The sequence below is a fragment of the Luteibacter sp. RCC_6_2 genome (assembly GCF_041360655.1).
Classification (GTDB): Bacteria; Pseudomonadota; Gammaproteobacteria; order Xanthomonadales; family Rhodanobacteraceae; genus Luteibacter.
The window spans coordinates 171,430-284,639 of record NZ_JBFUPQ010000006.1 but is presented as its reverse complement, the minus strand read 5'-3'; the positions used below and the strand labels follow the sequence as shown (position 1 = coordinate 284,639).

At 64.3% G+C, this 113,210-nt stretch carries 108 protein-coding genes and 4 tRNA genes (2 of these 112 only partly in view); 56 read left to right on the top strand and 56 right to left on the bottom strand.

Features of this window, described 5'->3' with window-relative positions; all coding sequences use genetic code 11:
- Positions 1–599 carry the beginning of a DNA mismatch repair protein MutS gene (gene mutS / locus AB6730_RS09000; protein WP_371023302.1) on the bottom strand. The gene continues 1,987 nt to the left of window position 1, outside the view, so only the first 599 of its 2,586 coding nucleotides appear in the window; the start codon lies at positions 597–599; the stop codon falls past the left edge of the window.
- Between the two features lie 191 nt (positions 600–790).
- Between mutS and AB6730_RS08995 the strand changes: the two genes are divergently transcribed.
- Together AB6730_RS08995 and AB6730_RS08990 are read left to right on the top strand one after the other, a co-directional pair.
- Positions 791–1,630 (top strand): lysozyme inhibitor LprI family protein, encoded by an 840-nt coding sequence (locus AB6730_RS08995; protein ID WP_371023301.1) that lies wholly within the window; start codon positions 791–793, stop codon positions 1,628–1,630.
- A 24-nt stretch (positions 1,631–1,654) separates the two neighbouring features.
- Complete coding sequence (locus tag AB6730_RS08990) at positions 1,655–3,469, top strand: XVIPCD domain-containing protein (RefSeq protein ID WP_371023300.1); 1,815 nt, start codon at positions 1,655–1,657, stop codon at positions 3,467–3,469.
- A gap of 43 nt (positions 3,470–3,512) precedes the next feature.
- On the opposite strand, the gene AB6730_RS08985 is transcribed toward AB6730_RS08990, so the two are convergent.
- The 21 genes from AB6730_RS08985 to AB6730_RS08885 form a co-directional block, all read right to left on the bottom strand.
- Positions 3,513–5,060, bottom strand: coding sequence for a peptidoglycan-binding protein (locus AB6730_RS08985; RefSeq protein WP_371023299.1), 1,548 nt, complete (start codon positions 5,058–5,060; stop codon positions 3,513–3,515).
- A gap of 42 nt (positions 5,061–5,102) precedes the next feature.
- Positions 5,103–5,645: a hypothetical protein gene (locus AB6730_RS08980; RefSeq protein WP_371023298.1), complete on the bottom strand. Its 543-nt coding sequence runs from the start codon at positions 5,643–5,645 to the stop codon at positions 5,103–5,105.
- Between the two features lie 53 nt (positions 5,646–5,698).
- Positions 5,699–7,381, bottom strand: a complete 1,683-nt coding sequence (locus AB6730_RS08975) for a type IV secretory system conjugative DNA transfer family protein (protein ID WP_371023297.1) — start codon at positions 7,379–7,381, stop codon at positions 5,699–5,701.
- 515 nt (positions 7,382–7,896) lie between these two features.
- Positions 7,897–9,354: an XVIPCD domain-containing protein gene (locus AB6730_RS08970; RefSeq protein WP_371023296.1), complete on the bottom strand. Its 1,458-nt coding sequence runs from the start codon at positions 9,352–9,354 to the stop codon at positions 7,897–7,899.
- On the bottom strand, positions 9,351–9,956 hold the full coding sequence (locus AB6730_RS08965; RefSeq protein ID WP_371023295.1) for a hypothetical protein: 606 nt from the start codon (positions 9,954–9,956) through the stop codon (positions 9,351–9,353). The genes AB6730_RS08970 and AB6730_RS08965 overlap by 4 nt, the downstream gene beginning before the upstream one ends.
- Positions 9,953–11,035, bottom strand: coding sequence for an XVIPCD domain-containing protein (locus AB6730_RS08960; RefSeq protein WP_371023294.1), 1,083 nt, complete (start codon positions 11,033–11,035; stop codon positions 9,953–9,955). Before AB6730_RS08960 ends, AB6730_RS08965 begins: the two co-directional genes overlap by 4 nt.
- Positions 11,036–11,069: 34 nt before the next feature.
- Entirely contained in the window at positions 11,070–11,558 is a 489-nt protein-coding gene (locus tag AB6730_RS08955; RefSeq protein ID WP_371023293.1) for a hypothetical protein, read from the bottom strand.
- A 14-nt stretch (positions 11,559–11,572) separates the two neighbouring features.
- Positions 11,573–12,865 (bottom strand): XVIPCD domain-containing protein, encoded by a 1,293-nt coding sequence (locus AB6730_RS08950; protein WP_371023292.1) that lies wholly within the window; start codon positions 12,863–12,865, stop codon positions 11,573–11,575.
- Positions 12,866–12,946: 81 nt separating this feature from the next.
- Positions 12,947–13,732 (bottom strand): hypothetical protein, encoded by a 786-nt coding sequence (locus tag AB6730_RS08945; protein WP_371023291.1) that lies wholly within the window; start codon positions 13,730–13,732, stop codon positions 12,947–12,949.
- A complete protein-coding gene (locus AB6730_RS08940) occupies positions 13,713–14,213 on the bottom strand; it encodes a DUF4189 domain-containing protein (RefSeq protein WP_371023290.1) in 501 nt (166 codons plus the stop codon). The genes AB6730_RS08945 and AB6730_RS08940 overlap by 20 nt, the downstream gene beginning before the upstream one ends.
- The gene (locus AB6730_RS08935) at positions 14,210–15,364 is read right to left on the bottom strand and encodes a type IV secretion system protein (RefSeq protein ID WP_371023289.1); all 1,155 of its coding nucleotides are present in this window, start codon (positions 15,362–15,364) and stop codon (positions 14,210–14,212) included. Before AB6730_RS08935 ends, AB6730_RS08940 begins: the two co-directional genes overlap by 4 nt.
- Before the next feature lie 66 nt (positions 15,365–15,430).
- Positions 15,431–16,264 carry a hypothetical protein gene (locus AB6730_RS08930; RefSeq protein ID WP_371023288.1) on the bottom strand — a complete coding sequence of 278 codons (834 nt, stop codon included), beginning with the start codon at positions 16,262–16,264 and terminating at the stop codon, positions 15,431–15,433.
- Between the two features lie 32 nt (positions 16,265–16,296).
- A complete protein-coding gene (locus AB6730_RS08925) occupies positions 16,297–18,765 on the bottom strand; it encodes a VirB4 family type IV secretion/conjugal transfer ATPase (protein ID WP_371023287.1) in 2,469 nt (822 codons plus the stop codon).
- Between the two features lie 61 nt (positions 18,766–18,826).
- Positions 18,827–19,135: a type IV secretion system protein VirB3 gene (locus AB6730_RS08920; protein WP_371023286.1), complete on the bottom strand. Its 309-nt coding sequence runs from the start codon at positions 19,133–19,135 to the stop codon at positions 18,827–18,829.
- Complete coding sequence (locus tag AB6730_RS08915; protein ID WP_371023285.1) at positions 19,128–19,550, bottom strand: TrbC/VirB2 family protein; 423 nt, start codon at positions 19,548–19,550, stop codon at positions 19,128–19,130. Before AB6730_RS08915 ends, AB6730_RS08920 begins: the two co-directional genes overlap by 8 nt.
- A gap of 132 nt (positions 19,551–19,682) precedes the next feature.
- Complete coding sequence (locus AB6730_RS08910; protein ID WP_371023284.1) at positions 19,683–20,702, bottom strand: transglycosylase SLT domain-containing protein; 1,020 nt, start codon at positions 20,700–20,702, stop codon at positions 19,683–19,685.
- Between the two features lie 52 nt (positions 20,703–20,754).
- The gene (virB11, locus tag AB6730_RS08905; protein WP_371023283.1) at positions 20,755–21,798 is read right to left on the bottom strand and encodes a P-type DNA transfer ATPase VirB11; all 1,044 of its coding nucleotides are present in this window, start codon (positions 21,796–21,798) and stop codon (positions 20,755–20,757) included.
- Positions 21,799–21,805: 7 nt separating this feature from the next.
- Entirely contained in the window at positions 21,806–23,011 is a 1,206-nt protein-coding gene (locus AB6730_RS08900) for a TrbI/VirB10 family protein (RefSeq protein WP_371023282.1), read from the bottom strand.
- Between the two features lie 47 nt (positions 23,012–23,058).
- Positions 23,059–23,871: a TrbG/VirB9 family P-type conjugative transfer protein gene (locus tag AB6730_RS08895; protein ID WP_371023281.1), complete on the bottom strand. Its 813-nt coding sequence runs from the start codon at positions 23,869–23,871 to the stop codon at positions 23,059–23,061.
- Complete coding sequence (locus tag AB6730_RS08890; RefSeq protein ID WP_371023280.1) at positions 23,871–24,899, bottom strand: virB8 family protein; 1,029 nt, start codon at positions 24,897–24,899, stop codon at positions 23,871–23,873. The genes AB6730_RS08895 and AB6730_RS08890 overlap by 1 nt, the downstream gene beginning before the upstream one ends.
- A 29-nt stretch (positions 24,900–24,928) precedes the next feature.
- On the bottom strand, positions 24,929–25,414 hold the full coding sequence (locus AB6730_RS08885) for a hypothetical protein (protein WP_371023279.1): 486 nt from the start codon (positions 25,412–25,414) through the stop codon (positions 24,929–24,931).
- Positions 25,415–26,511: 1,097 nt separating this feature from the next.
- Between AB6730_RS08885 and AB6730_RS08880 the strand changes: the two genes are divergently transcribed.
- The 6 genes from AB6730_RS08880 (at position 26,512) to AB6730_RS08855 (ending at position 32,025) form a co-directional block, all read left to right on the top strand.
- Positions 26,512–27,021, top strand: coding sequence for a CinA family protein (locus AB6730_RS08880; RefSeq protein WP_371023278.1), 510 nt, complete (start codon positions 26,512–26,514; stop codon positions 27,019–27,021).
- Between the two features lie 98 nt (positions 27,022–27,119).
- Positions 27,120–28,160 carry a recombinase RecA gene (recA, locus tag AB6730_RS08875; RefSeq protein ID WP_371023277.1) on the top strand — a complete coding sequence of 347 codons (1,041 nt, stop codon included), beginning with the start codon at positions 27,120–27,122 and terminating at the stop codon, positions 28,158–28,160.
- Positions 28,147–28,653, top strand: a complete 507-nt coding sequence (locus tag AB6730_RS08870) for a regulatory protein RecX (RefSeq protein ID WP_371023276.1) — start codon at positions 28,147–28,149, stop codon at positions 28,651–28,653. The genes recA and AB6730_RS08870 overlap by 14 nt, the downstream gene beginning before the upstream one ends.
- 71 nt (positions 28,654–28,724) lie before the next feature.
- Positions 28,725–31,358, top strand: a complete 2,634-nt coding sequence (alaS, locus tag AB6730_RS08865) for an alanine--tRNA ligase (RefSeq protein WP_371023275.1) — start codon at positions 28,725–28,727, stop codon at positions 31,356–31,358.
- A gap of 305 nt (positions 31,359–31,663) precedes the next feature.
- Positions 31,664–31,861, top strand: a complete 198-nt coding sequence (gene csrA / locus AB6730_RS08860) for a carbon storage regulator CsrA (protein WP_072323041.1) — start codon at positions 31,664–31,666, stop codon at positions 31,859–31,861.
- Between the two features lie 71 nt (positions 31,862–31,932).
- A tRNA-Ser gene (locus AB6730_RS08855) sits at positions 31,933–32,025 on the top strand.
- Positions 32,026–32,354: 329 nt separating this feature from the next.
- Here the strand turns inward: AB6730_RS08855 and AB6730_RS08850 are convergent.
- Positions 32,355–32,431, bottom strand: a tRNA-Pro gene (locus AB6730_RS08850).
- 154 nt (positions 32,432–32,585) lie between these two features.
- Here AB6730_RS08850 and hisS point away from each other — a divergent pair.
- Positions 32,586–33,971 carry a histidine--tRNA ligase gene (gene hisS / locus AB6730_RS08845; protein ID WP_371023274.1) on the top strand — a complete coding sequence of 462 codons (1,386 nt, stop codon included), beginning with the start codon at positions 32,586–32,588 and terminating at the stop codon, positions 33,969–33,971.
- A gap of 35 nt (positions 33,972–34,006) precedes the next feature.
- Complete coding sequence (gene hutH / locus AB6730_RS08840) at positions 34,007–35,902, top strand: histidine ammonia-lyase (protein ID WP_371023273.1); 1,896 nt, start codon at positions 34,007–34,009, stop codon at positions 35,900–35,902.
- A 3-nt stretch (positions 35,903–35,905) separates the two neighbouring features.
- On the opposite strand, the gene AB6730_RS08835 is transcribed toward hutH, so the two are convergent.
- Entirely contained in the window at positions 35,906–36,601 is a 696-nt protein-coding gene (locus AB6730_RS08835) for a response regulator (RefSeq protein WP_371023272.1), read from the bottom strand.
- 146 nt (positions 36,602–36,747) lie between these two features.
- Here AB6730_RS08835 and AB6730_RS08830 point away from each other — a divergent pair, with 146 nt between their 5' ends.
- The 9 genes from AB6730_RS08830 to hisIE are packed head-to-tail and all read left to right on the top strand — an operon-like array spanning position 36,748 to position 44,086.
- On the top strand, positions 36,748–37,065 hold the full coding sequence (locus tag AB6730_RS08830) for a YerC/YecD family TrpR-related protein (protein WP_306850450.1): 318 nt from the start codon (positions 36,748–36,750) through the stop codon (positions 37,063–37,065).
- Positions 37,062–37,955, top strand: coding sequence for an ATP phosphoribosyltransferase (hisG, locus tag AB6730_RS08825; protein ID WP_371023271.1), 894 nt, complete (start codon positions 37,062–37,064; stop codon positions 37,953–37,955). The genes AB6730_RS08830 and hisG overlap by 4 nt, the downstream gene beginning before the upstream one ends.
- The gene (gene hisD, locus AB6730_RS08820) at positions 37,952–39,259 is read left to right on the top strand and encodes a histidinol dehydrogenase (RefSeq protein ID WP_371023270.1); all 1,308 of its coding nucleotides are present in this window, start codon (positions 37,952–37,954) and stop codon (positions 39,257–39,259) included. The genes hisG and hisD overlap by 4 nt, the downstream gene beginning before the upstream one ends.
- Positions 39,256–40,320, top strand: coding sequence for a histidinol-phosphate transaminase (gene hisC, locus AB6730_RS08815; RefSeq protein ID WP_371023269.1), 1,065 nt, complete (start codon positions 39,256–39,258; stop codon positions 40,318–40,320). The genes hisD and hisC (AB6730_RS08815) overlap by 4 nt, the downstream gene beginning before the upstream one ends.
- On the top strand, positions 40,317–41,381 hold the full coding sequence (gene hisB, locus AB6730_RS08810) for a bifunctional histidinol-phosphatase/imidazoleglycerol-phosphate dehydratase HisB (protein ID WP_371023268.1): 1,065 nt from the start codon (positions 40,317–40,319) through the stop codon (positions 41,379–41,381). Before hisC (AB6730_RS08815) ends, hisB begins: the two co-directional genes overlap by 4 nt.
- Complete coding sequence (gene hisH, locus AB6730_RS08805; RefSeq protein ID WP_371023267.1) at positions 41,381–41,971, top strand: imidazole glycerol phosphate synthase subunit HisH; 591 nt, start codon at positions 41,381–41,383, stop codon at positions 41,969–41,971. Before hisB ends, hisH begins: the two co-directional genes overlap by 1 nt.
- Positions 41,968–42,720 carry a 1-(5-phosphoribosyl)-5-[(5-phosphoribosylamino)methylideneamino]imidazole-4-carboxamide isomerase gene (gene hisA, locus AB6730_RS08800; RefSeq protein ID WP_371023266.1) on the top strand — a complete coding sequence of 251 codons (753 nt, stop codon included), beginning with the start codon at positions 41,968–41,970 and terminating at the stop codon, positions 42,718–42,720. The genes hisH and hisA overlap by 4 nt, the downstream gene beginning before the upstream one ends.
- Positions 42,714–43,484 carry an imidazole glycerol phosphate synthase subunit HisF gene (gene hisF, locus AB6730_RS08795; RefSeq protein ID WP_371023265.1) on the top strand — a complete coding sequence of 257 codons (771 nt, stop codon included), beginning with the start codon at positions 42,714–42,716 and terminating at the stop codon, positions 43,482–43,484. Before hisA ends, hisF begins: the two co-directional genes overlap by 7 nt.
- Positions 43,481–44,086 carry a bifunctional phosphoribosyl-AMP cyclohydrolase/phosphoribosyl-ATP diphosphatase HisIE gene (gene hisIE / locus AB6730_RS08790; protein ID WP_371023264.1) on the top strand — a complete coding sequence of 202 codons (606 nt, stop codon included), beginning with the start codon at positions 43,481–43,483 and terminating at the stop codon, positions 44,084–44,086. Before hisF ends, hisIE begins: the two co-directional genes overlap by 4 nt.
- Positions 44,087–44,211: 125 nt before the next feature.
- On the opposite strand, the gene AB6730_RS08785 is transcribed toward hisIE, so the two are convergent.
- From AB6730_RS08785 to AB6730_RS08775, 3 genes are all read right to left on the bottom strand, one after another.
- On the bottom strand, positions 44,212–45,753 hold the full coding sequence (locus tag AB6730_RS08785; RefSeq protein ID WP_371023263.1) for a pseudouridine synthase: 1,542 nt from the start codon (positions 45,751–45,753) through the stop codon (positions 44,212–44,214).
- On the bottom strand, positions 45,750–46,526 hold the full coding sequence (scpB, locus tag AB6730_RS08780; RefSeq protein ID WP_371023262.1) for an SMC-Scp complex subunit ScpB: 777 nt from the start codon (positions 46,524–46,526) through the stop codon (positions 45,750–45,752). Before scpB ends, AB6730_RS08785 begins: the two co-directional genes overlap by 4 nt.
- A 100-nt stretch (positions 46,527–46,626) precedes the next feature.
- Positions 46,627–47,433 carry a ScpA family protein gene (locus AB6730_RS08775; protein ID WP_306850689.1) on the bottom strand — a complete coding sequence of 269 codons (807 nt, stop codon included), beginning with the start codon at positions 47,431–47,433 and terminating at the stop codon, positions 46,627–46,629.
- A 395-nt stretch (positions 47,434–47,828) separates the two neighbouring features.
- Between AB6730_RS08775 and dinB the strand changes: the two genes are divergently transcribed.
- Both dinB and AB6730_RS08765 read left to right on the top strand, forming a co-directional pair.
- Positions 47,829–49,016, top strand: coding sequence for a DNA polymerase IV (gene dinB / locus AB6730_RS08770; RefSeq protein ID WP_371023261.1), 1,188 nt, complete (start codon positions 47,829–47,831; stop codon positions 49,014–49,016).
- A gap of 134 nt (positions 49,017–49,150) precedes the next feature.
- Complete coding sequence (locus AB6730_RS08765) at positions 49,151–49,507, top strand: PilZ domain-containing protein (RefSeq protein WP_371023319.1); 357 nt, start codon at positions 49,151–49,153, stop codon at positions 49,505–49,507.
- A gap of 155 nt (positions 49,508–49,662) precedes the next feature.
- On the opposite strand, the gene AB6730_RS08760 is transcribed toward AB6730_RS08765, so the two are convergent.
- Positions 49,663–51,360: an AMP-binding protein gene (locus AB6730_RS08760; RefSeq protein WP_371023260.1), complete on the bottom strand. Its 1,698-nt coding sequence runs from the start codon at positions 51,358–51,360 to the stop codon at positions 49,663–49,665.
- 59 nt (positions 51,361–51,419) lie between these two features.
- Between AB6730_RS08760 and AB6730_RS08755 the strand changes: the two genes are divergently transcribed.
- Positions 51,420–51,917: a hypothetical protein gene (locus AB6730_RS08755; protein ID WP_371023259.1), complete on the top strand. Its 498-nt coding sequence runs from the start codon at positions 51,420–51,422 to the stop codon at positions 51,915–51,917.
- A gap of 111 nt (positions 51,918–52,028) precedes the next feature.
- Here AB6730_RS08755 and acnA read toward each other — a convergent pair whose 3' ends face one another.
- Positions 52,029–54,773 (bottom strand): aconitate hydratase AcnA, encoded by a 2,745-nt coding sequence (acnA, locus tag AB6730_RS08750; protein ID WP_371023258.1) that lies wholly within the window; start codon positions 54,771–54,773, stop codon positions 52,029–52,031.
- 227 nt (positions 54,774–55,000) lie between these two features.
- On the opposite strand from acnA, the gene AB6730_RS08745 reads away from it, so the two are divergent.
- Positions 55,001–55,930 (top strand): LysR family transcriptional regulator, encoded by a 930-nt coding sequence (locus tag AB6730_RS08745; RefSeq protein ID WP_371023318.1) that lies wholly within the window; start codon positions 55,001–55,003, stop codon positions 55,928–55,930.
- 58 nt (positions 55,931–55,988) lie between these two features.
- Here the strand turns inward: AB6730_RS08745 and hflD are convergent, their stop codons facing one another.
- The 3 genes from hflD to AB6730_RS08730 are packed head-to-tail and all read right to left on the bottom strand — an operon-like array spanning position 55,989 to position 58,268.
- The gene (hflD, locus tag AB6730_RS08740) at positions 55,989–56,615 is read right to left on the bottom strand and encodes a high frequency lysogenization protein HflD (protein WP_371023257.1); all 627 of its coding nucleotides are present in this window, start codon (positions 56,613–56,615) and stop codon (positions 55,989–55,991) included.
- 37 nt (positions 56,616–56,652) lie between these two features.
- Positions 56,653–57,747 carry a tRNA 2-thiouridine(34) synthase MnmA gene (gene mnmA / locus AB6730_RS08735; protein ID WP_371023256.1) on the bottom strand — a complete coding sequence of 365 codons (1,095 nt, stop codon included), beginning with the start codon at positions 57,745–57,747 and terminating at the stop codon, positions 56,653–56,655.
- A complete protein-coding gene (locus AB6730_RS08730) occupies positions 57,744–58,268 on the bottom strand; it encodes an NUDIX hydrolase (protein ID WP_371023255.1) in 525 nt (174 codons plus the stop codon). Before AB6730_RS08730 ends, mnmA begins: the two co-directional genes overlap by 4 nt.
- An 87-nt stretch (positions 58,269–58,355) precedes the next feature.
- Here AB6730_RS08730 and clpS point away from each other — a divergent pair, with 87 nt between their 5' ends.
- Both clpS and clpA read left to right on the top strand, forming a co-directional pair.
- Positions 58,356–58,688, top strand: a complete 333-nt coding sequence (gene clpS / locus AB6730_RS08725) for an ATP-dependent Clp protease adapter ClpS (RefSeq protein ID WP_306850467.1) — start codon at positions 58,356–58,358, stop codon at positions 58,686–58,688.
- Positions 58,689–58,767: 79 nt separating this feature from the next.
- The gene (clpA, locus tag AB6730_RS08720; protein ID WP_371023254.1) at positions 58,768–61,035 is read left to right on the top strand and encodes an ATP-dependent Clp protease ATP-binding subunit ClpA; all 2,268 of its coding nucleotides are present in this window, start codon (positions 58,768–58,770) and stop codon (positions 61,033–61,035) included.
- A gap of 193 nt (positions 61,036–61,228) precedes the next feature.
- On the opposite strand, the gene infA is transcribed toward clpA, so the two are convergent.
- Positions 61,229–61,447 carry a translation initiation factor IF-1 gene (gene infA / locus AB6730_RS08715; RefSeq protein WP_019466733.1) on the bottom strand — a complete coding sequence of 73 codons (219 nt, stop codon included), beginning with the start codon at positions 61,445–61,447 and terminating at the stop codon, positions 61,229–61,231.
- Between the two features lie 102 nt (positions 61,448–61,549).
- On the bottom strand, positions 61,550–61,825 hold the full coding sequence (locus AB6730_RS08710) for a polyhydroxyalkanoic acid system family protein (RefSeq protein ID WP_371023253.1): 276 nt from the start codon (positions 61,823–61,825) through the stop codon (positions 61,550–61,552).
- 127 nt (positions 61,826–61,952) lie between these two features.
- On the opposite strand from AB6730_RS08710, the gene AB6730_RS08705 reads away from it, so the two are divergent.
- The 10 genes from AB6730_RS08705 (at position 61,953) to AB6730_RS08660 (ending at position 71,282) form a co-directional block, all read left to right on the top strand.
- Positions 61,953–62,720: an FHA domain-containing protein gene (locus AB6730_RS08705; RefSeq protein ID WP_371023252.1), complete on the top strand. Its 768-nt coding sequence runs from the start codon at positions 61,953–61,955 to the stop codon at positions 62,718–62,720.
- Between the two features lie 50 nt (positions 62,721–62,770).
- Positions 62,771–63,856: a 3-phosphoserine/phosphohydroxythreonine transaminase gene (serC, locus tag AB6730_RS08700; protein ID WP_371023251.1), complete on the top strand. Its 1,086-nt coding sequence runs from the start codon at positions 62,771–62,773 to the stop codon at positions 63,854–63,856.
- Between the two features lie 79 nt (positions 63,857–63,935).
- Entirely contained in the window at positions 63,936–65,045 is a 1,110-nt protein-coding gene (gene pheA / locus AB6730_RS08695; protein ID WP_306850472.1) for a prephenate dehydratase, read from the top strand.
- Positions 65,042–66,154: a histidinol-phosphate transaminase gene (gene hisC, locus AB6730_RS08690; RefSeq protein ID WP_371023250.1), complete on the top strand. Its 1,113-nt coding sequence runs from the start codon at positions 65,042–65,044 to the stop codon at positions 66,152–66,154. Before pheA ends, hisC (AB6730_RS08690) begins: the two co-directional genes overlap by 4 nt.
- Entirely contained in the window at positions 66,151–67,458 is a 1,308-nt protein-coding gene (gene aroA / locus AB6730_RS08685; protein ID WP_371023249.1) for a 3-phosphoshikimate 1-carboxyvinyltransferase, read from the top strand. Before hisC (AB6730_RS08690) ends, aroA begins: the two co-directional genes overlap by 4 nt.
- A gap of 59 nt (positions 67,459–67,517) precedes the next feature.
- A complete protein-coding gene (gene kdsB / locus AB6730_RS08680) occupies positions 67,518–68,309 on the top strand; it encodes a 3-deoxy-manno-octulosonate cytidylyltransferase (protein ID WP_371023248.1) in 792 nt (263 codons plus the stop codon).
- A 212-nt stretch (positions 68,310–68,521) separates the two neighbouring features.
- A complete protein-coding gene (gene uvrC / locus AB6730_RS08675; protein WP_371023247.1) occupies positions 68,522–70,345 on the top strand; it encodes an excinuclease ABC subunit UvrC in 1,824 nt (607 codons plus the stop codon).
- 48 nt (positions 70,346–70,393) lie between these two features.
- A complete protein-coding gene (pgsA, locus tag AB6730_RS08670; RefSeq protein ID WP_371023246.1) occupies positions 70,394–71,014 on the top strand; it encodes a CDP-diacylglycerol--glycerol-3-phosphate 3-phosphatidyltransferase in 621 nt (206 codons plus the stop codon).
- A gap of 38 nt (positions 71,015–71,052) precedes the next feature.
- Positions 71,053–71,128 (top strand) — tRNA-Gly (locus AB6730_RS08665).
- A gap of 80 nt (positions 71,129–71,208) precedes the next feature.
- A tRNA-Cys gene (locus AB6730_RS08660) sits at positions 71,209–71,282 on the top strand.
- 588 nt (positions 71,283–71,870) lie between these two features.
- Here AB6730_RS08660 and AB6730_RS08655 read toward each other — a convergent pair.
- The 4 genes from AB6730_RS08655 to AB6730_RS08640 all read right to left on the bottom strand — a co-directional run bounded on the left by AB6730_RS08655 (position 71,871) and on the right by AB6730_RS08640 (position 75,028).
- The gene (locus tag AB6730_RS08655; protein WP_371023245.1) at positions 71,871–72,284 is read right to left on the bottom strand and encodes a hypothetical protein; all 414 of its coding nucleotides are present in this window, start codon (positions 72,282–72,284) and stop codon (positions 71,871–71,873) included.
- 584 nt (positions 72,285–72,868) lie between these two features.
- On the bottom strand, positions 72,869–73,900 hold the full coding sequence (locus AB6730_RS08650) for a hypothetical protein (RefSeq protein ID WP_371023244.1): 1,032 nt from the start codon (positions 73,898–73,900) through the stop codon (positions 72,869–72,871).
- A gap of 32 nt (positions 73,901–73,932) precedes the next feature.
- On the bottom strand, positions 73,933–74,268 hold the full coding sequence (locus AB6730_RS08645) for a hypothetical protein (RefSeq protein ID WP_371023243.1): 336 nt from the start codon (positions 74,266–74,268) through the stop codon (positions 73,933–73,935).
- Positions 74,269–74,665: 397 nt separating this feature from the next.
- Positions 74,666–75,028 carry a hypothetical protein gene (locus AB6730_RS08640; protein ID WP_371023242.1) on the bottom strand — a complete coding sequence of 121 codons (363 nt, stop codon included), beginning with the start codon at positions 75,026–75,028 and terminating at the stop codon, positions 74,666–74,668.
- Positions 75,029–75,202: 174 nt separating this feature from the next.
- Here AB6730_RS08640 and AB6730_RS08635 point away from each other — a divergent pair, with 174 nt between their 5' ends.
- Positions 75,203–75,856: an outer membrane beta-barrel protein gene (locus AB6730_RS08635; RefSeq protein ID WP_371023241.1), complete on the top strand. Its 654-nt coding sequence runs from the start codon at positions 75,203–75,205 to the stop codon at positions 75,854–75,856.
- A gap of 90 nt (positions 75,857–75,946) precedes the next feature.
- Here AB6730_RS08635 and AB6730_RS08630 read toward each other — a convergent pair whose 3' ends face one another.
- Together AB6730_RS08630 and AB6730_RS08625 are read right to left on the bottom strand one after the other, a co-directional pair.
- Positions 75,947–76,450: a hypothetical protein gene (locus AB6730_RS08630; protein WP_371023240.1), complete on the bottom strand. Its 504-nt coding sequence runs from the start codon at positions 76,448–76,450 to the stop codon at positions 75,947–75,949.
- A gap of 10 nt (positions 76,451–76,460) precedes the next feature.
- Complete coding sequence (locus AB6730_RS08625) at positions 76,461–76,796, bottom strand: hypothetical protein (RefSeq protein ID WP_371023239.1); 336 nt, start codon at positions 76,794–76,796, stop codon at positions 76,461–76,463.
- Between the two features lie 352 nt (positions 76,797–77,148).
- On the opposite strand from AB6730_RS08625, the gene AB6730_RS08620 reads away from it, so the two are divergent.
- The 7 genes from AB6730_RS08620 to AB6730_RS08590 all read left to right on the top strand — a co-directional run bounded on the left by AB6730_RS08620 (position 77,149) and on the right by AB6730_RS08590 (position 87,472).
- Entirely contained in the window at positions 77,149–77,604 is a 456-nt protein-coding gene (locus tag AB6730_RS08620) for a hypothetical protein (protein WP_371023238.1), read from the top strand.
- 279 nt (positions 77,605–77,883) lie between these two features.
- Entirely contained in the window at positions 77,884–78,084 is a 201-nt protein-coding gene (locus AB6730_RS08615) for a hypothetical protein (RefSeq protein ID WP_371023237.1), read from the top strand.
- A 136-nt stretch (positions 78,085–78,220) separates the two neighbouring features.
- Positions 78,221–78,931 carry a FadR/GntR family transcriptional regulator gene (locus AB6730_RS08610; protein ID WP_371023236.1) on the top strand — a complete coding sequence of 237 codons (711 nt, stop codon included), beginning with the start codon at positions 78,221–78,223 and terminating at the stop codon, positions 78,929–78,931.
- 358 nt (positions 78,932–79,289) lie between these two features.
- Positions 79,290–82,112 (top strand): TonB-dependent receptor, encoded by a 2,823-nt coding sequence (locus tag AB6730_RS08605; protein WP_371023235.1) that lies wholly within the window; start codon positions 79,290–79,292, stop codon positions 82,110–82,112.
- Positions 82,099–83,034 carry an aldose 1-epimerase gene (locus AB6730_RS08600; protein WP_371023234.1) on the top strand — a complete coding sequence of 312 codons (936 nt, stop codon included), beginning with the start codon at positions 82,099–82,101 and terminating at the stop codon, positions 83,032–83,034. The genes AB6730_RS08605 and AB6730_RS08600 overlap by 14 nt, the downstream gene beginning before the upstream one ends.
- A complete protein-coding gene (locus AB6730_RS08595) occupies positions 83,031–85,301 on the top strand; it encodes an alpha-galactosidase (RefSeq protein ID WP_371023233.1) in 2,271 nt (756 codons plus the stop codon). Before AB6730_RS08600 ends, AB6730_RS08595 begins: the two co-directional genes overlap by 4 nt.
- Positions 85,298–87,472, top strand: a complete 2,175-nt coding sequence (locus tag AB6730_RS08590; RefSeq protein ID WP_371023232.1) for a CBM35 domain-containing protein — start codon at positions 85,298–85,300, stop codon at positions 87,470–87,472. Before AB6730_RS08595 ends, AB6730_RS08590 begins: the two co-directional genes overlap by 4 nt.
- Here AB6730_RS08590 and AB6730_RS08585 read toward each other — a convergent pair.
- On the bottom strand, positions 87,456–87,893 hold the full coding sequence (locus tag AB6730_RS08585; RefSeq protein WP_371023231.1) for a hypothetical protein: 438 nt from the start codon (positions 87,891–87,893) through the stop codon (positions 87,456–87,458). The two genes, AB6730_RS08590 and AB6730_RS08585, sit on opposite strands and share 17 nt — an antisense overlap.
- 17 nt (positions 87,894–87,910) lie before the next feature.
- Positions 87,911–88,069: a hypothetical protein gene (locus AB6730_RS08580; RefSeq protein ID WP_371023230.1), complete on the bottom strand. Its 159-nt coding sequence runs from the start codon at positions 88,067–88,069 to the stop codon at positions 87,911–87,913.
- A gap of 164 nt (positions 88,070–88,233) precedes the next feature.
- On the opposite strand from AB6730_RS08580, the gene AB6730_RS08575 reads away from it, so the two are divergent.
- Together AB6730_RS08575 and AB6730_RS08570 are read left to right on the top strand one after the other, a co-directional pair.
- Complete coding sequence (locus tag AB6730_RS08575) at positions 88,234–88,416, top strand: DUF3606 domain-containing protein (protein WP_371023229.1); 183 nt, start codon at positions 88,234–88,236, stop codon at positions 88,414–88,416.
- Between the two features lie 20 nt (positions 88,417–88,436).
- Positions 88,437–88,640, top strand: a complete 204-nt coding sequence (locus AB6730_RS08570) for a hypothetical protein (protein ID WP_371023228.1) — start codon at positions 88,437–88,439, stop codon at positions 88,638–88,640.
- 18 nt (positions 88,641–88,658) lie between these two features.
- Here AB6730_RS08570 and AB6730_RS08565 read toward each other — a convergent pair whose 3' ends face one another.
- Positions 88,659–88,877: a hypothetical protein gene (locus AB6730_RS08565; RefSeq protein WP_371023227.1), complete on the bottom strand. Its 219-nt coding sequence runs from the start codon at positions 88,875–88,877 to the stop codon at positions 88,659–88,661.
- Positions 88,878–89,023: 146 nt separating this feature from the next.
- Between AB6730_RS08565 and AB6730_RS08560 the strand changes: the two genes are divergently transcribed.
- Positions 89,024–89,230 carry a hypothetical protein gene (locus tag AB6730_RS08560; RefSeq protein WP_371023226.1) on the top strand — a complete coding sequence of 69 codons (207 nt, stop codon included), beginning with the start codon at positions 89,024–89,026 and terminating at the stop codon, positions 89,228–89,230.
- 270 nt (positions 89,231–89,500) lie between these two features.
- On the opposite strand, the gene AB6730_RS08555 is transcribed toward AB6730_RS08560, so the two are convergent.
- Positions 89,501–89,752 (bottom strand): hypothetical protein, encoded by a 252-nt coding sequence (locus AB6730_RS08555; protein WP_371023225.1) that lies wholly within the window; start codon positions 89,750–89,752, stop codon positions 89,501–89,503.
- Between the two features lie 336 nt (positions 89,753–90,088).
- Between AB6730_RS08555 and AB6730_RS08550 the strand changes: the two genes are divergently transcribed.
- Entirely contained in the window at positions 90,089–90,742 is a 654-nt protein-coding gene (locus AB6730_RS08550) for a response regulator (RefSeq protein WP_306850494.1), read from the top strand.
- 75 nt (positions 90,743–90,817) lie between these two features.
- On the opposite strand, the gene AB6730_RS08545 is transcribed toward AB6730_RS08550, so the two are convergent.
- On the bottom strand, positions 90,818–94,105 hold the full coding sequence (locus tag AB6730_RS08545) for an Rne/Rng family ribonuclease (protein WP_371023224.1): 3,288 nt from the start codon (positions 94,103–94,105) through the stop codon (positions 90,818–90,820).
- Positions 94,106–94,455: 350 nt separating this feature from the next.
- Here AB6730_RS08545 and AB6730_RS08540 point away from each other — a divergent pair, with 350 nt between their 5' ends.
- Positions 94,456–95,403 (top strand): RluA family pseudouridine synthase, encoded by a 948-nt coding sequence (locus AB6730_RS08540; protein WP_371023223.1) that lies wholly within the window; start codon positions 94,456–94,458, stop codon positions 95,401–95,403.
- Between the two features lie 177 nt (positions 95,404–95,580).
- Here AB6730_RS08540 and AB6730_RS08535 read toward each other — a convergent pair whose 3' ends face one another.
- Both AB6730_RS08535 and AB6730_RS08530 read right to left on the bottom strand, forming a co-directional pair.
- Positions 95,581–97,107, bottom strand: a complete 1,527-nt coding sequence (locus AB6730_RS08535) for a type II CAAX prenyl endopeptidase Rce1 family protein (protein ID WP_371023222.1) — start codon at positions 97,105–97,107, stop codon at positions 95,581–95,583.
- A 1-nt stretch (position 97,108) separates the two neighbouring features.
- The gene (locus tag AB6730_RS08530; RefSeq protein WP_371023221.1) at positions 97,109–97,450 is read right to left on the bottom strand and encodes a 4a-hydroxytetrahydrobiopterin dehydratase; all 342 of its coding nucleotides are present in this window, start codon (positions 97,448–97,450) and stop codon (positions 97,109–97,111) included.
- Between the two features lie 116 nt (positions 97,451–97,566).
- Here AB6730_RS08530 and AB6730_RS08525 point away from each other — a divergent pair, with 116 nt between their 5' ends.
- Positions 97,567–98,160, top strand: a complete 594-nt coding sequence (locus tag AB6730_RS08525; RefSeq protein ID WP_371023220.1) for an NfuA family Fe-S biogenesis protein — start codon at positions 97,567–97,569, stop codon at positions 98,158–98,160.
- 13 nt (positions 98,161–98,173) lie between these two features.
- Here AB6730_RS08525 and AB6730_RS08520 read toward each other — a convergent pair whose 3' ends face one another.
- From AB6730_RS08520 to AB6730_RS08495, 6 genes are all read right to left on the bottom strand, one after another.
- Positions 98,174–98,524: a cytochrome c gene (locus AB6730_RS08520; protein ID WP_371023219.1), complete on the bottom strand. Its 351-nt coding sequence runs from the start codon at positions 98,522–98,524 to the stop codon at positions 98,174–98,176.
- A 17-nt stretch (positions 98,525–98,541) separates the two neighbouring features.
- Positions 98,542–98,862: a cytochrome c gene (locus AB6730_RS08515; protein ID WP_306850501.1), complete on the bottom strand. Its 321-nt coding sequence runs from the start codon at positions 98,860–98,862 to the stop codon at positions 98,542–98,544.
- A 98-nt stretch (positions 98,863–98,960) separates the two neighbouring features.
- Positions 98,961–100,196: a TraB/GumN family protein gene (locus tag AB6730_RS08510; RefSeq protein WP_371023218.1), complete on the bottom strand. Its 1,236-nt coding sequence runs from the start codon at positions 100,194–100,196 to the stop codon at positions 98,961–98,963.
- Positions 100,197–100,221: 25 nt separating this feature from the next.
- The gene (locus tag AB6730_RS08505; RefSeq protein WP_371023217.1) at positions 100,222–101,112 is read right to left on the bottom strand and encodes a carbon-nitrogen hydrolase; all 891 of its coding nucleotides are present in this window, start codon (positions 101,110–101,112) and stop codon (positions 100,222–100,224) included.
- 45 nt (positions 101,113–101,157) lie between these two features.
- The gene (locus AB6730_RS08500; protein WP_371023216.1) at positions 101,158–102,195 is read right to left on the bottom strand and encodes an agmatine/peptidylarginine deiminase; all 1,038 of its coding nucleotides are present in this window, start codon (positions 102,193–102,195) and stop codon (positions 101,158–101,160) included.
- Positions 102,196–102,402: 207 nt separating this feature from the next.
- Positions 102,403–102,744 (bottom strand): hypothetical protein, encoded by a 342-nt coding sequence (locus tag AB6730_RS08495; protein WP_371023215.1) that lies wholly within the window; start codon positions 102,742–102,744, stop codon positions 102,403–102,405.
- A gap of 176 nt (positions 102,745–102,920) precedes the next feature.
- Here AB6730_RS08495 and AB6730_RS08490 point away from each other — a divergent pair, with 176 nt between their 5' ends.
- From AB6730_RS08490 to AB6730_RS08465, 6 genes are all read left to right on the top strand, one after another.
- Positions 102,921–104,810 (top strand): ATP-binding cassette domain-containing protein, encoded by a 1,890-nt coding sequence (locus AB6730_RS08490; protein WP_371023317.1) that lies wholly within the window; start codon positions 102,921–102,923, stop codon positions 104,808–104,810.
- 2 nt (positions 104,811–104,812) lie between these two features.
- Positions 104,813–105,814, top strand: a complete 1,002-nt coding sequence (locus tag AB6730_RS08485) for a phosphoglycerate mutase (protein ID WP_371023214.1) — start codon at positions 104,813–104,815, stop codon at positions 105,812–105,814.
- Complete coding sequence (gene recJ, locus AB6730_RS08480; protein WP_371023213.1) at positions 105,811–107,523, top strand: single-stranded-DNA-specific exonuclease RecJ; 1,713 nt, start codon at positions 105,811–105,813, stop codon at positions 107,521–107,523. Before AB6730_RS08485 ends, recJ begins: the two co-directional genes overlap by 4 nt.
- Positions 107,523–108,497, top strand: a complete 975-nt coding sequence (locus AB6730_RS08475; protein WP_371023212.1) for a multidrug resistance efflux transporter family protein — start codon at positions 107,523–107,525, stop codon at positions 108,495–108,497. Before recJ ends, AB6730_RS08475 begins: the two co-directional genes overlap by 1 nt.
- Positions 108,498–108,551: 54 nt before the next feature.
- Positions 108,552–109,007, top strand: coding sequence for a hypothetical protein (locus AB6730_RS08470; RefSeq protein ID WP_371023211.1), 456 nt, complete (start codon positions 108,552–108,554; stop codon positions 109,005–109,007).
- 222 nt (positions 109,008–109,229) lie between these two features.
- Positions 109,230–110,489 carry an MFS transporter gene (locus AB6730_RS08465; protein WP_371023210.1) on the top strand — a complete coding sequence of 420 codons (1,260 nt, stop codon included), beginning with the start codon at positions 109,230–109,232 and terminating at the stop codon, positions 110,487–110,489.
- Here AB6730_RS08465 and AB6730_RS08460 read toward each other — a convergent pair.
- The 3 genes from AB6730_RS08460 to AB6730_RS08450 are packed head-to-tail and all read right to left on the bottom strand — an operon-like array spanning position 110,464 to position 112,827.
- Entirely contained in the window at positions 110,464–111,354 is an 891-nt protein-coding gene (locus AB6730_RS08460; protein ID WP_371023209.1) for a LysR family transcriptional regulator, read from the bottom strand. The genes AB6730_RS08465 and AB6730_RS08460 overlap by 26 nt on opposite strands.
- Before the next feature lie 4 nt (positions 111,355–111,358).
- Complete coding sequence (locus tag AB6730_RS08455; RefSeq protein WP_306850512.1) at positions 111,359–112,225, bottom strand: acyl-CoA thioesterase II; 867 nt, start codon at positions 112,223–112,225, stop codon at positions 111,359–111,361.
- Positions 112,226–112,272: 47 nt separating this feature from the next.
- Complete coding sequence (locus tag AB6730_RS08450; RefSeq protein WP_371023208.1) at positions 112,273–112,827, bottom strand: N-acetylmuramoyl-L-alanine amidase; 555 nt, start codon at positions 112,825–112,827, stop codon at positions 112,273–112,275.
- 45 nt (positions 112,828–112,872) lie between these two features.
- Between AB6730_RS08450 and AB6730_RS08445 the strand changes: the two genes are divergently transcribed.
- Positions 112,873–113,210, top strand: the 5' portion of a protein-coding gene (locus tag AB6730_RS08445) for an alpha/beta hydrolase (protein ID WP_371023207.1). The gene runs 181 nt beyond the window's last position; only the first 338 of its 519 coding nucleotides appear in the window; its start codon is at positions 112,873–112,875; its stop codon lies off the right edge, out of view.

Below are 113,210 nucleotides of genomic sequence, written 5' to 3'. Positions count from 1 at the left end.
CGCAGGCCCGGCAGGGAAGACACGAGCTTCGGCCAGGCCACGTCCTCGCCGACCAGCGTTTCGGCCGGCTGCAAACGGGCCAGCTCGGCGGCGAGCCCCTCGGCCGACGACACTTCGGTGAGCAGGAAGCGGCCGGTGGAGAGATCCACCCAGGCCAGGCCGTAGCCCTTCGGGCCGGCGGCGATGGAAAGCAGCAGGTTGTCGCGGCGTTCTTCCATCAGCGCCGCATCGGTCACGGTGCCGGGAGTCACGATACGCACGACTTCGCGCTTGACCGGCCCCTTGGACGTAGCGGGATCGCCGATCTGCTCGCACAGCGCCACCGACTCGCCCAGCCTCACCAGCCGCGCCAGGTAATTTTCCACCGCGTGGTAGGGCACGCCCGCCATGGGAATCGGGGCGCCGGCCGACTGGCCGCGTTGGGTGAGGGTGATGTCGAGCAACCGCGCCGCCTTGCGCGCATCGTCGTAGAACAGCTCGTAGAAGTCGCCCATCCGGAAGAACAAGAGGATGTCCGGATGCTCGGCCTTCGCCGCGAGGTACTGGCGCATGAAGGGCGTATGCCCGGCGGCCGCCGAGATGTCTTCTGCTAAAGCCATGATTTTCCGAGGTCGATCGATAGAGGCGGGCCGGTGCCGGCACGCTGGCCGTACATGATAAGCGACGTCGGGCGGGCTTGCCGGGGGCAGACGCCGCGCCGGGTGGAAGGCTGACGCACGCACGGTTTCCTGTGGCGGCCGCTGGTATCCTCTGAAGCGGGGAACCAGGACCATACGCCAAAGGAGTCTCGATGTTCGGCACGCAGACGGAAACGACGCGGCGACGCCGCCTTGCCCAGATCGGGGCGCCGGCCTTGATTTTCCTGCTCGCTGGCCAAGCGGCCTTCGCGAGCCCTCGCATGCCATCGGGTGACGACGCTCAGGCGCGGATGAGCCCGTCCTATGGCGCCTGCGTCGATGCGGCCAAGGGCGGCGACCGAGGGTCATGCGTCGCCAGGGAGTATGACCACCAGGACGCCCGCCTCAATGCCGCTTACCGAAAACTCTCGGCGTCGCTCGACGAGGCGAAGCGGACGACACTACGGAATGAAGAACGCCAATGGCTGGCCGACCGCGACAAGGCGTGCGGCAAAGGTAATGGCAAGGACGTGGTGAAGAACGAATGTACCCTCGGCCGAACGGCAGACAGGGCCGCCGAACTGGAGCAACGCATAGGTCTTGCTCCTGCCTCGGCGGAGGTCGTGAAGGGCGATTGGGGGTATCGCAGCGATTGCGGTTCCGGGCATTACGTGCAGTTCTCCGCCAAACCAGCGGGTGCCGCTGTCGAGGGGACGTGGTCCGACGGTACACGAGCCGGGGGCGAGTCGGGCTCGTTCAAGGGCGAACTGCGCGAGGGCAAGCTTTTCGTTCGCTTCTGCAGCGACGAAGAGACCAGGGGCGGTTTCCCGCTGTGCCCGGCCTACGGCACCGGTGACGACGCGTATTTCGTGCCCGTGGGCAAGGATCTCGCCTGGTACCGGACCTGGGGCCCGCCCGCCGACGGCAAGTTCGATAAATACGTGGAATTGCATCGCGCGGCCAACGGCGAAAAGGTGCCGCTGGATACCCGTTGTCCGACCGGTTCGAACTGACGACGTTCCTGAAGGAGATAGAGCATGCCTGGATTGACTGACAACGAAGCCCGCGCGCTGGCTTACTTCGCGATTGGCGTGACGTCGGAAGGCTCCGATGTGGCATATCGCCTGAGCCTCGCCGGAAATACGGGAAGGGATGCACAAGGGAATCCCATCCTGATTCCCGTGGGGAACAGCGGTTACTCGATCGGTACCTTGCAGACCGACCTGGGACAGCACCCCGAGGTGGCGACGCAACTGACGGACGCGTTTCAGGCGTGGGCACGGACCCAGCATCCGGATTGGGAACTATCGGCGGCCCAGCGCAACCAGACCGCGGCGGACCTGGGACGTACGGGACATCAGATCGAAGCTCAGCATGGCCGGCCACTCGACGCGACGGTCAAGTCGCACCTGGACACCTTCATGGCGAGCGATGCGGGCATTTCGTTTGTCCATGCGCGGGATACGGCGCAGGTGGACCGGTTGATGACGAACGCCGTCGCACCCCTGCAAGGTACCTCGCTTTACCAGAACGCCTCGGAGCAGGACCAGGCCAGGCTCATCGGCATTACCGCGAAGCTCTATAACCAGAGCGAAACCTACGGAAACCGCCTCCTGCAACAGATCGAAAGCGGCCAGCACCACAGCGTGGCCGAGGTGAGCGCCTCGCTGAATCGCTATGCGGACTATGTCACCGACGGGCGGGACCATGCGCTGCAAGGAACGGCGCTGTTCAACGACCTGCGTGCGACGCCCGCCAATCACCCCATGCGTCCCGCGTGGGACAACGTACTCGCCAATCCCACGGTCAATCCGACGCAGCTCGGTAACGATCCGACACACCCGAACCTCCCCCACGAATACGCGGTCATCAAGGATGCCTTCGTCGACCCCGCACACAGCCGCCCGATGATCCAGGCTCTTGGCCAGAACGGCTCGTATGCCCAGACAGCGAGGGACCGCGGCTTCTATGCGGAAGGTCGCGACATGCTGATGTGGGACCGGAAGGGGAATGGCCATGCACTGGTCGACGGCCAATGGAGCAGTGTCGACAGCCGGGATATCCACACGGTGAGGAATGCCGACCATACCCTCGACGTGAACGTCCGACGCAACGGTACCGACGAGCGCTTGCTGCACGTGACCCATCCGGGCCAGGGGCGCGGCCAGCCTTCCCATGCCGGCGCGGCGCATCCGGGCAATGCAAGCGGCGATCATGTCCAACACGCTGGCTCGTTGCGCGAGCATGACCACAGTCCGGAAGTGAGGGCGCTGCAAGCCCAGTTGGCCCAGCTCGGTTACAAAGGTGCCGACGGCAGGCCAATCACGCCCGATGGCGACTTCGGTGGCAACACCAAGGTCGCCCTGCAATCCTTCCAACGCGACCATCACCTCACTGATGATGGCGTTGCGGGAACGAAGACGTTCGACGCGTTGAGGCAGGCCACGCAGCCGGCGCCCTCGCCGGTCTCCCTTGCCGATGCGTCACATCCGGGCCATGCCATGTTCCAGCAGGCGACGGCGGGGGTGCATGCGCTGGATGCGAAGCAGGGACGTACGCCCGATCAGCTCAGCGCCAACCTGGCCGGCTCGTTGGTCGCTTCGGCTCAGGCGCAGGGAATGACCCGCATCGACCATGTCGCATTGAGCGACGATGCCAAGCGTGCCTATGCCGTGCAGGGTGACTTGAATTCGCCGTTCAAGCAGGTTGCCGAGGTCGACGTAAGCCAGGCGGTAGGGAAGAGCGTGGCGCAAAGCAGTACGGAGTGGCAGCAAAACGCCGCGCAAGCCCCCCAGCAGGCGACGCCACAGCAAGCACAGCCCCAACCGGAACAGCCGGGCATGCATCGCTGATGGGATGTGAGAAGCCGCCCCTTGCGGGGCGGCTTCTTCGCTTTTACGCGCGCAATGGACCTTGTTGCTGGCTTTGCACCTGCGCTTCGGAGTGCTGTTGAGCCTGGGCCTGCGTTTGAGCCTGTGCCTGACCCTGGCTCTGCGGCATGGCTTCTGCGCTGCTCTGCGCCAGTGGCGTCCGCGTGGCCTGGAGCACGTCGACTTCGGCGACCTGCTTGAACGGCGACTTCGAATCGCCCTGCATGGCGTAGGCCCTGCTGGCATCGTCGCTGAGCGCCACGTGGTCGATCCGTTGCATGCCGTTCGTTACGGCAGCCGCCGTGAGTGAGCCGGCAATCATGCTCGTATGCGGTCCCGAGGGCCGCCCATGCTGCGCATCGAGACGCTGGACGCCATCGAGCGCCTGACGGTAGATGTCGTTGGATGGGTGGCTGGCGTCATCGAGCGAAGGCGCTCCGGCGTGTTGGCGATTGGCATCGAGCGCGCGCAAGGTCTTCGGCCCCGCGATGCCGTCGGCTTCCAGGCCATGAGCGCGCTGGAAAGCCTGCACGGCCTCCTTGGTCTTCGGCCCGAAGTCCGCGTCGGCGGCAGGCGACCGACCGTTGGACGCGACATAGCCCTGATCGCGCAGCTGGCGCTGTAGCGCTTCGACCGCCGGGCCGGTGGCTCCCTCGCGTAACGACACACCTTCCTGCGTGGCATGCCGAGCGGTCGTGCCGGTGTCAGGTGTGGCCGCCGGGGTATTTTGCCGCTGCGGTGTCTGCTCCAGTGCTTTCAACGTCGCCGGGCCGACCACGCCATCCGGCTTCAAGTGGTGCTCCGTCTGGAAGCGCTCGATCGCGAGGCGCGTCTCCTTGCCGGGATGTCCGTCCACCTTCAGTGGCTGACCCGCCGAGTCGGTGTAGCCGTGGGCGTTGAGCAGCGTCTGTACGTGCTCCGCCTTCTCCTTGCTCATGCCGTGCGATGCCTTCGCCGCGGGCATCGCTTCGGGGCCACCCGGCTTGTAGCCCTTCTCGATGGCGTCCTGCCATGCCCCGGCCGCGTTCCTGCGCTCACCGAGACCATTGTGGCCCCCGTTGATGTCCTTGCATGCGGCGTCCACGTCGGTCTGGTGACCGTTGGCCTGCACGCGATCCTTCCAATACTGGATGGCGATCTTCGCGGCCACCTCCTTGTCTTCCGCAAGCTCGGGATGCTTGACGAGATCGAGCCCCAGTTCCTTGCCCATCTTTTCATAGCCGGCGCGGCCGGTGAGTTGGACATAGCCGCGGCCATGGAAGGTCCAGCCGTCCCCGGGCTCGGTATTGCCGAGGTTCTTCTTGCCCCAGGCGCCGCCGTAGATTTCGTTGGCGATGGCCTCGGGACCGCCTGCGGCGATCTTGTTCGCCTCGGCGAGCGTATTCATCCCGTTGCGGCCGGGGAACACCTCGAGGAGACGGCTACCGGAATAACCGAGCCCTTCGGTCATGCGGGAATACCCACCCGACTCGACCTGCATCTGGCCCATGAAATTGCTCAGTTCCTTGGGGTCTGTAATACCCGCCTTCATGGCGGCGTCCATCAGATAGTCGGCGTTTTCTTTCGCGGACATGGTGTAACTCCTGGCTAATGAAAGGAAGGATTCGAGACGCGGTCAGCGCGTGGGAATCCCGTTTTTCTCGATCGCGGGGTCGCTCTTCCATTTGAGCGTCGCGTCGATGAGTGCGTCTTCATCCGTGTCGATTACCTTGCCGGCCTGGCAGGTACTTTGCTTCACCGGCTTGGCCTGGCCGTCCTTCAAGACCACCAGCCCGCCGTCCTGCAGGTTATTGGAGCCCGACACGGAATAGACGACGTACTTGAAACCGGCGTTCGTGAAGGCATAGGCGTAGCCCCCGGTATTGCCGGCGAATGTAAGATGCGTGCGCGTGAACTCACCCTCGCTGCCCATGGCGGGGTAGGTCATTTCCGGTTTCGCCGAGTCGCGGCCATAAGCGTAGTAGAAGCGTCCATCGCCGTGAGCCACGTCACCCGCGGCGCACATGGAGACGGTCTTGGTGCTGCCCGCGAGGGGGCAGGAAAACACGACCTGATCGGACTTGCCGCACATATTGGCGGGTGCGGTAGCTGCCAAGGTGGTTGCCGGAAGGGCGGCGGTTGCAGCGATCACTAATAGTGCTTTTGCGGCAGGTTTCATGAGACGACTCTGTTCAGTGGAAGGAAAACAGCAGGTGCGTGAATGCGGCCTTGTCAGATGGAGAGCGGTTCGATCTTCGCCTTTTCCATCAATCGTGACGTGAAGTATTTGTCCTGGTAGTAGCGGATCTTTTCGCACATCACCGGGTGAGGAATGCCCTCGTAGAGGAATACTTCCTTCTCGGTGCCCATGGCTTTCAATTCCTGCGGAAGCATGAGCGCGCGTTTCTCTTCGGAATGGCTCTTGGAGACGTCGCCCTTCTTGCTTTTGGTGATGTTCTCGCGGCGCACGGTCGTATAGCCGAGCATGTCGGAGTAGTCGTTGGCATCCTGCTGTTCGCGCGGGGCATAGACGATCTGCAACGCGTGGTTGGTGATGACGGTGCGCGAGACATCCTTGCCGTAGGTGGCGTCGAGCTGGGCCATGCTCTGGATGATGGGCAGGAGGCGGATGTTGTAGCCGGCCATGTACGACACCGCCGAAGCGATGATCTCCACCCTGCCGATCGAGGTGAACTCGTCCATGAGCAACAGGCATTGGTGCTTCAGCGTGGGATCGTTCTGCGGCAACACCTTGGTGTTGAGGTTGATCAACTGGCTGAAAAAAAGGTTCACGATCAGCTTGCTCTCGGCCAGCTTGTTCGGCTGGATACCGATGTAGATCGTCATCTTCTTTTTGCGCACATCGGTGAGCAGGAAATCGTCCTCACTGGTGGCCGCGTCCAGCACGGGGTTGATCCACGCGTTCAAGGGTTCCTTGAAGGTGCCGAGAATGGACGCGAAGGTTTCGTTGGCCTGCGAAAGCAGGTTGGCGAAGGCCGATTGGGCGTTGGCGCTGAGGAAGGGTTCTTTCGAGAGTCGCGTATACAGCTCGCGCAGGTCGGTGCCGTCGCCCGATGACAGGCGATAGATCATTCCCAGGGTGGGCTTGCTGCGCACGATCGCCGGTCGGCCCTTCTTCTCGTCGTCTTCCCACTTCTCGCAGAGGTACAGCGAAAAGGCCATGAAGGCGTTGCGCGCCTGGCTCACCCAGAACTTCTGGTCGTCGGACACGTCGGGATAGAGCATCGAGGCGATGCTCATGAGATCCGACACGCGGAACGCGGGGTCCTTGGAGACGTAGCTCAGCGGATTCCAACGGTGCGTGCGACGGTCCTCGGCGAACGGGTTGAACAGATAGATTTCCTGCCCTTGTGACTTGCGCCAGCCACTGGTCAAGTCGAAGTTCTCCTGCTTGATGTCCAGCACCACCACCGATTCCTGGTAGTCGAGCAGGTTTGGGATCACCACGCCGACGCCCTTGCCCGAACGGGTGGGCGCGGCGAGGATCACGAACTGCTGGCCGGGAAGACGGACCAGGTCGCCCTTGAACTTGCCCACGAGGATGCCGTTCGGGGCGGGCGAGAGCATGTTTTGTTTGCGCAGGTCGGAGGCGGTGGCGAAGCGGGCGTCGCCGTGCATGGCCTGCTTTTTTGGCTTGAACAATGGAAACAAAGAACCAACCCAGAGCAGTATCGGTGGCAAGAATCCTATCCAGCCCGCGGATTTAATCTTCCACGTGTAGGGCTGGAATTCAGGAAGGTTCAATGCTCGGAAATACTCGAAATACGTGTTCCATGCTAATGGCACGGAATGCATGCCGAGAAAGCGCAGGCAAAGATAGCTCGCGACAAAATTACCGATGACAAGGGCAACTACCAAGGTGATTGCCGAAAAATAGATCCTGGCCCTGCTCATCTAATCGTTTCCATTATTCGAAGTTCCATACCGGCGTTATCCGCGTGTTTCACATTGGAAGTTCAATGCGGGCTCGGCGTGTCCTCAGCACGAGCTCCTGCCTTCGTGTCCCACTCGCCATTGCTTCGTGGCGCTCCACAAACGGCGAGGTAGTCATCCAGCCCTTCTCGCTCGTCCTGCGTCCATGCTCTACCTGTCTCGGTATTTGGTTCGTCACAAAGCCAGGTATACGTCCAAATTCCGAAGCCATAAGGTGGTACGGGTATCCAGCAGGGATCCGGCCTCTTCATACCCTGCGTACAGAATACAAATGGGTCGTTGTCGCGCTGAGATAAGTGCTTATACACGGCGGTCTGTGCCGTTGCTGCACACGCAAAGGTCATTGCGAAAACTGAAATCCAACGCTTCATGTTGATTCCTCTGTTCCTTTGGATCGAACAATCGAGGCGCAGGCCCGGAACGGGCGAACTGGGGCTCGTGATTCTGTGTGCCATTTCGTCTTTATCCGAAGCGACCTATATGGACGGGTGGACTTGAGTCTTTGCCTGCTGTTCCTGAGACATTGGCAGAGTGGCGGCACGTACCTGCTGATCCGACGCTTGTTGCCATTGCTGAGTGCTCTGCTCGACGGAAGTACCCACGGCGCGTTGCGTGTCCACCTCAGCTACTTGCTTGAAAGGTGAATTGGCTTCCCCTTGCACCGCATAGGTCCGGCTGGCGTCAGCACTCAGGGTGACGTGATCGATACGCTGCATGCCTCCTTGTTGGGCTGCCGCGGTCAGCGACGCGGCGAGTCGGTTGCTTTGTTCGTCGGGTTGACGTTGAAGCTGGCTGTCGAGCCGCTGGACACCATCACGAGCCTGTTGGAACAAGCCGTGGCCCGGGTGCTCGGGCTGGTCGAGGCGCTGTGGCGCCGGTTTTTCGTCGTTGAACCATGAGCCGGGATGGGTGAGGGTATTCCAGGCACTGGAGGCGCCTTCGCTGATCGCGTGGCCTGCCGCGTGGAGGTCCTTCGACACTTCGTCGCGTACCCGGCCCGCCGCTTCCACCACTTCGTGCGCTGCATGACTCACGGCATGACCGGCCGCGGTCAAGCCTTCGTCGATTTTATCGTGCAAGTAGTCGACGCCTTCACCAATAGCCTTGGGTATCTCCCACGAGGCCGACAGCCCCTTGCGGATATCCATGACATCGTTGCGATAACGATCGACCATGCCTTCGTGGGCTCGATACCGGCCTTGGCTTTCGGCATCGATGATCGAATGTCCCAGCAGCTTGCTTTCCGGCACGAAATTGTCGATCGCGTGCGCACTGAAGTCGGTGGCCTTGATCGGATTGCGTGGCGAGAGAATGCCACTGTCGTCGCGGTAGCCCGCGTTCGACAAGGTGTCGATATCCTTCTGCGCCGCGTAGATCCGGACTTCGCCGAAGTGTTCGCTGGCTGCACTTACCAGGTCACCAGCCCGCACGTGGTCGATAACCTGGTTTCCACCCGCGGGAACGCCTTGCAGCAGTCCGGCGGCTCCGTAGGCGTTGAACGTCTCGCCTTTCAAGCCATAGCGCGACGCCGCGATCTCGGCGAGCGTGCCGCCGAGGGAATGTCCCGTCACCGAGATATCGGGCGGAGCGTTTCCCTGATCGACGGCGTCTTGCTTCGTTTCCGCGATGACTCGTTCGGTGAAAGCCATGGCGTCGTGCGTCTGGAGGTTTACTCCAGTCAGCACCATGCCCGCGTCCACCCCGCCATCATGAACGGGCTCGCGATCGAATTCGGTGCCGCGAAACGCGATGACGACCTGGCTAGGCTTGACGTCTTCGCGTATGTACGCCTGGGCCTGGAATCCCGTCGCCGGGTTGTTCTCTACCGCAGCGACACGATAGGTGATGCCGTCCAGGATGACCTTCTGGTTGACGGGCGTGTCGTGATAGACGTCCTGCGAAAGCAGGGCATAGTCGGTCGACCGCGGGTTCACTGGAGCTTCTCCACGGCCTTCAAGGTGATGGAGAAGATCGCGCCCGCATCATTGAAGTCCGACTTGCTTGGGGAACCTATGTCGATACGCGAACGCGATGCCCTTTCATAGGAACGCTCCGAGAAATACCGGACCACGCTTTTCTGGCCAAGGATGTCATCGTGATAAATCGCCGGACTGAAGTTTACCTCGCCATGGTGGAAGTCGGCGGAGGCGCCGACGACCGACCAGTGGCAGACTCCGAGGCCAAAGTAGTCTTCGTCCTGGATCTGGTCGACATAGATCACGGCCTTGAACGTATTTTCGCCGTCCCGCTCGAAGACGACCGGAAGCCGCTTCTGAGGCTCCACGGTGGCGCCCGTGACAGGAGTCAACGGAACGCAGGCACCGTTGAACACCTTGTAATCCACCGACCCATCGATTCGCTCGAAGGCCCCAGGAGCACCGGTAACCGTGGCCGTGATCTCGTAACGCATGCGAGGGTTCGGATTGAGCTTGATGTCAGGCTGTTTCATGGAGGCACCGTAGGCATAAGGAATGAGGGACAGAAGGGCAAGGACAATCCCACCGCGTAGCGGTTGACGCATCGTCGTCATGCTCATGGCCCCGGCATCGGTTGCGCATGCTGTTGTTGCGCCTGTTGTTGAGCAGGGGCTTGTTGGGCCACGTGCTGCAAGGCCTGGCTGCTTTGCTCGATCGAGGTATTCATGGCCCGCTGCGTTTCCACTTCAGCGACCTGTTTGAACGGTGAACCGGGTTCGCCCTGCATGGCGTACGCCCGGCTGGCATCGGTGTTGAGGGTGACGTGGTCGATGCGTTGCAGTCCTTCCTGACGTGCCGCGACCGTGAGCGATGCCGCGAGGCGATCGCTGCGCTCGTCCGGCACGCGTTCATGTTGCGCATCCAGCCGATGAACGCCTTCCCGTGCCTGTCGGTAGATCTCATGATCCGGATGGGATGGCGTGTCGAGCCGCGGTGCCCCGTGAGCCTGCTGGTGCTGTAGTGCTTCCGCGGTGCGCGGACCGACCACACCGTCGGGCTTCAGTCCGTGGGCACGCTGGAAATTCTCGACGGCTTCCTTCGTATGCTCACCGAAATGACTGTCCGTGGACAGACGATGTCCCCGGGCGTCGCGGATGCCGAGGGCGTTCAGGCGTTCCTGCAACGCGTGGACGTCAGGCCCCCTGGTGCCCTCGCGCATAACCGCATGGCTACCGTCGTGGGAGTGGCCGGCGGGCGCGGTCTGGATGCCGGTCGGCTGGACCTGCCGGTCACGCCAGAACGTTTCCGGATTGACGGGGTGGCCTTGCGCGTCTTTCATTTGGTAATGGACGTGCTGCGCATATTGACCTGCGCCGTCTGGGCCGCGGCCGCCCATGCGTCCGATTTCGTCGCCCACCTGGATGTGCTGCCCGACTTTCACGGATTGGGACTGGGTATGCAGAAGCTCGTGGCTGTTGCCTTCGGCATCGCGGATCTTGATCGTGCCGTACTGTCCACCGACGAAGGTGACCTCACCGGCGATCGGCGAATGAATGGAGGGGTGGGTCAGGTTGATGCCCGACTGTCCGCCTTCGTAGTTGAAGTCCGATCCACCGTGGGGTCCCTTGGCGCGGTGTTCGCCATAGTGCCCGGTGATGTGCGCCGCACGATTGCCCTGTTGCGGCAGGATGACATTCATGACGTCCTGGTATGGCATGGGTCTCTCCTTCGGTTCAGAGCGAATCGTCTTTCACACGGTAAAGGTGCCAGCAGCCGTCCTTCCGGAAGAAGAACGACATCTGGTAGTCGGTGTCCGGCTTGGCCAGCTTGATCGTGACTTCCGTCGGGCTGGTTGCGGTCCGCGTGGCGGTGAGGCTGTTCTTGGCCTGGTCCGCCTGGCTAGGCATCACGGGGAACGTGACATTGGCCTTGGCGAGCATCTTCGACACCGGCTTCGGTTCGGGATCGGCGTTGGGGTCGACCGAATCGCTTTGCAGTGGGTCGGTTACATAGGCCTTCTGCAGGGACACGTCGTTCTGGAAGAGAGGCAGGAAGGCATCGAAGTCGTCCGCCGGGCAGCGGGACGCCTGTGCGCCCGCTGTGGACGCGGCGGCGGGCGCTTGTGACGGGGTTGGTGCCTTGTCACACGCAACCAACAGGAGTGCGAAGGCCAGGGAAGGAAGGAGAAGCGTGCGCATCGCGGGTCGTTTCAAGGCGGTCATGTCGCTCTCCCTTGTTACATGCCAGGACTGGGCTGTGGGGGTTGTGTCTGCGGACCCGATGGCCTTTGAGTATGGTCATTCGCAGTATCGGCGGGCGAGGGTTTAGCCAAGGCCTCGGCACTCTGGGCGATGGGCGTGTTGACCGCTTGTGCCGTTGGAACGTCGGCGATACGTTTATGCGGAGAACCGGTGTCACCGGCCACTGCGTAGGCGCGGCTCGCATCGTCGCTCAACACGACATGGTCGATCGACCTCAACCCTTCCTGTTTCGCTGCGACCGTCAAAGCGGCGGCAAGGTTGTCGCTCTGTTGATCTGGTGTGCGTTGATGCTGTGCATCCAGACGATGGACGGCTGCACGGGCTTGTTCGTACAGCGCATAATCGGGATGAGCCGGATTGTCCAGCCGCACGGCGGGCATGGGCTGTCGGGCCGTATCCACAAGCTTCTGTTGCTCTATGGTGGCCAGCGTTTTTGGCCCAGCCACCCCGTCCGCCGCCAAATGATGATCTCGCTGGAATGCTTCAAGGGCTGAGCGTGTTCCCTGGCCAAAGTGTCCGTCCGCCTGCAACGGCTGATGATGGGCGTCGGTGTAGCCGAGGCGAGCGAGGCTCGTTTGAAGCATACGCACGTCTTCGCCGTGCATGCCTTCCTTCATTTCCCGGTGCCCCGGATCGGCAGGCCTGGCGGCGGAGGACGGGTAACCGACGGCACCGTCGCTGAGACGTTGCATAACTTCGGGTGTTAGACGTCGCTGCCAGTCCTCAAAGCGAGCTTCGCGGTCTTCCAGGCCATTGTATTTGCCATTGACCGCCAGGGTCGCCGCGCGCACGTTTTCACGAGCGGCCTCCGGCACGCGGTTCTCCCAGTACCAGACAGCGATGCGTGACGCGTTTTGCGGTTCGGCCGCGAGTTCGGGATGACCGACGAGGTCGAGATCGAGTGCTTCGCCTGCGGCGCGATAATTATCCTTGCCCGTGAGCTGGATGTAGCCCCGGCCGTGGTAACGCCAGCCATCTCCCGGTTGGTCATTGCCGTTGCGCCCACCGTACATGAGTTCGGCCAAGCGCTCCGGGTGGCCCTGTAGGGCCTGGACGCGGGCAGACTCGAGCGCATCAGGCCCTTCACGCCACGCCGATTGCACCGGGATCTGCGAGATGTTCCGGGTATAGCGGAAGCTCTCTTCCAGGCGGTTGAGGCCATTCGATTCATGGGTAACCTGAGCCATTAAGTTGGCCAGTTCCCTCGGGGAGGTGATGCCGGCCGCCGTCGCGTCCGCCAGCATTTGCGTTTCACGGTCAATCGCCATGTGTAACTCCTGTTTGACTTACGCTCGGCATGCCTCCTGCGTGCCTTATATAACCCGCCGATCCAGGCGGAGTTGCCGCAATTAAGGCAGAGTGACCTCTGGCAGTTTGGAGGGATCGAAATCCTTGAACGACACGACACCCAGCTCTTTTGTCGTCAGGTCGACGTGCTTCTGCTTGCCGGTATCGGCGTCGGATACGGAACGGACCACCTTGGTGACGAACCAGTCCTTCTTATCCGCGGCATAGGTGAAGGTGTACTCGTCCGACCAGCGTTCACGGCTGCCGCCGCCATTGGCGATCGTGAACTGGCCACGGGAAATACGTGCATAGCCGTAGGGATCGCCCGCCGTACCCCCGCAGGTCCCACAAGGCACGACCGTGGCATTTGATGCCGCTTTCTGCAGGTGGCCGGAAGTGTCGCGTGTGAGCAACACGACGTCACGTTGGGAACCTTCGCCTAGCTTCTCACTGCCGGTGGGTATGGGCTCAAGTACCAACAGTGCGCCGGGTCGACCATTCCCGGTCAAGTCTCCTGTCTTTGAATCGAGGATCCTGGTGCCAGCGGTGGCAAACGATTTGAGGTCGTCCATCTGGCTTCCTTTGTCTTGCGCCGCGGCGGCCGGGGCAGGGTGGGGCTTGGCGTAGGGGTTGGGAGTTTGAGCAGCAGCTATCGTGGAAAAGCCGAAAGCAGCCAGATAGACGAGGTTGAAGGTCGTGCGATTGATCATAGCAATGCCAATTCTTCCCGCTAGATGTCGATGAATTTTTTCTAAAAGCTTTGCTTTCGTGACCTGCGAAAAGTTGCCCAGTGCACTCATAGCAAGAAGCTCCAGTGAGGACTTCACTTCATTGAATGCGTTTCGCATTGCTACATCTGGCATAAATGACACGACACGAATCCCGACCTCCACAATCCGACAATGCAGCGCTTTCCGCCGTGTTCGTAGTCGGCGCACTGACTGCGAATATGACACCGCCATTAAAATTCTGGGTCGCTGCAACGCATTGGTTGTGATAGGAAATCAGAAGTTTGCATTGAATCCCTCCATTCTCTGAACAGCGGTCCATGGCTTCTGATTCGGCTTTGGTTCTGCTTGATGAACTTGAGACGGTGCCTGCTCTTCCGGAGCTCGCATCTACGGCAATGGCTCCCCACTGATCGGCCCAGATGGCAGTCGGTGGGAGGTGGATAGAGGCAGCGTTGTCCTGGTAGTACGGCGAATTCGGTTGATTCGGCGGAATACAGCCTGGGTTACCCGCTGAAGGGATTCCTGGTGCACATTGCGAAATTGCTGCTGACGAATGAATGATCACTGCAACAACGAACACTCGGTCAAATATCTTCATGTCGAATCCTTAGAAGAAAAGTCCTTTGACTTCGTAGTATCGGTGCCCATTGCATAGCCACTTCCAAGACCCAGGTTACTTATTGGCGGAGTGCCAGAAGGTTGGCTGCTTCCTCTCGCCATATTTTGATCCACGGGAGCATGAGCCGGCATAGGCCGTCCCTGTGCCAAGGCCTGCTGAGCTCGCCCGTAACCTCCCGCGCCGATCGTGCCGAATGACGAGTAAGAGGCGAACTGGCCGAGTGTGCCTTGGAAGAAGGCCGCTGCCATCGGCGGGGCCATGACGATCAAGGTCGACAGAAGTAAACCCAGGCCGCCCTGCTGGAGCGCCATGCTACTGATGCCGTCGGTGTCGCTCGAACTGGTCATGCCCACGAAGTAGCGCGCCACGAATGCAACGGTGATCGCCTTCATCATCTTCATGGCAATGCTCACCATGACGCTCAGAACCGCCAGGGAAAAGACGGTACCGATACCGTATAGAAGCCATTTGCTGAACAGTTGCTTTGTCTGGTCAAAGAGCAGGCACATGATGAAGAGGGGGCCGAACCCCACGAAGAGCGCAATGGCGATCTTGTTCAACAAGAGCATTGCGCCTGCGATGACGCTGGGGCCGGCGATACCGACGCCGGTAAACCAGCGATCGCGGTCCTTCGCATCCTGAGTTGCCTGGTTACCTCCGGTGTCGAGACTGTCGATCACAGCCATCGCACCCTCCATCTGGGCCAAGTTGGAGTCGATCATCTCGAATGGGCTGTCTGCCTCGTCGGTCACGTAACTGGTGATGGCGCTCGCCATGCCGTCGGTTAGCGTCCAGTAAGTAGCAGATGAGCCCATGGCTGCCGTGGTGGCTATGAAGACGATGAGCGTCGCCTTCAGTGAGTCTCCCACGAGCGCCATCATCGGTTGCCGCGACTGCCCGGTTACGATTCGGTAGCCCTGGAACATGATCCAGGCGGTGAGAATGACGACACCGGCAAAACCAATGACCGCAGCAGAGTTCGATAGCAGCTTCCATTGCATGATATCGATCTCTTCACGAAGGAAGTTATTGATCGACTTGAAGAAGACGAAATTGGTAATCGCACTGCCCGGGTCGCCTGCGAAGGCGAGAACGGACTTGCCGATTGAGTGGGACATCAGGTCGACCATGACGCTAGATTCCTGCGGAAGTAGGGTGTGACGCGGTCAAATAACTCTGCTGCTGGATAAGCAAGCTCACCACCATGAATCGGAGCGTCCGATCGTGAGCCGTTGCATGCCATCCGGCTTAGGGGTCTGACTCTCATTCAGCGCCGCCTGGAGAACCACGCCCGTGGTCAATGACTTGATGATATTTCCAACATCGACTGTCCCCACAATGGGCAAATCGATGCCACCTGCCTTGCCCGTGGGCGCGCCAGACTGGGCGGACTCGGCCTTCTGTGCCTGCACGGCGCGCAGGTAGCGAAGATTCGCCTCGTAAGCGTAGTTAACGGCGTCCATTTGCTGGCGATCGAGCGCGATGAGGTTGTAAAGCGCTGTCAGTTTGTTGGTGTTGTCTTCCAACTTGCCGTATTCCGTGGACTTGAGACCTTTCCGCTCGTCGAGCAATTGGCGCAGCGTCGTGTCCCGGGTATTCGAGGTTTCGTACACGGTAAGCATGTACTTGTACTGAGCGTTTTCGATCGCCACGATTTTCTTGCAAGTTTCTTGCTGCTCGGGCGCCACGTTATCGCAGTGCTTGCCATCATCAAGCGTCGCGGCAGTATCGTTCGCCTTCGGCAAGGCTTCGCTGGGATCGCCCATCCGGTCCCCAGGCTTCTTGCTGTCGTAAGCGTTAAGATCGAGCCGCGTATTGAGGCTGTCCAGCTGTCCGTTCGTCGTCTTGCCGCCGACCTTTGAACCGATGGAGTTCTTGAGATCGGTTAGCTTCTGGTTCGCGTCGGTATCAACAACTTTCCATTGGGCATGTGCTGCGGGAACGATCAGGCACGATCCCAGCATCAGAGCACCAATGGCTCCGAGGGGTCGTGCAAACCGATTTTTAGAAGATGCTGTATCGATAGCCATGGTGTCGTTCTCCATCCTGTATGGCCAAGGGGTCAGAGCGCCGCCGAGCGAGGCGTTCGCGTGGTTCGGGACGGGGATGTCGGGCGCTTTCCGCTGCCCTTGCGGTTTTCGTAGAAGGTCTCAAGCCACTGATCGGGTCGTAGGTCATCTGGATGGACGCCTTCGGACTCCGCACGCGCCTGAAGCACTTCGTGCATGATTTCAATATTGTCGGTAGAGGCGGAAATCACAGCCAGGACGTCATCCATGCCCCGCAGGTTGAGTTGGCATACGGCCGACGCATGTCCTTGCTTCACCAGGAAGCAGCGCGACCGCTCATCGAGACTTACGACCACTTGATATTCGGCGTCGGTCAGCTTAAGTCCGCCGACATAATCCTCGCGACTGGCATTCGGGTTAGGCAAGAGGATCATGGTTGCCGTTTGTTCGATCAGCGCCGACGCGATGTCGCTTGCCAGAGCGTCTTCCGGGCTCTGGGTCGCGAAGATACCCATACCGTTCTGCTTACGGATGGTCTTTTGCTTGTTCTTGGCGAACTCCTTCAAACCGCCCTTTCCATCGAGGATCTTCCAAAACTCGTCCATGACGTAGATCAGTCGTCTGCCGTCGATAAGATCTTCCAGGCGGTGCAGGAGGTAGTTGATGACCGGAACACGTACTTCAGGATTATCGATGATGTCGGTGTAGTCGAACCCGATGATGTTGGCTTTGGTCAAGTCAACGGTATCGCGCGGATTATCGAAGACCCAACCTAGCGAATTACCCGCCGTCCATTTCCTCATCCGGATAAAGAGCCCATCGTCGCCGAGGTTCGGAAGGCTCTTCTGAAAGTTCGTCATGTTGCGTAGATGCATCGGGGTGTCAAGCATGTTCTCGACCGCGCGGAAGATGTCTTCTTCTTCGCGCGAGCTGTAAACGCTCTTTCCGGCCAGGACCTTGATGAGGTCTCCGAGGAACTGGACATTCTCTTCACTGCGCTCGCAATGGAAGGGATTGAATCCGGTCGGCTTGCCGTTCTCCAGCGCCAGGTAGTTGCCACCGCATGCGCGCACGAAAATTTCAGCGCCGCGGTCCTTGTCGAAGAAGAAGATTGTCGGCGATGGCTCGAGCTTCTGTACCTGGCTTAGCAAGAAATTGATGAGGGCGGTCTTGCCAGTACCCGACTTGCCGATGACCATCGTGTTCGCGATCGCCTTTTCACCAAGGGAGTTTTCGGCTGGATGGGTGGCGTGGAAATTGAAGTAGTACGGCTGCCCGTTGGTCGTTTGTAACGTTGTGACGCAGTCGCCCCAAGGATTGTTCTCCTTCTTTCCCGTAGCGAAGTTGTGCAATGGCGAAAGACCGAGGAAATTCAGCGAGCTCACGTTGGCGAGGCGCGTGCGATACCTCCAGTTGCCCGGAAACTGCGCATAGAACGCAGCCGTGACGGCGAGGTCCTCCTTCACGGAGACGAACCCCGCATTCGAAAGTTCGGCACGGGTCATTGCGATCTGCTGTGCAAGGGCATCCTGGCTCGGTGCGTAGATCGTGATCGAGAAGTGATATTCGCCGAGCACGAAGTTGCCCGATGCCAACTGATCCATCGCGTGGTCCATCTCGATGATCTGGCTCACTGCCTTGTCACCCGACGAGACCATCATGCCCTTGGTGCGTTCCAGGGCTTTCAGAGCGTCCTGTCGTCCCATCGGACTGAACGAGTGGGTGATGACGTATTCGAAGTCGAGATACTTGAGGCCATTCAGAATGCCGGGATACGTGCCATCCACGTACTCCTTGATGTTGAGTATGGCCCCGAAGTGGTTGACGCCGTTTGGCGTCGTGAGCACGAAGTCACCGGTTTTAGCTGAGAAGCGCTGCCTGCTGACCGGGAGATAGTCGTAGATCGGGGCAGTGAGCGCCGGCACCGGTTCATCAATGCGATTGAGGATGTAGCCATAGAGCTCGAGAATTTCGGAAAACACGACGCCGTTCGAAGCTTCGTACAATCCGAGGCGATACGGAGCGTAGTCCTTTAGCACCGCTTCGACGTTGCCAGCCAACTCCAGAATCGTCGCAATCGCCTGGTTTTGCTCTGACTCGAGCCTGCCGACGTCGGACGACTTCTCGGCGAACCGTTTACCAGAAACAACGGGCCGGTAGAGCATCGTGAGGTAAAGCTCGTTTTGCATGAGCTTTTGCGTCGACAGGGCGTCGAAATATGCGTCCGACAACGACTGATTGAAGGCCTGGCCGAATTTTGCGGTATCGCGGATGCGACGCCTGCGTCGGATATCGTGAACCCAGAAAGCGACGTTCACGAAGTCTGGAGCGCGTAGAGTCTGCAACATCCGGTTGAATGTGTTGTGTCGATGCTCGAGCTCCCATTCCTCGCGTCCGACGAAAGGAAGCCCGCCAAGTCGCCATACCAGCAGGAAGTCTCCCCCGGTCGTTTTCACGACTGTTGGTGAGACGTGGGTGGAAAATGGAATGTGACTGGCAATGGGCGCGTCGGGTGTGAACATGGTTTCGATACCGTGAAAGCTTTAAAGGCCCTGGCACCGCGTGCCAGGGCGTCTGACTTGCCTAACGCTTGTCTTTTTTCGGGTCGCGGTAGTTGTTCGGGGTGAATACCCACATGCCGTCGTTCTCCTGCACGTTCCTGATCTTCGTCTTGAACTGCAAACGCAGCCCGAGCAAGCGAAAGATCAGTTCGTCGCGCCGTGCCATCTGACGCATCACGAAGATCACGCAGGGAATGAGAAGGAGGAACCAGAAGTTGAAGTACATCGCCAACAACAGGCCCGATCCAGCCCCGACAAAGAAAGGGACATACGGCACGCCCATAAACATGGGCGGGCGCGTGGACCCCCTGAATAGCGGATTCTTATGCATGGAAATGCAGAAGATGCATCGCTGTATTGATGGCCTCCATCATGAAGCCTGTCGGACCGCACTGGCCAGTGGAAGTCTTATCGTCGCCAGAAACGACCATCCTTGCGATCTGTGCAGCTGCACCGATGAGAACGCCGCCGAGGAGGGGCGGGGTGACATCGGAAATGCGCTTATGAGCGAATGCGATCTGGTAGCCGGAAAAAATCACGGCCACCGTCACGACGACGATAGAAGCCGCGTTGAGAATGGTGTTGATGCCGCCGAAGAATCCACAGACCTTCGTTTGCGTTTCGCCGACCTGGGCCAGGGCCAAGTCCGGTACAAAGGCAAGGGTCACGGCTAGAAATGCCAGTGTGGTGGTGAGGAGCGGATTCTTCGTCTGGGCGAATGCTTTGCTGAGGGAAGGCAGGGCCATCTTTAGTTCCTTGGTCAACGGTTTCAGACTGGGTTGAAGGCCGGACGATCCGGCCGCTTTGAAGTGGCTGCGCTAGGTGCAGCCGGGTTTGCCACAGCGTCGCAGGGAATGTCCTCTGCACGGGTTAGCAAATCAGAAAACGAAAGCGTCATCCCGCGCTCCCACTCGAAGATCGGCGTTATCGACTCCCGGCCGCGTGGCCGGCAGAACGGGCTGAGCGGGTCCGCGGGCAGGTTCTCCGGGACTACGAACTTCAGGTACGAAGATCCCATCGTTCACCGAGGAGGCTGTCGCCGCCTGATTGCCTGCGGGAGATGCGGCCGACACACCGATTTGCGACATCACCGCGGCGGTAGCGGGATCGGTAGGAATTCGCCCAGACTGCGGAGCGCCGGCAGCGCGCGGAAGTTGTGCTCCCACTTGGGCCATGACGGCAGCGGTGGCAGCGTCGGTGGGAATAGGGCCAGGTAGCGGCTCAGGCGACTGGACCAGGGCCGGGTTCGTGATAGGCACCGCGCCAGGTATCGATACAGGGGTGGCCCTGTCGGGCTGCGGAGCCAAGGCTTGACCAGCGGCCACGGACGCCGCCGCATCGAGAACGCTTCGCATGGCCACTCGGTATGCGGGGCTATCGTTTTTAAGTGCTGTAACGCCCTTGTCGACACGGACGACCTTGACAGGGGAGTTCGTAGCTTGCAGAGGAATGGCTTGCGCGCCCGCGAACAAGGTGCTGCGTGACATCGAATCGAATATTTTTTGGACGTAGCCGTCCTGGTAACCAGTGGTGAAATTGCCGGAGTAGTAGCAGCTGAACGCTTTGCCCCAGTCACCGCCGGCGCTGCTATAACACTGCGCGAGGATTTGCGAACCGGCCACGAGGTTCGGACAGTACTCGAACGCCTTTTCATACGTGTCGAGGCCGTACTTGCCTAGGTTGGCACGGTTCACCTGGGCGACCCCGAGGGAGTAGTTAAAGCCCTTTTGCTCAAGCATGCGTACCGTCGCCACGGCTTCGCCGAGGTTCTGCGGCTGGCGCACAAGCTGGCCGCCAACGACGCCGATCGCAAACGGGTTGCGGCTCGACTCGACGTTGACGACGTGCTGCATCACCTCGGCCGGTACGGCAAGGTTTTGACAAGCCATCATTTCCATTCCTGGTACCACCGTTACAACTCCTGTCTAATGACCGATGTTCTTTCGAGTGTTACCCCCCGTCCGCGTCCGAGGCGGCGCGAGCCGGGTTGAAATCGATGCCGGTGATGTAGCGACGCCCGGCATGTGCCTTGATGTGCACGACAATGTCGATTGTCATCATCAAGAGTCGCTTGATCGTTGCAAACTCAAGGCCGGCGCCTTCCGTGGACGCCTTCACCATGAGGGCCAGCTGATCCCATGTCTGCTCGACACTGCCTGCGTGACAGCTTGTAATTGACCCGGGGTGACCGGATGCACAATTACGGATGAAATAGAACGATTCATCGCCGCGGAGCTCCGCGAGGATGATGCGGTCCGGCTTCATGCGCAGGCAGGCTTCCATGCAACTCTTCGCAGTGACGTTGGCCGCACTCTGCCCACCCTTGGAGTACAGGAGGTGCACTACGTTTGGCTGGTCGATGAATAGCTCACGAGCATCTTCGATCGTCACGAGACGTTCATCGGCCGGAATATGATTGACCAGCGACTTCATGAATGTCGTCTTGCCACTTCCAGTCGCACCAGCAACGACAATGTTTTTCTTGCTTTGGACGGCGTGACGAAAGAAATCGGCATAACGGCGTTCCGCCCGCAGCTCCAGTAACTCGCGGTCTTGCTCGCTGATGCCTCCCGCACCTTCGAGGATTTCATCGAAGAAACCATCTTCCTGATACTGGCCAAGCGTCCTGGTCTGCTTCGACGGTAGTCGGATCGTGATCGACACACGCCCTGCTTCACAGGCTGGAGGAATGACGAACTGCGCGCGCTGTCCCGTGGGGAAAGTCAGCGATACCACGGGATCGACGTCCGTGATTCGCTGACCCGTATTGCTTTCATTGACCACCGCGGTGCAGAACTGACGGGCGCGCTCATATGTCAGACTGGGGACCTCCACGCGCTGCCATCCACCCCGTCGTTCGAGATAGAGTTCGCCGGGTCGATTTATGCAGATTTCGGTCACGTCCGGCGAGGCAAGAAAGTCCCTTACTCCCAGCACTTCGTACTGGTAGTCGAGAAATTCCGTTCCAACTGCTGCTAGCGCGCTTTCAGTCATGGCTTTCTCAGTACCGCGCGACGACGCCGCTGAAGTCGACGTCCCTGGCGACATAGATGGCCAAGACGGTACCTTGGTTGATCGTTACGGTAGCGGGACGATTGGCGGCGCGTCTGACGGCTTGATTCGCCAATTGCTGAATCGTGTCGGCCGTGTTGCTTTCGAACGGTGTCTGGGTTACCACGCCGTTGCTGATCGTCGTTTGGCGGGGACCGTGTTCGGCCGCTTCATACTTGAAGGCGTCGCTGAGCAAGCTGATCAGCATGGCGGAGCCGATACGGCTTCCCCAGTGCGCGTTGTAATAGCCAGGATGGCCCGCACCACCAAGGGTATCCACACCGGGACTGGCCATGTTCACGTCGATGCCGGTCGGCGTCACGATACGGTCCCAGATGACAGCCACACGCGGGCCGCTGGGCTCCATTTCATATTTACCCAGCACCTTCGACCCCTTCGGCAGAAGAAGCCGCTTTCCTGTGAACGAGTAGACCGGTTCGGTGACGACGCAGGACGTGAACCCCGGGATATCGGTGATGATCCGGGTTTCGAGAACACATCGAATGAATGTGCCGCGGAGCATGAGCGTGTCGGGGTGGGTCAGTGGCGAAGCACTCGAGACCTCGGGAAGCTCCTTCGCGGAATAGGCGAGGTTTCCGTTCGCGCTCATCGAGGGAGCGGCCGGAGCGCCGCCTGGCATGCCAGGGAAGAGACCGCCGTATGGACTCGCCGCAGGGACCTGTCCAGTCGGGGCGTTGCCTACCGCCTGCGCACCGTCACCTGCGGACATGATGCGACGCTCGAGAAGCGACGGGCCACGCGGCTGCTCCGGCATTTGCGCCGGACGGAGTTGCTCCGGAGTAGGCAATGGCGGAGGTGGGGCTAGCGCGATCGGTTGCTGCGGCGCTGGCTCTGGCGCCGGAGGAAGCGACGGGGCACGGGGCGCCTCCGGAACGCTTACGGTTTCCTCGCGGGGCTTCTGCGCCTGGGGCTTACTGCCACCTCCGCTCAGCATCCAGAAGCCGACGGCTAGCAGCAGCACCACGATTCCTGCAAGGAACCCTAGCGCTCTGCGATTCATCCGGCGGATATCGTTGGATGCGAGGTGCGGCGCGCCGGCGTCCGGATCGGGCTGGGGCGCCTGGCGTGCCTGGGTCGAATAAGGGTTGCCAGCGAGCGGGTCGCGGTCGCCGCCGCGTGTTTCGTACGGTGGCATGCGGCCTTCGTTCGACTCGTCTTCCGGGTGGTTGGGAGTATTCGAGCTCACTTCTTCGTGTTCCTTCGCAGACCCACGACGTTGTTGTCGTGACGAATAACCAGGTAGGCATAGGTGCCGTGGACAACGATGGTGTTGCCTTCGACTGTCGTATTCACTACCGAGTCTTCTCCGTGTTCCTTTTCACGCATGTAGACCGTGGGGAAGTTCCCTGTTGGAAACTGCTTCAGGTCGGGCATCTTGATATAGGTGAACCGGCCATCGTCGTACACGTTGATCGGTACGAGCCAAGGCGCGGTTTTGCGGCGCATCGAATAGTCGTAGTCGAAGTTGTAATCGCGTCCCTTGACGAGCGTCGTATCGAGCTCCGGCGTTTCCTTCACCTTTTTCGTTTCCGCCATGAAGCTGGTATCGGCTGGATACGTGAAGGTGATCTTGTACTGCACCCCTGCGCGACGAGCTTGCTCAAGCGTTTTCCAATCTGTGGCAACCACCTTGAGCTCGAAGATGTATGAATGCGTGGCGGTACGAATCATCATGTTCGTGTCGACGTCGACATTCTTCGGCTTGACGTAGAACACGTTGTCTCGTCGTGTCAGGTCCCACCCACTGCTGAACCCGGTGCTGTAGTCGAGGATCTTTTCGTTAGGGCTCAGCTCTATTTGAGTGGTGATGCCTAAGCCGGTCCGCACCTGATAAATGCGATCAGGCTGGTACTCGTAAGGCTGCACGGCTTGCAGCGCCTGTACAGATTGTCCCGCGGGAGTCAGCTGTGCGGTTTCTGCCGCTTCCACGGGCGAGGTCGCCAGCACGGCAAGGGTCAGGGCGCAGACCGAGAGGATGTACGTGGGTCGATTCATCAACGGCGCCCTCCATTGGCGGCGCTTCTTGGTGTGGCATTGGCCGCGGGCGCGGCGTTGGTCGGGTTGGGAACGGGAGTGGCGCCTGCTGCGGGCGGCATCGAATAGCCGGTGTCGACAGGAATCGGGGAGGGCGGAATTGCGACGGCAGGCTGCCCTTGCGTCGGAGCGGCCCCTGTCTGGCCAGCAAGTGACGCCTGACCTGTCGCATCGAACGCAGTGCCCTGCGCCGCGGTGGCTGATGGCTGCTCGACAGAACTAGTGACCTGGGCCGGTACGGTAGCGACGGGTACCTCGGGCGGCGGTGCGGATCCGTAGTCGTTATCGACCCTGTAACTCATTACCTGGAAGCCAAGCGGGTTCTCGATTCGATTCTGGTCGTCCATCCGCAGATTCGGCTTGTACGTGAACTCCATCGTTGCGATCTTGCTGTCAAGCGGTGTTGTGGCACCGTTTTGCTTATCGTAGAGACTGCGTTGGAAACGGACAGTGGCGCCTTTCGGCGGGATATTAGGACTCCCACCAACGAGCACGATGCTAAGAATTTTGACGCGGATGGCCTTGGTCTTGCCGTACGTCGCGTAAGGACTGTTCGGATTGTTCGGCGCGTGCAACGCCATATAAGGCTGCGCGACTTCGCTCGAAGCCATGGTAAGCACCGTTGGCCAATCGCGCATGTTCGTCAACGCCAGATCGTACGCCTCGCGAGCAAGCACGAAGTGAGCGATGTTGCTTCGATTCAGAGCTTCGCTTGCCGTGATTCGTTGATTGATCACATCGTCGGTCAGGCGCGAGAGCGAACTCGTTCCCGAGTAGGGGTCGGCAAGCACCAAGAATGGCACCTTCTCCTTCAGGGGGAGCATGTAGAAGTATCCACCTGCCAGGATCAGCGACATTCCCAAGGAGCAAAAGGCGACGATCCACGCACGTCGTTCGCTTCGCTTGGCGAGGTCCGCTATCGAGACTTCGAAGTTGACGCCCTGGGTGACCGCGGCATCGATCTTCGGTGAGTTTTTTTTATTGAGCATTACGAGACACCTGCCTTAGTCGCGACCAGTTATTTCGAAGCCGGGGTTGTGGCTACGTCGCCTTGAGAGGCAGGGGTGGCAGATGCGGTGGACGCAGTAGGTGCCGTGACCGCGCTCAATTCCTCGACGATGAGATCGGGTCCCTGGACGGTGACTGCTACTCCTTGCTGCGCATAGATCGTGCTGAGTTGAGAGGTAGCGTCGCGAACCTCGGTGGTATGGATGGCTGCCGTGGACTTCGGCAAGGTGAAGTCCGAACGAAGCTTGTATTGCAGCTTCATCCCCGTATCGCTCGTCCACCGCGTCAACATCGTCTTCAACGTGCCGTCCATGGGCGCTGCGTAATAGGTGTAGGGAACCGCCAGCGGAATCTCGACAGTCTTGTCGTCGTACCGGTTCACCGGCTTCCAACGACCACCAAAATCCTTCGCGGCCGGGGTGCCACAAGCGGAAAGCAGCACGGCGAATGCGGAGACAAGGCAGATGGAAAGGGCAGGGGGCAGGGTTCTATTCACGCGTGGCTCGTAATTCATCGGATGACCAAAGAGAAAACGTCGGCAGCACTTCGCTCGGCTTATCGCCTTGTGCGAAGCCGGGAAAGCGTTTACTTCGTTATGAGGGGCGCAGGGTGGCGCTGCGGGCGGGGTGGCCCGCCTGCGTCTGGATCAGTCGATGTGCCGCCGCGCCGAATGCGCTGGCGGAGGTGATGCCCCTGGCAGTAGCTGGAGCCTTGAGCCAACCGGCTCCGAGCGACATGCAAATCATCCATACAACATCCTGTAGGGGCGCGTAGGCGCCCTTGCATAACGTGCCAGCGAAGAATGGTCATGCGCATGAGTGGCGATGCGGTGATCGCCCACTCAGGGTTGCGCCTTACTGACCGTGTATTCCCCACCCCTGATGCGGACCCCTGTCCGCGATGTAAAGATAACGCAACGACAAATTCCTGACTAGTGGCGGATGTGCATGTTTTTGGGACTCTTGTCACACATTCTGGGCATGTAATATGCGTGAAACGCGTCGACGCTTTGACAGGTGTCTCTCCGTACGCGCGCGTTGCGTCACGGAACTGCCGGATTTGTCTATGTCTCGTGAAGGTTGCGTTTGAAACCTTCACAGACTCCTACTGATGACCATTAAGTTGTCAGTTCGTCGTTTCAACCGTGCGACATCGCCTCTCGCTCAATAGGTTGCCGGAGCCCATCTACTTGGGCTCACGCGACTGCTTGGAACGCATACGAAATGCTGACTGAATGGAGAGTTCCGCATCAGTGGGTGGCGTTCTCGTCGTATCGTGGGCATCACTCTCGAGAGCGACGCGGGCGTGCCCGCGCTTCGCCTCACCAGATCGCGTTGTGCTCAAGAGAATGCAGGGTTCGTTAGACGACGCGGGAGTGAGGGAGGAGATCGAGCAAGGCAAGCTGGATTGACTAAATGGCAATCGATACGAGCGATTGGTTGCCAACAAAGGAGTGCCATCGTAACGCCGCACTTCCCACGGCACAATGCGCCGTCGCATAGAATTTTCCTCAAAAGTGGCACCACGGCGATCCCCGCATCGACATCCCGAAGCGCCGGTAGTAGAACCCCTCCCTTTACCGACAGGACCCCCATGGATTCCGCAGTCATTCCCTCCGACGCCGAGCTCATCACGCTCGCACAGGATGTCGCTGCCGCCGCGCTCGAGCGGCGGGTGACGGTCGCCACCGCCGAATCGTGTACCGGTGGCTGGATCGCCAAGACACTGACGGATTTGGCCGGGAGCTCGGCCTGGTTCGAAGCCGGCGTCGTCAGTTACAGCTATAGCGCCAAGGAAGCCCTCCTTGGCGTCAATCCCCGCACCCTGGAGCGGACTGGTGCCGTGAGCGAGGAGACCGTGCTCGAAATGGTGTCCGGGGCGCTGGCTCGATACGGTGCGGGCGTGGCCGTGGCGGTCACCGGAATCGCGGGCCCCTCCGGCGGCACGCCGGAGAAGCCCGTCGGCACGGTGTGGATCGGCTGGAAGCGGCGTGGGGGCTATGCCCACGCCCGGCTCTACCATTTCGACGGGGATCGCGAGGCGGTCCGGCGACAGACGGTGGCCGCCGCGCTTGTTGGAATGACCGACGAACTAAAGGGCTGAACCAGGCCGCCTATGGCAAACTTGGCGATTGCGGATCGCAGTCCCTGAGACCACGGTCGGGCAAGATACTCACCTACACAAAGAGACTGGAAACCACGATGGACGACAATAAGCGCAAGGCGCTGGCGAGTGCCCTCGGCCAGATTGAAAAGCAGTTCGGCAAGGGTGCCGTGATGCGTCTTGGCGACCGCGTCGACGACCAGATCGACACGGTGTCGACCGGCTCGCTCGGCCTGGACATCGCCCTGGGCATCGGTGGCCTTCCGCGTGGCCGCGTCGTCGAGATCTACGGCCCGGAATCCTCGGGCAAGACCACGCTGACCCTGCAGGCGATCGCCTCCTGCCAGCGTGCGGGCGGCACGGCGGCGTTCGTCGACGCCGAGCATGCGCTCGACCCCAGCTACGCTGAAAAGCTGGGCGTGAATGTCGCCGACCTGCTGGTCAGCCAGCCGGATACCGGCGAACAGGCGCTTGAGATCGCCGACATGCTGGTACGTTCCGGCGCCGTCGACATGGTGGTGGTCGACTCGGTCGCCGCGCTGACGCCGAAAGCCGAAATCGAAGGCGAGATGGGCGATTCCCATGTGGGCCTGCATGCCCGCCTGATGAGCCAGGCCCTGCGCAAGCTCACCGCCAACATCAAGAAGACCAATTGCCTGGTCATCTTCATCAACCAGATCCGCATGAAGATCGGCGTGATGTTCGGTAGCCCCGAAACCACCACCGGTGGTAACGCGTTGAAGTTCTACGCCTCGGTCCGCCTGGACATCCGCCGTATCGGCGCGGTGAAGAAGGGCGAGGAAGTCATCGGTTCGGAGACCCGTGTCAAGGTCGTGAAGAACAAGGTGGCGCCGCCGTTCCGCCAGGCGGAGTTCGAGATCCTCTATGGCGAAGGCACCTCGCGCGAAGGCGAGATCATCGAGCTGGGCGTTCGCGAGAACCTGATCGACAAGTCGGGCGCCTGGTACAGCTACAAGGGTGACCGCATCGGCCAGGGCAAGGAAAACGTGCGTCAGTTCCTGCGCGACAACCCGGCTATCGCCAATGAAGTGGACGCCGAGTTGCGTGCCCGCCTGCTGGTCAAGGCGGGCCCGAAGGCCGAAGCCTCGACCGAGGCCGACGAGCTTGAGGAAGTCTGATAGGGAAACGGGGAAGGGCGGCGGCAAGGCCGACCGCCCGACCCGTACCGCGTACGACAAGGCGCTGGGGCTGTTGGCCCGGCGCGAGCATTCCCGCCGCGAACTCAAGCAAAAGCTGGAACGAGGCGGTTTCGAGCGTGATGAGTCCGTGGCAGCGCTCGAGAGACTGGGCGACCAGGGCTACCAGGACGACGACCGCTTCGCCGGTTCCTTGGTGCGCAACCGGGTGGGGCAGGGCTATGGGCCGGCCCGCATTCGTGCCGAACTGCGTAGCCAGGGAATCGCCGATGCCCGTATCCGCGAATTGATCGAGGCGGCGGACGTCGATTGGCACGATCTGGCCGCGAATCAGCTGCGCCGACGCTACGGCAAGCCATCCGCCGACCCTGCCGAGCGGGCGCGGAGGGCGCAATTCCTCTTGCGTCGCGGCTTCGCCGCCGCCACAGTACGTGTTCTTACCCATGCCGATGCGGAAGACGCCGACGACGACTGAAGGCAGTGAGCCTTGATTCTGGACGGAGCGTCGCCGCGACATGTCTCGCAGCTCCCACGCCACGATCGCTCATGAAAACCGCCCAAATCCGTTCGACCTTCCTCGACTTCTTCCGCTCCAAGGACCACACCATCGTGCCGTCGGCATCGTTGGTGCCGTCGAACGACCCTACGTTGCTGTTCACCAACTCGGGCATGGTCCCGTTCAAGAACGTGTTCCTCGGCAGTGAAAAGCCGGGCTACGTCCGGGCGGCCGACGTCCAGCGCTGCCTGCGTGCCGGCGGCAAGCACAACGATCTCGATGCCGTGGGCTATACCGCCCGGCATCACACCTTCTTCGAGATGCTCGGCAACTGGTCGTTCGGCGACTACTTCAAGCGCGATGCCATCCGCTACGCGTGGGAATTGCTCACCTCGGTTTACAAGCTTCCGTCCGAACGGCTGTGGGTCACCGTCTATCACACCGACGACGAGGCCTACGACATCTGGAACAAGGAAGTCGGCGTGCCGGCGGACCGCATCGTCCGCATCGGCGACAACAAGGGCGCGCCCTTTGCGTCGGACAACTTCTGGCAGATGGCCGACACCGGTCCGTGCGGGCCCTGCACCGAGATCTTCTACGACCACGGTCCCGATGTCGCCGGCGGTCCCCCGGGTTCGCCCGACGAGGATGGCGATCGCTATATCGAGATCTGGAACCTCGTGTTCATGCAGTTCGACCGGGCCCCGGACGGCACGCTCTCGCCGTTGCCGGCACCGTGCGTCGACACCGGCATGGGCCTGGAGCGCCTGGCGGCCGTGTTGCAGCACGTGCATTCGAATTACGAGATCGACCTGTTCGCGCACCTGATCGCGGAAGCCTCACGCCTGACCGGCACGGCCGACCTCGCGAACAAGTCGTTGCGTGTCATCGCCGACCATATCCGTGCCTGTTCCTTCCTGATCGTCGATGGTGTCCTGCCGTCCAATGAAGGACGCGGGTACGTGCTCCGTCGCATCATCCGTCGTGCGCTTCGGCATGGCTGGATGCTCGGCGTGCGCGGCGATTTCTTCTGGAAGATGGTGGCGCCGCTGGTCGCCGAGATGGGCGAGGCGTATCCCGAGATCGCCGCGAAGCAATCCTTCGTGGAGCAGGCCCTCAAGACCGAGGAAGAGCGGTTCGGTGAGACCCTCGAGCATGGCATGCGCCTGTTCGACGATATCGCGGCGAAGTCGGGCCAGATCATCCCGGGTGTCGACGCCTTCCGGCTTTACGACACCTACGGGTTTCCCGTCGACCTCACCGCCGATATCGCACGCGAGCGCGGCATGACCGTCGACATGGATGGTTTCGAGCGGGCCATGGGCGAGCAACGTGCCCGCGCCCGCGCCGCCAGCAACTTCGGCAGCAAGGCCCAGCTTCCCGCCGAGGTCGCCAGCGCGCTCGCGCCGACGATCTTCACGGGGTACGACGTCCTGGATCTCGCCGACGCGAGGGTTCTGGCCATCGTTCGCGATGGCAAGGCCGTCGATCGTCTCGCCGATGGCGAGGAGGCCTTCGTGCTGCTCGACCGCACGCCCTTCTACGCTGAATCCGGCGGACAGGTTGGTGATACCGGCATGCTGCGCAATCCCTCCGGTGCCTTCGCCGTGGCGGATACGCAGAAGGTCGCTGGTGCCTTCTTCGCGCATTTCGGTACATGGCAAGGCTCCGCGCCGCTGGAGAAGGGCGCCGTCGTCGCCGCCTCGGTGGACGCGGCGCAGCGCCAGGCCACCGTGCTCAATCATTCCGCCACGCACCTGCTGCACGCCGCGTTGCGTACCGTGCTGGGCGACCATGTGGCCCAGAAGGGTTCGCTGGTCGCACCGGAGCGGTTGCGCTTCGACTTCTCGCACTTCAAGCCGGTCACCGCCGAGGAATTGGCCCAGATCGAACGCATGGTCAACGACGAGATCCGTCGCAACGCCCAGGCGGAGGTTCACCACATGGGCTACGACGAAGCGATCGACTTCGGCGCCATCGCCTTGTTCGGTGAGAAGTACGGCTCGGAAGTGCGCGTGCTGAAGATGGGCGACTTCTCCACCGAACTCTGCGGCGGCACGCACGTATCGCGCACCGGCGACATCGGCCTGTTCAAGATCGTCTCCGAATCGGGTGTAGCCGCGGGTGTGCGCCGTATCGAGGCAGTGACGGGCGCAGGCGCCCTGGCCCGCGTGGCCGATGAAGAGCGCGTGCTGGGCGAGGTCTCCGGCCTGGTCGGCGCCCATGGCGACGAAGTCGTCGAGAAGTTGCGCCAACTGTTCGACCGGCAAAAGAAGCTGGAACGCGAAATCGAATCCTACAAGGCCAAGGCGGCCAGTTCGGCATCGGCCGACCTCGCCGCCTCGGCTGTGGACGTGGCCGGGATCAAGGTGGTCGCCGCTCGCCTGGAAGGCCTGGACGCCAAGTCGCTGCGCGACAGCCTGGACGCCTTGAAGCAGAAGCTGGGTGACTGCGCCGTCGTTCTGGCGGGCGCGGCAGATGGCCGCGTGTCGCTGGTGGCCGGTGTCGGTGGCTCGGCGCTGGGTCGGGTCAAGGCGGGCGATCTTGTCGCCGAGGTGGCCTCCCATATCGAGGGCAAGGGTGGCGGGCGGCCGGACATGGCCCAAGGCGGTGGCCTCGATGCCCCGGCCTTGCCGGCCGTGCTCGCGGGCATTCCGGCGTGGGTGGAAGCTCGCCTGCGCTGAACGGGAGATGGCCGGGGTATGCGTCGACACGCCATAAAGGCGTTTCGGCGCATGCATTGCCGGCCGTGTGCGTTGCGTCCCCCGGTTTGGCTCGGCTAGTATCATCCGAATGTCGAACGCATCCTTCGGCATCGATCCTTCGGATCGAGAGTGGCAGGACAGCTGGTCAGCGACACACACACAACAAGAGCCGGGGAAGGCAATCGGCCTTCGATGGTCGGAACGTCGATCCATTGACGGCAAGCACTCGGGGTGAGGTTGTCGTTGGTGGGGAAGCCAATACCTGATTTTATGGAGTATCAATCATGCTGATTCTGACCCGCCGGGTCGGTGAAACCCTGATGATCGGCGACGAGGTGACCGTCACCGTTCTGGGTGTGAAGGGTAACCAGGTGCGCATCGGCATCAATGCGCCGAAGAATGTCGCGGTTCATCGCGAGGAAATTTACCAGCGCATCAAGAACGAGAACGATCCGGCCGGCCATTCCGGGGACGACCAGTAAAGTCTTTACGGCCGCAGCAAGGCAAAGTATCCTTGCTGGCTCGTTAAGGCTCGTTCCTCGACGACGATCACGGAGAGTTGCCCGAGAGGCCGAAGGGGCTCCCCTGCTAAGGGAGTATAGGGTCAAAAGCCTTATCGAGGGTTCGAATCCCTCACTCTCCGCCAGTTACGCAAGACGCCCCCTAGTGGGGCGTTTTGCGTTGTGGAAACGGCAGTTTTGTGGAAATCGATTGCTTGGTGAAAACCGCGGCTTTAGGGAAGCCGGCAGCTGGGAAACCGTCAGACGAGAAACCGCCAGACGAGAAGCCGCCAGCTCGGTGGGAGCCGACCCTGTCGGCGATCCCGCGGCAGCGGGCCAGGTTGCGGCAAGCACCCATCGCCGACAGGGTCGGCTCGCACCTCAAGCGGCTCCCACCACGAGTCAATGCGCGGGCATCTTTGCCGGGCGCACAAACAAAAACACCGGCCAATGGCCGGTGTTTTCATCAAAACATTGGTCGGGGAGACAGGATTCGAACCTGCGACTTCTACGTCCCGAACGTAGCGCTCTACCAGGCTGAGCTACACCCCGACGGGAGCCGCGTATATTAGCCACGGGGCGTTCCCTTGGCAACAGGTCGTCGCATCTTTTTTACATTTCACCGCCGGGGGTAGCGGTAGCCATCTGCTAATCTATGCGGCTGCCGCATGGCGGCGCCCGTACAGCCTGTCCGAAGAGGAATTGCATGGCACTCACCCCGGCCCGCACCATGCCCGGTGTCCTCGAGCTCCTGCCGCTCGACCAGATCGCCTTCCAGCGCATGCTGGATACGATCCGCCGCAACTACGAGCGATTCGGCTTCCTGCCGATCGAGACGCCGGTCATCGAGCATAGCGACGTGCTGCTGACCAAGACGGGCGGGGAAACCGAGCGCCAGGTGTATTTCGTCCAGTCGACCGGCGCCCTGGGCGCGGCGGCGGAAAAGGGTGGCGTGCCCGAACTGGCCCTGCGATTCGACCTCACCGTGCCCTTGGCGCGCTATGTGGCCGAGCACGAGCACGACCTGAGCTTCCCGTTCCGCCGCTACCAGATGCAGCGCGTCTACCGTGGCGAACGTGCGCAGCGCGGCCGCTTCCGTGAGTTCTACCAGTGCGACATCGACGTGGTGGGCAAGGATTCGCTGTCCGTTCGCTACGACGCCGAAATCCCGGCGGTGATCTACAGCGTGTTCCGCGAACTGAACATCGGCGCGTTCACGATCCAGCTCAACAACCGCAGGTTGATGCGCGGCTATTTCGAGAACCTCGGCATCGCCGACACCGAACAGCAGATGCTCGTGCTGCGCGAGGTCGACAAGCTCGACAAGCGCGGCGCCGACTATGTGCGAGACACCCTTACGGGCGAAGCGTTCGGTCTTTCCGCCGAGGTGGCGGCGAAGATCCTCGCCTTCGTGCAGGTGCGCTCCCACTCGGTGGAGGACGCCTTCGCGAAGCTCGATGCGCTCGGCAGTGGCTCGGAGACCTTCGAGCAGGGCAGGGCCGAGCTGAAGGAAGTGCTTTCGCTGATCCGCGATTTCGGTGTGCCGGAAACACATTTCGCGTTGAACCTCTCGATTGCCCGCGGTCTCGATTACTACACGGGCACCGTGTACGAGACCACGCTCGACGATCATCCCGGCATCGGCTCGATCTGCTCGGGCGGCCGCTATGAAAACCTCGCCGGCCAGTACACCAAGTCGCACCTGCCGGGCGTGGGCATTTCCATCGGGCTGACCCGTCTTTACTGGCAGCTTCGCGATGCCGGCCTGATCTCGACCGCGCGGAGCACGGTCGACGTGCTCGTCACGCAGATGGACCCGGCCCAGTTGCCCACCTACCTGGCCGTGGCCAATGAACTGCGCACCGCCGGCATCGCCACCGAGGTGGTGCTCGAGGGCGGAAAGCTGGGCAAGCAGTTCAAGTACGCCGACCGTGCAGGCATCCGCTTCGTGGTGGTGCTTGGCGAAGACGAGATCGCCAAGGGCGTCGTCACCGTGAAGGACCTTCGCCGCGAAGACCAGTTCGAGGTGCCGCGCGCGGACCTGGTGAAGACCCTGCGCGTCGAACTGGCCCAGGCCGAAATCGGCGTCTGATCCATCCATCCTCCCGACCTATCACGGCCTTTACCATGACCAGCAGTATCCTTCTCGACGGGCGTAGCCTCACGCGTGCCCAGGTCGCCGACATCGCTCGCCGCGGCGCCACGATCCGCCTCGACGAGGCACAACTGGTCAAGGTGAAACGCGCCGCCGATTTCCTGGCCGAGAAGGTAGGTGGCGGCGAGCCGATCTACGGCGTAACCACGGGTTTCGGCAGCAATGCCGACAAGTTGCTCGGCGCGCATCGCGTGCGCGACGAACTGCCGGGTGGCAATCCGGAGCCGCGCGAAGGCAGCTTGCTGGAAGAGCTGCAGCACAACCTCATCATCACGCATGCGGTGTGCGTCGGTAAGCCGTTCTCCACGGAAGTCGTCCGCGCGATGCTGGCGATCCGCGTGAACACCTTGATGCGCGGCCACTCCGGTATCCGCGTGGAAACCCTGCGTGCGTTGGCCGAGTTGCTCAATCGCGACGTCATCCCGGTCATTCCGGAGAAGGGTTCGGTGGGCGCCAGCGGCGATCTCGCGCCGCTCTCCCATCTGGCGATCGTGCTGCTCGGTGGCGGCGAAGCCTTCTACAAGGGTGAGCGCATGCCCGGTACCAAGGCCCTGGCCGCGGCAGGCCTCGAGCCGGTGCGGCTTTCCTTCAAGGAAGGCCTGGCCCTGAACAACGGCACGACGCAGATGCTTGCGACCGGCGTGCTCGCGCTCGACACGATGGACATGTTGATCCGTACCGCGGATCTCGCCGCCGCGATGACGCTGGACGCCTTTGCCGGCCGCACGGGCGCCTACGCCGAACAGGTGCACGCATTGCGCCCGCATCCGGGTCAGGTCGACGCGGCGCGAAATATCCGCGGCTTGCTCCAGGGTTCGACGCTTGCCGATATCCCTTACCACCTCGTGCCGCGCTTTCGCCCGTGGCTTTCGGACGCCTGGTCCGACCCGGCCGACCAGGGTCATCGGTTCGATATCGGTTGGGATTGGGTCCCGGCCACGCAGCGTCACGGCAAGGAAGCCTTCTATTCGCGGTTCCTCCCCTTCAAGGGCGGCAAGAAGCACCAGCCGCAGGACGCCTATTGCCTGCGCTGCGCACCCCAGGTGCACGGCGCGGTGCGTGACGCATGGGAACAGGCCTGCCGGGTTTTCGACGTCGAGCTCAATGCCGTCACCGACAACCCGTTGGTGTTCCCGGATGCCGAGAACGCCGAAGTCATCGAAGACCAGGTGATCTCCGCCGGTCATTTCCACGGCATGCCGCTGGCGTTGGCGATGAGCTACGTGAAAGCGTCCATTCCGGTGCTGGCATCGATTTCCGAGCGACGTACGGCAAAACTTGTCGATCCGGCCAACAACGATGGGCTTCCCGCTTTCCTCATCGGTAACGAGGACGCGACCGACTCGGGTTTCATGATCGTCCAGTACACGGCGGCCGCCCTGGTCAACGACCTCGCCACGCGTTCGCATCCGGCATCGGTGTATTCGGTGCCGACCAGCGCGAATGCCGAGGACCACGTGTCGATGGGTGCCAACGAGGCACGCCATGTGCTGGAAATGACCGAAGACCTTGGCCATGTGTTGGCGATGGAGCTCTATACGGCGGCCCAGGCGCTCGAATACCGCCAGGACATGCTCAACGCCGCGCGCTCCCTGGCGCACCGTGGCGACTGGCAGGCGTTGGCCGCGAAGATCTCCGGTGCACCTCGCCCGGATTCACCGCATTACGCAGGTTTCGAACGCGAAGTGCGCGCATTGATGGATGCACTCGCCGCCGCGGACGACTTCCACGGTGGAGTGGCGGTGCGCGCCGCATTGGCGACACTGCGCGAGCACATCGCCTTCATGCAGCGCGATCGCGCGATGGATGGCGACGTGCGCGCGGTGTGCGAACTGGTGGCTTCTGGCCGCCTCGTCGACGGTGGCTGATACTCACGAGCCGAAGAAACGCAAGGTGGCCGCGGCCTCCACGGCGGGCGACCAGTCGTCCAGCATGCCGGCGCGCACACCCGCCAGGTATTGGTAGAGCTGGGCATCGTTGGCGAGGCCCAGCTTGTTCATGGCCGAGCGCTTCTGCCGGCTGATGGTCTTGAAGCTGCGGCCCATCAGTATCGCGATGTCACCCAGGCCGTGCCCTTGCGCGAAAGCGCGCAGCACCTCGACCTCGCGCGGCGAAAGCCGGGTGGCATCGTCGTGCCCGTTCGCGCAATCCGCCTCGTGGAACAGCCGGCGTATGGCGGGACTGAGGTAGGAGCGTCCGACATCGGCGGCGTGCACCGCCACGGGAATGTCGCGCAGGTTCGTGCGCTTGTCGAAAATGGCCGCGACGCCCATGTCGAGCAGGCTGCGCAGGATGGCCGGGTTGGACATCATCGTGAGCACCACGATGCCCGTATCCGGACGCGCGGCGCGAATACGCCGGATCATGGGCATGCCGTCGGGCTGGCTACCCTCGGGCATGGAATAGTCGGTGACGACGACGTCGCAGGGGTGTTCGGCGAGGGCGTCGAACAGCGTGTCCGTATCGTGGGCGCGTGCGACGACTTCGTATCGGTGCGCCTTGAGAATCGTCTCGACCCCCGCCACGACCACCGGATGGTCGTCGGCGATGATCACGTTACTCGTCATGTCAGGCCTCATGGCGATGGAATCTCGTCATGTTGGCGGGCCGAAGCCGCGAAATATATGGAAGAAAAGCGCAATCACGTGTCGGCGCTTGCCACGCCCAGGTTGCGGAGGTAGGATGCGTTATCGTATTAACGCGTTAGTACACTATGAAGCGTCGATCGCTCGATCCCGAAACCCCGGCCGACTCGGCCGAGACCAGCCTGTGCGAGGCCTTGCTGGGCCTGTCCACCGTCGATGAGATGCGGGCCTTCCTGCATGACCTGTGCACCCCGGCGGAAATCGAGGTGATGGTCGACCGTTGGCGGGTGGTGCCCCACTTGCTGGAGGGGCGTTCCTACCGGGAGATCCACGAGCGGACGGCGGTGAGCATCACCACGATCGGCCGGGTGGCCCGTTACCTCAACCAGGGTAGCGGGGGCTACATGGCCGCGGCGGCCCGGCGGAACGCGGGAGGTGCCGCATGAAGCCGCGCGACCGCCTGCGGATCGCCATGCAGAAGTCCGGGCGGCTCACGGAGCCGGCCCAGGAGCTGCTGGCGCGTTGCGGCCTCAAGTTCCGCCAGAGCCGCGACAAGTTGTTCTGTTTCGGCGAGGGCGAGCCTGTCGACCTCCTGCTGGTCCGTGATGACGACATCCCCGGGCTGATCGCCGAAGGCGTCTGCGACCTCGGCATCGTCGGCCGCAACGTCCTGCGTGAGTTCCAGCTGTCCAACAAGGAGATCGGGGCGGGTCTGGACGAACTGCGGCCGCTGGGATTCGGTCACTGTCGCCTGTCCATCGCCGTACCCCAGGAAGACGCCTACGACGGCCCGGCGCAACTCGACGGCCAGCGCATCGCCACCTCGTATCCGGGGCTGCTGGGCGAATGGCTGCGGACGAACGGCGTGGACGCGAAGGTCGTGATGCTCGCCGGCTCCGTGGAGATCGCCCCGCGCCTGGGCACCGCCGATGCGATCTGCGATCTCGTCTCCAGCGGCGCCACCCTGGTCGCCAACCAGTTGAGGGAAGCGGCGGTGGTGGTGGAGAGCGAGGCGGTGCTCGCCGGTCATCGCGAGCTTCCGCCGGATGAGCGCGGCGAGATCGCCGAGCTGCTCCTGCGCCGGCTCGACGGCGTCATCCAGGTGCGTGACTCCCGCCTGATCCTGATGCAGGCGCCGCGCGACGCGCTGGCGGCCATCACGCTCCTGTTGCCAGGCAGCCCCGTGCCGACGCTCACGCCGGTGGACGGTGCGCCCGACCAGGTCGTGCTGCAGGCCCTGTGCGCCGGCTCGGTGAGCTGGCGCCAGCTCGAAGACATGAAACGCGCCGGCGCCCGCGACATGCTGGTGCTGCCGGTGGAGAAAATGCTGGCATGAAACGGATCGACTGGACGACCCTGGACGAAAGCGGCCGCGAGGCCGCGTTGGCGCGGCCCGCGCAGTCGCGCTCGGTGGAGCTGCGCGAAGGCGTGGAAACCATCGTGGCGGACGTGCGCCGGCGTGGCGACGAGGCCTTGTTCGAACTCACGTCGCGCTACGACGGCACCCGCCTGCAAGGGCTCGAGGTGAGCGAAGAAGAATTCGCCGCGGCCGAGGCGCGTCTCGCGCCCGAACTGAAAGCCGCGGTGATCGAAGCCGCCGGCCGTATCGACGCCTTCCACCGCGCGGCGGCGCCGACGCCCATCGCGGTCGACACCGCTCCGGGCGTGCGGGTGGAACGGGTATTGCGGCCCATCGGCCGGGTAGGCCTCTACGTGCCTGCCGGTGGCGCACCTCTGCCGTCCACCGCGATCATGCTTGGCGTGCCGGCGGCCATCGCGGGATGCCGCGAGGTGGTGCTTTGCACGCCGGTGCAGGCCGATGGCCGTTGCGACGACGCCGTGTTGTTCGCCGCGAAGGCGACCGGCGTGCATCGCGTATTCAAGCTTGGCGGCGCACAGGCGATCGCCGCGATGGCCTATGGCACGGAAACCGTTCCACGCTGCGACAAGATCTTCGGACCCGGCAACGCATGGGTCACCGAGGCGAAGTTGCAGGTGGCGGGCGATCCCGCCGGCGCGGCGATCGACATGCCGGCCGGCCCGTCCGAAGTGCTGGTGATCGCCGATGCCGACGCCGACCCGCGCTTCGTCGCCGCCGATCTGCTCTCGCAAGCCGAGCACGGTCCTGATTCGCAGGTGCTGCTGGTCAGCCCGTCGGCGAGCCTGCTCGACCGCGTGTCGATCGAGGTGGAGCGGCAGCGTGCCGCCTTGCCACGGGCGGATATCGCCGCAAAGGCGCTGGAGGAAAGCCGCCTCGTGCAGGTGAGCGACCTCGACGAAGCGATGGCGGTCAGCAATCGCTACGCACCCGAGCACCTCATCATCCAGACCGCCGAGCCGCGCGTCTTGCTCGATTCCGTCGAATCGGCCGGTTCCGTCTTCCTCGGTGAATGGACGCCTGAATCCGTGGGCGACTACTGCAGCGGCAGCAACCACGTGTTGCCGACCTATGGCTATGCGCGCAGTTACAGCGGCGTCTCGGTGGCCAGCTTTCAGAAACAGGTCACCGTGCAGGAGGTGACCGCCGCGGGCCTGCGAGTCATCGGGCCTTGCGCGGCCACGCTGGCCGCCGCCGAACAACTCGAGGCGCACCGCCGCGCGGTCACCCTGCGCCTCGCCGCGATGGATGCCGCCGCATGAGCGTCCTCGACCTCGCCCGTCCCGACATCCGTGCGCTGTCGCCCTATTCGAGCGCACGCATGGAAGCGCAGGGCGGTACCGTCCTGCTCAACGCGAACGAGTCCTCACGTCCTCCGAACATCCCCGGTGGCGATGGACTGAACCGCTATCCGGACCCGCAGCCACGGGCGCTGGTGGACGCCCTTGCCGATCTCTATGGCAGCGAACCGGACCGCCTGCTCGTGACGCGTGGCAGCGACGAGGCGATCGACCTGCTCGTGCGCGCCTTCTGCCGAGCGCGCGAGGATGCCGTCGTCGTCTCGCCGCCCACCTTCGGCATGTACGCGGTCTGCGCGCGCATCCAGGGCGCCGCCGTGATCGAAGCGCCACTCGAAGCGGCGGGTGAACTCGATGCCGACAAACTGCTTGCCGCCGTCACGCCGGCGACGAAGCTGGTCTTCGTCTGCAACCCCAACAATCCCACCGGCAATCTCGTGCGGCGCGATGTGCTGGAACGCCTGGCCCGCGAACTCGACGGGCGTGCCGTGCTGGTGATCGACGAGGCCTATGCCGAGTTCAGCGGCGTGGCCAGCGCGACGTCGCTGATCGACAACCACGACAACGTGGCCGTGCTGCGCACCTTGTCCAAGGCCTGGTCCCTGGCCGGTGCGCGTGTCGGAGCGCTGGTGGCGCGCGCGGAAGTGATCGCCTTGTTGCGCCGGATCATCCCGCCGTACCCGTTGCCGTCGCCCTGCGTGGACGCGGCGCTGGGCGCGCTTTCGTACGAAGGCAGGCGTGTGCAGCGTCACCACCTGCAGGAAATCCTTGCGGAACGCGCGCGCATGTTCGCGGCGCTGTCGGCCATGCCAGGGGTTCGCGAGGTGTTGCCGTCGCATGCGAATTTCCTCACCGTGCGTTTCGACGATGCCGCCGGCACTTACCGGCGCCTGCTCGCCGCCGGCATCGTCGTGCGCGACATCACGAGGTATCCGGGCCTCGGCGACGCGCTGCGCATCACCGTGGGTACGGGTAACGAGAACGATCGCGTGCTGGCGATCCTTCGTGCGGGGACCACCGCATGAGCCGGAAAATCCTCTTCGTCGACCGCGACGGCTGCCTCATCGAGGAGCCGGCCGACGAGCAGATCGACAGCTTCGAAAAGCTCGCGCTGATGCCGGGCGTCATCGCCGCGTTGCAACGCTTCGTCGGTGCGGGATACGAACTGGTGATGGTGACCAACCAGGATGGCCTGGGCACGCCAGCGTTTCCACAGGAAGCCTTCGATGGTCCGCACCAGCTACTGCTGCGACTCCTGGCCTCGCAAGGCATTACGTTCCGCGAACAGCTGATCGACCGAAGCCTTCCCCGCGAAAACCGCGACACACGCAAGCCCGCCACCGGCCTGGCCCGGCACTGGCTTGCCGACGACAGCTGGAGCCGCGCGCAATCGGCCATGGTGGGCGATCGCGACACCGACCTCGTGTTCGCGGCGAACATGGGCGTGCGTGGCTTCCTCGTCGGCGCGCGGGGGGCGAGTTGGGCCGAGGTGGCGCACGCCTTGCTCGATGCGCCGCGCACCGCCGAAGTGCTGCGCAAGACGAAGGAAACCTCGATCCGGGTCGCCGTCGACCTCGACCGTGTCACCGACCCCGTCGTCCACACCGGATTGGGGTTCTTCGACCACATGCTCGAACAGATCGGCAAGCATGGCGGCTTCGCGTTGGAGTTGCGGTGCGACGGCGATACCCATATCGACGAACACCACACCATCGAGGATTCGGCGCTGGCGCTTGGCCAGGCCCTGCGCCAGGCGCTCGGCGACAAGCGCGGCATCGGCCGCTACGGCTTCGCGTTGCCGATGGACGAGAGTGCCGCGCGTGCCGAGCTGGATCTTTCCGGCCGCCCGTACTTCGTCTTCGAAGGCGAGTTCCCGCGTGAGCGTGTCGGCGACGTGCCGACCGAACTCGTGCCGCATTTCTTCCGCTCGCTTTGCGAGACGCTCGGCGCGAACCTGCACCTCACCGTGCACGGGGAAAACGCGCACCACATGGTCGAAGGCTGCTTCAAGGTGGTCGCGCGCACGTTGCGCCAGGCGATCCGCCGCGAAGGCGAGGAACTGCCCAGCACGAAGGGGAGCCTGTGATGCGGGTGGTCCTCGTCGACGCCGGTGGCACCAATATCGGTTCGGTGCGTTACGCCTTGCAGCGGCTCGGCACCGATGCCGAACTGACCTCCAGTGCGTCGGCGATTCGCGCGGCGAGCCATGTGATCCTGCCGGGCGTGGGTGCGGCGGGACCCGGCATGCGCATGCTGCGCGAGGCCGGCCTGGTGGACGTGATGCGAGGGCTCACCCAGCCGGTGCTCGGCGTCTGCCTCGGCATGCAGCTGCTCTGTGAGCGCTCCGAGGAAGCGGATACCGAGTGCCTCGGCGTGGTTCCCGCCACGGTACGGCGTTTCGTCGATACGCCAGGCTTGCGGGTGCCGCACATGGGCTGGAACAGCCTGCACGTCACCACCGGTCATCCGCTCGTCGCGGGCCTGCGCGAAGGTGACACGGCCTACTTCGTGCACAGCTACGCCGTGCCCACCGGCGATTACACCCTCGTGGCGAGCGAGCACGGCATGCCCTTCGCGGCCGTCGTCGCCGCCGGCAACTTCATGGGCATGCAGTTCCACCCCGAACGTTCGGCGGGCGTGGGCGCGCAGCTCCTGCGGAACTTCCTTGCCCTATGACGCTTCCCATTCCCGCCATCGACCTGCGTGACGGTAAGGTCGTCCGCCTTTTCCAGGGCGACTATGCGCAGCAGACCACCTTCGCCTTCGAGCCCGAAGCGCTGGCCGCGCGTTACGCCGACGAAGGCGCCACGTGGTTGCACGTGGTCGACCTCGACGGTGCCCGTACCGGCCGTTTCGAAAACCTCGCGACCATCGCCGGCATCGCCTCGGCGGGGCGGTTGCGCGTGCAGGCCGGCGGCGGCATTCGCGATGAAGACGGCGTGCGCCGGCTGCTGGCGGCGGGAGCGCAGCGCGTGGTGGTCGGCAGCATGGCGATACGCGCGCCCGAGACGGTGGCGGCGTGGATAGGTCGCTACGGCGCCGATCGCATCGTGCTGGCGCTGGACACGCGCTTCCGCGACGGTACATGGACCTTGCCGAGCGCCGGCTGGACAGCCGACGAGACGCGTACGCTGGATGAGCTCGTGCCCTGGTACGAAGCCGCCGGCGCACGCCATGTCCTTTGCACCGACATCGACCGCGACGGCACGATGACCGGCCCGAACGTCGCGCTCTATCGCCACCTCTCCACACTGGCGCCGTCACTTGACGTGCAGGCCTCGGGCGGTGTGCGCTCGCTCGACGACGTCGCCGGCCTCGCGCTGCAAGGTGTCGCAGGCGTCATCCTCGGCCGTGCCTTGCTGGAAGGCGCTTTCGCGCTACCCGACGCGTTCGTCGTCGCAGAGAAGGCGAATGCATCATGCTGAATCGTCGCATCGTTCCCTGTCTCGACGTGCGCGACGGCCAGGTGGTGAAAGGCGTGCGTTTCCGCGACCACGCGGTGGTCGGCGAGATCGTCGAGCTGGCCCTGCGTTACCGCGACGAAGGGGCCGACGAACTGGTGTTCTACGACATCACCGCCAGTCCGGAAGGCCGCCGGGTCGACCGCGATTGGGTCGAGCGCGTGGCGCGGGAAATCGATATCCCGTTCTGCGTGGCCGGTGGCATCCGCAGCGTCGAGGATGCGCGCGAGGTATTGCACGCGGGTGCGGACAAGATATCCATCAATTCACCTGCGCTCGAGCGGCCGGCCCTGGTCGGCGAGATCGCCGACGCGTTCGGCGTGCAGTGTGTCGTCGTCGGCGTCGACAGCTTGCGTGACGACGATGGCGAATGGCGCGTGCGGCAGTACACGGGTGATCCTTCGCGCACGCGGGCCTTGCGCAAGCGCACCCTGGACTGGATCGAGGAAGTGCAACGGTTGGGCGCGGGCGAGATCGTGCTCAACTGCATGGGCACCGACGGCGTCCGTCGCGGCTACGACATCGAGCAGTTGAAGGCGGCGCGGGCGATCAGCCATGTGCCGCTGGTCGCCTCCGGCGGCGCGGGCACGCCGGCGCACTTTACCGAGGTGTTCCGTGACGCGGACGTCGATGCGGCGCTCGCGGCGAGCGTGTTCCACTCGGGCGATATCGGCATTCCCGCGCTTAAGCGCGACTTGCGTGCGCAAGGCATCGAGGTGAGGTTATGAGCGAGACGGTTCCCGATTTCGCCAAGGTTGGCGGCCTGCTGCCGGCGATCGTGCAGCATGCGCGTACGGGCGAGGTACTGATGCTGGGCTATATGGACGAGGCCGCGCTGGCGAAGACCCGGGAGCTCGGCCAGGTCACCTTCTTCAGTCGAAGCAAGCAGCGCTTGTGGACCAAGGGTGAAACCTCGGGCGATACGCTGGGCCTGGTCGATGCACGACTCGATTGCGACGCCGACACGATCCTCGTGCGCGCCTTGCCCGCCGGGCCCACGTGCCATACCGGCACGACGAGCTGCTTTGGCGACGACGTCGCGCCGCCCCTGGGATTCCTTGCGGAACTGGATGCGCTGGTCGCGTCGCGACACGCGGAACGGCCACAAGGCAGCTACACGACGACGTTGTTCGAAGGCGGCATCCGCCGCATGGCGCAGAAAGTCGGGGAGGAGGGTGTCGAGACGGCGCTCGCCGCGATCGCCGAGGACGACGATGCGCTGATCGGCGAAGCCGCCGATCTCGTCTTCCATCTGATGGTGGTCTTGCGTGCGCGCGGCATCGGTTTCGATGCCGTGGCCGCGAAGCTGGCTTCGCGGCACGCGAAATAAAGGTTCTTCACGCGTTTGCCGCACCCGGGTGCGGGGATTCACACGGAACGGCTCTGCCCCCGTGCTTCCCCGTACTTCCGCGAAGCAAAATGAAGCGGTCGCGCTAGGCGACCGCAGGCTTCCGCTTAGCGGTTGCCGCTCCGGTTGCCGCCGCCACCGCCACGGTTTCCACCGCCACCGCCGCCACCCGGACGACCGCCACGGTTGCCGCCCGGACGCGGACCACCGCCGGCACGATTGCCGCCACCCTGGCCGCCACCGCCCGTGCGATTGCCGCCACCGGCGGGGCCGCGACCACGATTGCCGCCACCATCGAAACGAGCGCCCGCCGGCGCACGGTTGCCGTCGGAACGGCCCGGGCCTGCCGCGCGGTTGCCTTCGGCACGACCCTGGCCCATGGGCCGGTTGCCGCCAGCGGCATTGCCCGGACGTCCACCCGGACGCGGACTGCGGTTGCCCGTGGCGTTACCGGTTGCATTGCCGCCACCGGTACGGCTGTCGCCCGCGAACCACGTGCGGATCGACGGAAGTTCCTGGCCCGGCGCGACGCGTCGCGACTTGCGCTGGCCACCGGGACCGCCGGCGGCACCGCCGCGCTCGGGACGCGCGACATTTCCGTTGACCTCACGACGCGGAGCGCCCGCCTGGCCGCCGCGACCACCACGGCCGCCGGCACCGCCACGTCCACCGCGCGGGTTGTCGTCGCGCAGGCGATCGAAGGCGGTGAGTTCACGCGCTTCGTCGTGACGTGCCGAACTCCACGCACCCGTGGTACGGGTATCCGGCTTGTACTCGGTGATATGACGCGGGGCGCGGCGCTGGTGCACCACGGCGCTCAGCGTCAGCACGGGTGCCGGGGCGCCGAGGCCCGCGCGCTCGCGCAGTTCCTTGATCGCGGTGTCGTCCAGCGATTCGCAATCGCCACGGCGCAGCGCGCGCGGCAGTTCGACCGTGCCGTAGCGAATGCGCTTCAGGCGGCTGACCAGGAAGCCCTGCGAATCCCACAGGCGACGGACTTCGCGGTTGCGGCCTTCGCGGATGGTGACGCGGAACCAGCTATGGCTTCCACCACGGCTGATGGTGGCGATCTCGTCGAAGCGGGCGGGGCCGTCTTCCAGTTCCACGCCGGCCTTGAGCCGCTCGATGACCTCGTCGGGCACCTCACCGTGCACGCGGCAGAGGTATTCACGCTCCAGGCCGCTCTTCGGGTGCATCAGCGCGTTGGCGAGTTCGCCATCGGTGGTGAGCAGGAGCAGGCCGGTGGTGTTGATGTCGAGGCGGCCCACGGCGACCCAGCGGGCGCCGCGCAGGCGCGGCAGCTGTTCGAACACGGTGGGGCGGCCTTCGGTGTCCTCGCGCGTGGTCACCACGCCTTCGGGCTTGTGGTAGACCAGCACTTCGGCGTCGTTGCGGTTGTCGGTGGCGACGACGAACTGCTTGCCGTCGAGCACCACGCGGTCGCCGGCGTGGACGCTGGAGCCGATCGTGGCGACCGTGCCGTTGACCTCGACTTCGCCGGCCTGGATGCGCTGTTCGAGCATCCGGCGCGAGCCGAGTCCGGCGTTGGCGAGGACCTTGTGCAGGCGCTCCTCGAGTTGTTGGTTGCTGTCGGCGGGGTTGTCGCCGCCGCGCTTAAGGGTGAGCAGGGATCGCTGTGGCGCGTTCATGCGCGTGACTCCTCGGTATCTTTCTCGGCGTCGTCGTCTTCGGCGTCGCCTACGGGGTTCTCTGCCTCGTCGGCAGTGGGGGAAGCCGCGGCGACGTCGTCGCCGGCAGGCAGCTGGTTCGCGACCGCGATCTCGTCGCCCTCGATGGGCGCGGTCTCGGTAGCGGTATTCGTATCGTCCGGTATCGCGGCGTGGGCGGACGCGGGTATCGCGTCACCCTCGAAGCGCATCTGCGGATTGAGTTCCTCGAGGTCGCGGATCTCGGAGAGCGGGGGCAGGGCGTCCAGCGACTTGAGGTTGAAGTAGTCGAGGAAGCCGCGCGTGGTGCCGAACAGGGCGGGTTTCCCCGGAACGTCGCGATGGCCGACGACGCGGATCCATTCGCGTTCCTCGAGCGTCTTGATGATGTTCGAGGAGACCACGACGCCGCGGATCTGTTCGATCTCCGGACGGGTGATCGGCTGGCGGTAGGCGATCAGGGCCAGCGTCTCGAGCAGGGCGCGCGAATAGCGACTGGGTTTTTCCGCCCACATCCGCGAGACCCAGGGATGCACGTCGCGACGGACCTGGTAGCGCCAGCCGGAAGCGACCTCGACCAGTTCCACGCCGCGTCCTTCGCAATCCCCGGCAAGCGACGCCAGGGCGGCCGTGAGTTCCTCCGTGCCGACGTCTTCTTCCTCGCCGAAAATCGCCTTCAACTGCGCGATCGTCATCGGCTGGGTCGACGCCAGGAGCGCCGCTTCCACGATGGGTTTGAGTTGTTCGGGTTGCATAGGCCTTGGGATGTACCGCGCCTTTCACGCGCGGATGGGTTCGTGCACGGGAGCGGCCGCTCGTGCGACGCCCCCCGGTTCGTGGCCCTTTGGAGGGCCGTCAGGCGAGCGCTTCCTCGGGCTCGGCCTCCATCTGTACCTTCGTCTTCAGGTAGATCGGCCCGAGGGCTTCTTCCTGGACGATTTCCACGAGCATTTCCTTGGCGAGTTCCAGCATGGCGAGGAAGGTGACCACGACGCCCAGCCGTCCCTCGTTGATGTCGAACAATGTTTCGAAGCGGTGGAAGCCGCCACCCTCGCTGAGGGTCTGGAGCAGGTCGCCCATGCGCTGGCGCACACTGAGCGGTTCGCGCTGGATCGCATGGTGCGTGAACAGATCGGCGCGGGTGAGCACGTCCTTGAGCGCGAGCAGGAGCTCCTTGAGGTCCAGCGGTGGCGGCACGCGTACCACGTTGTGCTCGCCGACGAAGGCGTGGACCACGGTGGTGTCGCGTTCCAGGCGCGGCAGCTCGTCGATATCCGCCGCGGCCCGCTTGAAGCGTTCGTACTCCTGCAGGCGACGGACGAGCTCGGCGCGAGGGTCCTCCTCGACGCCTTCCTCGGCCGGTGGCCGCGGCAGCAACAACCTGGACTTGATCTCCGCGAGGATCGCGGCCATCAGCAGGTATTCCGCCGCGAGCTCCAGCCGCATCACCTCGCGCATCATGTCGATGTAGTCCATGTACTGCCGGGTGATCTCGGCCACGGGGATGTCGAGGATGTCGAGGTTTTGCCGGCGGATCAGGTACAGCAACAGGTCCAGTGGACCTTCGAACGATTCGAGGATGACTTCGAGCGCGTCCGGCGGGATGTACAGGTCCTGGGGCATTTGCAGCACCGGTTGCCCGCGCACGAGCGCGAGAGGCATTTCCTGCTGCTGCGGGATGCCCGCGAAGGCACCCTGGGTTTTTTCGACCACCTGGACTTCGGTTGTCTCGTTAGTCATCGGCACACGTCAGAAGGGTCGCGAGTGCGACCGGGAACGCAACAATCGATGCCGTCCGGCGGCTGCACCGCCACCTCGCCCGGCTTGCCACGCATCGTCGCCGACGAGCGAAGGGCAAGGCCGCTGGACACCCCAGGAGGGTCACCGTCTGTGAAGGAACGTCGGGAGCAGAGCGCGGCCGGTCCCTGGATCACGGACCGGTGAGGGCGCGACGCCCGAATAAGTTCACCCGATTGAGATACAGGGTATCGCCTGTGCCCGCCCAAGTCCAGCGGGCAGGCAGCCGGTCGCTACGACGTTGCGGCACAATAGGCGCCATGCAGCCGGGCCAGCGCGCGATCATCCACGTCGACATGGACGCTTTCTACGCGTCCGTGGAGGAATTGGACGACCCGTCCCTGGTGGGGAAACCCGTCATCGTGGCCGGGCTGGGCCGGCGCGGCGTGGTGTCCACGGCCAATTACGAGGCGCGCAAGTACGGCGTGCGCTCGGCCATGGCCACCTCGGAGGCCCGCCGGCGCTGCCCTGGCGGCGTCTATATCTTCCCCCGCCACGCGCGCTACCAGGAAATCTCGAACGTGGTCTTCGGGGTATTCGCCGAGGTCACGCCCATGATCGAAGGGCTGTCGCTCGACGAGGCTTTCCTCGACGTCACGGGCAGTCTTCGCCTTTTTTCCTCGATCGAGGCCATCGGCCGCCGGGTGAAGGAGACCATCCGCGAGCGCACGGGGCTGAACGCCTCCGTGGGCATGGCGCATAACAAGCTCCTGGCCAAGCTGGCCAGCGAGTTGTCCAAGCCGAACGGCTTCCTGCGCATCGCGCCGGACGAGGTGCGTGGCTACCTCGATCCGCTGCCCGTCGGTCGCATGTGGACAGTCGGGAAGGTGGCCGAGGAGTCCCTGCAGAAGGTCGGCATACGCACCATTGGCGACCTGGTCCGGGCCGACGCCTGGCGGCTGAACAAGGCGGTGGGGGAGCGTCACGCCGCCCAGCTGCGAGAGCTCTGCCGCGGCGAGGATCGCCGGCCGGTGGTCACCGACGCGCCCGAGGTCTCCATCGGTTCCGAGTGGACCTTCGAGTACGACGTCGAGGAGCTGCCCATCGCCGAGGCCTGGCTGTTGCGCCAATGTGAGCGGGTGGGCGCGCGGGCAAGGGCGCGTGGACTCGACGCACGTACGGTGTCGGTGAAATTGCGTGAGCCGCCCTTCCTGACTCATAGCCGGCAGGCACAATTGCCCGTTCCCGGCAACGCGACGGCCGATATCCACGCCGTGGCACGACGCTTGCTTCAGGTTTGGTGGAGCCAGCACCCCCGGCCACGGCTTCGCCTGCTTGGCGTGACGCTGTCGGGTTTCGATGCCCGGCACGGCGACGAGCAGCAGGACATGTTCGCGGCGCCGGCGTCGGACAAGCGTTCCGACGGTGTGCAGGACCTGATCAATGGGCGCTTCGGCGCCGGGGCCCTGGTTCGCGCGGGAGTGCTCAAGACCCGCGGCAGCGAGTGAGTGCGGCAGGATGGCGGACGGAACCTCGTACTGCGCTAATGTGTCCGTTTGTGACACGGAACGTAAGTGAACGAGGTGCGGTCATGTCGGTCGCCACGGACAAGGACGCAATATCGGGATGGGTGGAGAAGCTGATGTCGGATGACAAGGAAGATTCGCATACGCGCTATCGCCATGCGCGCATGAGGGTACAGACCGCGGTACTGATGAGCCGCGGCGGCGAGGCGCACCCGACGGACCTGGTCGACATCTCGGCCACGGGCGCGCTCCTGCGCCGTCCGCCCGGCTGGCGCGGTGAGCCGGGGCAGACCTGGATACTGGACATGATCTTCGGCCACGACCTGCACATCCACCTGGAAGCATCGGTGGCCCGCGTATCCGCGCGGCAGATCGGCATGGAATACACCCTCATCCCCGAGGACAAGCAGGCCTCGCTCTGGGAGTTGCTAGGCGGCTACGCGGACACGCTCGAGGCCTGGCAGGACGACTGACATCCGGGGTGCGGTAACCCTCCCGATTGGAACCGCCCTGGTGGGAGCCGACCTTGTCGGCGATCCCGCGGCAGCGGGCCAGGTTGCGGCAAGCACCCATCGCCGCTGAAGCGGCTCCCACAAGAGCCGGCTTCCCAAGAGGTTCGGCTTCTACCTCAAGCAGCGGTCGGGCGGGTCTTCTTTCGTTCCTCGTCGCGAAGCTCGCGGCGGAGGATCTTGCCGACGTTGGTCTTGGGCAGGGCATCGCGGAACTCGATCTGCTTCGGGCGCTTGTAGCCGGTGAGGTTCTCCCGGCAGTACTCCTTCAGCGCCTCCACGGTCAGCGAGGGGTCCTTGCGCACGACGAACAGCTTCACCACCTCGCCCGAATGCTCGTCGTCGATACCGACCGCCGCGACCTCGCCCACGCCCGGGTGGCGCATGACGATATCCTCGATTTCGTTCGGGTACACGTTGAAGCCGGAGACCAGGATCATGTCCTTCTTGCGGTCGACGATGAAGGCCTGGCCGGTCTCGTCCATGCGGGCGATATCGCCGGTGCGCAACCAGCCATCCGCATCGAGCACCTTGGCCGTTTCCTCCGGCTGTTGCCAGTAGCCCTTCATCACCTGCGGACCGCGAATGCAGAGTTCACCGACTTCGCCAATCGGAAGGACCTTGCCATCCTCGTCGCGGATCTGTGCATCGGTATCCGGGATGGGATAGCCGATCGAGCCGGTGTAGTCCTTGATGTCGACGCGATTGGCGAAGGCGACGGGCGAGGTCTCGGTCAGGCCGTAGCCCTCGATGATGGGATGGCCGGTGACCTTCTTCCAGCGTTCGGCGACGGCGCGTTGCAGTGCCATGCCGCCGGCCATGGAGAGGTGCAGGTGCGAGAAATCGACCTGGTCGAAGCCGGGGGTGTTCAGCAGTCCGTTGAACAGCGTGTTGACGCCGGTGATGGCCGTGAACTTCGTCTTCTGCAACTCCTTCACGAAGCCACGCATGTCGCGCGGATTGGTGATGAGGTAGTTGAGGCCACCGAGGCTGGTGAAGATGAGGCAATTCACCGTCAGCGAGAAGATGTGGTACAGCGGCAGCGCCGTGATGACCGTTTCCTCGCCCAGCGTGGCGTGGCCGGCGACCCACGGGCGGGTCTGCAGCATGTTCGCGACCATGTTGCGATGGGTGAGCATCGCGCCCTTCGCCACGCCGGTGGTGCCACCGGTGTATTGCAGGAAGGCGATGTCGTCGTGGCCGATTTCCACCGTGGGCAACGGGTGCGCCTTGCCACGGGCGAGCGCGTCGCGGAAACGCACGGCCTGCGGCAGCTTGAACGGAGGCACTTCCTTGCGCAGGGTCTTCACCACGAAGTTGATGATGTTGCCCTTCGGGAAGCCGACCATGTCGCCGACGGCGGTGGTGATGACATGGCGTACCTGGGTGCCTTCCACGGCCTGTTGCGCCGTGGCGGCGAAGTTGTCCAGGACCACCAGCGCCTGCGCACCCGAGTCTTCCAGTTGGTGATGCAGTTCGCGCGCCGTGTATAGCGGATTCGTGTTTACTACGGTGAGGCCGAGGCGTAGCGCGCCGAACAGGGCGATCGGGTACTGCAGCAGGTTCGGCAGCATGATCGCCAGGCGGTCGCCCTTCTTCAGGCCGAGTTCGCCGGAAAGGTAACCCGCGAAGGCGCGCGAGAGTTCGTCGACCTGGCCGTAGGTCAGGACCTTGCCGAAGTTCGCGAACGCCGGGCGGTCACGAAATTTCTTAAAGGAGTCTTCGAAGACGGCCGCCACGGAGCGGTACGCGTTGACGTCGATGTCGGCGGGAATGCCGGCCGGGTAGTGGTCGAGCCACGGACGCTCAATGCTCATGAATCGGACGAACTCCAGGAAGTGACGGATGCACGGCGCATCGTCATAAGGCCGTGGCATTGGAGCATACGCCCGCGTATAGCGGCAAGCCGCATTGCAGCGCGTTTACATGGGGAGAAAGCACGATGTGGAAAGCGGGAACGTTGCTGGTCGTCCTCGCACTGGCGGGTGTCGCCGGTTGCCGGCATGCGCCGGACGAGGAGCAGGTGCGCTCGGCGATAACGGCTGCCTCGGTAGGTGCGGAAGCGGGCAAGGCGGGGGATACCGTCGCTGCGTTGACGGATGACTTCGACGGCAACGCGGGACAACTCGACCGCACGTCGCTGGCGAACCTCGTCCGGGTCTACGCGCTGCGCGGGCAGAAGGTCCACGTGCTGATGGGCCCGACGGAAGTCGAGAAACGTGGCGAGCGGCTGGTGGCGACGTTCACCGTCACCCTGACCGCCGGGGTGGGCGTCTTGCCGGATAACGCAGGGGCTTACGTGGTGGAGACGGGCTGGCGCAAGGAAGGGCGCGAGTGGCGGTGTTTCACGGCGAGCTGGAAGCGCGCGTTGTAACCGTATCGCCGACAGGGTCGGCTCCCCACCAGGCCTCGCGAATCGCCGACATAGTCGGCTCCCACAAGGTGCGAAACCCCGTGTGGGAGCCGGCTATGCCGGCGATGCTTCTTAGGCTGCCTTCGCCAGCTGGCGAAGCACGTACTGCAGGATGCCGCCGTGGCGGAAGAACTCGCGCTCCTTCGGGGTCAGCAACAGCACCTTCACGGTGAACTCCTTGACCGAACCATCCGGACGCGTCGCCTTGACCGTCGCCGTCTTCGATTCGCCGCCATTCAGGCCAGTGATGTCGAACACTTCGTCGCCCTTCAGGCCGAGCGTCTGCGCGTTCTCGCCGTCCTGGAACTGGCAGGGCAGCACGCCCATGCCGACCAGGTTCGAGCGGTGGATGCGCTCGAAGCTCTCGGTGATCACCGCCTTGACGCCCAGCAGCAAGGTGCCCTTGGCGGCCCAGTCACGCGACGAGCCCGTGCCGTATTCCTTGCCGGCGAGGACGACCAGCGGGGTGCCGTCGGCCTTGTACTTCATGGCGGCGTCGTAGATCGCCATTTCTTCGCCGGTCGGGATGTACTTCGTGTAACCACCCTCGACACCATCGAGCATCAGGTTCTTGATGCGGATGTTGGCGAAGGTGCCGCGCACCATCACGTCGTCGTTGCCGCGACGCGAACCGTAGGAGTTGAAGTCCTTCGGCTCCACGCCCTTGGAGATCAGGAAGCGGCCCGCCGGGCTGTCCTTCTTGATCGAACCGGCCGGCGAGATGTGGTCGGTGGTGATCGAGTCGCCGAAGATGCCCATGGCGCGCGCGCCGTGGATGTCCTCGATGGTGCCGGCCTCGGCGGTCATGCCGTCGAAGTAAGGCGGGTTCTTGATGTAGGTGGAATCGTCCCAGGCGTAGGTCTTGCCATCCGGCGAGGCGATGGCGTTCCAGCGGCTGTCGCCCTTGAAGACGTCGGCGTAGCTGTCCTTGAACATCTGCGGGCTGATCGCGCCGGCGATGGCGTCGGAGACTTCCTGGTTGCTCGGCCAGATGTCCTTGAGGTAGACGGGCTTGCCGTCGCTGCCGATGCCGATCGCGTCCTTGGTCAGGTCGATGTTCAGCGTGCCGGCCAGCGCGTAGGCGACGACCAGCGGCGGCGAGGCCAGGTAGTTCATCTTCACTTCGGGATGCACGCGGCCCTCGAAGTTGCGGTTGCCCGAGAGTACCGAGGCCACGGCGAGGTCGCCATCGGCGATGCCCTTGCTGATCTCGACCGGCAGCGGACCGGAGTTGCCGATGCAGGTGGTGCAGCCGTAGCCGACCACGTAGAAGCCCACCTTCTCGAGTTCCTCGAGGAGGCCGGTCTTCTTCAGGTATTCGGTGACGACCAGCGAGCCCGGTCCGAGCGAGGGCTTCACCCACGGCTGCGAGGTGAGGCCACGCGCGGCGGCCTTCTTCGCCACCAGGCCGGCGGCGAGCATCACGGCGGGGTTGGAGGTGTTCGTGCACGAGGTGATCGCGGCGATCACGACCGAACCGTCGTTGATGCGGAAGGACTTGCCGTTCTTCTCCACGAGCACGCCTTCACCATCGACGGCGTTGGCTTCGTTGCCGACGGCGGTGCCGCCGCCTTCATTGTTGAAGCGGGCCACGTCGCCGTTCTTCGGCTTGCGGTTCGCGGTGAGCGGACCGACGGCATCGAGGAAACTGCCCTTGACCGATTCCAGGAGCACGCGGTCCTGCGGACGCTTCGGGCCGGCCAGCGACGGACGCACGTCGGCGAGGTCGAGTTCGAGCGTGGTGGTGAATTCGGCTTCCGGCGTGTTCACGTCGTGCCACAGGCCCTGGGCCTTGGCGTAAGTCTCGACCAGGGCGATCAGCGCCTCGTCGCGGCCGGACAGGCGCATGTAGTTCAGCGCTTCCTGGTCGATCGGGAAGATGCCGCAGGTGGCGCCGTATTCGGGGGCCATGTTGGCGATCGTGGCGCGATCGGCCAGCGGCAGGTTCTGCAGGCCGGGGCCGAAGAACTCGACGAACTTGCCGACGACGCCGAGCTTGCGCAGCATCTGGGTGACGGTGAGCACGAGGTCGGTGGCGGTGACGCCTTCCGACAACTTGCCCTTCAGGCGGAAACCGACGACCTGCGGGATCAGCATGGACGACGGCTGGCCGAGCATCGCGGCCTCGGCCTCGATGCCGCCCACGCCCCAGCCCAGCACGCCGAGGCCGTTGATCATCGTGGTGTGCGAGTCGGTGCCGAAAACGGTGTCGGGATAGGCGAACGACTCACCGTCCACTTCGCTGGTGAAGACGACGCGGGCGAGGTTCTCCAGGTTCACCTGGTGGACGATGCCGGTGCGCGGCGGCACGACCTTGAAGTTGTTGAAGGCCTTCTGGCCCCAGCGCAGGAAGGAGTAGCGCTCCTGGTTGCGCTCGAATTCGATGGCGACGTTCTGCTCGAGCGAGCTTTCCGTGCCGAACGTGTCGACCTGCACCGAGTGGTCGATGACCAGTTCGGCCGGCGCCAGCGGGTTGATCTTGTCGGGGTCGCCGCCCAGCTTGGTCACGGCATCGCGCATGGCGGCCAGGTCGACCACGCAGGGAACGCCGGTGAAATCCTGCAGCACCACGCGGGCGGGCATGAAGGAGATCTCGGTGTCCGGCTCGGCCTTGGCGTCCCACTTGGCCACGGCCTCGATTTCCTTGGCGGTGACGTTCACGCCGTCTTCCTGGCGGAGCAGGTTCTCCAGCAGGATCTTCATGGAGTAGGGCAGGCGCTTGATGTCGAACGTGTTGCCGAACTTTGCCAGGCTGGCGATGGTGTGGCGCTTGCCGTTGACTTCGATACTGTCTCGGACTGAGAACGAGTCTTTCATGCTGTACTCCTGGCGTGACGTTCTTTAGCTGGGGAGGCCTGGCGGACCCTTGCGGACCGCCAAAGGCGTCGATTATCGCGCAGTCTGCCGCTGGTGTGCGACCGCCGTGAGACCGGCCTCCGGCTAGAATGGTCGTTCGGTAGCGCAGGCCGCGCGAAATCTGGGCGGCGGAAGGATGAGGGCCGGAGCACGTGAGCGCAAACGTATTTGATGGCACGCAGCGTTCGATGATATCGATGGCCTTGTCGTCGGTGTCGCTGCGCGACCTGGCCCTGGTCCAGGCCGTGGCCCGGGAGGGCAGCTTCAACAGCGCCGCCCGGGCCATGTACATCAGCCCTTCCGGCCTGTCGCACCAGGTGCAGAAGGTGGAGCAGGCGCTTGGCACGCCCCTGTTCGAGCGCGGTGGCCGGCGGGTGGTGCCCACCGCCAGCGGGCAGCGCCTGCTCGGCTATATAGAAGAGGTGTTGGCCTCGGCCGAGCACCTGGAGCATGCGGCCCGGGCCGGGGACGTCGCTTTCGGCGGCGAACTGCGGCTGGGGGTGCCCTCCACGCTGGGGCCGTACCTGCTACCCCATTTCATCGAGCCGTTTCCCCAGCGCTTCCCGGGGGCTCGCCTGACGATCTCCGAAGGCAAGCCGCGAGGCTTGCTGCGCCGCTTGCAAGAGGGCGAACTGGACGCCGTGCTGGCGCCGCCGAGCGCGATCGTCACCGGACTGGAATCCATCCCCCTGTTCTTCGAGCCGTACGAGCTGATGCTGCATACGGGGCACCCATTGGCCGGACGCGCGTCCATCGCCCTGACCGAACTGGATGCGGCGGACGCCACGCTGATGGCCGAGAGTCATGGGAATGGCGTGTCGGACCTCGGCATGAGCGGCTCGGCACGGCCCGAGCGCATCCAGGACCTGAGCATCGAAAGCCTGGCCACGCTGGTCGCGCTGCGGGGTGGCTACACGCTGGTGCCGATCCTCGCGCACGAGCGATTGGGTTCGATACCGAACGTGGTGTTGGCGGCGGTGGAGGGTGCGCGGCCGGGGCGGCATATCTCGCTGTACTGGCGGAATGCCACGCCTTGGCGGGAGGATCTGGCGCGGTTCGGCGATTTGCTGCGGGCGCTGGCCGAGGCGATTCCTGGGCTGGATGCGGCGGCTTCGTAGGCCATCGCCGCCTAGCGGCTTCCCACCCAAAGCAAAAAACCAGGTCGCTAGGGCTCGATCAGCCGCCGTCGTCCAGGGTGGAGCCGGTGAGCAGGCCGCGGGCGAGCATCGCGCATTGCTTGCGGTAGATCAGCAGGTGCCATTGGCGGCCGCCGATCTGGTTCCACAGTACCGCCGAGCGCACGGCCGCCAGCAAGGCCGCCCGTACCTTGTCCACGTTCGCCTTCTGCTGAAGGTGCGACGGCGTGCCGGTGACCATGACGCGGGGCTTCAGCGTCGACAAGGTCGAGGTGTACACCTCGGCAAGCCTGGCCGCGACGTTCGGGTGGCCGATGCCGAAATGCTCGACCTGGCGCTGCGTTCCGACGATGCCCTCGCGCAGGCGGTCGAGCAGGCCGCGGTTGCGCGACAGCGAACGCTCGAGGCGCAGGACGGTGATCGCCATGCGCATCACCGCCACGTCGCGCGTCTGGTCCTCGAACTGCGCGACCAGCGTGCGCAGCCCCTTCCTCACTCCCGAGACGCCGCCATAGACGGACGCCACCGAATCGGCGTCGATACGGAACACGCTGGCGAGGCTGGCCTCGAAAGCCGCCTCGTCGCACCGCCCCTCGGTAGCCAGTTGCTGCGCGAGGGCGACACCCTGGAAAACCCCGGCAAGGGCGAGGACGCGTTCTTCATTCATGCGAAAAGCTCGGGAAATGTAGGGGGAATGGACGGATTCACGCCAGGCCGCCGTAGGGCGCGTCGGTCGCGGCGATCACCGCGCCACCCAGGCAGGTCTCGCCGTCGTACAGGACGACCGATTGCCCGGGCGTCACCGCGCGCTGTGGCTCGTCGAACGATACATGCAAGATGTCGCCGCGCACTTCCACGGTGCAGTCCTGGTCGGACTGGCGATAGCGGGTCTTCGCGGTGCAGCGGAACGACACGGCCGGTGGCTCGCCAGCCACCCAGGTGATGTCGGTGGCGGTCAGGCGGTTCGATTGCAGCCAACGGTTCTCGCCACCTTGCGCCACGACCAGTGTATTCGTGGCGACATCCTTGCCGACGACGTACCAGGGCTCGTTGGGCGCATCCGCGCGTCCGCCGATACCCAGGCCGTTGCGCTGGCCGAGGGTGTAGTACATCACGCCCTGGTGTTCGCCGATGACCCGGCCTTCGGGGTCGACCATCGGACCGGGCCTGGCCGGCAGGTATTGGGCGAGAAAGGCGCGGAAGTCGCGCTCGCCGATGAAGCAGATGCCGGTGGAGTCCTTCTTCGCATGCGTCGGCAGGGCGGCTTCGCGGGCCATCTCGCGTACCCGTGGCTTTTCGATCTCGCCCACGGGGAACAAGGTGGCGGCGAGTTGCTTCTGGCCGAGCGCATGCAGGAAATAGCTCTGGTCCTTGGCGGCGTCGACGGCCCGGAGGAGGCGGTAACGGCCATCGCGGAAGTCCACGCGCGCGTAGTGGCCCGTCGCGATCTTTTCCGCGCCGAGGGCCTGCGCGTGCTCCAGGAACGTCTTGAACTTGATCTCGCGATTGCAGAGGACATCCGGATTGGGGGTGCGTCCGGCGGCGTATTCGGCCAGGAAATACTCGAACACCCCGTCCCAGTACTCGCCCGCGAAGTTCCGTGCATGGAACGGAATGCCGAGGCGGCCGCACACGGCGACGGCGTCCTTGCGGTCGTCGTCGGTGGTGCAGGGGCCGGAGCGGTCGTCTTCCTCCCAGTTCTGCATGAACATGCCCTCGACCTCGTGCCCCGCCTGCTGGAGCAGGAGGGCCGCGACCGAGGAGTCCACGCCGCCGGAGACGCCGAGGATCACCTTCACCCGGATACCTCCGGCAAGAGGCTCGACACCGTATCCAGCGGGAACCGGCGGCCATCCAGCCAGGCGTCGATCGTCTGCAGGATCAACGGGGTACGCAAGCGTGCGCCCAGCGCCTCGATTTCGTCGCGACGCAGCCACAGCGCGCGCCGCACCCCGGTATCGAGCGGCCGGTCGGCATCGTGCGAAGTGACATGGCCGGCGAAGGCGAACCGCAGCACCTGCTCGCCGTGCTCGGGATTCACCCACTGCCAGGCACCGATGAAGCTGTCGAGGTCGATGCCATAGCCGGTTTCCTCGAGCGTTTCGCGCACGGCCGCCGCCTGCAGGGTCTCGCCCGGGTCGAGATGCCCAGCGGGCTGGTTGTAGGCGAGTTCGCCGGCGACCTCCTCCTCGACGATGAGGTATCGATCGCCGCGCGCGACCACGCAAGCCGCCGTTACCCGGGGGCACCACACGTTTTCGGCGGAAGAAGAGGTCGGCGGCATCGGCTTAATGAGATAGGTGGCTCTGGAAAAAGGCATATTGTGCCATTACCTGTGGGAATCGACCCGGAAAGCGGGCCGGATTCCGGTGTATAAACAATTCGCGTATCGAAGGCTCCGAACTGAATGTCCCACGAACACGAACACGACCAGGAAAGTGAGCGCGGGCACGGCCTCGCCATCGAGACCTCCCGCCCCGAAACCGCCAGGCCGCCGCTGTTCCAGGTCGTCCTGCTGAACGATGACTTCACGCCGATGGATTTCGTGATCGAGGTATTGCGTAGTTTCTTCGGCATGGACCAGGAGCGGGCGGTGCAAGTGATGCTTCATGTACATACGCGAGGGAAGGGCGTCTGCGGCGTGTTCACCCGAGAGGTGGCAGAAACGAAGGTGACCCAGGTCAACGAATACTCACGGTCTCATCAGCACCCGCTCTTGTGCACTATGGAAAAGATGTAGCCGATCCCCCATCTGGAGTTCATGCGGCATTGACAAGGGGCTGGTTCCCCGCCGCCCACAGCTATCGGAGACGGTCCGTATGTTCAGCAAGGATCTAGAAGTCACCATCGGGCACTGCTACAAGCAGGCCCGTGAGCAGCGCCACGAATTCATGACCGTGGAGCACCTGCTGCTCGCCCTGACGGAAAACACCTCCGCCCTGGCCGCCCTGCGCGCCTGTGGCGTCGATCTGCCGCGCCTGGCGGCCGATCTCCAGCGGATCATCGCCGAGACGGTACCGGTGCTCCCCGCCGGTGACGAGCGCGATACACAGCCCACGCTGGGCTTCCAGCGCGTGCTCCAGCGCGCCGTGTACCACGTGCAGTCGTCCGGCCGTAAGGAAGTCACCGGCGCCAACGTGCTGGTGGCCATTTTCGGCGAGAAGGACTCCCATGCCGTGTATTTCCTGCACCAGCAGGAAATTACGCGCCTGGACGTGGTCAATTACATCTCGCACGGCATCGCCAAGATCGGCGACGAGTCGGCCGCCGCGGCGCCGAACGCCGAGCGTGACGGCGAAGAAGGCGGCGAAGGCAAGGGCAACCCACTCAACGAATACGCCGCCAACCTGAACGAACTGGCCATCCAGGGCAAGATCGACCCCCTGATCGGTCGCCAGGACGAGGTCGAGCGCACCATCCAGGTGCTCTGCCGCCGCCGCAAGAACAACCCGCTCTACGTGGGTGACGCTGGCGTGGGCAAGACGGCCCTGGCCGAGGGCCTGGCCAAGCGCATCGTCGAGGGCCAGGTGCCGGAAGTGCTCGAAGACTGCACCATCTGGTCGCTGGACCTCGGTGCGCTGGTCGCCGGCACCAAGTACCGCGGCGACTTCGAGAAGCGCCTGAAGGCGGTCATCGCCCAGCTGAAGAAGCAGCCGAACGCCATCCTGTTCATCGACGAGATCCACACCATCATCGGTGCCGGTTCGGCATCGGGTGGCACCATGGACGCCTCGAACCTGATCAAGCCCATGCTGGCGTCGGGTGAGCTGCGTTGCATCGGTTCCACCACGTTCCAGGAATTCCGTGGCGTGTTCGAGAAGGACCGCGCCCTGGCTCGTCGTTTCCAGAAGATCGACGTGGTCGAGCCCACCGTGGCCGATTCGATCGAGATCCTGCGCGGCCTGAAGAGCCGGTTCGAAGAGCACCATTCGGTGGAATACACCGGTGAGGCCCTGCGTGCCGCCGTGGACCTGTCGGTCAAGCACATCCCGGATCGCCTGCTGCCCGACAAGGCCATCGACGTCATCGACGAGGCCGGCGCCCGCCAGCGCCTGCTGCCGGAGGAAGAGCGTACCGGCAAGATCGACGTGCCCGAGATCGAATACATCATCGCCAAGATGGCGCGCATCCCGGCCAAGCAGGTCTCGGCCTCGGATCGTGATGTGCTGCGCAACCTCGAGCGCAACCTGAAGATGGTAGTCTTCGGTCAGGATGCGGCCATCGAAGCCCTGGCGTCCTCGATCAAGATGGCGCGCTCGGGCCTGGGCGATCCGTCCAAGCCGATCGGCAGCTTCCTGCTCGCCGGCCCCACGGGCGTCGGCAAGACGGAAGTGACCCGTCAGCTCGCCATGCAGCTGGGTATCGAGATGGTCCGCTTCGACATGTCGGAATACATGGAAGCGCATTCGGTGTCGCGCCTGGTCGGTGCGCCCCCGGGCTACGTCGGTTTCGACCAGGGCGGCCTGCTCACCGAGCAGATCACCAAGCATCCGCATTGCGTGCTACTGCTGGACGAGATCGAGAAGGCTCATCCGGACGTCTACAACATCCTGCTCCAGGTCATGGATCGTGGTGTGCTGACGGACACCAACGGTCGCGAGGCGAACTTCAAGAACGTGATCATCGTGATGACCACGAACGCGGGCGCCCAGTTGGCTTCGCGCCGGGGCATCGGCTTCGTGAAGCAGAACCACGCCCCGGACGCCATGGAGACCATCCGTCGCATGTTCACGCCGGAGTTCCGCAACCGTCTCGATGCGGTCATCCAGTTCAATGCGCTGGACTTCGACCACATCCTGCGTGTGGTGGACAAGTTCCTGATCGAGCTGGAAACGCAGCTGTCGGAGAAGAAGGTGAGCGTGGACGTTTCGCCGGAAGCCCGCCGCTGGTTGGCCGAGCACGGCTTCGACCCGCAGATGGGCGCACGCCCGATGGCCCGCGTGATCCAGGACAAGGTCAAGCGCGCGCTGGCGGACGAACTGCTCTTCGGCAAGCTGGCCGAGGGCGGCAAGGTCACCCTGTCGGTGGAAGGCGACGAGCTGCACGTGGAAACCGAGTCGGCCGAACCGGCGACGGTTCCCGCGTAAACGAAGGGCGGGGCCTCGCGGCCCCGCCCGCCGTTTCGTCGTCTTCTCCTGTCCCGTGGGAGTGTGGGAGCCGCTTCAGCGGCGAAGCCGAGCACTGCACCAGGCGAACCCCATGCGTGAGGAAGAGCCACAAAAAAAGCCGCGGCCATGCCGCGGCTTTTTCATGTCCCGATGAGGCCGGCGCGTGGCGCCCTTACTTCATGCGGTACGTGATGCGTCCCTTGGTCAGGTCGTAGGGGGTCATTTCGACCTTCACCTTGTCGCCCGTGAGGATACGGATGTAGTGCTTGCGCATGCGGCCGGAGATATGGGCGGTAATGACGTGCCCGTTCTCGAGCTGCACGCGGAACATGGTGTTGGGCAAGGTCTCCTGGACCGTACCTTCCATTTCGATGACGTCGTCTTTTGCCATGTGTTCCGGGTCGGCGTGAACGGCCGGAATGGCCGCATAAGTCCCTTAGTATGCCATAGCAGGCTGGCCCAGGCCACCCAAGCCTGACGGCCGTCCGGGCCGTCAGCCGAACTGCTCGTCCAGCTTCCTGCGGATTTCGTCCTCGATGGTGCCGCGCAGCGGCGAGAGCAGCATGCCGAGCTCGGCCGTGACGTGCACCTCGCTGGCCGAGACCGCGATCGCGCCCTTCACGCCCGAGCGGGCGAAGGTGAGCGTATCGCCCTGCCACGTGCCCTCGGTGCCGAACTTCTCGCTCATGCGCGCGGCCACCTTGTCGACGACGGCGCGGGCTCCCTCGATGGTGGTCCCGTGGGGGCGGCGGATGTCGATCTTCGCCATCGTGGATGTCCTCGCGAGTGAAAGCGGGGAGTTTAACAGGCGTTCCATACTGAAGGCAGCGACGCCTTTGCGTTCAATCAGATACCGCACTCTGCTAAAGTCGCGTCGTCAACGTCCCGGTTCTTCCATGCGCATCGAATTCGTCAGCTCGGCTCGCGGTGATTTCCACTGGTCACGGCCCGTGCTGACCATCGGCCGTGCCGACGACAACGACCTCGTCGTGTCCGAAGCCCAGGTCGCCGCCCGCCATGTCACCCTGCATCGCGACCGTCGCGGCCTGGTGCTGGAAGTGGCCCCCGATACCGGGCGCGTCTACGTCAATGCGCGCCCCGTGCGCGAGCGCGCCTTGTTGCGGCCAGGCGACAGCCTGTCGCTGGGTGACTGCCGCATGCTGATCCGCGAGGACGCGGACCTGGAGGCGCGGGAGGTACGGGAACCCACCGAATCGCGTTGCACCGTGGCGCTGCGGCCCGTGGCCGGGCCGCTGTCGGGCCGGGTGATACCCGTGGGCGATCGCCTCGAACTCGGCGCCAGCCACGGGGCGATGCCGCTCGAGTTGCCCGGCAACGACGCGGCCTTGCTGGTCCTCGCATGGGATGGCGGCGAGCTTGTCCTGGATGCGTCCCGCGTGCCTGCAAGGCATGCCGTGCGGGTGAACGGGGTGAAGGTGGTTCGCGCCTCCTTGCAGCCCGGCGACCAGTTGGGTATCGCCTCGCACCGCTTCGTCGTCGACGGTCCCGGCTGGGCCGCGGAGCCGAAGGTGGTCATGCCGGAGCCGGAGCCCGAACCGCTTCCTGAAGATGCCGCGGGTCCGCGTGGCGACGTATGGTGGCTGATCCTCACCGCCGCGGTGCTCGCGCTCGGCATCGCATTGGTCTTGTTCGTCCAGTTCTGAGCGGCCCCGCGGACGGCATAATGGCCGTTCCCCCCGGCCGAGAGAATCACGTGAGCAGAGTCTGGAATTTCAGTGCGGGTCCCGCGGCGTTGCCGGAAGCGGTACTGCAACGCGCACAGGCGGAAATGCTCGACTGGAACGGATCGGGCGCCTCCGTCATGGAGCTGTCCCATCGCGGCAAGCGCTTCATGGAACTGGCCGCCGATGCCGAGCGCCGGCTGCGTGGATTGTTGTCCGTACCCGCGGGGTACAAGGTACTGTTCCTGCAAGGCGGTGCGACCCAGCACTTCGCGCAGATCCCGATGAACCTCGCGCCCGAAGGTGGCAGCGCGGACTACATCGTGACCGGCCACTGGAGCGAGAAAGCCGTGCGCGAGGCCTCGCCCTATATCGAGGCGCGCGTGGCCGGCAGTTCGGCATCGGCGAATTTCGTCGACGTGCCGCCGCGCGACACGTGGACGTTGAACCCCGGCGCGGCCTATGTGCATTACACGCCGAACGAAACCATCCAGGGTGTCGAGTTCCACGACATCCCGGACGTGGGCCAGGTGCCGCTGGTGGCCGACATGTCGTCGAACATCCTGTCCGCCCCGCTGGATGTGTCGCGCTTCGGCCTGATCTATGCCGGCGCGCAGAAAAACATCGGCCCGTCGGGCCTCGTGGTGATGATCGTGCGCGACGAACTGCTGGCGCGTCCCGGCCGGCCGATGGCGAAGATCTTCCGCTATGCCGAACACGCCGCGAACGACTCCATGCTCAACACGCCCAACACCTGGGGCTGGTATCTGGCCGGCCTCACCTTCGAGTGGCTGGAACAGCAGGGCGGCCTCGTGGCGATGGGCGAGCGGAACGCGCGGAAGGCGAAGACCTTGTACGACGCCATCGACGGTTCGGGCGGCTTCTATCGCAGCCCCGTCGCCGTGCGCGCCCGCTCGCGCATGAACGTCCCATTCACCTTGCATGACGCATCGCTGGATGCCGCCTTCCTTGTGGAATCGGAAGCGGCAGGCCTGCTGGCGCTGAAAGGCCACAAGGCCGTGGGCGGCATGCGCGCGTCGTTGTACAACGCGGTGCCACAGGCGGCGGTGGACGCCCTCGTGCAATTCATGCGGGACTTTGCCACGCGGCACGGTTAAAGTCGGAGGTCGCCGCGCTGCAGCATCGCATCGCGGCGATAACCGTTTCAATTGCAACCACTTAGCCGCCTGGACGTCCATGAGCAAGACCCCCGCCGACAAGGCCGATAAACAAGCCACGCTGACCGAGGCGCGTACGCGCATCGACAGCATCGACCAGCAACTGCAGTCGCTCATCAGCGAGCGCGCCCGCTGGGCGCAGCAGGTCGGGCGGGCCAAGGGCCCGTTGAAGGCGGCGGTGGAGTATTACCGACCCGAACGGGAAGCCCAGGTGCTGCGTGGCGTGATCGACCGCAACGACGGGCCGCTTCCGAACGCGGAGCTGGTGCGCCTGTTCCGCGAGATCATGTCGTCGTGCCTGTCGCAGCAGCAGCCCTTGAAGATCGGGTTCCTGGGTCCCGAGGGCACCTTCAGCGAACAGGCGGTGCGCAAGCATTTCGGCCACGCCGCCTATGGCCTTCCGTTGGGAAGCATCGAGGAAGTGTTCCAGGAAGTGGCCGCCGGCAACGCCGACTTCGGCGTGGTGCCGGTGGAGAACTCGGGGCAGGGCATGATCCAGATGACCCTGGACATGTTCCTGGTGTCCAAGGCCACGATCTGCGGTGAGGTGGAACTGCGTGTCCACCAGAACCTGCTGTCGCTGTCGGGCGAATTGAAGGACGTGAAGCGCGTCTATTCGCATCCGCAATCGTTGCAGCAGTGCCAGGGCTGGCTGCGGGTGAACCTGCCGCACGTGGAGCGCATCCCCGTATCGAGCAACGCCGAGGCGGCGCGCACCGCGCGGCTGTCGCCGGAATCCGCCGCCATCGCGGGCGAAACCGCGGGGCGCGTCTACGGATTGAAGACGGTCGCAGGGCCGATCGAGGACCGTTCGGACAACACCACGCGCTTCCTCGTCATCGGCCGCTCGATCTTTCCACCCTCGGGCAACGACCGTACGTCGCTGCTGGTATCGGTGCGCGACAAGCCCGGCGCGTTGTACGACGTGCTGAGCCCGCTCGCGCACCACGGCATCAGCATGAACCGGATCGAGTCCCGCCCGGCACATACGGGCAAGTGGCAGTACGCGTTTTTCATCGACGTATCCGGCCATGTGGAGGACGCGGCCCTGCAGGCCGCGCTCGAGGAAATGAAACCTGCCGCCGCCGACGTGCGCGTTCTCGGCTCTTACCCTGTCGCCTTGCCATGACCTCACATTTCGATGCCGCCGCGCTCGCCAACCGGGCGACGTCGGCACTCCGTGCCTACGATCCCGGCCATGATCTTCCCGCGCTGCGCCTGCGTTTCGGCGCCGTGCTCTCCGAACTCGGCTCGAACGAAAACCCGCTGGGGCCGAGCAAGCTCGCCATGCGTGCCGCCACGCGTGTGCTCGAGGACATCTGGCGCTATCCCGATCCGCTAGGCGCCTCGCTGAAACAGAAGCTCTCGTCGGAGCTGGGCGTTCCGGTTCAGGGCATCACCCTGGGCAACGGCTCGCACGAGTTGCTGATGCTGATGGCGCAGTGCTTCGCCGATGCGGAACACCCGGTGGTGCATTCGCAGTACGGCTTCGCGGTGTTTCCCATCGCCGCGGCGGCGGCCGGTGCGCCATCGATCGCCGTACCGGCGTTGCCGGCGGACCATCCGCACGCGCCGTACGGCCACGACCTCGACGCGATCGCGGCGGCGGTCACGCCGGATACGCGCCTGGTCTACCTGGCCAATCCGAACAATCCCACGGGCACATGGTTCACCGATGCCGCGCTGGAAGCGTTTCTCGAAAAGATTCCGGCGCGGACGCTCGTGGTGGTCGACGAGGCGTACCACGAATACGTGGACGCCGAGGGGCTGAGCACCGCATTGCACCTGACCGGTCGTTTCCCGAACCTGGCCGTCACGCGCACCTTCTCCAAGGCCTATGCGCTGGCGGGTTTGCGTATCGGCTACATGCTGAGTCATCCCTCCGTGGCCGCGGTGTGCGAGCGCTTGCGTGAGTCGTTCAACGTCAACGCCGTGGCCCTGGCCGCGGCGGAAGCCTCGCTCGGCGATCATGAACACCGCGCCCGCGTGCGCGATACGAACCGTCGCGATCGCGCGTGGCTTGCCGAGGAACTGGCGGCAAGAGGCCTGCGTGTGCTGCCGTCCCAGACCAACTTCCTGCTCGTGGACCTGGGCCGCGATGCCGCCGCATTCGAGGCGCACCTGTTCGAACGTGGCGTGATCGTGCGGCCGATGGCGGGATACCGCTTGCCGCATACGCTGCGGATAAGCATCGGCAGCCGCGGCGAGTTGGAACGCCTGCTGGAGAGCCTGCCATGAGCCGCGTGGATTGGGTGAGCGCCGCAGGTGGTCCGCTGCGCGGCGAGATCGCCGTGCCGGGCGACAAATCGGTGTCGCACCGTGCGCTGATGTTCGGCGCCATCGCGGAAGGCGTGTCGCATATCCGTGGTTTCCTCGAAGGCGAGGACACGCGCGCCACGGCCGCCATCCTCGGCAAGCTGGGCGTGCGTTTCGAGACCCCCGCACCGGGCGAGCGGATCGTCCATGGCGTGGGCCTGCATGGCCTGCGCGGCAGTCCCGATGTCTTGGATTGCGGCAACGCCGGGACCGGCATGCGCCTGCTGGCGGGTCTCCTGGCGGGCCAGGCGTTCGATTCCGTCCTGGTGGGCGATGAATCGCTGTCGCGCAGGCCGATGCGCCGCGTCACCGATCCCCTCGAAGCGATGGGTGCATCGATCGAAACGAACGATGGCAAGCCGCCGCTGCGTATCCATGGCGGGGCAGGGTTGAAGGGCATTGCTTATGAGCCGCCCGTGGCCAGCGCCCAGATCAAGTCCGCCTTGTTGCTGGCGGGCCTGTACGCCGATGGCTTCACCGAGGTCGTGGAGCCGCATCCGACGCGTGACTACACCGAGAGCATGCTCAAGGCCTTCGGTTGGCCGATCGAGTATTCGCCCGGCCGCGCGCGCCTGGAAGGTGGTCACGCCTTGCGCGCCGTCGATGTCGACGTGCCGGCGGATTTTTCGTCCGCGGCGTTCTTCATCGTCGCGGCGTGCATCGTGCCGGGTTCCGAATTGCGCCTGAAGGCCGTCGGCCTCAATCCACGCCGCACCGGCTTGCTCGCCGCGCTCGAACTCATGGGTGCGGATATCCGCGTGGAGAACGAGCGCACCAGCGGTGGCGAGGACATCGGCGACCTGGTCATCCGTCATGCGCCGCTGCACGGTGTGGCGTTGCCGCTGGAGATCGTGCCCGACATGATCGACGAATTCCCGGCGCTGTTCGTGGCCGCGGCGGTGGCCGAGGGCATGACCACGATCCGCGGCGCGGCCGAATTGCGCGTGAAGGAATCCGACCGCATCGCCAGCATGGCCCATGGCCTGAAGGCCTGCGGCGTCCTCGTCGACGAACTTCCCGATGGCGCGATCATCCGTGGCGGCACGATCGGTGGTGGCAGCATCGACAGCCACGGCGACCATCGTATCGCGATGAGTTTCGCCATCGCGGGACTGGTCGCGTCGGCGCCCATCGCGATCGGCGATTGCGCCAACGTGGCGACCTCGTTCCCGGGATTCATGGAACTGGCCAACGGCGTGGGCTTCCGCCTGCGCTCCGCTGCCTGACGCGTTCCGCCGCTGGCGGGAAGGCGCTACGCTTCGGTTTCCTGTCAGCGGATATGGTCATGGCCGAAAAGATTCCCCCGTTCGTCGTCGTGGTGCCCGCGCGCTTCGGCTCCACGCGGCTGCCGGGCAAGCCGCTGCTCAAGATCTCGGGCGAGTCGATGATTCGTCGCGTGGCGGCGCGGGCGGGGCAGGCCGGGGCGGCGCAAGTCGTGGTCGCCACCGATGACGAGCGCGTCACCCGCGAACTCAGGGGCTGTGGTGACATCCTCGTCTGCATGACCCGCCCGGACCACGCCTCCGGCAGTGACCGCATCGCCGAGACCGCCGCCCATTTCGGCTGGCCGGACGACACCGTGGTGGTCAACCTGCAAGGCGACGAGCCCTTCGCCCCGGCCGCCGGCATCCGCGCCGTGGTGGCGACCCTGGCGGGCGACGATGCGCCGATGGCGACCCTGGCCACGCCGATCGCGCACGCCGACGAGTTGTTCGACCCGAACATCGTCAAGGTCGTTCGCGGACAGAACGGCCGGGCGCTGTATTTCACCCGTGCGCCCTCCCCGTGGGCCAGGGACGCCTTCGCCGCGAACCGGGATGTCTTGCCGCCCAACGTGCCGTTCCTTCGGCACATCGGCATCTATGCCTACCGGGCGGGCTTCCTGCGTCGCCTCGCGGCATTGCCGCGCACGCCCCTGGAACAGGCCGAGTCGCTCGAGCAGTTGCGCGCCCTGGAACACGGCTACGCCATTTCGGTCCGGCCGACGCCGGAACCTTTCCCGCCGGGCATCGACACGCCGGAGGACCTGGCACGGGCGGAACGATGGCTCGCCGCGCAAGGATCGACGGGGTCGTAAGGATTCCCCCACGGTCGCCACCGGGCAAGCCTGACACGGTTTCCCGGGCTTCGCCGGGCGCGCCGGAGAGGGCGGCGACGTAACCTATCCCTGTCGCCACACTCACCCCCTGAAGGACAGGCGACGCTCCCACGGAAGGTCCTCGCCGGCATGGCCCATCTCCATGCCGGCGTTTTCGCGTTCGTCGCCCGCCGACGGGGTAAAATGACCGGATGGAGCACACCGAGTCGCATCCGTTCGACGGCAAGGCCTTCGTCCGCCATCTCACCACCTCGCCCGGCGTCTACCGCTACTTCGACGCGGAGGACGAGCTGCTTTATGTCGGCAAGGCGGCCAACCTCAAGAAGCGCGTCGGCAACTACTTCCTGAAACCGCCGATGGACCCGCGCATCGCTTCGATGGTGTCGCAGATCGCCCGTGCCGAGGTCACCCTCACGCGCACCGCCGGCGAGGCGTTGTTGCTCGAGTCGCAACTGATCAAGTCGCTCAAGCCGCGTTACAACATCGTGCTGCGCGACGACAAGAGCTACCCCTATATCTACCTGTCGGGCGGCGAGGACTACCCGCGCCTGGCCTTTCACCGTGGCGCCAAGACCGGCCCGGGGCGCTACTTCGGCCCCTATCCGAGCACCTTCGCCGTTCGTGAAAGCCTTGGCCTGATGCAGAAGCTCTTCAAGGTGCGGCAATGCGAGGACAGTTATTTCAAGAACCGGTCGCGACCCTGCCTGCAACACCAGATCGGCCGTTGCAGTGCGCCGTGCGTGCGCCTGATCGAGGTCGAGGACTATAAGAACGACGTACGTCATGCGGAGATGTTCCTCGAAGGCCGCAGCAGTGCGGTGATCGACGAACTCGCCATCGCCATGGAAAACGCCTCGAAGGCATTGAACTTCGAGCGCGCCGCCACGTTGCGCGACCAGGTCGCCGCCTTGCGCCGGTTGCAGGCCCAGCATTTCGTGCAGGGTGCCAGCGCGGACATGGACGTGATCGCCTGCTGCATGGAAGGGGGCATGGCTTGTGTGAGCGTGATGTTCTTCCGCAACGGCGTCAGCCTGGGTTCGCGCGATTTCTTCCCGCGGCTGCCGACCGATGCCTCGATATCCGACGTGCTTTCGCAGTTCATCGCCCAGTACTACCTGGAACGCCAGGTTCCCCGTGAGCTGGTACTGAGCGATCCCGTGGAAGACGCGGACGTGCTGGCATCGGTGCTGTCCGACCACGCGGGCCATGTCGTCTCGCTCAAGCCCAGTGTCCGTGGCGAGCGTGCACGCTTCCTGGAAATGGCCCAGCGCAACGCCAGCGCGGCCCTGACATCGCGGCTCGCCAGCCGGCATACACTGCTGGCCCGCTTCGACGACTTGCAGAAGGTGCTGGATCTCGACGCGACACCGCGTCGCATCGAGTGCTTCGACATCAGCCATACACGCGGTGAACTGACGGTCGCCTCATGCGTCGTCTTCGGTCCCGAGGGACCGGAGAAGTCGCACTACCGCCGGTTCAACATCGCCGGCATCACCCCCGGCGACGACTACGCCGCCATGCACCAGGCCTTGACCCGCCGGTTCAGGAAAGTGGTGGAGGGCGGGGTCAAGCCCGACATCCTACTGATCGACGGCGGAACCGGGCAGGTGGCGCAGGCCGTGGACGTGTTGCGCGAGTTGGGCGTCGAAGGCATCCGCGTGGTCGGCGTCGCCAAGGGCCCCGGTCGGCGTGCCGGCGAGGAGACCCTGGTGCTGGCCGACAGCGGCAAGACCCTGCACCCCGGCACGTCCTCGCCCGCGCTGCACCTCGTGGCAGCGGTACGTGATGAAGCGCACCGTTTCGCGATCAGCGGGCACCGCCGCCGGCGCGAAGCGGCGCGCGAGCGGAGTACCCTCGAGGACGTGGCGGGTGTCGGCGCGCGCCGTCGCGCGGCGCTCCTGAAGGCCTTTGGTGGCTTGGCAGGCGTCGAAGCCGCCGGCGTCGAGGAACTGATGAGCGTGAAGGGGATTGATCGCGGCCTCGCCGAACGCATCTATGCCATGCTGCATCCTTGATTGAACCCGGGCGAGCCCACGTGGCACGTCTCCCGTACCGGCCGACCTATGCGAATCAATCTCCCCACCTGGCTGACCCTGTTCCGCGTGCTGCTGCTGCCGGTGATGGTCATCGTCTACTACCTGCCGTTCCGCGGCGCGAACCTCACCGCGGCCCTCGTCTTCGTCCTTGCCGCCTTCACGGACTGGCTCGACGGCTACCTGGCCCGGCGCCTCAATCTCACATCCGCCTTCGGCGCGTTCCTGGACCCGGTGGCGGACAAGCTGATGGTGGCGGTCACGCTGTTCCTGCTGGTGCAGTCCCACCCGGGCGGCTGGCAGGGCATCCTCATGGCGGTGACCGCCTCGGTCATCGTCGGCCGCGAGATCAGCGTTTCGGCCCTGCGCGAGTGGATGGCCCAGATCGGCGCGCGGTCGAAGGTCAAAGTGGCCTTCCTGGGCAAGCTGAAGACCGCCACGCAGATGGTCGCGCTGGTGGTACTCCTGCTCCAGCACGACGCTGAAACCCTGCGCCTGTACCACATCGGCGAAGCCCTGCTGGTGATCGCGGGCGTGCTGACCATATGGTCGGGCCTGGACTACCTGCGGGCCGCCTGGCCCAGTTTGCGCGGGGACTCGGATTCAGACGAGGTGAAAAAAAGTGAAAAAAATACGGTGCAAGGTGGTTGACACATTTCCCATCTGATCTAAAATAGCCGGACAACGACGCGGGAATAGCTCAGTTGGTAGAGCACGACCTTGCCAAGGTCGGGGTCGCGAGTTCGAGTCTCGTTTCCCGCTCCAAGTAATTCCACAAAACCTCGGACATCCGGGGTTTTGTTTTTTAAGCGCCACGCGGATACTCTTCGCGCTGCGCAAGCGATGGCCGGGTGGCAGAGTGGTCATGCAGCGGACTGCAAATCCGCGTACGCCGGTTCGATTCCGACCTCGGCCTCCATCGCATTCCAAGGCGCACCCGCTCACGCGGAGGCGCCTTTTTTCTTTCCGCCCGGATGGCGAAACCGGTAGGATTCGGTAACGAGTCAAGCCAGCCCGAGTGGTGAAACTGGTAGACACAAGGGACTTGAAGCAATTTGAGCCCTCCGGAGGAAACTCCGAAGGTGAAGCCCGTCAAATTCGGTGAACGCCCTGGACGCGCAAGCGTCCGAGCCAACGCCGAGCCAAACCCTGAATCGAAAGGTTCGTGGGAAGGTGTAGAGAGCAGACGGCGGGCACCTAAGGTCGCAAGGCTATGGTGAAGGCGTGCTCCAGACCACGAACAGCGCATGCGCTGGCGGCGAAAGTCGAAGTGGTAAGAAAATCCCTCGACCTCACGGTCATGCCGGTTCGATTCCGGCCTCGGGCACCAATTCGGAAGTCGCCCCTGTCTCTGCAGGGGCGGCTTTTTTGTTAGCGGCGAGCCACTGGTGGCCCTTCTTGGGAAACCTGGAAGCAACTGCGTCGGGCTCCCATCGATACCCGACAGCAGCACGCACGTGAACTACCCAAGATGGCTCGGTGCCGCCTCGTCTATCGATGGTCGAAGTCAGTTGGAATAGAAGCCCTGCGTAATGGGTCCGACCACGTACTGATATTGCGGATTGGGCTGATCACCAAGGCATACGTCGACGTACGTGGTACAGAATGTCGCCCTGATGTTGGGCGATACGCTTGCATATACGACGCTTGCCCCGACCCCATCGCAGGAATAGAGCACTTCCACCCAGTTGCCTGAACTCTCCACCGCCTGGCCCCAGTGCTGAGTATCGGCACTGCAATAACGGAGCGACTCTCCGATGATCTGGTCCGCCGAATTGAAATAGACGCGTTGGACCGATTGGGTGGGGAAATTCGCTGCCGCGAAAGCGTCGGAACCCCATACGGTGAAGGCCATCAGAACGGCCATTTGAACGGCTTTCATCATCAAACTCCTTTTGCGCATGATGGAAAAGACAGTCATCTTCGCCACTCCGCCGCCGACGAGCTGAACTGCATCAACAGGCGAAGACTACTGGGATAGGTCGGCTCGACGATGGCCCCTGGTTGCCGCGAACGGCATGTCCTTGGCCGCGTCCCGAGTATCGGCCGTTCGGTGGCGCCAATCTGTAGGGGAATTCTGACGCACAAAAATTTGAGAGGCCTGTCGCAATAAGCAAGTTATTGCGAATCGACATCGAGTTTCCACAACTCGGTGTAGACAACCCTGCACAATAAGCCCGGAACCGCCGTGTCCCGGAGTTCAACATCGTAGGTCTGCGGCTATCAGCGTCAATCACGGTCTTGGTAAGTTTGATCTTCGCCATGAGGTGCTCCTGAAAGGCCCAGATTTCCAGGGGCCGACCATGAGCCGAGCGAAAGGGAACCGGGCGATTTGCATCGCGCACCGGGATATGATCGAACGCTTGGCTCTGGAGGAAAACCCGCCATAGCGAGTTGTATCCAAGCCAAACAATACCCGGCGCGGACACTATCCTCAGGCTGCGATCACGCGGTGCGCGCGATGCGACTGCTCGCCTGTTGGGTTTCCCATCTATGACTTGGTCATTAGTTGAGAAGCAGATTAACAGCGGATGTCACATTCGCCGCACCACTACAGAATGCGGTGTCGCCGGGAGAGCTATTGCACTGCAGAGAACGGATTTTCAAACCCTCGGCCGTGTAGGCGGCACGCGTGGCGGGAATGTCGCGAACACCTTTGCAGCTCGCGTTTCCGCCAAGGCCCGAGAACCAGGCAAAGGGTGCAAGCCACGTCACGTCTGGATCGTTCTCGATGGCGGTGAAGAATCTCTGGGTCGGGTCAAGGTCAACCAGGTCGCAACTTTGCATGGCGCCTGGGACGACAATGTACTTCTTGCCGGGCGCGTACTGTTTGAGTGCGGCGAAGGTTCGCGCCCACTTGCCGTCATCGTCGCCGTATTCATCGAATCCGACCCAATCGAGCATCTTCATGCCTGCGAAGAATCGGTCAAACCCTTTGCCTGCGAGAATCGAGGCAATGGGCAGGCTAGCGGTATGCGCGTCTTGACGAACGGCATTCATACCGTTGATGAAACTCGGATTCGCCTGGCCATTCACATCGTTCAGGCAGGTGCTTGGACCGTTCGGTTCATCCACGATGTACACGGCAATGACCGTGCTATGTACCGGGTCACCCGGAATCAAGTAGCCTTGATCTACCATCGCCTGTGATAGCGACGCCCAGGATGCTGCAGCTCCCGGATCGTTGTTCCAGCAGCTGATGTCGCCATTGCTGGCCCTCACGGCCTGGAACACAAATGGATAGGCCGGAACGATCGCGTGCACATGAGCGGCTTTCGCCGCCGCAAGCTTTTCGAGTACCTGCGACTGCGTCACAGCTCTTCCCGAGGGCGAGGTGTCGCCCGGCCACGCCATGATCGCATATAGATTGCTATGGCCCTTCATCTCGTTGAAGCCGATATCGGAGGGCGGTGACGTCACCGTATTCACGGTGTCGCCAGCAAAGTATCCGAAGTATTTCTGGGTCGCAGTCTCCGCCGTAGCGGCCAAGCTTAGGGTCAGCCCTGCCAGGAGCGTGACAAATCGATCGATTTTCACAATGCTGAGTCCTTTGGGGTCGGCGCGATGCGTTAGGACGGAATGACGCCGAAGTTGCTGATCATGCAGCCGCCATTTACCACTTCATACTCAATATGCATCTTTCCACCCATGGCTTTCGCGGCGAGGACCATGGCGACAAGTCGGTTCTGGCGATCCTGGGAGTCGCTTGCGTTAAACATGATCTGGCCGTTTCCACAGGTGGACGGCGTGTACCAAAGGACGACACCTTGGGGTGCGGGGTAGTCCTGAACAAGCCAACCGCTGACAGGTGCATCGAATCCGGTTGAGGCATCTGCGGCGCTAGCGAATGCAACAGCAACGAGGAAGCAGGCGGATATGCCTGCTCGGCGGATATTCTTTTTCATGGCGGCCCCAGATTTTTTTGCCAATATTGGCTCGGGGATCATGGTGGAAGAGAATCGGTCGAGTATGTAGGCGACGTCCTGTCTGGTTGTAGGGGATGCCCTACAGGCTCACGTTGGGCCACGTGTGCGGTGTTCGGTTCCACTGGACGGGAACACATCCTCAGAACGGCTATATGGAAACCCATCGCACACGGAATCGATTTGCGATGGATAATGAAACGACAGGGCTTTCTGACATATAACGAGCACGCGCCACAGTAAACGACGGTGAACTACTGTTGAGAAGAGTGGGTATCAAAGAACCTCCCCGCCATCCGTGAACCCTCGTCGCACTCACCTGACACTCACCTTCGCAAGCAGGGTGAGGACAGGCACCACGCCGCACGGTGAATGCGGATCAGGGGCTTGCTGCCCCGTGACTGCGCAGCAGTGCGGAAATCTGGGCTGATGTAAACGCTTTAATCTCAACGTACGCGGCGTCTGTCAGGCGTTTCTCGCCCGTTCCTTCACCGTATAGCTGATAGCCGCCGTCCTTCGGTGTAAGGATGAAATAGTACGGGTTGGCCGGATTGCTCTCCGCACTGAAGAACGCGAGCGTCTTGCCGTCAGAGCAGCCATACACCAACCAGTCCGTGCCTCCATAACGCCCGACGTCGCCGCCGCGGTCGCAACTGAGCTTTGGCTTGTCCGCGGCATCAACCGTCGTGACCTGGAAGGCTGCGCCGACCGCGATGCACATAAACCCGATGCGTCTATTCATGGCGGCTCCTCGATGATTTCGGGAATCCTAGCATCCGCTTGTCGCTGTCCCACCTCGCCGATGGTTTGCATGTAAGGGAATTCCTACAGACGCAGGCCGAGCTTTATATGATGATCCCGCCGATCTGGCGCGTGGTCCAGCGCTGTCTTATATGACGCATGGGAACAGGGGGCTATGAAGAAGCTTTTATTTGCAGTGGTCGCATGCTCCACGACCATTCCGGTCGCGTATGCAGCCGACCAAGGAGCATTTATCTCGCTGTCTGCCGGACAGAGTCGGTCACAGATCGACCGTGACCTGGCACGTGACCGAAATGATCGAGCCTTTGCTGCACTAGTTGGTTATCGTTGGGCAGTTGCTCGCACGCTTAGTCTGGGCGTCGAGGGCGGGTACGGAGACCTGGGCAAGGCGAGCGAGCACTCTCACGACGAATATGTGTTTACCGACGTAGATGGGATTGATCACCCGAGCACTTGGCGCGAGCGTCGGTCATACAAGGCGAAGGCGTACATGCTCGGCATCAATGGGCAGTGGGACGTGACGGATAGCTGGAATGTGTCGGCACGCTACGGCATGGCGCGTTACCGAACGAACTTTGTCATCAAGAGCGTCGGAACCTTTGATGACCTGTCCGATACCTACAGAACCGATATCAAGGATCGGCACGATGGCCGCTATTTTGGTGCTGGCGTCGGATACAGGCTAACGAGTCACATCAATCTGTCGGTTACTTTAGATCGCTATAAGCCATCATTTCGTGATGTACCCGGAAACACAACTGCGTACTCAGTCAATGTATGGGGAGCCAGAGCGGAGTATCGCTTTTAGCCAAGTTTACAGACTGGGCCCAATCCTATCTTTGAATTGCTACGGGATAAGTTGTGGGCGGGGGGCAGACAGGCGCCCCCGCCCATGCTGCTAGTTCGAAAGTAGCTGGAGGACAGCGGGGCTCAGCGGTGTTTGTGCATTCCGCACCAATGCTGCGGAGTCCGAGGAATGGCTCTCATTGTCACCACCATACCTGGCAGAAAAGGTGTATTGCTTCTGCCCTGCTGGAAGGACATAAGGGAATCGCTGTATGGTCGAGTCTGCGAATATCAATGTGCAACCGCACCCTGAATCGTTTTTGCGGGTTATTCCAGTTGACCAGGCAACCACAGCCATATTCTTGGTGATTAGTTCACCGTTTACATAGATATTGATGTTGCCACCAAACGCATTGGGTCCGGGTTCGTACACCAGGTGCTTACCCGTAACTTGAACGACCAGCATCACGGATTTACCGGGTATTGCCGAACCTTCCACTGAAATAGAAGTCCAAGTCGTCGACTCTGCGAGCGCCGCCCCCGAGAATGCGAAGAGCGCTAGGGCCATCGCCAATCCGCTCGGACTGACGAAGCTTCCTGCGGGTTTGACCTTCACGATAGCCCCCTCAGTTCGGGTTGACGGAGAAGGATCGGATGATGCAGTTATCGGCATTGAAGTCGTAATCGAAGCCAACTTTTGATCCGGTCGCCTTGGCCGAGAGAACTGCGGCCCAAAGCAGCTTTTGCGTGTCCACGTCGGCAATCGGGTCGAGATTTAGATGCTGATTGCTGCAAACGGAGCCCGTATAGAAGAGAACCGGGCCGACGTTACCGTAGCTCTGAATCTGGATCGCGCTTGCAGACACTTCGGTGTGTGCGGTAGCCATGACCGAGGTGCTTGTACCTAGAGCCAAGACGCACGAGAAGGCGACAATACTCTTGCGGATCGACTTCGAAAGCATGTGATTCCCCTTTAAAATTTTGCCCTACGGAAATTCGAAGAGCGCGGGGATCGTACCGGGGCCGAATCGGCGGAGTATGTAGGCGACCGTCCCTACCCCTGTAAGGGAAACCTTACATTTTGTGACGGGGCAACAGCAGAAAACACAGGGGACTACCAAGCAGATGAAGACGCGCTTTCTCGGAGGCTGCTTAATTTTTTAGGGTGGCTGGTGATCTCGCTTGCCTTTCCTAGGACTTCTGCCGAATACGTGTAGGGCGTTTCTCTATTTTGCTTCCATCCGGCTGGCCGCAAGTTCTTGCCGATATAGTCGCTCCGCCTCAACCCGAGGCAATCGATAAGGGGAACGGCGTATGTTGCGTAGTTGGAAGGCTGCCCTTGCCGCACTTGTTCTGATGGTCTCCGCTCTGCCCATGACCGCGATGGCTCTTCCGGCCGTCGGACGTAGCGTGATCTACTTCGACGCGAACGATCAGGTGATTGGCCAGCAACTGCTGTACTGCAATAACGTGGGTTACCATGCGGGCATTATCGATCCGGGTAACCCATTCCGAATCGAAGAGAGTGTCGAGTGTAACAACGGTCCTAGCTGTCCGCCCGATGCAAGTTCGGCGTGGCAATGCAGTTTCAGCGGAGGAGCTGTCATGACGGTCGACTATTTCCGTAGCGCGACCGGTCGTTCCATACAGCAGTACTGCAACGATGTGCAGTACGCGGGAGGTCCGTTCTGGCATCACCCTGGTTGTGGATTGCCCGCACCGTCGCAAGTGTCAGGCCTCTCCCCTTCGGGGAGTGGATTCAACCCATAAGCTTTGATCGGGCCGGATGACGGAAAAGTTCCGTCAGCTCTCACTGTCGGGACTATTTCGTCTGGCAGTGAGAGACAGGTTTCCTCGTTCTAGTGCCGAGCGGCCGGAGCGGCAGATGGCACCGCAGAACAGAGTGGATTGCCTGCTTTTGTCCGATCAAGCTGCGAAATAGCGCCGCCGCGGAAATGCGGATCGTGTTCGTGGAGTTCACGAAAAGACGGGCCTACGATAACGACGCTGCATTTATATTCGGTGGCCCGCCCATGAGGAGATTGAGCCATGTCCATACCTACGACGGGGTCACTTGGCGAAGACAATCCTGCGGATCGCACCATTCTGTTCCAATCCGCCCCAGACGAACCCGAGAAAAAACCAAAAACCCCACGCGACTACGACAAGAACGTCGGCGACCGCGTCGAAAAGAAACCGCGGAACCCTGAATCCCCGCAGCAGACACACGAAAACGAGGACCACGGCTGACACTCCGCCGAACCTCCCCGCTCATTCGACCCAGGGCCGTGCAGCGATGCACGGCCTTTTCCATGGATATCGACCTCTCATGCGGGCACCTGTGTAATGGTATGGCGAAGAATCCAGACATCCCAAGGAGCAATGCATGGTGAAGCCCGTGACCGCGCGCGGCCTCCACAACCTGGTGGTCCAGCAGCTGGGGCGGCTTATCGTCAGTGGAGAGCTGGCGCCGGGGGAGGGGCTGCCACGGGAGGAAGTCCTGGCCGAGCGCTTGAACGTCAGCCGCACCGCATTGCGCGAGGCGATGAAGGTGCTCGTGGCCAAGGGCCTGATCGAATCGCGGCAGCGCACGGGCGCCCGGGTGCGGGAGGCCATCCATTGGAACCAGCTCGATGCCGACGTGCTGGCCTGGCGCTGCGCCTCCATGCCCACGGAAAGCTTCGTCGAGAAGCTGGTGGAAATGCGCGAGTTGATCGAGCCGGGCGCCGCGGCCGCTGCGGCGAGGCGGCGCACCGATGCGCAGCTGGTCACCCTCAAGGCGGCTTATGACGCGATGGCCGCCTCGGAGGATCTCGATGCCTGGGCCCAGGCCGACCTCGCGTTCCACGAAACCTTGCTTCGCGCGACCAACAACGAGCTGATGGTCTCGCTGTTCTCGGTCATCGAGACCGCCCTGGGCACCTTCTTCCTGCTTTCCGCACGCAATGCGGCGAACTTCAAGGCTGCCTTGCCGCACCACGAGAAAGTCTATGAAGCGGTGCGTCGCCGCCAGCCCGAGGTGGCGCGCCAGGCGATGCTGCGGATGGTCAGTGAATCGCGCACCAATATCCGTGGCCGCGGCCGCAAGAAAGCTTGACGCCACCGACGCAAGATCCCGGAAATGTGAAGCGGTTGGCATTCGTGCTGCCGCATCCTCCGTTCTCCTGTTGAACGGAGAGGGCACGTAAACGGCGTCACCAGGCCGCCCGGCTGCCGTATCCGCTTATGCTGCGCCGCAGCTTGCGGACATATAATCATAAAATACTACAATTGACCCACGGACGTTCCGCCTGGCGGGTGCAGGCCATGGACGTCCATTCGGGGTGCGGATCGTTGCGCACCAGCGGGGAAGAGTCGGGATCAGCGAAGTCCATCGATGCACGGGAGCAAGTCCGCTTGCCCTCGAAGGCAGCGTGCGGCCTTCGTGAGCCATCCATCATGAGAGGGGAGTAGGAATGCAGCGGAAGTTACTCGCGCTGTCGGTGCGCAACGCATTGGCTGGCATGCTCGGCATCTGTTCCATCGGCGGGTCCATCGCACACGCGCAGGATGCATCGTCCTCCACCCAGGGCCCGGCGCCCACCGCGGCGCCCCAGGCACAGGACGGCAAGGGGCAGAAGGACGGCAAGGCGGTCACCGACCTCAATGGCGTCGCCGTGACGGGCCAGTTGCAATCGCTGTTCCTCTCGCAGTCGACCAAGCGCGATGCGGTCAATACCGTGGATTCGGTCTCGGCCGAGGAGGCGGGCAAGTTTCCCGACCAGAACGTGGCCGACGCGCTACAGCGCGTCCCCGGCGTGTCGGTGAACCGCAGTGGCGGCGAATCGAACCAGATTACGGTACGCGGCTTCGGGCCCAACTTCGTCAACGTGCTGCTCAATGGCCGCACGATGGCGACGGCCGCGACCGATCGCGCATTCGATTTCGACGTGCTGCCTTCCGAGGTGATCCAGCAGGCGGTGGTGCAGAAGACCAGCACGCCGGACCTGGAGGAGGGCGGTATTGGCGGCACGGTCAACGTCATCACCGCGCGGCCGTTCGACTTCAACGGATTCCACGCGGCGGGAAGTGCCGCGGGGGTCAACGACAGTATCGATGGCGGCTTTGCGAGCAAGACCACGCCGAAGGTGTCCGGACTCATCGGCAACACCAACAAGGACCATACCTTCGGTTGGCTGGCTTCGGTGGTCTATTACAAACGGGACCACGTCGAGCAGTCGATCGATACCCTGGGCTGGCTGACCAACCAGAACTTCTCGCGGATCAACCCCGCCTACACCAGCGTGGCCTTGCCGCAGACACTGCAAGGGCAGGTGATCAACGAGACACGGACACGTAAATCCTTCAACGGTGCGATCGACTGGGCGCCCGTCGAGGGTGTCACCGTGAAGCTGGATGGCCTGTTCTCCGAGTACAAGATCGACTCGAAGTACAACGCTTTCGGCGCCTTCACCAACACCGGCATCATCCAGTCGATCACGCCGGGGGCCAATGGAACGGCCCAGCAGTTCGTGCTCGACCCGTCCGGCGGCATGTCGAACGATTATGCGATGCAGTCCAATCCGCGCGATGCGTTCAACGAGCAGATCGGCGGCCACATCAACTGGCAGATCGATCCGTCGTTGCAGTTGGATTGGGACAGCGCGGTGTCGCGGGCCTGGAACAAGGAATCGCAGAACGGCTATTTCGTGGTGCTGGGAACGCGCAACATCGGCGTGAACCCGGTCTGGACGAATAACGGCGGCGATCACCTGCCGACCTATACGGGACTGTTGCCGACCACCGATACCTCCACGCTGCACGCCCACGTGACCAATCAGGGCACGCAGAGTCCGAACGTCAGCGACAAGATCTTCGAGAATCAGCTGCACCTCGGGAAGAGCTTCCTCGACGGTACGCTCTCGCGCCTGGACTTCGGCTTGTCCAATTCCAACCGCACCAAGACCGAGGTCACCTACAATACGCCGAACAGCTTCGGTTGCGCCGAGTATTGCGGCTACGTCGCCACGGTCCCCGCCGATGCGGTGGGTGCGCACGTCTATCATGCGGGCAGCCTGGTCGGTGGTGCGGCCCCGGGGTTCCCCAGGGACTGGGTCGTCTATGACGTGAATAAGCTCTTCGCTTATCTGGCCACCCCTGCCGCGTACAACCAGTTACCCAATCCCGATGCGTTCAAGGCGCAACTCGACGCGAATGGCGGCGGCTTTACGGCACACCCCGATCCGAACACCTACAGCATGATCAAGGAACGGATCAGTTCGGCCTATGGCATGGCGACGCTGGAAGGCGATGGCGACATGCCGTGGACGCTGAACGCCGGTATCCGCTACACCAAGACCAATACGACCTCCTACGCATACTCGGTACCGATCGTCGGCATCGCCGTGAACCCGAACGACCCGACCAATGCGATCCCCACTTACGGCGCCCTGAGCCCCATCTCGCAGAACGGCAAATACCACGAGTGGCTGCCGTCGGCGAACTTCAAGCTCAACCTGCGCGACGACCTCGTGTTCCGCGCCGCCGCGTACAAGACCCTGACCCGGCCCGACCTGAGCAACCTCGCGGCGTCGGTATCGTATAACTTCCGTCCTCAGGACCAGACCATCACCCGTGGCAACGCCGCGCTCAAGCCTTATATCTCGAAGAACTACGACGCCGGCGTGGAGTGGTACTTCAACGAGACCAGCTACGCCGCGATGAACCTGTTCTACAAGAAGGTCAGCAACTTCAGCACGCTCATCACGACCAACGCGACCCTGCTGGGCTTCCCCTTCCAGTTGACGGAGCCGGTGAACCTCAATACGGCGACGATCAAGGGTGCCGAACTCACCTTCAACTATCAGTTCACGAAGCTGCCCGCACCGTTCGATGGCCTGGGCGTGGCGACGAACTACACCTATGTGACCAGCGACGCCTCGATCAGCGCGGACAAGATCGCCAATGCCGGCAAGTTCGCCGTGCCCGGCATCGGCAACTCGTCGAACGTGAGCCTTTACTACCAGAAGGGTCCCGTCGAGTTCCGCGCCGCATACAACTGGCGCGCGAAGTACCTCGCGTCGATCGCCGGCAACCAGAGCCAGCCGACTTCGGTGAAGGCCTATGGTCAGGTGGACCTGAGTGCGAGCTACAAGCTCAACGAACACGTGTCGTTGTTCATGGATGCGAGCAACCTCAACAACGAGAAGATCTACCAGTACCAGGTCTTCGACGATCGCCAGAGCTACGCCGAGGCCAACGGCCGCACGTTCTTCCTCGGTGTGCGTGCCTCGCTCTGACATGTTGCAGCTGTGCAACGACCGGTTGAGCGTCTGCCTGCTTCCTTCCGCAGGCGGCGCCATCGCCCGCTTCGATTGGCTCGGGCAGGGTCGTCGGGAGTTGCCATTGATGCGGCCTTGCGATGGATCGCCGGAAGTCTCGCCAGGCCGCTACGAACCGAACCGCCTCGCCTGTTACCCCCTCCTGCCGTGGAGCAATCGCATTGCCCACGGCGGTTTTTTTCATGGGGGGAGGCGGATCGCGCTGGCGCTCAATCGCAAGGACGATCCTTACCCGATCCACGGGAGCGGTTGGCAACGGGCGTGGTCGGTCCGTGAGCACGAAGCCGATGTGGCGGTGCTGGTGGTGGACGAGATCGCACCCGAGGCTCACTCGTACCGCGCCAGCTTGGAATACCGGCTGGAGCGGGACACGCTGCGGGTCGCTTTGCGCGTCACCAATACGGGAAGCTTCGCGCTACCGTTCGGCCTGGGCCTGCATCCGTTCTTTCCCCTGCACGGCGGTGTCCGGTTGCGCGCGGCCGCCACCTCGGTCTGGCTGAACGACGGCTACGATCCGTTGCCGGTCCGGCGAGCGCCGGTGCCTACCGAGTGGGATTTCTCGTCGGACCGCGAACTGCCGTCTGGCGGACTGAACCATGCTTTCGTCGGGTGGCGGGGGCAGGCAACGATCGAGTGGCCCGCGCTTGCGTTGCGCCTGCATGTCGAGGCGGACACGGATGGTTACATTCTCTACGTCCCAGAGGGCGAGGACTTTTTTTGCATGGAACCCGTGGATCATCCGATCAATGCCGTGCACCTGCCGGGGGGTCCCATCGCCAACGGCATGACCGACCTGGCACCGGGTGAAACCCTAGAACGTGCCTTCGCCTTTCGTGCGGAGGCTTCGGATAGTCGGAAGGAAGAGAGGTCGCACAGTTGAAGCTACGAGCCCGCACGATCCGCTTTGCCACGTTGCTTGCGGCAAGCCTGCTCGCCGCCCCGGTCGGCGTCATCGCCAAGGCTTCGCCGGAACGCACGGTATCGCCACGCTACGATCCCGCGCACCGCGTCTTCAGGCTGGACGCGGGTGACGTCACCTATGCGATGGGCGTGAACACCGACGGTATCTTGCAGACGATTTACTGGGGCGCACGGCTACCGGTGGCCGATCCGCTCGGTCCTGCCGTCCCGGCGCCCGAACGCTCGTCGTTCGATCCGGCGGGTGCGCTCACGCCACAGGAATACGCCGGTTGGGGCGGTGCGATGACGGCCACCCCCGCGTTGAAGATCCGCCTCGACGACGGCAACCGCGACGTGGTGCTCCGCTACGACAGCTACCGCGTGGATGGCGAGCATCTGTCGATCCTGCTGCGCGACGCGCAAGCGGGCGTGGCGGTGACCCTCGATTACACCGCCGATGCCTCGACCGGCATCATCGGCCGATCCGCCCACATCGAGAATGCGGGAAAACAGGCGCTCACGATCGATGCGGCCGCCTCGGCTACCTGGAACCTGCCCCGCGCGGACGACTATTCGTTGCGCTATCTCACCGGTACATGGGCGGGGGAATGGCACCTGCAGACACGAGCCATCACGCCGGGTGCCACCGTTCTCGAAAGCCGCCGCGGCAGCACGGGCGACGAGAACAATCCCTGGTTCGCGATCGGCCGCGGCGGCGAATGGAACGAGGAACACGGCGACGTGTGGTTCGGTGCGCTGGCCTGGAGCGGTTCATGGAGCATCCGTGTCGACGAGGACATCCTCGGCCAGGTCCGCGTCGTCGGAGGCTACAACCCGTTCGACTTCGCCTATCGATTGAAACCGGGCGAGGCGCTGGACACGCCGGTTTTCTATGCGGGCTACACCCGTGACGGTATCGGCGAGGCGTCGCGCCTCCTGCACCGGTTCGAGCGCGATCGCATCCTGCCAGGCGGTGCCCGCGCGGCGCTGCGCCCGGTGTTGTACAACTCCTGGGAGGCCACCGAATTCAAGGTGGACGAGCCGGGGCAGGAACGCCTGGCCGAGAAGGCCGCGGCGCTGGGCGTGGAACGTTTCGTCGTGGACGACGGTTGGTTCGGCGCGCGTGACAACGACCACGCCGGCCTCGGCGATTGGGTGGTCAATCGCCGTAAGTTCCCCAATGGCCTGAAGCCGCTGATCGACAAGGTGCACGGGCTGGGCATGAGCTTCGGCCTGTGGGTCGAGCCGGAGATGGTCAACCGCGACAGCGATCTCTACCGCGCTCATCCGGATTGGGTGCTCAACTTCCCGGGCCGCGAGCGCAGCGAAGGACGCCATCAGCTCGTGCTCAACCTCGCGCGCGAGGACGTGAAGGCGCACCTGCTCGAGGTGCTCGACCGTCTGCTCAGCGAGAACGACATCCAGTTCCTGAAATGGGATTACAACCGCAACTGGTCCGAACCGGGCTGGCCGCAGATGTCGCCCGACGAACAGCAGAAAGTCTACGTGGCCTACGTGCGCAACCTGTACGACATCCTGCGGCAGCTGCGCGCACGCCATCCGAAAGTCGAGATCGAATCGTGTTCCGGCGGTGGTGCGCGAGTGGACCTGGGCATCATGGCGCTGACGGACGAAGTGTGGCCTTCGGACAACACCGATCCCTCCGATCGCCTGTCCATCCAGGACGGTTTCACGTACGCCTATGCCCCGGCGACGATGATGGCGTGGGTGACGGGCTCGCCGAACTGGGTGAACAACCGCGTCAGCTCCCTGGATTTCCGTTTCCTGTCGTCGATGCAAGGTGGCCTCGGCATCGGTGCGAACCTGCTGGACTGGACGCCCGCGGAAGAGGCGACGGCGCGGGGCTATGTCGCCGAGTACAAGAAAATCCGCGCCACCGTGCAACGGGGTTCGCTGTACCGCCTGCTATCGCCACAGGAACGCGCGCCGTGGTCGGCCACGGAGTCGGTAGCCGACGACGGTGCGCAGGCCGTGCTGTTCGCTTTCCAGCGCCAGGGTGAAGAAGCCCGTCCCTTCCCTACACTGCGCCTGCGGGGGCTCGACGTGAAGGCGCGCTATCGTTTCCGTCTCATGCACGGCAAGGTCGCCCCCGGTACGCCGGACGTGGCCAGTGGCGCGTACTGGATGCAGCGCGGCATCGACCTCGTGATGAAGGGCGACCTGCAGGCCGCCGGCGTGGTGTTCGAACGCGAAGGCACAGCTTCCCACCAAGGAGTCACGCGATGAACGGTTCGGTTCCGGCATTTTCCCGTCTGGCGCTCGCGTGCGGATTGATGACGCTCGCCAGTGCGGCATCGGCGCAGGTCAACGGCGTGGGGCAGAGGCCTTACCTCGGATGGAGCAGTTTCAGCCAGCAGACCTTGGATCCCGCCTTCCTCACCCAGGCCAATATGGTCACGCAATCGGATGCGCTCGCCGCGTCCGGCTTGCAGGCGCACGGGTACACGTACATCAACCTGGATTCCGGCTGGCAGGGTGGATTCGATGCCAACGGCCGTCCCACGCCTGATCCGCGCACCTTCCCCGACATCAAGGCATTGATCGATCACATCCACGGTCATGGACAAAAGGCGGGCATCTACTGGATTCCCGGTGTGGAAGAACCGGCGGTCCAGGCCAACTCGCCGATTCTCGGCACGCCGTACCATGTCCAGGACATCCTGGCGTTGCCGCATCGCGCCGGTAACGCGTTCGGCGCGCCGGGTGAATCGCCGTACCACTACAAGATCGATTTCAGCAAACCCGGCGCGCAGGAATACATGGATTCGGTGGTGGCGCTGTTCGCCTCGTGGGGCGTGGATCTCATCAAGCTCGACGGTGTCACGCCGGGCTCGTATAGCGACGACCTGAGCATCGACAACCGCGACGACGTCGCCGCGTGGTCGAAGGCGATCTCACGCAGTGGCCGTCCGATCTGGCTCACCGTCTCCTGGGCGGTGGACAAGGATTACCAGGACGTGTGGCAGGCCTATTCCAATGCGCGCCGCATCGACGACGACGTGGAATGCGAAAGCCGCTGCGCCACGCTCACCAACTGGCCACGCATCGAAAAACGGTTTCGCGACCTGCCGGGATGGCAGGATGTGGCTGGCCCGTCGAAAGGCTGGAACGACCTCGATTCACTCGACATCGGCGACGGTGACGAGGATGGTTTGACGGTGGACGAGAAACGATCGGCCGTCACGCTCTGGGCGATGGCGAACGCTCCCCTGTACCTGGGCGGCGACCTTACCAAGCTCGATGACACCGGCAAGCAGTTGGCGGGCAACGACGAGGTCATCGCGGTGAACCAGTCCGGCAAGCCCGCCTTGCAGGTCATCGGTGGCGACTTGCCCGTATGGGTGAGCGACCTCGGCGGCGGCCGCTACCACGTCGCCTTGTTCAACATGAATGCGACGCGCGCGGTCGTCGAATTGCCCTGGCGCGTGTTGGGGCTGACCGGTGCCCGGCGCATGCGCGATCTCTGGCGTCACCAGGAACAAGGGCCGTCATCGGGCAGCTACCGTGTCGAATTGCCCGGCCATGGCACGCAGCTGTTGCTGGTCGAGGCGTTGCCCGGCCATGCGACAGCCGTTCCGTCCACGAATTACGAGGCCGAGGCGGGCACGCTCGCCGGCACGGCGGCGCCGGCTGCTTGCACAGGTTGCTCCGGCGGTGTGAAGGTCGGTGGCCTGGGACTCGGCGTGGGTAACACGGTGAGCTTCGATCGGGTCTACGCACCGCGGGATGGCGCCTATCTCATGCGGGTCGATTCGCTCACGCTCGGCCTGCGCTCGTATCTGTACCAGGTCAACGACGGACCGTTGCAGACCTTCAATGCCGGTGGTGGAAGCTTCCAGCTGCCGTCGCAAAGTACGCTGCCGGTATGCCTGCGCAAGGGATTCAACCGCATTCGTTTCGGTAATGCGGCCAGCTACCCGCCCGACCTGGATCGCATCGTCGTCGGTGGGGCCGGTGACGCCGCGCTTCCCGCATCGGCCACCTACGAGGCGGAGGCCGCGGTCCTGGGCGGTACCGTGACCGCGGGCTTCAGCAACTACTTCTCGGGGTTGGCCAAGGCGGGCAATATCGGTGTCGGGTCCGCGAACACCGTGATCTTCCCGGCCGTGACCGTGCCCACGTCGGGGAGCTACCAGCTGGAGATCGACTACGCCACCAAGGGACCGCGCACGCTCTACCTGACGATCAACGGGCAGGCGCCGATCAGGCTGGATCTCGACGGCAGCAGTTTCGATGATCCCGTGGCCAAGGTACTCGATGTGTCGCTCAAGGCCGGGGCCAACACGATCGGGCTCGGCAATGCCGACGCACCGGCGCCTGACCTGGATCGCATCGTCGTGGCGCCCCGGGTCTTGCCGGCGTGGCTGGGAGCTTCCGCGACTACGTGTCAGCGGTAAGAGGACGGTCGGTCAGGCTGGCGGGCCACGCGGGAAGCATGCAATGACACCGTTCGGCGAACAGCACCGCCGGTCGTGACCAATCCGAGGCGTCCGATATCCGCTGCAGCAGGGTGCAGGCCTCCGCGATGTCGACATAGTCGGCATCGCGCATCGCCTTGAGCCGGCGGTGCGCCCGCCAGAGAAGGGTGATCGCTTCAGCGACGCCGCGATACGGCGCGATGTCCTCGAGGTAGCGGCAAGTGTGTCTCAGGTCGGCCATTCGCATGTCGCCGGCCGATCGTGGCATGCGCTCGTCCCATTCCGCCTCGGCGGCGTAGAGGATATCGAGGGCGTAGCCTAGCTCCTCGCATGCCTCGTCGACCGCATGCGCGGTGACCTGGCAAGGTCCGGGCAGCGATCGACGGGGGGCGAAGCTCATGCACTTACCTGTTACTGTTAGGGCTGTTTCCCCGTCCGGCGTTTGGCCGGCTCGCGCGGTGTCTCGGGAAGCTTGCCGCGGCGCTCATGGGAATAGACGTAGGAGACGAACGCTGCCGACGAACGGTCGGTGGGCGCGCCGTTTGGAAAACGCGCCGGTGGCTTCTGCGTGGGCATGACTTGTCCGGTTGGGTGACTAGGCCCCTCGTATGAGGGAGGGTGTCCCACCATGCGCCTTGGGTTGTTATGCGCATGTAAGTGGGATCGCCGTGCAGCCCCTTTTTTCGTCACGCGGGGGTAACGGGCGAGGTGTCAATTGTGGTCTTTAGCGGGGAACGGCAATGGAAATGATGAAACGCAGCGCGCGGCCTGCCGATGCCACGAAAATCGATCTCGAGTCCCGGACCGAAGTCAACTGGTGGGTGCGTTCGCTGGGGGTGACGGAGCAGTCGCTCCGCGACGCGGTGAAGCGCGTCGGCCAGGTGCCGGGCGATGTACGCGCCGAACTCCGGCGCCGCCGATGATGGACATCTCGGATCGGCCCTTGCGTATCTTCGTGTTCTTCCCGCCCATCAACGAAAGGACATGGACCGTGCTGTTGCCGGGAGCGCACAAGCACCTGTTCCGCACGGAAGGGTTGGCCGTGGAATTCGCCCTCAACCAGGCCGTCGCCATGAAGGGTCGGGGCAGGGCGGTGCAGGTGTTGAAGGAGCGCATCTCGGGAAGCTGGATCCCCGTGCACTTCTGACCAGGCGCCTTGCCGGGTTCAACGCGACGCGGGCGATTTCGATGGCGCGCCCGGTTTTTCCGCGCAAGCGGCACGGGTAAGCGCGCGATCGGCTTCGCCGTCGTTGGGCCGCGCAAGGCGGGCCATGCAGGTGTCGAAGGTTTCCGGCTGCGGACGCGTGGCGAAATAAGCGGTGCCCACGGCGATCGCCAGCGCGATGGCGATCCAGGGAAGGCTGTCGTTGAGTGTCTTTGGCATGGCGGTAGCGGTGTTTACGACACCATTATAGATCGGCCTGCCACCGCCGGTGCCGTGCAGGCGACCTCGGCCCCTTCTTCACGCGATCCCGATGCCGGCGCGGCGACGCTTTGCGCATCGCGTAACGAACCTCGGGGAGAGTCGCCATGACCAAGGTCTTATCGGATTCCCACGTCAATACCCTGGGCGCGATGGCGGCGGGCAAGTTGCTCGCCAAAGCCACCGGTGGTCGGTGGGGGCCGGCCATCCTCATCCTCGGAGGCATCCTCCTGCTGCGAAAACGCGCCGCCGCACGGGCGGCGCGCCGTGTTCGAGCCGACATCGATGCCGGCGGCCCGGATACCCCGCGCTAGGGGGAAAGGCTACTTCCTCTGGTGATTGTCCTCGCCGGTGTCATCCACCGGATCGCCCGAGGAATCCGTGCGTGGCTGTTCGGTAGGGCCTCGCCGGTCTTTCGGCGGCTGATCCTGTCCCGGTTGTTGCGGCGGACGATTTTTCTCATTGGCCATGGGCATCTCCTTCATCGGGAGGCTCCACCTTGGCGCCTTCGTACTGACGGATTCGTGCGAACCACGTGAGCAAGGCGTCGGTGCGCTCCAGGGCCCTGCGCCTGGGCCCGGCGGCTACGACAGGGGGTGCCGTGAGGCCGGCGTGTGCGAGCGGCTGGCCTGTTCGGTCAATAAAGGTGTCACGATCGCCATCCATCCTTCAGCGAAGGAGCGGACATTTCGCGGGCGCCGCTCCGGTGTGTAACGGGACATGGCTTCCGCCAGCGCGGCCACCAGTGCCGCGGGTTCCGGATGGGTCGAGATGGCCGCTTCCAGGGCGGATTCCAGGGCCGCGAGTTTTCCGAGGAGGTAAGTCCGGTCTTCCATGAATGAGGTGTCCTTGCTGAGTCCTTGGATGGACGGAGTGCCTGGTCTGTGGCCTCCGCGATTCCGTATGTGGCACACCTTCCGGTGTCGTCGGGCAGCGCTGCCGAAATCGTGCTGAGGCATTCACCTACAAGCAGCTGCGCCTGACGATGACACGATCATCAGGCCATGTCACCTCACATGCCAAGGCGGATACCGCTACAGGCGGCGGAGCGGCGGCCGGATCATACGTGCACGCTGGTTGTCTCGCCTGCACATCTGGCATTGTATGCATTCGCAGGCGCGCGCGGCCGATACGCGCGCACAGAAGTACAGTCGGCCCAGGGAGGGCATTACATGATTAACGTTGTTTTGGTCGACGACCACGAGTTGGTCAGGACCGGTTTCCGGATGATCCTGCAGCAGCAGGCCGATCTCCGGATCAGGGGAGAAGCGGGTTCGGCCGAGGAAGGCCTGCGCCTCATCCGCTCCCAATCACCCGATATCGCGCTCGTCGATGTCCACATGCCGGGCATGAGCGGCGTGGAACTGACCGAGCGCGTGATTCGCGCGAAGCTGCGCACGAATATCGTCATCCTCACCGTAGTGGATGACGCGCGTTTTCCCAAGCGTCTGCTCGACGCCGGTGCCCTCGGTTATCTCACCAAGGGCTGCTCGTCCGAGGAATTGCTCAGCGCCGTGCGCCAGGTAGCCTCGGGGCGGCGTTACCTCGCTCCCACGGTGGCGCAGCAGCTGGCACTCGCCACGCTCGACGGTTCGGATTCGCCGTTCGACACGTTGTCGACGCGCGAGATGGAGGTGTCGATGATGCTCGTCCGCGGGATGCCACTGACCTCGATCGGCGAAAGGCTGAACCTGAGTCCGAAAACCGTTTCGACCTACAAGCAGCGTCTCATGGAGAAGTTGCACGTCGAACATGTCGTCGGCCTGGCGCACTTGATGACCGTGCACGGCTTGCTGGACACGCACAATCACCAGGTAGGCAGCTGACGTCGTTCATGGCGTGACGCAAAAAAACGCCGGGCAGTGCCCGGCGTTTTTTTGTTCTTTCAATGTCAGCCGTTGTCAGCCGTGCGAACTGTCGTCCTGCGGTTCCTGGCGCGGCCGGGTCAGCAGGTCGCCCTGGGCAGGCGGTGTCCAGGCCGGCGCGGACGCCGGCGCGGAAGGCGTATGCGACACCGGCGAGACGTTCGATGCCTCGGCCGACTTCGGCATGGGTGTCACGGGTGGGGCCGGAGGCGGCGCGCTCTTTTCGGCCTTCGGCGGCGTTTCCTCGTCCTTGGATGCGTCCTCGTCCTTGGTTGCTTCCTTGGCCTGGGGCGTTACCGGCACGCTCTCGGGTTCTTCCGCAGGGGCGTCTTCATTAACGACGGCCTCCGGACGCGCCTGCACCGGCGCCACTTCTTCCGTTTCAGGAAGAATGCCGCGAGCGGGTGCGTCGAGCACGGACGCCGACCGGGCAGGAGCGGCCGGTTCGATGGCGGGCTCGTCCGCGGACGTGGATGCCGCGGGAATGGACGCGGCGGCCGGGACAGGCGCCGAACCCGTCACGGGGGCGCTCTTGAGCGGCGCATCCGATTCGGTCTGGCGGCGTTCCGCGGTGCGGGTCTGCGCCGAGTCGGCCGGGCTGGCGGCTTCCGTCGGAGCATGCGCGGTCGGTGCGGGTGCGGGAGCGTGGCCCGGAATGGGCGGAAGCTTCGGCAGCGAGGGCAGGGTCAACGCGGACGGTACGCTGTCCTCATCGGCCAGATCGACCTCGGCCGGCTGCGAGCCCGTATGCACCGGGGGTTCCACCGCGAAGGCATTCTCGGCGGCTTCGGCGGTGTCGAGCATGGGCGGAACGCTGGCGCTCGAACGTGCGGTCTCGGTACGCGCGGGTTCGCTGCGGCCGGATTCGGCCGGAGATACGTCGTCACCGTCCTCGTCGTCCATGTCCTCGGCATTGCTGCCGCCTTCGATGGCACCGGCCTGGCTACCGTCTTCCTGGCGACGGCGACGACGGCCACCACGGCGGCCGCGACGGCGGCGCTGGCCGCCCTCGGTTTCCTTGGTGCCTTCGCCCGGAGACGTGTTGGCATCCGCCGCGATCGTGGCTTCGATGTCCGTCGCCGGTGTGTCGGTAGCGACCTGGACCAGCTTGTCCTCGTCTTTCGCCGCCGGTGGGGCGGACCTGTCCGCCGGAACGCGCGGTGCGGACGACGTCGCTGCCTGCGTCGCCGCGGTCGCGGCTACGGCGGCCGTCACGGCCTTGTCGGCAGTCTCGCCCTGGGGCTTGCGCTCGCCTCGCGGCTGCTGCTGGCGGCGGTTGTTTTCGCCACCCTGCGCGGCCTGCTCCTGGCGGCCCTGACGACCCTGCTGGGGATCCTTCTGGCGGGCCTGCTTTTCTTCGCCCTGACGCGGCTCACCGCGGTTTTGCTGCGGCTTGTTACCGCCCTTGGGCTGCTGGCCCTTGGCCTGCGGGTTGCCGTCCTTGCGCTGCCCCTGCGACTGGCGCGGCTCGCCGCGGCCACCGCGTCCTTCGTTGCCACGGCGATCTTCGCGCCGCGGGCCACGGTCGCTGCGACCGCCCTGGCGGGCGTCGTCGCGACGGGCGGGTGCGGGCGCCGGTGCGGGAGCCGCCGCCGTGCCGCCACCGAAGAGGCTGCCGAACAGGCGGGAGAAGAAGCCACCGGACGACGGCGCCGCCGGAGCGGGCGCACGGCTGGCCGGCGCAGGCGCGGCGACGGCCACGTCGGTGTCTTCATCGCGCAGAGGAGCGGGCGTGCTCGGAACCACGCCTGTCACCAGCGGCTGCTCGCCGCTGCCAAGGGCCTGGCCCATCTTGGGCAGGGCCGCGGCCGCGATCGGCGTGGTCCGCTCGTAGCTGGGCTTGCTGTGCTCGCCCATGTCCGCTTCGCGGATACGGGTGATCTCCAGGTGCGGGGTCTCCAGCTTCTCGTCGGCGACCACGACCACGTGCACGCTGTGGCGCAGTTCGATCTCGACGATGCTGGCGCGCTTCTCGTTGAGCATGAAGTTGGCGACCGTAGCCGGCGCCTGCACCAGGACCTGCCCGGTGTTCTCCTTCATCGCGTGTTCTTCGATCAGGCGCAGGGTGGACAGCGCCAGCGATTCCACGCTGCGGATGTGGCCGTGGCCCTCGCAACGCGGACAGACGATCTGGGTGGCTTCACCGAGGCTCGGACGCAGGCGCTGGCGGGACATCTCCAGCAGGCCGAAGCGCGAGATGCGGCCGATCTGGACGCGCGCACGGTCGGCCTTGAGAGCCTCCTTGAGGCGCTCTTCGACCTCGCGCTGATGGCGCGGGCTGTCCATGTCGATGAAGTCGATGACGATCAGGCCGCCGGCGTCGCGGATGCGAAGCTGGCGGGCGATCTCGGTGGCGGCCTCGAGGTTGGTGTTGAACGCCGTTTCCTCGATGTCGCTGCCCTTGGTCGCCTTCGACGAGTTGATGTCGATGGCGGTGAGGGCTTCGGTCTGGTCGATGACGATGGAACCGCCCGAGGGAAGGCGGACATTGCGCTCGAAGATGCTCTCGATCTGGGTCTCGATCTGGTACCGCGAGAAGAGCGGGGTCGGATCCTGGTAGAGCTTGAGCTTGCGCAGGTTGTTGGGCATCACCTGCTGGACGAAGTCGCGGGCGTCGTTGAACAACGATTCCTCGTCGATGAGGATCTCGCCGATGTCGTTGCGCAGGTAGTCGCGCAGGGCGCGGATGAACAGCTTCGATTCCTGGTAGATCAGGAAGGGAGCCTTCTGGGAGTTCGCGGCGGCCGAGATCGACTTCCACAGCTGCAGCAGGTAGTCCAGGTCCCACTGGAGTTCCTCGGCGTCGCGCCCCATGCCGGCGGTGCGCACGATGAGGCCCATGTCGTCGGGCACCGACAGGTGCTCCATGGCCTCCTTGAGTGCCTGCCGGTCTTCGCCCTCGATACGGCGCGAAACGCCGCCGGCACGGGGGTTGTTCGGCATCAGCACCATGTAGCGGCCGGCGAGGCTGATGAAGGTGGTGAGGGCGGCGCCCTTGTTGCCGCGCTCTTCCTTCTCGACCTGGACGATGATCTCCTGGCCTTCCTTGAGGAGCTCGCGGATGTTCGACTTACCTTCCGCGTTCGGATTGAAGTACTCGCGGGCGATTTCCTTCAGGGGAAGGAAACCATGGCGTTCGGCGCCATAGTCGACGAAGCAGGCTTCGAGGGAGGGTTCGACGCGGGTGATGCGGCCTTTGTAGATGTTGGCCTTTTTTTGTTCCCGGGACGGGATCTCGATGTCCAGGTCGTACAGGTTCTGACCATCGACGATGGCCACACGCAACTCTTCGCGCTGAGTCGCGTTGATCAACATACGCTTCATTGTGGGTTCCTCGGCCTTGCCGCGCGGCCGCGCGCCGCGGTGGCGCCCATGTGGCGGCCTGCCGGGGATCGCGCCGCAGCGGTGAGGCTTCAAGCGGCATGGGATCCGGGACCGATACCTGGACCCGGCGTGATTCGTGAATAAGCGCCTTGCAACCGGTCCGCGTCCTTACGGATTAGCCGGACAACCGCAACCCGAACCGCTACGATGTAGGGTGTCCTCGCCCTCCGACCCCTCGGACGGAATGGCGCGACACTCGCCTTGCGTGGCGGTACTGGCACCCCGCGAGAGATGAGTCTTCAGCGGAGCCTGGCGCCCGCCGAGTATCCTATCAATTTCGAGTTTTATCAATGCAGACGGTAACTTCCCTCGACGGCGGCCAAGGTGTGCGCCAGGTCGAAATCGGCCCCGAGCGGGACGGTCAGCGCGTGGACAACGCCCTGATGACCCTGCTCAAGGGGGTGCCGCGCAGCCTGGTCTACCGTCTGCTGAGAACCGGGCAGGTGCGCATCAATGGCAAGCGCGCCAAGCCCGAGACCCGCCTCGCCCTCGGCGATATGCTGCGAATTCCGCCGGTTCGCGTGGCCGAGCGCGATGAAAGCGTCGCGCCTTCGGGCATGGTCCGGGCGGTCACCGATTCGATCATTTTCGAGGACAAGCATTTCCTGGTGATCGACAAGCCCGTGGGCATCGCCGCCCATGGCGGGAGCGGGGTGAGCCATGGCGCCATCGAATTGCTGCGGGCGGCCCGGCCCAACGAACACCTGGAACTCGTCCACCGGCTGGACCGCGACACCAGTGGCGTACTGGTGCTGGCGCGCTCCCGCCCGGGCCTGACCGGCCTGCAGGCGCTCATCCGGGACAACGAGGTGACCAAGCAGTACCTCTGTCTCATGACCGGCACGCCGCGCAAGGCGAAATTCGATGTCAACGCCCCGCTGCTCAAGTCGGTGATGCATGGCGGTGAGCGCCTGGTCCGCGTGGACGATGCCGGCAAGCCCTCGCTCACCTTCTTCCAGGAACTGGAGCAGTACCCGGGCGCCCGCCTGATGCAGGCCACGCTCGGCACCGGCCGCACCCATCAGATCCGCGTGCACGCCCAGTATGCGGGCCACCCGCTGGCCGGCGACCCGAAGTATGGCGACGAAGAAGCCAACAAGCGCTTCCGCGCCAAGGGACTCAAGCGGATGTTCCTGCATGCGGCGCGGATGAGCTTCGACCTCGGCGGCAAGAACTACGATTTTTCCGCCCCATTGCCCGACGATCTCAAGGCGTTCCTGGACAATCTGCGCGGCTGACCGCTGATCGGCGCAGCTGACGCCTGATCGGTAGGAGACGACCTCGACCTGGTGGGAGCCGCTTCAGCGGCGATCCGCGGCAGCGGCCAGTTCTCGGCCAGCCCCTATCGCCGATAAATCGGCTCCCACAATCGGCTTCATTCCCACAAATCGGCTTCATCAGGGGCTTTCGCTGCGTCAGCCCAGGAATCGCGCGCTGACTTCCAGTGACCGGAGCAGGCCGCCAGCCAGGCCTGCCTGCAGGAGGACCGCGCTGAGCGCGTGCGCCAACGCCACGGGCAGCAGGGCTCGGCGGTGGAAGTACCACCAGGCCCAACCGAATTCGGCCACGAAGCACAGTTGCATCAGCAGGCCGTTGGGGGTGTGCAGCAGCGCGAAGGCCAGGGCGGTGAGCAACACGGCCAGCGGACGGGGCAGAGCCCGTGCCAGCAAGGCCCCGACGACCGCCAACATCAGCCATTGCTGGAACAGGGCCCAGCCGACATACACCGCCACGCGCCCCAAGGGCGGCCACGCAGGGGCGTGACCGAAAAACACGACGACGCAAAGGGCCGCGGGTACCGCCAGCAGCGGCCAGCCGGCGGCGCGCCACGTGCCGAGCCAGAGCCAGCGCGGGAGCATGCCGGTGGCATCGAGAAAGAAGGCATAGGCCGCGCCTGCCACGAACATCGTGACGCCGGGCGGGTCCGGCCGATCAGAGAGCCCCAGTCCCGCGATGAACCAGAGTGGGCCGATGAGGACGAGCACGACGTCGACCAGGTCGCGCACGAGGGCAGGCGGGCGGAAGCCGTTGTCCGTGTGGATGGCTGGCGCCGGCGTGTTCACGACGGGAGGCACCGCTACGGGCGAGCCTGTGGCCACGACGGACGGCCGGCGCTGCCGTAGCAGGGCCGATGCCACGAAAGCGCCGAGCACGAGCACGTAGGCGAACGGTGGCAACCATGACAGCCGCGCGTGCGTGGGGCCAGACGCGGTTCCCGGAGGCCAGGCTCCCGTCCCCGGACCGAAGGTCACCAGCGGATCGGCCGCGCGAGCGTGGTCGCGCCATGCGAGTAGTCCTTCGGCCGAGAGCCTGGAAGGAAGGGCGCCGACCGGCGGTCGGATCGGACCGTCTGCGGGCACCAGCGACGCCTCGTGCAGCGTGAACGTGGCCGCGGCGGGAAGCGTCACCTCCAGGCGCAGCATGGCTGCGCGGGCAGGCGGCGCAGCCGGTCGTCCCGCCGGATCGGTCCAGTCCAGATGATCCAGTCGAAGAACGGGTGGCAGCGGGCCTCCGGGGAATGCACCGAGCGTGGCTCGCCGTAGTGGACCGGTCAGCGTTTCCCTCGCCACCCAGGCATAGCTGCCGGGTGCCGACGCCTCCGCGCTCAGCCGCAAGCGGTCCAATCGCCTCACATCCACGGGCCTCGCGAGGGGAAGGCCGATCTCCATGGCGGAACCGTCCGTGGCCCGGAACGCCAGGCCGTCTTCGACGACCGTCAGGACACCGGAACCGAAGGCGCGGCCCGCGACCACGTCGTCGCGCTCGCGAAAGCGCCACGACCAGGGTGAGTCGCCGGCGGCGAACGCGGCCCGATCCGCGGCGCTCTCGTTTTCGATCGCCGCCCGCACCACCGTCGCTCCGAATCGCGGCAACGCGACGAGGGTGACGAGCGCCAGGATCGCGCTCGCCACGGCCACCCAGCGGGCGTTGCGCGGGTGCATCTCAGTGGTCCAGCAGGGTCTCGACCCGCGCGGCGCAGATGAAGTCGTTCAGGGAGAGGCCGCCGACATCGTGGGTGGACCACAACACCTGGCAATGGCCGTAGCCCGCTTCGAGGTCCGGATGATGGTCTTCCTGGTTGGCCATGAAGCCCACGGCGTTGATGAAGCCGAGGGTGTGGTGGAAGTCGGGGAAACGGAAATCCTTGACGATGGCCTTGCCGTCGGCGGTGACCTTCCAGCCGGGCAGGCTTGCCAGGTAGCCGTCGATGGCGGCGCGGTCGAGCGCGTGCTCCGCGCCCTTGCGCGGCTGGCAGTGCTGGGTGGCGAGCGGGGAGAGGGTCATGGCGTATCCATCCATCCTGAGAAAGCGCGAAGCGTCCGCGCTGGCGGTTGAATTGTCAAAAGACGGCGCCCAACTGGAAAGCGTACTAAAATGGTGCTGATTACCCCGGAGCCATCATGATCGACATTTCCGAACGCGCGCAGGCCCACTTCCAGCGTCTGTTGGCCCAGCAAGGCGACGAAGGCCTGGGCATACGCTTGCGCGTGGTCGCGGCGGGCACGCCCTCCGCCCAATGCGAACTGGAATTCTGCGGCGCCTCGGAACTCACCGGCGACGAATGGACGGTCGAGTGCGAAGGCTTCAACCTGTACGTCGACGGCGAGAGCATGCGCTGGCTCGATCCCGCCAACATCGATTATGAAACCACCCCCACGGGTAGCCAGCTCAACATCCGCGCACCGCGGATCAAGGGCGAGGCGCCGGGCGAGGGTGCCGGGCTCGTCGAGCGCGTGCAGTTCGTTCTCGAGTCGGAGATCGCGCCGCAGATCGCCTCGCACGGAGGCCGTATCTCATTGGTGGAAGTGACGTCCGAGGGCGTGGTCGTGCTGCGCTTCGGTGGCGGTTGCCACGGTTGCGGCATGGTCGACGTGACGCTGAAGAACGGCGTGGAGAAGACCCTGCGCGAGCGCATTCCGGAGATCACGGAAGTGCGCGACGCCACCGACCACGAGACGGGCGAAAAGCCCTACTTCGCCCGCGCGGCCGGATAAGGCGCCAGGGCGGTCACTCGCCCTGGATGTGGTGCTCGAGGCCCTGCAGCTTCGTCGGCATCGTGGCGAAGTACGCCGAGACATCGTCGATGTCCTGGTCGGACAGCGTCGCGGCGAAGCCCTTCATGATGGCGTTGTCGCGACGGCCGTCCTTGTACTCGTGCAGGGCCTGAGCGAGATAGTCGGCGTACTGGCCGGCAAGGCGCGGGTACTGCGGGTCGACCGCATTGCCGTCCTGGCCGTGGCAGGCCACGCAGGTGGCGATCTTGGTCTTGCCGCGCGCCGGGTCACCGGCGGCGAAGGTCTGGGTGGCGGCAAGCGCGAGAAGCGCGCCGATGGCAATCAGGGAAAACCCACGGATCATCGTTCGTCCTCGGCGGCTTACTTGGCGAGACTGGAAAGGTAGGCGGCGATATCCGCGATTTCCTGGTCGGACATGCTTTGCGCCTGGGCGCCCATCGTCGGGTGCTTGCGCTCGCCGCTCTTGTAGGCCTTCAGGGCGTTGACGATGTATTGCTCGTTCTGGCCGGCGATGTGCGGCACGTGGTATTCGGGGTACGCGTTGGCATAGCCCGGCACGCCGTGGCAGCCATTGCAGGTGTAGACGAGTGTGCGACCCTTGGCCTTGTCCCCTTCGGCATGCGCTGCGGATGCGGCGCACAGAGCTACGGCGATCAGTCCAACCAGATGCAGACGCTTCATTAAGTGTTCCCTGGGTGCCGGGCGGGGCCGGGGTTGAATAGCCGTCGAAGTATAGAGGCGTGTCGCGACGGCGGACAACTCGGGAGGGGCGGGCGCCCTCAGAACAGGCTGCGGATGATGTGGATTCCCGCGATGTACTCGCCGGCGATGGTGCCGATGCTCACCAGGAAGAAATTGAGCAAGGTGCGCGCCACGCGGTTCTTCCACCAGCCGGTCCAGTGGGTGATGTCGTCGCGCAGGCGTTCGAAATCCAGCACGCGCGGCTTGCGCACCCAGGCTTCGGCCATGGCGCTGATCGCGCCGGAAGGGATGCCGGGGCGGAAAGGCTTCAGCGGCGCCGCGACGAAAGCGGCGACGATGGACAACGGATGGGCACCGGCGATCAGTGCGCCCAGCGCCGAAAGACCGCCGGTGAGCAGGATCCAGTTCTTCAGCGCGTCGACGCCGAGGCTCGGGCTGCGATAGAAGGCATAGCCGATCGCGGCGAAGATGCCCAGGACCAGCGCGACGGCAAGAACTTTCGGCCATGTCGACGCGGGTGGCGTGACCGCGAGATCGTCGGCGAGCGCCCGAGCGTCGCCGTGCTGGTCGGCCAGTTGGGCGCTCATGCCCTTGAGATGACCGGCGCCGATGACGACGAGCACCTTGCGGCTGGGCGCCGAGGGGTCCATCGTCGCGCCGTTCTCGCGCAGCTTCGCCGCCATGAATTCGTCGCGCTCGGCGATGAGTGCGTGGTAGAGCGGGGCGGAGCCGCTGGCGAATTCGCTGAACGCGCTTTCGAGCAGGTCGGCTTGCTTCAGCTTCTCGATGTCGGCCTCGGCGATCTCCTCGCGCTCGAACACGCTGCCGAGCATGCCTGCCATCAAGCCGAAGCGCTGGAAGAAGCCCACGCTGCGCCATGCCCGCTTGAGCGTCGTGCCGACTTCACGATCCACCAGCCACACGGGAATGCCGCGCGCGTCGGCGCCATCCATCGCGGCCTTCATCTCGGCGCCGGGCTCGATGCCGTACTGCGCGGCGAGGCGCTTCTGGAACGAGCCCAGCACGAGGCTGGCCGCGACCATGCCGGCCTTGCCCTGGCGGATGACCTGGAACAGGTCCATCTGCTTGAACGCTTCCGGATCGCGGATGCCGTGTGCGCGGCTCGGGCACAACTCCACCGCCACGGCATCGAAGTGCTCGGTTTCCAGCAGCGCGTCCACCGCCTGCACGCTGGCGCGCGACACATGCGCCGTGCCGAGGATGACGTACTCGACGCCGTCGCGCGTCATGCGCTCGATGGGTTGGCCTTCCAGGGCGGTGGGCAGGGTGACGTCGTTCTCGGCCGGAATCATTCGCGGGGTGGTCCTTGGGGTGGGGTCAGTCGCGGAAGCGCTTGGTGAGGTCGCCGTAGGCATCGATGCGGCGGTCACGCAGGAACGGCCAGATGCGGCGCACGTGTTCGCTGCGTTCCATGTCGACATCGCAAACCAGCAACTCGCGCCCGTCGGTACCGGCCTGGGCCAGGAATTCACCCTGCGGCCCGGCGACGAAGCTCGAACCCCAGAACTGGATACCGCTGCCGACGTTCGACGGATCGGCCTCGTAACCGGTGCGATTGCACGAGAGCAGGGGAAGACCGTTGGCGACGGCATGGCCGCGCTGCACGGTGATCCATGCCTCGCGCTGGCGGGCCTTCTCCTCGTCGGAGTCGTTCGGGTCCCAGCCGATCGCGGTGGGATAGAACAGCAGGTCCGCGCCGGCCAGCGCCATCAGGCGTGCGGCTTCGGGATACCACTGGTCCCAGCACACGAGCACGCCGAGCTTGCCGACCGAGGTCTGGATCGGATCGAAACCAAGATCGCCCGGCGTGAAGTAGAACTTCTCGTAGAACGCCGGATCGTCGGGAATGTGCATCTTGCGGTACTTGCCCGCGATGGCGCGCGAGCGGTCGAAGACCACGGCCGTGTTGTGGTACAGGCCGGTGGCGCGCTTCTCGAAGATCGAGGCGACGACCACGAGCTTGAGTTCCTCGGCGAGCTTGCCGATGCGATCGGTGCCCGGGCCGGGAATGGTCTCGGCGAGATCGAATACCTCGACGCTCTCGCGCTGGCAGAAGTACGGGCCGTTGTGCAGTTCCTGCAACAGCACCAGCTCCGCGCCGGCCTTCGCGGCATCGCGCAGTCCCGCCTCGATGGCGTCGAGGTTGGCGTCGCGGCTGCCACGGTCGGTTTCCTGGAGGAGGGCGACCTTGAGGGTCTTGCGGGTCATGGACGTCTTTCCTCGCGCGGCACCCGCCGCGCATGCATGGGTGGATTACCGGGCGATCGCCGCGGGCAGTTGCATTGTGATGCAATGCAGGCTGCCGTTCTGCCAGATCAGCGGACGGCACGGCACCTGGACCACTTCGCGACCCGGATGCGCCAGCCCGATGATCCGCGCCGCCTCGTCATCGACGCGGTCGCCGTAAGCCGGCACCAGCACGGCGCCATTGACGATCAGGTAGTTCGCATAGGAAGCCGCGAGGCGGCGGCCTTCATCGATGATCGGCCGTGCCCATGGCAACGGATGAAGCGGGTAGGGCTTGTCCTCCGGCGTCCGCAGCTCGGCCAGTTCCGAGGCCATCTGGCCCAGTTCCTCGAAATGCGGATCGCTCTCATCGTCGCACGCCTGGTACACGATGCCGCCGTCCTCGGAGAAACGCGCCAAGGTGTCGATATGGGCGTCGGTGTCGTCGCCTTCAAGATAGCCGTGCTCCAGCCACAACACGCGATCCGCGTGCAGGGTGGTGGCCAGGGTATCGGTCATCGTCTCGCGGGAAAGATCCGGATGGCGCTGGTGCAGGCACTTCCACGTGGTGAGGATGGTGCCGCGGCCGTCGCTCTCGATGCCGCCACCTTCCAGGGCCCAGTCGATGCGCTTGTGCGGCAGGCCGGCCAGGACGCCACGCTCGAGCAAGCCGGAGATCAGCGCGTCGTCCTGTTCGGCGCCGAACTTGCCGCCCCAGCCGGTGAAGCGGTAATCGTTGAGCAGCACGCCATCCGCGCCGGTGAGCGTGATCGGACCGGAGTCGCGCAGCCAGGTGTCGTCGTAGGGCAATTCGATGAAGTACACGCGGGCCATGTCGGCGCCCGCCTTTTCGATGGCCAGCCGGGCGCGTTCGCGCAAGGCCGCGTCGGCGACCACGATGTGCAGCGGCTCGAAACGGGTCACCGCCGCGGCCAGGGCGACGTAGGTGGTCTCGACGCCGTCCAGGCGGTCGGCCCAATCGGTGCCCGCGTGCGGCCACGCGATCAGCACGCCGGCCTGCGGTTCCCATTCGGCGGGCAGGCGGTAGGAAGAGCGGTCGGTCATGGCGAGGGCAGGGCAGCGAGGGAAGCCGACTATTGTAAGGCTTCCCGGTTACCGCTGCCGTAATGGCCATCGCCGCTGAAGCGGCTTCCCACCAGGGTGTCGCTGGCTGGCCGGAGGCCGCTCTGGGCGGGTATGAAGCCGCTCTGGCTCGGTAGGAACCCGTCCTGGCTGGGTGGGAAGCCGCTTAAGCGGCGATCCGGCACCCGATTACTTCGGATTCGCTGGATTGAGGTTGTTGCCCGCCGGCGTGTTCAACACCGCATGGATCACATGGCTGCGCTCGAAATAAACGATATACCCCGGATACATCCAGCGGTTGATCACCGGCTGCTTGCGGCTGCCGCCGCCACGGGAGTCGAGCTTCGAGGTCGGTTGGCCGTAGCGGCGCTCCACCTCGGCCATGCTCATGCCTTTCTTCGGCAGGTTCATCGCCTGCTCCTGCTGCACGCGCTGCATCAGCAGGGTGTCGCCGGCACGGACGGACGGGGCCACGGAGGCCGACACGATCGCCAGCGCGATCGCGGTGAAAACAGGCTTGAAGGTGTTCATGATGGCTCCGTCGCGCTCCCCATGCGGCGCAGGACGCCGTTGTAGCAGATCGCCCGGAGGTGCGCCATGGGCGGCGCCCGGCGGACTTCGCGCTTGTGTGCTGTGTCGCGTTTCGGCGACGCGGATGGAGCGGGACGGCTATCATGCGCAGTCGTCTCTCGCCTGCATGCCTATCCATGATCTCGTTCCGCAACCTCGCCCTGCGCCGGGGCAGCCGCACCTTGTTGTCGCAGATGGATCTCACGATCCAGACCGGCTGGAGCCTCGGCGTCATCGGCCGCAATGGCTGTGGCAAGTCCACCCTGTTCGCCGCGCTGAAGGGCGAGCTGGAGCCGGAGGTGGGCGACCTGGACATGCCGTCGAAGGTGCGTCTCGCCTCCGTGGCCCAGGAAACCCCCGCCTTGCCCGACCCGGCGATCGAATACGTCCTGGGTGGCGACGTGGAAGTGGCCGCGGCCCTCAAGGCCGAAGCGGACGCATTCGCCGCCGAGGACCACGAAGCCGTGGCCGCCGCCCACATGCGCATCGAGGAAGTGAACGGCTACGACGCGCGTGCCCGCGCCGGCCGGCTCATGCATGGCCTCGGCTTCGCGCCCGAAACCCATGAGCGGCCGGTGTCCTCGTTCTCGGGTGGCTGGCGGGTGCGCCTCAACCTCGCCCGGGCCCTGATGGCGCCGTCCGACCTGCTCCTCCTCGACGAGCCCACCAACCATCTCGACCTCGACGCCGTGCTCTGGCTGGAGGAATGGTTGCGCCGCTACCCGGGCACGCTGCTGATCATCTCCCACGACCGCGAATTCCTCGACGGCGTGATCTCGCACACGATGCACCTGCACGACGGCACGGCCAAGCTCTATGCGGGCAACTACAGTGCCTTCGAACGCCAGCGCGCCGAACACCTGCGCCAGCAGCAGATCGCGCATGAGCGCGAGAAGGCGGAGCGGGCGCACCTGCAATCCTTCATCGACCGTTTCAAGGCCAAGGCCAGCAAGGCCAAGCAGGCGCAGTCGCGCATGAAGCGCCTTGAAAAAATGGCCGGCACCGAAGCGGTGCGGGCAGAGCGTTCCTTCAGCTTCTCGTTCCCGACGCCCGACCGGCTGCCGACCTCGATGTTGCAGCTGGATCACGTGGACGCGGGCTATGGCGATCACGTCGTCCTGCACGACATCGCCTTCGGGCTGGAATCCGGTGACCGTATCGGCCTGCTGGGTCCGAACGGTGCCGGTAAGTCGACGATGGTGAAATCGCTGGTCGGTGAACTCGTGCCGCTGGTCGGCGAACGCGGTTTCCATAAGGACACGAAGATCGGCTACTTCGCCCAGCACACGGTCGAAAGCCTGCGCGAAGGCGCGAGCCCGTTCGACCATCTGCAGGAAAAGGCACCGAATGCCGGCGCACAGGTGCTGCGTGACTACCTCGGCACCTGGAACTTCCCGGCGGATCGCGCTTTCGAGCCGGTGGACGCTTTCTCCGGTGGCGAGCGGGCACGTCTGGCCCTCGCCCTGATCGCGTGGGACAAGCCGAACCTTCTGCTGCTCGACGAACCGACCAACCATCTCGACCTCGACATGCGCGAAGCGCTCGCCGATGCGCTCGCGGCATTCGATGGTGCCCTGGTGCTGGTCTCGCACGATCGCCATCTGCTCGGCATGGTTTGCGACGAGTTCTGGCGAGTGGCCGATGGCAAGGTGGAACCGTTCGACGGTGATCTGGACGACTACGCGAAGTGGTTGCGCAGCCGCGCCACCACGCGCAAGACGGCGGCCGTGGCCTCCGCGCCGGCCGATGCGCCCGTGCAGGAGTCGGCGAAGGAGAAGCGCAAGCTGAGTGCCGAGGAGCGCGAGAAGGAAAAACCGCTGCGCGCGCGGGTGAAGAAGATCGAGGCGTTGATCGAAAGCATGGACAAGGAGTTGGGCGTGATCGAAGGCAAGCTCGCCGATCCGGCCGTGTATGGCGGCCCCACGGCCGAACTGATGAAGCTCGGCCAGCGCCAGGCCGAGCTGCGCGGCGACAAGGAAACGCTCGAAGCGGAATGGCTCGGGCTCCTCGAACAGATCGAGGCCTGAGCGTGAGTGCCGTCCTCCATGTGCTGCTGCCGGGACGCGACAAGATTGGCGGCGTTGCCCCCTTCGCCGATTGGCTGGCACGCGGAACGACACTGCCGGCGGCGGTACCGGGCTACCTCGTCGCCCTAGCGGAACACTTCCGTTGGCCGCACGGTCCCTTGCCCGCCGCCGCGCTGATCCGCCAGTCGGTGGCTGGCGACGCCGGTGGCGCGCTATGGTTGTCCGCCGATCCCGCGTGGGTGCAGCCGGAACTCAACGGCGCCCGCCTGCTAGCCTGCGGCAACCTCGGCCTGAGCGTGGAAGATTCGAAGAGCCTGGTCGGCGCACTCGCCGAGACGTTCGAGGCGGAGGGAATGAACCTCCTGGTGGGAGACGCACAGCACTGGCAGCTTCGCCTGCCCAGTTACGTGGAGGTGCCTTCCTTCCCCGAGCCGGAGGAGGCGCTGGGCGCCGATCTCTTCGAACAGTTGCCGAAAGGCGAGGAAGGCCGCCGCTGGCGCGCCTTGATCAACGAGGCGCAAGTGGTCCTGCACAACCACCCGGTGAACCGCACACGTGCGGCGCAGGGCCTGCCGCCGGTGAACAGCGTATGGCTGTGGGGACCGGGTGCACTCCCCGACTGGGTCGAGTGCGGCCTGTCGCGCATCTACAGCGACGACCTGCTCGCCTGGGCCCTGGCCCACCGCGCGAACGTGGACGTCCAATCGCGCACGATGTTCGCCGCCTCCAGCCATGCAGGAGCTGCCCCTACAGGAGCCGCCCCTGTGGGAGCCGCTTCAGCGGCGAAGGGTGCTCGCGGCAACCCAGCCATCGCCGCTGAAGCGGCTCCCACATACAGCCTGCTCGACTTGCAGGACATCCAGCCGACCATCTTCGAGCGCGATTGGTGGCCGGCGATCGAGGCGCACCTCACGGCGGGCACCGAGATTCGCCTCGCCTTCGCCGATGGCGTGCGCATGGTGCTGCGCAAGCGTCACCGCCTCCGCTTCTGGCGCAAGGCGTGACAGCGCGGGCCTGGCGCCAGCGCACCGTCGCCACCGCGCCGAGCGGCTGGCCGGCGCACGTCCACCCTGTGATCCAGCGCATCTATGCCGCACGTGGCGTATGCACGCCGGACGGTGCCGAACATCGGCTGGCGCGGATGCTCTCGCCCAACCTGCTCGGTGGCATGGACCGCGCCGTCGCCTTGCTCATGCGCGCCATCGCCGAGGATAAGCGCATCGTCATCGCCGGCGACTACGACTGTGACGGTGCCACCGGCACGGCGGTGGCCGAACGCGGTCTGCGCCTGCTCGGGGCGCGCCACGTGAGTCACGTGGTGCCGAATCGTTTCGTGCACGGCTACGGCCTGAGTGAAGCGCTGGTGGCGTCGCTCGACCCGACACCGGACATCATCGTGACCGTCGACAACGGCGTGGCCAGCGTCGCCGGCGTAGCCGCGGCGCGTGCACGCGGTATCGCGGTGGTGATCACCGATCACCACTTGCCGGGCGATACCTTGCCCGACGCCGATGCGATGGTGAATCCCAACCTCGCCGGTGACGGTTTTCCGAGCAAGGCGCTCGCCGGCGTCGGCGTCATGTTCTATCTGTTGCTGGGCATCCGCGCATCCATGCGTGACGCCGGCCATTTCCCCAACGGCGAACCGGACCTGAGCACGCTGCTGGATCTGGTCGCGCTCGGTACCGTGGCCGATCTCGTGCCGCTGGATTTCAACAACCGCGTGCTGGTCGACGCGGGCCTGAAGCGCATGCGCGCAGGCAAGGCGTGTGCGGGTATCACGGCGCTCGTCGAAGCCAGCGGACGTTCGCTGGCGACCGTGGGAGCGACCGACCTGGCCTTCGCCATCGGCCCGCGACTCAACGCCGCCGGCCGCCTCGAAGACATGTCCCTCGGTGTCGCCTGCCTGCTCACCGACGATCCCGGCGTCGCAAGGCGCTACGCGGAACAGCTTTCGGCGATCAACCAGGAACGCCGCGAGATGCAGGCGGGGATGGTGGACGAGGCCGAGACGATGGTCGCGCGCGCGGCGCATGTCGACGCCGTGGGTGTCGCCCTGTTCGACCCGGGCTGGCACGCGGGCATCGTCGGCCTCGTGGCGTCCAAGTTGAAGGAAAAGCTGCATCGTCCCGTACTCGCGTTTGCTCCCGCCGGTGACGATACGAATGAGTTGCGAGGTTCGGCCCGTTCGATTCCCGGCTTCCATATTCGCGATGCCCTGGCCGAGATCGATGCGAAACATCCCGGACTGATCCTTCGCTTCGGTGGGCACGCGATGGCCGCCGGCCTGAGCTTGCAGGCCGCCGACTTCGGGCGCTTCGCCGCCGCCTTCGACGCGACGGCGCGCGCGCACCTGGATGACGAGCGGCTGCAAGCCCTCGTTCATACCGACGGCGAACTGGATTACCGCGACCACACCCTCGACCTCGCGAAGCAACTGCGCCATGCAGGGCCCTGGGGGCAGGGCTTCCCACCACCGATCTTCGAGGCGCGCGTCGAATGCGCTTCGTGGAAACCGATGGGGAGCCGCCACCTTCGCCTGCAATTGCGTCACGAACAGGGAGGCGCGCCACTCGACGCCGTGATGTTCAACTGCTACGACGGAACGCCTCCACCGCCGCGCATGCGCGTGGCGTACGAGCTTTCCGTCAACGACTGGCAGGGCAGGGAAAGCCTTCGGCTGTTGTTGACGCATATGGAAGCCATCGGCTGATGCGTTCCAACGCACTCACCGCCGTGGCGATCGCGCTGCTCTCGGCGCTGTTCTTCACGCTAACCTATGTCCTGAATCGCGCCGTCGTCAGCGGCGGTGGCCACTGGCAATGGGCGGTGATCCTCCGCTACATCGTCACCTTGCCCTTGCTGGCCGTCGTATTGCCGTTCCAGGGCGGGTTGGGCAACCTGCCGCACGAATTGCGTGCGCATGCGTGGACATGGCTCGGCTGGAGCACGGTCGGTTTCGTGCTGTTCGGCGTGCCGTTGACCTGGGCGGCCAGCAGTGGCCCGTCGTGGCTCGTGGCGGGCAGTTTCCAGGTGACCGTCCTCGCCGGCCCGTTGATGGCTCCCTTCATTTATCGCGACGAACGTGCGCGCTGGCATATGGGCGCGTTGGCGATCGGAACACTGATCGTCGTCGGCGTGATGCTCCTGCAGTTCGGTCATGCGCACGGCGCGCTGGACGCCTCCGCATGGCTGGCCGTGGGCGCGGTGGTCTTCGCCGCCTTCGCGTATCCCCTGGGCAACCGGAAGATCCTGCTTCACCTGGAACGCAGCGGTACGAAGCTCGGGGCGGTGCAGCGTGTGTTCGGCATGACCCTGGCGAGTTGGCCGCTGTGGCTCGTGTTGTTCGTCGTGACCTGGACGACGATCGGGCCGCCGTCGCTGCGTGAAGTACTGCTGGCGAGTGGCGTGGCCCTGTCTTCGGGCGTGATCGCCACGGTGTTGTTCTTCCACGCCACGGAGCGGGTCGGGCGGCAGCCGACGGCCCTGGCCGCCGTCGAGGCGATGCAGGCGGCCGAACTGTTGTTCGCCACGGCGATCGGCGCGATTTTCCTGGGCGAAGCCATTCCTGGCGCCCTGGCCGCGACGGGAGCCGTCGCCATCATCGTCGGTATCGCCCTGTTCGCATGGGTCAGCGGCAAAGAGGCGGTGCCAGCCGACGATAGCGGCGCCGCGCGCGACGCTTGACGCCGGGGTGACGGATACGGCGTAGGCTGAGGCGGTCCTCACGGAGACCTGGCCATGAAAACCGTCGTTCTCGCCTTGCTGCTCGGGCTGCCCACGATCGCCGCCGCCACGCCTCCGCCCGGCACCCACGGCCAACCCGCACCGGCCCCCGAGCCGATGAAACGTTTCGTCTGGCGTGACGAGGCGGCGGGGTACACCTTCGTCGCTCCGCCGCGCTGGGCAGGCAAGGTGCGAGCCGTGCCGCTGGAGTCGGCGGAACTGTCGCGGTCGGGAGCGACCACCGGCGTCCGCTTCATGGCGGGATCGAAAACCCTGCTGGTCCTGCTCGCCACGGACGAGAGCCGGATGCAGGCATTGACGGCGACGGGAGGCTCCGAGCTATCGCGGCACGGCGATCATGTGGTGGCGGTCAAGACGGCGGAGGATGGCGGCGATCTGGCGCTGACGAACGAGGAACTCGCATCGGCCGTGCAATGGGATGGCGGAGCGAACGGCACCGTCTCCCGCTGACATGCAACCCCTGGTCCTGCGGGAGCCGCTCTTGTGGGAGCCGACTTGTCGGCGATGGGTGCTTGCCGAACCCTGGCCCGCTGCCGCGGGATCGCCGACAAGGTCGGCTCCCACCGGGGTGACTGATCGCCGACAGGCCCCACATCCAGCCATACTTGAAACATATCGAAGCGGAGGTTTTGCTATATCGATTCGACTCAATTCAGGGGCTAGCCTTTCCCCATGGCTCTTTCCCTGGAGGTTCCCGTGGACGGCTCATCGCCCACCGCGCCGGCGGTGCTCGCGGATCGACGCATTCGGCATGGCACACCGGCTTTTCGGCGCACCAATCTCGCCTTGTTTTCCTCCGGCTTCGCGACGTTCGGGCTGCTCTACTGCGTACAGCCCCTGATGCCCGCGTTCTCCCGCGCCTTCAACGTGGACGCGGCGGCCAGCAGCCTGTCGCTCTCGCTCACCACCGGTGTCATGGCCGTGGCGATGCTGTTCGCCGGTGCGATGTCGGATGCGTGGGGGCGCAAGCCCATCATGTTGGTGTCGCTGCTGGGCTCGTCGGTGCTCGTGCTGCTGACCGCGATGGCACCGAACTGGACATCGCTGCTGGTATTGCGCGCCATGCTGGGTCTCACGCTGGCAGGCCTCCCCGCCGTGGCGATGACCTACCTGAGCGAGGAAGTGCACGGCGAATCGATCGGTTATGCGATGGGTCTCTATATCGGCGGCAACGCCATCGGCGGCATGAGCGGGCGCATCCTCTCCGGCTTCGCGGCGGATCATGCGTCGTGGCGCGTGGCGGTCGGCGCGATCGGTGCCTTGGGCCTGGTCGCGGCGTTCCTCGTGGCGCGCGGATTGCCGCCTTCGCTGCATTTCCAGAAGCGTCGCGCCCATCCGCGCGTGCTGGCGGACGCGTTCGTTTCGCTATGGCGTGACAAGGGCTTGCCGTGGCTGTTCGCGGAAGGTTTCCTGCTGATGGGTGCCTTCGTCACCATCTACAACTACGTGGGCTACCGCTTGCTCGCGCCACCGTTCTCGCTCTCGCAGTCCCATGTGGGTGCGATCTTCATGGTCTATCTGTTCGGCGTCGTCGGCTCGGCGTGGATCGGATCGCTCGCTGGAAGGCTCGGTCGCCGTCGCGTGCTCTGGGCCACCTTGGCGATGATGCTGGCCGGCGTGGCGTTGACGGCGAGCGGATCGCTCTGGGCCATCGTGGCCGGCATCGCCGTGATGACCTTCGGTTTCTTCGGCGGGCATTCCATCGCGAGTAGCTGGGTCGGCAACCGCGCACCTTCCGCCAAGGCGCACGCCTCGTCGTTCTACCTTTTCTCGTATTACATGGGTTCCAGCATCGCCGGCTCGCTGGGCGGCATCGCGTGGACCCATGGCGGTTGGAACGGCGTCGCGGGTTACGTCGCGGTACTCGTCGTGCTCGGCCTCGGCATCGCATTGAAGCTGCGCAGGCTCACGCCTTCAGCATCAGCTTCATGAAGGCCTTGACCAGTGGCGATGCGTCGTCGCGGCGGTGCGCCAGGTGCAAGGCGCTCGCCGCGTCGGGCGAGTCGATGGTGACGTAGGCCACGCCATCCACTTGCACGTGGCGCATCGATTGCGGCAACACGGCCACGCCCATGCCGGCGGCGACCAGGCCGATCATGGTCGACGATTCACCCGCTTCCTGCGAGATGCGCGGCGAGAAACCCGCGTTGCGGCACATCGTCAATAATTGGTCGTGGATGCCGGTGCCTGCCGCGCGGGTGAACACGATGAAGTTCTCGTCGGAGAGTTCTTCCATGCGCAGCTTCGCACGCTTGCGCCGTGCCAGCGGGTGGTCGGCGCGAATCACGGCGACCAGCGGATCGTCCACCAGCTTGCGTGTGACGAGGGGCGCGGGAAGCACGGCGCCACGAATCAGTCCCAGTTGCTGGCGATCGTCGAGCAGACATTCGATCTGCTGAAGCGTATTTCGTTCCTGCAGTACCAGCCGCACCGACGGATAGGTTTCGCGGAACGCCCGGATCGCCCGCGGGAAACGCTCGATCAACGGCGTGCTGCGCGTGAAGCCCACATGCAATTCGCCGATCTCGCCGCGTTCGGCGCGGCGTGCCATGTCACCCGCATCGTCCACGCGCGCCACGATGTCTTTCGCCGCATCCAGGTAGGCGCGGCCTGCATCCGTCAGTTCGACACGCCGGTTGGTCCGGCGCAGCAGGCGCACGCCGAGTGTGCTTTCCAGATCACGGATCTGCTGGCTGAGTGGCGGCTGGGAGATGCCCAGCCGCTCGGCGGCGCGGCTGAAATGGAGCTCGTCGGCAACGGCGATGAAATAGCGCAGGTGCCGCAGCTCGATGTTCACGCGATCAATCCGGCCGGACGCGGATCAGGCCTTCCTGCGCGGTGGACGCCACGAGGATGCCGTCGCGGGTGTAGATCATGCCGCGCGCCAGGCCACGCGCGCCCTGCGAGGTCGGGCTGTCGAAGGAATACAGCAGCCACTCGTCGATACGGAACGGACGGTGGAACCACAGTGCGTGGTCCAGGCTCGCCATCTGCATGTTGCGGGTGAGGTAGGAAATGCCGTGCGGCAGGGTCGCCGTGCCGATCAGGTGGAAGTCCGATGCGTAGGCGAGCAGGGCCTGGTGCAATGACAAGGTGTCATCGATGGGCGCGGTGAGACGGAACCAGATGTGCTGGTAAGGCGGCCGCTTGGCCGGGCGCAGTTCGTCGCGCGGCCAGACATGGCGGAACTCGAACGGACCGTCGATGCCGAGCCAGCGCTGGGTCTTCTCCGGCAGGCGGCCCAACTGTTCGAGCGACATGGCAGGCATGGGCTCGACGTCCTCGGGCGCGGGGACTTCCGGCATCGACATCTGGTGTTCGTAGCCTTCCTCCGGTTCCTGGAACGAGATGGAACCGTTGAGGATCGGCTGGCCGTGCTGGATCGCGACCACACGCCGCGATGAAAACGAGCCGCCATCGCGCGTGCGTTCCACGCTGTAGACGATGGGTGCGTTGATGTCGCCGGCGCGCAGGAAGTAGGCGTGCAGGGAATGCGCCTCGCGTTTCGGGTCCACCGTGCGTTGCGCGGCTGACAGCGCCTGGCCGAGCACCTGGCCGCCGAAGACGAAGCGGGTGCCGATGTCGCGACTCTGGCCACGGAAGAGGTTGTCTTCCAGGCGTTCGAGTTCGATCAGCTCGACGAGTTCGCCGACATGGTTGTCCGACATGGTGATCCTGGTGAGCGGTGGCGCGATGGGGCGCCAGTATAGCGGGGCTAGTCGGCCAGTCGGCCCAGCCGCCCGGCGTCGTAGGCACGAGCCCAGGGGAACTGTGGGCCCGGATCGCGCTTGCGCGGGACCTCGTTCTCCGGATCGTCGCTGGCGGGCACCATGGCCGTGTCCAGGTCTTCGTGGCCGGCGATATGGCGCAGTGAGGGAAAGCGCTCCACGAGGTGGTCGAGCAGGGCGCGCAAGGCCGCTATCTGGCGCTCGGGGTAGGGCTCGGTCATGGTCTGGTGCGCGGAATGGAACCAGTCCGGATAACGGCCGGTGTTCACCAGTTCGATGCCGATCGACCGCGGGTTGTAGCCGCGGGTGTGGTGGGCCACGCGCAGCGGGTCCACGTAGCACAGCACCGAACCATCCCGGTCGATGTAGTAGTGGCCGCTGTTGCCCGCGCCGGAGTCGTGGAGCACGCGCTCGCCGTACTCGCGGGCCATGGCCAGGTCGGGCAGTTCCGTGCAGTGGATCACCACGAGGTCGATGGACCCGGGCTCCCGCTGGGGGAGGATGGACTCGTAGGGCAGGGGGGCGTGAAGGATGTCGATCATGCCGCTTTGATAACATAGGCGGTCATTCCGCGTACGGAGACCGCCATGCGCGGCCACATCATCCTTTCCCACGGTTCCGATTCCGGTCCCGACGCCACCAAGGTCAGCGCGCTCGCCGCCCTGGCCGAAACGCTCGGCTGGACCACGGCGCGGCCCGACTACCGTGAGGACGACGTACTCGGCCATGCGGGGTCGGTCGATCCCCGCCTCGCCCGCCTGGCGGCTGCCATCGCCGCTTCGCCGCGGCCCCCGGTGCTGGTCGGTTCGAGCATGGGTGCCTTCGTTTCGGGCCTGGCCTCGCTGGACGCACCCATCGCCGGGCTGTTCCTGCTTGCCTTGCCCGCGCGCATCCCCGGATATCCCCGGGCGTTCGCCGCGCGGCC

Bases quoted from the DNA above. Each gene is read 5' to 3' on its own strand.
- AB6730_RS08995 (WP_371023301.1), top strand. From the start codon at position 791: ATGTTCGGCACGCAGACGGAAACGACGCGGCGACGCCGCCTTGCCCAG.
- AB6730_RS08990 (WP_371023300.1), top strand. From the start codon at position 1,655: ATGCCTGGATTGACTGACAACGAAGCCCGCGCGCTGGCTTACTTCGCG.
- AB6730_RS08985 (WP_371023299.1), bottom strand. From the start codon at position 5,060: ATGTCCGCGAAAGAAAACGCCGACTATCTGATGGACGCCGCCATGAAG.
- AB6730_RS08980 (WP_371023298.1), bottom strand. From the start codon at position 5,645: ATGAAACCTGCCGCAAAAGCACTATTAGTGATCGCTGCAACCGCCGCC.
- AB6730_RS08975 (WP_371023297.1), bottom strand. From the start codon at position 7,381: ATGAGCAGGGCCAGGATCTATTTTTCGGCAATCACCTTGGTAGTTGCC.
- AB6730_RS08965 (WP_371023295.1), bottom strand. From the start codon at position 9,956: ATGAGCATGACGACGATGCGTCAACCGCTACGCGGTGGGATTGTCCTT.
- AB6730_RS08960 (WP_371023294.1), bottom strand. From the start codon at position 11,035: ATGAATGTCATCCTGCCGCAACAGGGCAATCGTGCGGCGCACATCACC.
- AB6730_RS08955 (WP_371023293.1), bottom strand. From the start codon at position 11,558: ATGACCGCCTTGAAACGACCCGCGATGCGCACGCTTCTCCTTCCTTCC.
- AB6730_RS08950 (WP_371023292.1), bottom strand. From the start codon at position 12,865: ATGGCGATTGACCGTGAAACGCAAATGCTGGCGGACGCGACGGCGGCC.
- AB6730_RS08945 (WP_371023291.1), bottom strand. From the start codon at position 13,732: ATGCGAAACGCATTCAATGAAGTGAAGTCCTCACTGGAGCTTCTTGCT.
- AB6730_RS08940 (WP_371023290.1), bottom strand. From the start codon at position 14,213: ATGAAGATATTTGACCGAGTGTTCGTTGTTGCAGTGATCATTCATTCG.
- AB6730_RS08935 (WP_371023289.1), bottom strand. From the start codon at position 15,364: ATGGTCGACCTGATGTCCCACTCAATCGGCAAGTCCGTTCTCGCCTTC.
- AB6730_RS08930 (WP_371023288.1), bottom strand. From the start codon at position 16,264: ATGGCTATCGATACAGCATCTTCTAAAAATCGGTTTGCACGACCCCTC.
- AB6730_RS08925 (WP_371023287.1), bottom strand. From the start codon at position 18,765: ATGTTCACACCCGACGCGCCCATTGCCAGTCACATTCCATTTTCCACC.
- AB6730_RS08920 (WP_371023286.1), bottom strand. From the start codon at position 19,135: ATGCATAAGAATCCGCTATTCAGGGGGTCCACGCGCCCGCCCATGTTT.
- AB6730_RS08915 (WP_371023285.1), bottom strand. From the start codon at position 19,550: ATGGCCCTGCCTTCCCTCAGCAAAGCATTCGCCCAGACGAAGAATCCG.
- AB6730_RS08910 (WP_371023284.1), bottom strand. From the start codon at position 20,702: ATGGAAATGATGGCTTGTCAAAACCTTGCCGTACCGGCCGAGGTGATG.
- virB11 (WP_371023283.1), bottom strand. From the start codon at position 21,798: ATGACTGAAAGCGCGCTAGCAGCAGTTGGAACGGAATTTCTCGACTAC.
- AB6730_RS08900 (WP_371023282.1), bottom strand. From the start codon at position 23,011: ATGCCACCGTACGAAACACGCGGCGGCGACCGCGACCCGCTCGCTGGC.
- AB6730_RS08895 (WP_371023281.1), bottom strand. From the start codon at position 23,871: ATGAATCGACCCACGTACATCCTCTCGGTCTGCGCCCTGACCCTTGCC.
- AB6730_RS08890 (WP_371023280.1), bottom strand. From the start codon at position 24,899: ATGCTCAATAAAAAAAACTCACCGAAGATCGATGCCGCGGTCACCCAG.
- AB6730_RS08880 (WP_371023278.1), top strand. From the start codon at position 26,512: ATGGATTCCGCAGTCATTCCCTCCGACGCCGAGCTCATCACGCTCGCA.
- recA (WP_371023277.1), top strand. From the start codon at position 27,120: ATGGACGACAATAAGCGCAAGGCGCTGGCGAGTGCCCTCGGCCAGATT.
- alaS (WP_371023275.1), top strand. From the start codon at position 28,725: ATGAAAACCGCCCAAATCCGTTCGACCTTCCTCGACTTCTTCCGCTCC.
- csrA (WP_072323041.1), top strand. From the start codon at position 31,664: ATGCTGATTCTGACCCGCCGGGTCGGTGAAACCCTGATGATCGGCGAC.
- hisS (WP_371023274.1), top strand. From the start codon at position 32,586: ATGGCACTCACCCCGGCCCGCACCATGCCCGGTGTCCTCGAGCTCCTG.
- hutH (WP_371023273.1), top strand. From the start codon at position 34,007: ATGACCAGCAGTATCCTTCTCGACGGGCGTAGCCTCACGCGTGCCCAG.
- AB6730_RS08835 (WP_371023272.1), bottom strand. From the start codon at position 36,601: ATGACGAGTAACGTGATCATCGCCGACGACCATCCGGTGGTCGTGGCG.
- AB6730_RS08830 (WP_306850450.1), top strand. From the start codon at position 36,748: ATGAAGCGTCGATCGCTCGATCCCGAAACCCCGGCCGACTCGGCCGAG.
- hisG (WP_371023271.1), top strand. From the start codon at position 37,062: ATGAAGCCGCGCGACCGCCTGCGGATCGCCATGCAGAAGTCCGGGCGG.
- hisD (WP_371023270.1), top strand. From the start codon at position 37,952: ATGAAACGGATCGACTGGACGACCCTGGACGAAAGCGGCCGCGAGGCC.
- hisC (WP_371023269.1), top strand. From the start codon at position 39,256: ATGAGCGTCCTCGACCTCGCCCGTCCCGACATCCGTGCGCTGTCGCCC.
- hisB (WP_371023268.1), top strand. From the start codon at position 40,317: ATGAGCCGGAAAATCCTCTTCGTCGACCGCGACGGCTGCCTCATCGAG.
- hisH (WP_371023267.1), top strand. From the start codon at position 41,381: ATGCGGGTGGTCCTCGTCGACGCCGGTGGCACCAATATCGGTTCGGTG.
- hisA (WP_371023266.1), top strand. From the start codon at position 41,968: ATGACGCTTCCCATTCCCGCCATCGACCTGCGTGACGGTAAGGTCGTC.
- hisF (WP_371023265.1), top strand. From the start codon at position 42,714: ATGCTGAATCGTCGCATCGTTCCCTGTCTCGACGTGCGCGACGGCCAG.
- hisIE (WP_371023264.1), top strand. From the start codon at position 43,481: ATGAGCGAGACGGTTCCCGATTTCGCCAAGGTTGGCGGCCTGCTGCCG.
- AB6730_RS08785 (WP_371023263.1), bottom strand. From the start codon at position 45,753: ATGAACGCGCCACAGCGATCCCTGCTCACCCTTAAGCGCGGCGGCGAC.
- scpB (WP_371023262.1), bottom strand. From the start codon at position 46,526: ATGCAACCCGAACAACTCAAACCCATCGTGGAAGCGGCGCTCCTGGCG.
- AB6730_RS08775 (WP_306850689.1), bottom strand. From the start codon at position 47,433: ATGCCTCTCGCGCTCGTGCGCGGGCAACCGGTGCTGCAAATGCCCCAG.
- dinB (WP_371023261.1), top strand. From the start codon at position 47,829: ATGCAGCCGGGCCAGCGCGCGATCATCCACGTCGACATGGACGCTTTC.
- AB6730_RS08765 (WP_371023319.1), top strand. From the start codon at position 49,151: ATGTCGGATGACAAGGAAGATTCGCATACGCGCTATCGCCATGCGCGC.
- AB6730_RS08760 (WP_371023260.1), bottom strand. From the start codon at position 51,360: ATGAGCATTGAGCGTCCGTGGCTCGACCACTACCCGGCCGGCATTCCC.
- acnA (WP_371023258.1), bottom strand. From the start codon at position 54,773: ATGAAAGACTCGTTCTCAGTCCGAGACAGTATCGAAGTCAACGGCAAG.
- AB6730_RS08745 (WP_371023318.1), top strand. From the start codon at position 55,001: ATGATATCGATGGCCTTGTCGTCGGTGTCGCTGCGCGACCTGGCCCTG.
- hflD (WP_371023257.1), bottom strand. From the start codon at position 56,615: ATGAATGAAGAACGCGTCCTCGCCCTTGCCGGGGTTTTCCAGGGTGTC.
- AB6730_RS08730 (WP_371023255.1), bottom strand. From the start codon at position 58,268: ATGCCTTTTTCCAGAGCCACCTATCTCATTAAGCCGATGCCGCCGACC.
- clpS (WP_306850467.1), top strand. From the start codon at position 58,356: ATGTCCCACGAACACGAACACGACCAGGAAAGTGAGCGCGGGCACGGC.
- clpA (WP_371023254.1), top strand. From the start codon at position 58,768: ATGTTCAGCAAGGATCTAGAAGTCACCATCGGGCACTGCTACAAGCAG.
- infA (WP_019466733.1), bottom strand. From the start codon at position 61,447: ATGGCAAAAGACGACGTCATCGAAATGGAAGGTACGGTCCAGGAGACC.
- AB6730_RS08710 (WP_371023253.1), bottom strand. From the start codon at position 61,825: ATGGCGAAGATCGACATCCGCCGCCCCCACGGGACCACCATCGAGGGA.
- AB6730_RS08705 (WP_371023252.1), top strand. From the start codon at position 61,953: ATGCGCATCGAATTCGTCAGCTCGGCTCGCGGTGATTTCCACTGGTCA.
- pheA (WP_306850472.1), top strand. From the start codon at position 63,936: ATGAGCAAGACCCCCGCCGACAAGGCCGATAAACAAGCCACGCTGACC.
- hisC (WP_371023250.1), top strand. From the start codon at position 65,042: ATGACCTCACATTTCGATGCCGCCGCGCTCGCCAACCGGGCGACGTCG.
- aroA (WP_371023249.1), top strand. From the start codon at position 66,151: ATGAGCCGCGTGGATTGGGTGAGCGCCGCAGGTGGTCCGCTGCGCGGC.
- kdsB (WP_371023248.1), top strand. From the start codon at position 67,518: ATGGCCGAAAAGATTCCCCCGTTCGTCGTCGTGGTGCCCGCGCGCTTC.
- uvrC (WP_371023247.1), top strand. From the start codon at position 68,522: ATGGAGCACACCGAGTCGCATCCGTTCGACGGCAAGGCCTTCGTCCGC.
- pgsA (WP_371023246.1), top strand. From the start codon at position 70,394: ATGCGAATCAATCTCCCCACCTGGCTGACCCTGTTCCGCGTGCTGCTG.
- AB6730_RS08655 (WP_371023245.1), bottom strand. From the start codon at position 72,284: ATGACTGTCTTTTCCATCATGCGCAAAAGGAGTTTGATGATGAAAGCC.
- AB6730_RS08645 (WP_371023243.1), bottom strand. From the start codon at position 74,268: ATGAAAAAGAATATCCGCCGAGCAGGCATATCCGCCTGCTTCCTCGTT.
- AB6730_RS08640 (WP_371023242.1), bottom strand. From the start codon at position 75,028: ATGAATAGACGCATCGGGTTTATGTGCATCGCGGTCGGCGCAGCCTTC.
- AB6730_RS08635 (WP_371023241.1), top strand. From the start codon at position 75,203: ATGAAGAAGCTTTTATTTGCAGTGGTCGCATGCTCCACGACCATTCCG.
- AB6730_RS08625 (WP_371023239.1), bottom strand. From the start codon at position 76,796: ATGCTTTCGAAGTCGATCCGCAAGAGTATTGTCGCCTTCTCGTGCGTC.
- AB6730_RS08620 (WP_371023238.1), top strand. From the start codon at position 77,149: ATGTTGCGTAGTTGGAAGGCTGCCCTTGCCGCACTTGTTCTGATGGTC.
- AB6730_RS08615 (WP_371023237.1), top strand. From the start codon at position 77,884: ATGTCCATACCTACGACGGGGTCACTTGGCGAAGACAATCCTGCGGAT.
- AB6730_RS08610 (WP_371023236.1), top strand. From the start codon at position 78,221: ATGGTGAAGCCCGTGACCGCGCGCGGCCTCCACAACCTGGTGGTCCAG.
- AB6730_RS08605 (WP_371023235.1), top strand. From the start codon at position 79,290: ATGCAGCGGAAGTTACTCGCGCTGTCGGTGCGCAACGCATTGGCTGGC.
- AB6730_RS08590 (WP_371023232.1), top strand. From the start codon at position 85,298: ATGAACGGTTCGGTTCCGGCATTTTCCCGTCTGGCGCTCGCGTGCGGA.
- AB6730_RS08585 (WP_371023231.1), bottom strand. From the start codon at position 87,893: ATGAGCTTCGCCCCCCGTCGATCGCTGCCCGGACCTTGCCAGGTCACC.
- AB6730_RS08580 (WP_371023230.1), bottom strand. From the start codon at position 88,069: ATGCCCACGCAGAAGCCACCGGCGCGTTTTCCAAACGGCGCGCCCACC.
- AB6730_RS08575 (WP_371023229.1), top strand. From the start codon at position 88,234: ATGGAAATGATGAAACGCAGCGCGCGGCCTGCCGATGCCACGAAAATC.
- AB6730_RS08565 (WP_371023227.1), bottom strand. From the start codon at position 88,877: ATGCCAAAGACACTCAACGACAGCCTTCCCTGGATCGCCATCGCGCTG.
- AB6730_RS08560 (WP_371023226.1), top strand. From the start codon at position 89,024: ATGACCAAGGTCTTATCGGATTCCCACGTCAATACCCTGGGCGCGATG.
- AB6730_RS08555 (WP_371023225.1), bottom strand. From the start codon at position 89,752: ATGGAAGACCGGACTTACCTCCTCGGAAAACTCGCGGCCCTGGAATCC.
- AB6730_RS08550 (WP_306850494.1), top strand. From the start codon at position 90,089: ATGATTAACGTTGTTTTGGTCGACGACCACGAGTTGGTCAGGACCGGT.
- AB6730_RS08545 (WP_371023224.1), bottom strand. From the start codon at position 94,105: ATGAAGCGTATGTTGATCAACGCGACTCAGCGCGAAGAGTTGCGTGTG.
- AB6730_RS08540 (WP_371023223.1), top strand. From the start codon at position 94,456: ATGCAGACGGTAACTTCCCTCGACGGCGGCCAAGGTGTGCGCCAGGTC.
- AB6730_RS08535 (WP_371023222.1), bottom strand. From the start codon at position 97,107: ATGCACCCGCGCAACGCCCGCTGGGTGGCCGTGGCGAGCGCGATCCTG.
- AB6730_RS08530 (WP_371023221.1), bottom strand. From the start codon at position 97,450: ATGACCCTCTCCCCGCTCGCCACCCAGCACTGCCAGCCGCGCAAGGGC.
- AB6730_RS08525 (WP_371023220.1), top strand. From the start codon at position 97,567: ATGATCGACATTTCCGAACGCGCGCAGGCCCACTTCCAGCGTCTGTTG.
- AB6730_RS08520 (WP_371023219.1), bottom strand. From the start codon at position 98,524: ATGATCCGTGGGTTTTCCCTGATTGCCATCGGCGCGCTTCTCGCGCTT.
- AB6730_RS08515 (WP_306850501.1), bottom strand. From the start codon at position 98,862: ATGAAGCGTCTGCATCTGGTTGGACTGATCGCCGTAGCTCTGTGCGCC.
- AB6730_RS08510 (WP_371023218.1), bottom strand. From the start codon at position 100,196: ATGATTCCGGCCGAGAACGACGTCACCCTGCCCACCGCCCTGGAAGGC.
- AB6730_RS08505 (WP_371023217.1), bottom strand. From the start codon at position 101,112: ATGACCCGCAAGACCCTCAAGGTCGCCCTCCTCCAGGAAACCGACCGT.
- AB6730_RS08500 (WP_371023216.1), bottom strand. From the start codon at position 102,195: ATGACCGACCGCTCTTCCTACCGCCTGCCCGCCGAATGGGAACCGCAG.
- AB6730_RS08495 (WP_371023215.1), bottom strand. From the start codon at position 102,744: ATGAACACCTTCAAGCCTGTTTTCACCGCGATCGCGCTGGCGATCGTG.
- AB6730_RS08490 (WP_371023317.1), top strand. From the start codon at position 102,921: ATGATCTCGTTCCGCAACCTCGCCCTGCGCCGGGGCAGCCGCACCTTG.
- AB6730_RS08475 (WP_371023212.1), top strand. From the start codon at position 107,523: ATGCGTTCCAACGCACTCACCGCCGTGGCGATCGCGCTGCTCTCGGCG.
- AB6730_RS08470 (WP_371023211.1), top strand. From the start codon at position 108,552: ATGAAAACCGTCGTTCTCGCCTTGCTGCTCGGGCTGCCCACGATCGCC.
- AB6730_RS08465 (WP_371023210.1), top strand. From the start codon at position 109,230: ATGGCTCTTTCCCTGGAGGTTCCCGTGGACGGCTCATCGCCCACCGCG.
- AB6730_RS08455 (WP_306850512.1), bottom strand. From the start codon at position 112,225: ATGTCGGACAACCATGTCGGCGAACTCGTCGAGCTGATCGAACTCGAA.
- AB6730_RS08450 (WP_371023208.1), bottom strand. From the start codon at position 112,827: ATGATCGACATCCTTCACGCCCCCCTGCCCTACGAGTCCATCCTCCCC.